The sequence below is a fragment of the Corynebacterium glyciniphilum AJ 3170 genome, assembly GCF_000626675.1.
Classification (GTDB): Bacteria; Actinomycetota; Actinomycetes; order Mycobacteriales; family Mycobacteriaceae; genus Corynebacterium; species Corynebacterium glyciniphilum.
Map to the genome: position 1 here is coordinate 3,374,631 of NZ_CP006842.1, position 115,343 is coordinate 3,489,973.

General features: G+C 65.3%; 106 protein-coding genes, 1 tRNA gene and 1 pseudogene (2 of these 108 cut by a window edge). 51 read left to right on the top strand and 57 right to left on the bottom strand.

Annotated features, from left to right (window positions below; genetic code table 11):
- The 6 genes from CGLY_RS15665 to CGLY_RS15690 all read left to right on the top strand — a co-directional run.
- Positions 1–2,428, top strand: partial view of an arabinosyltransferase domain-containing protein gene (locus CGLY_RS15665; protein WP_038550561.1) — the 3' portion only. It extends 1,016 nt beyond the left edge of the window; 2,428 of the gene's 3,444 nt are visible here — the last part of the coding sequence; its start codon lies off the left edge, out of view; it ends in the stop codon at positions 2,426–2,428.
- A gap of 534 nt (positions 2,429–2,962) precedes the next feature.
- Positions 2,963–5,044 carry a M13 family metallopeptidase gene (locus CGLY_RS15670; protein WP_038550563.1) on the top strand — a complete coding sequence of 694 codons (2,082 nt, stop codon included), beginning with the start codon at positions 2,963–2,965 and terminating at the stop codon, positions 5,042–5,044.
- A 10-nt stretch (positions 5,045–5,054) separates the two neighbouring features.
- Positions 5,055–5,897, top strand: coding sequence for a hypothetical protein (locus CGLY_RS15675; protein WP_038550565.1), 843 nt, complete (start codon positions 5,055–5,057; stop codon positions 5,895–5,897).
- Positions 5,887–6,954: a PrsW family intramembrane metalloprotease gene (locus tag CGLY_RS15680; RefSeq protein ID WP_144313712.1), complete on the top strand. Its 1,068-nt coding sequence runs from the start codon at positions 5,887–5,889 to the stop codon at positions 6,952–6,954. Before CGLY_RS15675 ends, CGLY_RS15680 begins: the two co-directional genes overlap by 11 nt.
- Positions 6,955–6,992: 38 nt before the next feature.
- The gene (locus CGLY_RS15685) at positions 6,993–7,439 is read left to right on the top strand and encodes a hypothetical protein (protein WP_038550567.1); all 447 of its coding nucleotides are present in this window, start codon (positions 6,993–6,995) and stop codon (positions 7,437–7,439) included.
- A gap of 255 nt (positions 7,440–7,694) precedes the next feature.
- Positions 7,695–9,335: a glycoside hydrolase family 25 protein gene (locus CGLY_RS15690; protein WP_081803976.1), complete on the top strand. Its 1,641-nt coding sequence runs from the start codon at positions 7,695–7,697 to the stop codon at positions 9,333–9,335.
- 151 nt (positions 9,336–9,486) lie between these two features.
- Here CGLY_RS15690 and CGLY_RS15695 read toward each other — a convergent pair whose 3' ends face one another.
- From CGLY_RS15695 to gltB, 5 genes are all read right to left on the bottom strand, one after another.
- Complete coding sequence (locus CGLY_RS15695; protein ID WP_038550569.1) at positions 9,487–10,305, bottom strand: VOC family protein; 819 nt, start codon at positions 10,303–10,305, stop codon at positions 9,487–9,489.
- On the bottom strand, positions 10,305–10,661 hold the full coding sequence (locus tag CGLY_RS15700) for an RNA-binding S4 domain-containing protein (protein WP_038553596.1): 357 nt from the start codon (positions 10,659–10,661) through the stop codon (positions 10,305–10,307). Before CGLY_RS15700 ends, CGLY_RS15695 begins: the two co-directional genes overlap by 1 nt.
- 448 nt (positions 10,662–11,109) lie before the next feature.
- Positions 11,110–11,757, bottom strand: a complete 648-nt coding sequence (locus CGLY_RS15705; RefSeq protein ID WP_038550570.1) for a LysE family translocator — start codon at positions 11,755–11,757, stop codon at positions 11,110–11,112.
- A gap of 28 nt (positions 11,758–11,785) precedes the next feature.
- On the bottom strand, positions 11,786–13,363 hold the full coding sequence (locus CGLY_RS15710) for a glutamate synthase subunit beta (RefSeq protein ID WP_038550572.1): 1,578 nt from the start codon (positions 13,361–13,363) through the stop codon (positions 11,786–11,788).
- Entirely contained in the window at positions 13,363–17,955 is a 4,593-nt protein-coding gene (gene gltB / locus CGLY_RS15715) for a glutamate synthase large subunit (protein WP_038553600.1), read from the bottom strand. Before gltB ends, CGLY_RS15710 begins: the two co-directional genes overlap by 1 nt.
- Positions 17,956–18,384: 429 nt before the next feature.
- On the opposite strand from gltB, the gene CGLY_RS15720 reads away from it, so the two are divergent.
- The 7 genes from CGLY_RS15720 to CGLY_RS15750 all read left to right on the top strand — a co-directional run bounded on the left by CGLY_RS15720 (position 18,385) and on the right by CGLY_RS15750 (position 24,149).
- Positions 18,385–19,104 (top strand): hypothetical protein, encoded by a 720-nt coding sequence (locus tag CGLY_RS15720; RefSeq protein ID WP_038550573.1) that lies wholly within the window; start codon positions 18,385–18,387, stop codon positions 19,102–19,104.
- Positions 19,105–19,267: 163 nt separating this feature from the next.
- Positions 19,268–19,747, top strand: a complete 480-nt coding sequence (locus CGLY_RS15725; protein ID WP_052540458.1) for a L,D-transpeptidase — start codon at positions 19,268–19,270, stop codon at positions 19,745–19,747.
- Positions 19,748–19,972: 225 nt separating this feature from the next.
- The gene (locus tag CGLY_RS16960; RefSeq protein WP_052540461.1) at positions 19,973–21,202 is read left to right on the top strand and encodes a tyrosine-type recombinase/integrase; all 1,230 of its coding nucleotides are present in this window, start codon (positions 19,973–19,975) and stop codon (positions 21,200–21,202) included.
- On the top strand, positions 21,189–21,749 hold the full coding sequence (locus CGLY_RS15735) for a hypothetical protein (RefSeq protein WP_158407410.1): 561 nt from the start codon (positions 21,189–21,191) through the stop codon (positions 21,747–21,749). Before CGLY_RS16960 ends, CGLY_RS15735 begins: the two co-directional genes overlap by 14 nt.
- Before the next feature lie 136 nt (positions 21,750–21,885).
- Entirely contained in the window at positions 21,886–22,080 is a 195-nt protein-coding gene (locus CGLY_RS15740; RefSeq protein ID WP_038550577.1) for a helix-turn-helix domain-containing protein, read from the top strand.
- A gap of 177 nt (positions 22,081–22,257) precedes the next feature.
- A complete protein-coding gene (locus CGLY_RS15745; RefSeq protein WP_144313713.1) occupies positions 22,258–22,737 on the top strand; it encodes a hypothetical protein in 480 nt (159 codons plus the stop codon).
- Positions 22,734–24,149 carry a hypothetical protein gene (locus tag CGLY_RS15750; RefSeq protein WP_038550580.1) on the top strand — a complete coding sequence of 472 codons (1,416 nt, stop codon included), beginning with the start codon at positions 22,734–22,736 and terminating at the stop codon, positions 24,147–24,149. Before CGLY_RS15745 ends, CGLY_RS15750 begins: the two co-directional genes overlap by 4 nt.
- Positions 24,150–24,429: 280 nt before the next feature.
- Here the strand turns inward: CGLY_RS15750 and CGLY_RS15755 are convergent, their stop codons facing one another.
- Together CGLY_RS15755 and CGLY_RS15760 are read right to left on the bottom strand one after the other, a co-directional pair.
- Positions 24,430–24,684, bottom strand: a complete 255-nt coding sequence (locus CGLY_RS15755) for an RNA-binding protein (protein ID WP_038550582.1) — start codon at positions 24,682–24,684, stop codon at positions 24,430–24,432.
- 64 nt (positions 24,685–24,748) lie between these two features.
- Positions 24,749–25,150 (bottom strand): hypothetical protein, encoded by a 402-nt coding sequence (locus CGLY_RS15760; RefSeq protein WP_038550584.1) that lies wholly within the window; start codon positions 25,148–25,150, stop codon positions 24,749–24,751.
- A gap of 98 nt (positions 25,151–25,248) precedes the next feature.
- On the opposite strand from CGLY_RS15760, the gene CGLY_RS15765 reads away from it, so the two are divergent.
- The gene (locus CGLY_RS15765; RefSeq protein WP_038550587.1) at positions 25,249–28,047 is read left to right on the top strand and encodes a DNA methyltransferase; all 2,799 of its coding nucleotides are present in this window, start codon (positions 25,249–25,251) and stop codon (positions 28,045–28,047) included.
- Positions 28,048–28,139: 92 nt separating this feature from the next.
- Here CGLY_RS15765 and CGLY_RS15770 read toward each other — a convergent pair whose 3' ends face one another.
- From CGLY_RS15770 to CGLY_RS15780, 3 genes are all read right to left on the bottom strand, one after another.
- A complete protein-coding gene (locus CGLY_RS15770) occupies positions 28,140–28,631 on the bottom strand; it encodes a hypothetical protein (protein ID WP_144313714.1) in 492 nt (163 codons plus the stop codon).
- A complete protein-coding gene (locus CGLY_RS17995; protein ID WP_265101954.1) occupies positions 28,628–28,762 on the bottom strand; it encodes a hypothetical protein in 135 nt (44 codons plus the stop codon). The genes CGLY_RS15770 and CGLY_RS17995 overlap by 4 nt, the downstream gene beginning before the upstream one ends.
- A gap of 131 nt (positions 28,763–28,893) precedes the next feature.
- A tRNA-Ser gene (locus CGLY_RS15780) sits at positions 28,894–28,978 on the bottom strand.
- Between the two features lie 119 nt (positions 28,979–29,097).
- On the opposite strand from CGLY_RS15780, the gene CGLY_RS15785 reads away from it, so the two are divergent.
- Entirely contained in the window at positions 29,098–30,084 is a 987-nt protein-coding gene (locus CGLY_RS15785) for an NAD(P)H-quinone oxidoreductase (protein ID WP_144313761.1), read from the top strand.
- Here the strand turns inward: CGLY_RS15785 and CGLY_RS15790 are convergent.
- The gene (locus CGLY_RS15790; RefSeq protein ID WP_052540462.1) at positions 30,081–31,388 is read right to left on the bottom strand and encodes an aminotransferase class V-fold PLP-dependent enzyme; all 1,308 of its coding nucleotides are present in this window, start codon (positions 31,386–31,388) and stop codon (positions 30,081–30,083) included. The genes CGLY_RS15785 and CGLY_RS15790 overlap by 4 nt on opposite strands.
- 269 nt (positions 31,389–31,657) lie before the next feature.
- Between CGLY_RS15790 and wzm the strand changes: the two genes are divergently transcribed.
- The 3 genes from wzm (at position 31,658) to CGLY_RS16965 (ending at position 33,905) form a co-directional block, all read left to right on the top strand.
- Entirely contained in the window at positions 31,658–32,482 is an 825-nt protein-coding gene (gene wzm, locus CGLY_RS15795; protein WP_407080815.1) for a galactan export ABC transporter permease subunit Wzm/RfbD, read from the top strand.
- 12 nt (positions 32,483–32,494) lie between these two features.
- Entirely contained in the window at positions 32,495–33,283 is a 789-nt protein-coding gene (wzt, locus tag CGLY_RS15800) for a galactan export ABC transporter ATP-binding subunit Wzt/RfbE (protein WP_038550594.1), read from the top strand.
- A 130-nt stretch (positions 33,284–33,413) separates the two neighbouring features.
- Positions 33,414–33,905, top strand: coding sequence for an NINE protein (locus CGLY_RS16965; protein WP_052540463.1), 492 nt, complete (start codon positions 33,414–33,416; stop codon positions 33,903–33,905).
- Positions 33,906–33,926: 21 nt separating this feature from the next.
- On the opposite strand, the gene CGLY_RS15810 is transcribed toward CGLY_RS16965, so the two are convergent.
- The 3 genes from CGLY_RS15810 to CGLY_RS15820 all read right to left on the bottom strand — a co-directional run bounded on the left by CGLY_RS15810 (position 33,927) and on the right by CGLY_RS15820 (position 37,788).
- A complete protein-coding gene (locus CGLY_RS15810) occupies positions 33,927–35,324 on the bottom strand; it encodes a hypothetical protein (RefSeq protein WP_038550595.1) in 1,398 nt (465 codons plus the stop codon).
- Positions 35,325–35,441: 117 nt separating this feature from the next.
- On the bottom strand, positions 35,442–37,349 hold the full coding sequence (locus CGLY_RS15815) for an amino acid transporter (protein ID WP_081803978.1): 1,908 nt from the start codon (positions 37,347–37,349) through the stop codon (positions 35,442–35,444).
- Between the two features lie 70 nt (positions 37,350–37,419).
- Positions 37,420–37,788 carry a histone-like nucleoid-structuring protein Lsr2 gene (locus tag CGLY_RS15820; RefSeq protein WP_038550599.1) on the bottom strand — a complete coding sequence of 123 codons (369 nt, stop codon included), beginning with the start codon at positions 37,786–37,788 and terminating at the stop codon, positions 37,420–37,422.
- 123 nt (positions 37,789–37,911) lie between these two features.
- On the opposite strand from CGLY_RS15820, the gene CGLY_RS15825 reads away from it, so the two are divergent.
- On the top strand, positions 37,912–38,337 hold the full coding sequence (locus tag CGLY_RS15825; protein ID WP_038550602.1) for an SRPBCC family protein: 426 nt from the start codon (positions 37,912–37,914) through the stop codon (positions 38,335–38,337).
- A 17-nt stretch (positions 38,338–38,354) separates the two neighbouring features.
- On the opposite strand, the gene CGLY_RS15830 is transcribed toward CGLY_RS15825, so the two are convergent.
- The gene (locus CGLY_RS15830; protein WP_038550604.1) at positions 38,355–39,440 is read right to left on the bottom strand and encodes a ferrochelatase; all 1,086 of its coding nucleotides are present in this window, start codon (positions 39,438–39,440) and stop codon (positions 38,355–38,357) included.
- Between the two features lie 118 nt (positions 39,441–39,558).
- Between CGLY_RS15830 and CGLY_RS15835 the strand changes: the two genes are divergently transcribed.
- Positions 39,559–40,017 (top strand): helix-turn-helix domain-containing protein, encoded by a 459-nt coding sequence (locus CGLY_RS15835; protein ID WP_052540465.1) that lies wholly within the window; start codon positions 39,559–39,561, stop codon positions 40,015–40,017.
- On the opposite strand, the gene CGLY_RS15840 is transcribed toward CGLY_RS15835, so the two are convergent.
- Complete coding sequence (locus CGLY_RS15840; protein ID WP_227590310.1) at positions 39,991–40,812, bottom strand: tryptophan-rich sensory protein; 822 nt, start codon at positions 40,810–40,812, stop codon at positions 39,991–39,993. The two genes, CGLY_RS15835 and CGLY_RS15840, sit on opposite strands and share 27 nt — an antisense overlap.
- Positions 40,813–40,896: 84 nt before the next feature.
- On the opposite strand from CGLY_RS15840, the gene CGLY_RS15845 reads away from it, so the two are divergent.
- Complete coding sequence (locus CGLY_RS15845; protein ID WP_038550607.1) at positions 40,897–41,379, top strand: MarR family winged helix-turn-helix transcriptional regulator; 483 nt, start codon at positions 40,897–40,899, stop codon at positions 41,377–41,379.
- An 18-nt stretch (positions 41,380–41,397) separates the two neighbouring features.
- A complete protein-coding gene (locus CGLY_RS15850; RefSeq protein WP_052540466.1) occupies positions 41,398–42,888 on the top strand; it encodes an SDR family oxidoreductase in 1,491 nt (496 codons plus the stop codon).
- Here CGLY_RS15850 and CGLY_RS15855 read toward each other — a convergent pair.
- The 5 genes and pseudogenes from CGLY_RS15855 to CGLY_RS17900 all read right to left on the bottom strand — a co-directional run.
- A complete protein-coding gene (locus CGLY_RS15855) occupies positions 42,863–43,654 on the bottom strand; it encodes a DUF1295 domain-containing protein (RefSeq protein ID WP_038550609.1) in 792 nt (263 codons plus the stop codon). The two genes, CGLY_RS15850 and CGLY_RS15855, sit on opposite strands and share 26 nt — an antisense overlap.
- 1 nt (position 43,655) lies before the next feature.
- A complete protein-coding gene (locus tag CGLY_RS15860; RefSeq protein WP_038550613.1) occupies positions 43,656–44,996 on the bottom strand; it encodes an SAM-dependent methyltransferase in 1,341 nt (446 codons plus the stop codon).
- A complete protein-coding gene (locus tag CGLY_RS15865) occupies positions 44,993–46,219 on the bottom strand; it encodes an SAM-dependent methyltransferase (RefSeq protein WP_038550614.1) in 1,227 nt (408 codons plus the stop codon). Before CGLY_RS15865 ends, CGLY_RS15860 begins: the two co-directional genes overlap by 4 nt.
- Positions 46,216–46,932 carry a DUF1365 domain-containing protein gene (locus CGLY_RS17895; RefSeq protein WP_227590456.1) on the bottom strand — a complete coding sequence of 239 codons (717 nt, stop codon included), beginning with the start codon at positions 46,930–46,932 and terminating at the stop codon, positions 46,216–46,218. Before CGLY_RS17895 ends, CGLY_RS15865 begins: the two co-directional genes overlap by 4 nt.
- Positions 46,933–46,977: 45 nt before the next feature.
- A pseudogene (locus CGLY_RS17900) lies at positions 46,978–48,300 on the bottom strand (NAD(P)/FAD-dependent oxidoreductase); the annotation flags it as partial.
- 136 nt (positions 48,301–48,436) lie between these two features.
- Here CGLY_RS17900 and glfT1 point away from each other — a divergent pair.
- The gene (gene glfT1 / locus CGLY_RS15875) at positions 48,437–49,360 is read left to right on the top strand and encodes a galactofuranosyltransferase GlfT1 (RefSeq protein WP_038550616.1); all 924 of its coding nucleotides are present in this window, start codon (positions 48,437–48,439) and stop codon (positions 49,358–49,360) included.
- Positions 49,361–49,459: 99 nt separating this feature from the next.
- Here the strand turns inward: glfT1 and CGLY_RS15880 are convergent, their stop codons facing one another.
- From CGLY_RS15880 to CGLY_RS15900, 5 genes are all read right to left on the bottom strand, one after another.
- Positions 49,460–49,891, bottom strand: coding sequence for a GtrA family protein (locus CGLY_RS15880; protein WP_227590311.1), 432 nt, complete (start codon positions 49,889–49,891; stop codon positions 49,460–49,462).
- A 17-nt stretch (positions 49,892–49,908) separates the two neighbouring features.
- Positions 49,909–50,454 (bottom strand): GtrA family protein, encoded by a 546-nt coding sequence (locus CGLY_RS15885; protein ID WP_227590457.1) that lies wholly within the window; start codon positions 50,452–50,454, stop codon positions 49,909–49,911.
- Between the two features lie 273 nt (positions 50,455–50,727).
- Complete coding sequence (locus CGLY_RS15890; RefSeq protein ID WP_227590312.1) at positions 50,728–51,927, bottom strand: hypothetical protein; 1,200 nt, start codon at positions 51,925–51,927, stop codon at positions 50,728–50,730.
- A gap of 62 nt (positions 51,928–51,989) precedes the next feature.
- A complete protein-coding gene (locus CGLY_RS15895; protein WP_052540470.1) occupies positions 51,990–52,607 on the bottom strand; it encodes a hypothetical protein in 618 nt (205 codons plus the stop codon).
- Complete coding sequence (locus CGLY_RS15900) at positions 52,604–53,080, bottom strand: hypothetical protein (protein ID WP_038550618.1); 477 nt, start codon at positions 53,078–53,080, stop codon at positions 52,604–52,606. The genes CGLY_RS15895 and CGLY_RS15900 overlap by 4 nt, the downstream gene beginning before the upstream one ends.
- 103 nt (positions 53,081–53,183) lie before the next feature.
- Between CGLY_RS15900 and CGLY_RS15905 the strand changes: the two genes are divergently transcribed.
- Complete coding sequence (locus CGLY_RS15905; protein ID WP_052541054.1) at positions 53,184–53,504, top strand: hypothetical protein; 321 nt, start codon at positions 53,184–53,186, stop codon at positions 53,502–53,504.
- 6 nt (positions 53,505–53,510) lie between these two features.
- Here CGLY_RS15905 and CGLY_RS18000 read toward each other — a convergent pair whose 3' ends face one another.
- Positions 53,511–56,588, bottom strand: a complete 3,078-nt coding sequence (locus CGLY_RS18000) for a hypothetical protein (protein ID WP_144313715.1) — start codon at positions 56,586–56,588, stop codon at positions 53,511–53,513.
- A 49-nt stretch (positions 56,589–56,637) separates the two neighbouring features.
- Here CGLY_RS18000 and CGLY_RS15915 point away from each other — a divergent pair, with 49 nt between their 5' ends.
- The 6 genes from CGLY_RS15915 to CGLY_RS15940 all read left to right on the top strand — a co-directional run bounded on the left by CGLY_RS15915 (position 56,638) and on the right by CGLY_RS15940 (position 63,698).
- Positions 56,638–58,053, top strand: coding sequence for an FAD-binding oxidoreductase (locus CGLY_RS15915; protein ID WP_038550622.1), 1,416 nt, complete (start codon positions 56,638–56,640; stop codon positions 58,051–58,053).
- Positions 58,054–58,078: 25 nt separating this feature from the next.
- Positions 58,079–58,837: a decaprenylphospho-beta-D-erythro-pentofuranosid-2-ulose 2-reductase gene (locus CGLY_RS15920; RefSeq protein WP_038550623.1), complete on the top strand. Its 759-nt coding sequence runs from the start codon at positions 58,079–58,081 to the stop codon at positions 58,835–58,837.
- 727 nt (positions 58,838–59,564) lie between these two features.
- The gene (locus tag CGLY_RS15925) at positions 59,565–59,747 is read left to right on the top strand and encodes a hypothetical protein (RefSeq protein WP_038550625.1); all 183 of its coding nucleotides are present in this window, start codon (positions 59,565–59,567) and stop codon (positions 59,745–59,747) included.
- Positions 59,748–59,883: 136 nt separating this feature from the next.
- On the top strand, positions 59,884–62,286 hold the full coding sequence (locus tag CGLY_RS15930; protein WP_144313716.1) for a hypothetical protein: 2,403 nt from the start codon (positions 59,884–59,886) through the stop codon (positions 62,284–62,286).
- 115 nt (positions 62,287–62,401) lie between these two features.
- Positions 62,402–62,881: a transposase gene (locus CGLY_RS15935; RefSeq protein ID WP_052540471.1), complete on the top strand. Its 480-nt coding sequence runs from the start codon at positions 62,402–62,404 to the stop codon at positions 62,879–62,881.
- A 451-nt stretch (positions 62,882–63,332) separates the two neighbouring features.
- Positions 63,333–63,698 (top strand): DUF5655 domain-containing protein, encoded by a 366-nt coding sequence (locus CGLY_RS15940; RefSeq protein ID WP_038550629.1) that lies wholly within the window; start codon positions 63,333–63,335, stop codon positions 63,696–63,698.
- A gap of 24 nt (positions 63,699–63,722) precedes the next feature.
- Here the strand turns inward: CGLY_RS15940 and CGLY_RS15945 are convergent, their stop codons facing one another.
- On the bottom strand, positions 63,723–64,736 hold the full coding sequence (locus CGLY_RS15945; RefSeq protein WP_052541056.1) for an alkene reductase: 1,014 nt from the start codon (positions 64,734–64,736) through the stop codon (positions 63,723–63,725).
- A 359-nt stretch (positions 64,737–65,095) separates the two neighbouring features.
- Between CGLY_RS15945 and CGLY_RS15950 the strand changes: the two genes are divergently transcribed.
- Together CGLY_RS15950 and CGLY_RS15955 are read left to right on the top strand one after the other, a co-directional pair.
- On the top strand, positions 65,096–65,305 hold the full coding sequence (locus CGLY_RS15950) for a heavy-metal-associated domain-containing protein (RefSeq protein WP_038550630.1): 210 nt from the start codon (positions 65,096–65,098) through the stop codon (positions 65,303–65,305).
- Positions 65,306–65,308: 3 nt separating this feature from the next.
- The gene (locus CGLY_RS15955) at positions 65,309–67,615 is read left to right on the top strand and encodes a heavy metal translocating P-type ATPase (protein ID WP_038550631.1); all 2,307 of its coding nucleotides are present in this window, start codon (positions 65,309–65,311) and stop codon (positions 67,613–67,615) included.
- 9 nt (positions 67,616–67,624) lie between these two features.
- On the opposite strand, the gene CGLY_RS15960 is transcribed toward CGLY_RS15955, so the two are convergent.
- The 11 genes from CGLY_RS15960 to CGLY_RS16010 all read right to left on the bottom strand — a co-directional run bounded on the left by CGLY_RS15960 (position 67,625) and on the right by CGLY_RS16010 (position 81,666).
- Entirely contained in the window at positions 67,625–68,995 is a 1,371-nt protein-coding gene (locus CGLY_RS15960) for a lipase family protein (RefSeq protein WP_081803983.1), read from the bottom strand.
- Positions 68,996–69,189: 194 nt separating this feature from the next.
- Complete coding sequence (locus CGLY_RS15965) at positions 69,190–69,828, bottom strand: TetR/AcrR family transcriptional regulator (RefSeq protein WP_162472414.1); 639 nt, start codon at positions 69,826–69,828, stop codon at positions 69,190–69,192.
- 18 nt (positions 69,829–69,846) lie between these two features.
- Complete coding sequence (locus tag CGLY_RS15970; RefSeq protein ID WP_038550632.1) at positions 69,847–70,986, bottom strand: acetyl-CoA C-acyltransferase; 1,140 nt, start codon at positions 70,984–70,986, stop codon at positions 69,847–69,849.
- A gap of 20 nt (positions 70,987–71,006) precedes the next feature.
- Positions 71,007–71,813, bottom strand: coding sequence for an SDR family oxidoreductase (locus tag CGLY_RS15975; RefSeq protein WP_038550634.1), 807 nt, complete (start codon positions 71,811–71,813; stop codon positions 71,007–71,009).
- Positions 71,810–73,321, bottom strand: a complete 1,512-nt coding sequence (locus tag CGLY_RS15980; protein WP_052540472.1) for an AMP-binding protein — start codon at positions 73,319–73,321, stop codon at positions 71,810–71,812. The genes CGLY_RS15975 and CGLY_RS15980 overlap by 4 nt, the downstream gene beginning before the upstream one ends.
- Positions 73,318–74,748: an MFS transporter gene (locus CGLY_RS15985; protein WP_081803984.1), complete on the bottom strand. Its 1,431-nt coding sequence runs from the start codon at positions 74,746–74,748 to the stop codon at positions 73,318–73,320. Before CGLY_RS15985 ends, CGLY_RS15980 begins: the two co-directional genes overlap by 4 nt.
- Before the next feature lie 5 nt (positions 74,749–74,753).
- Complete coding sequence (locus CGLY_RS15990) at positions 74,754–75,644, bottom strand: SDR family NAD(P)-dependent oxidoreductase (RefSeq protein ID WP_038550635.1); 891 nt, start codon at positions 75,642–75,644, stop codon at positions 74,754–74,756.
- Positions 75,645–75,954: 310 nt separating this feature from the next.
- On the bottom strand, positions 75,955–76,737 hold the full coding sequence (locus CGLY_RS15995; protein ID WP_038550637.1) for a hypothetical protein: 783 nt from the start codon (positions 76,735–76,737) through the stop codon (positions 75,955–75,957).
- A gap of 31 nt (positions 76,738–76,768) precedes the next feature.
- Positions 76,769–77,767 carry an SMI1/KNR4 family protein gene (locus tag CGLY_RS17280; RefSeq protein WP_158407411.1) on the bottom strand — a complete coding sequence of 333 codons (999 nt, stop codon included), beginning with the start codon at positions 77,765–77,767 and terminating at the stop codon, positions 76,769–76,771.
- A 226-nt stretch (positions 77,768–77,993) separates the two neighbouring features.
- Positions 77,994–80,273, bottom strand: a complete 2,280-nt coding sequence (locus CGLY_RS16005; RefSeq protein ID WP_052540473.1) for a glycoside hydrolase family 3 C-terminal domain-containing protein — start codon at positions 80,271–80,273, stop codon at positions 77,994–77,996.
- A 28-nt stretch (positions 80,274–80,301) separates the two neighbouring features.
- Positions 80,302–81,666: a lipase family protein gene (locus tag CGLY_RS16010; RefSeq protein WP_052540474.1), complete on the bottom strand. Its 1,365-nt coding sequence runs from the start codon at positions 81,664–81,666 to the stop codon at positions 80,302–80,304.
- A 193-nt stretch (positions 81,667–81,859) separates the two neighbouring features.
- Here CGLY_RS16010 and CGLY_RS16015 point away from each other — a divergent pair, with 193 nt between their 5' ends.
- From CGLY_RS16015 to CGLY_RS16035, 5 genes are all read left to right on the top strand, one after another.
- On the top strand, positions 81,860–82,411 hold the full coding sequence (locus CGLY_RS16015) for a gluconokinase (RefSeq protein WP_038550641.1): 552 nt from the start codon (positions 81,860–81,862) through the stop codon (positions 82,409–82,411).
- Positions 82,408–83,802 (top strand): GntP family permease, encoded by a 1,395-nt coding sequence (locus tag CGLY_RS16020; protein WP_038550643.1) that lies wholly within the window; start codon positions 82,408–82,410, stop codon positions 83,800–83,802. The genes CGLY_RS16015 and CGLY_RS16020 overlap by 4 nt, the downstream gene beginning before the upstream one ends.
- Positions 83,803–83,918: 116 nt before the next feature.
- Positions 83,919–84,812 carry an SDR family oxidoreductase gene (locus CGLY_RS16025; protein ID WP_038550644.1) on the top strand — a complete coding sequence of 298 codons (894 nt, stop codon included), beginning with the start codon at positions 83,919–83,921 and terminating at the stop codon, positions 84,810–84,812.
- A gap of 32 nt (positions 84,813–84,844) precedes the next feature.
- Positions 84,845–85,909 carry a baeRF2 domain-containing protein gene (locus tag CGLY_RS16030; RefSeq protein WP_052540476.1) on the top strand — a complete coding sequence of 355 codons (1,065 nt, stop codon included), beginning with the start codon at positions 84,845–84,847 and terminating at the stop codon, positions 85,907–85,909.
- A 130-nt stretch (positions 85,910–86,039) separates the two neighbouring features.
- Entirely contained in the window at positions 86,040–87,074 is a 1,035-nt protein-coding gene (locus tag CGLY_RS16035; protein WP_265101955.1) for an FUSC family protein, read from the top strand.
- 42 nt (positions 87,075–87,116) lie between these two features.
- Here CGLY_RS16035 and CGLY_RS18005 read toward each other — a convergent pair whose 3' ends face one another.
- On the bottom strand, positions 87,117–87,239 hold the full coding sequence (locus CGLY_RS18005) for a hypothetical protein (protein ID WP_265101956.1): 123 nt from the start codon (positions 87,237–87,239) through the stop codon (positions 87,117–87,119).
- 108 nt (positions 87,240–87,347) lie between these two features.
- Between CGLY_RS18005 and CGLY_RS16970 the strand changes: the two genes are divergently transcribed.
- On the top strand, positions 87,348–88,022 hold the full coding sequence (locus CGLY_RS16970) for a YdcF family protein (RefSeq protein ID WP_052540477.1): 675 nt from the start codon (positions 87,348–87,350) through the stop codon (positions 88,020–88,022).
- 9 nt (positions 88,023–88,031) lie between these two features.
- Here the strand turns inward: CGLY_RS16970 and CGLY_RS16045 are convergent, their stop codons facing one another.
- The 3 genes from CGLY_RS16045 to CGLY_RS16055 form a co-directional block, all read right to left on the bottom strand.
- Positions 88,032–88,403 (bottom strand): hypothetical protein, encoded by a 372-nt coding sequence (locus CGLY_RS16045; RefSeq protein WP_038550647.1) that lies wholly within the window; start codon positions 88,401–88,403, stop codon positions 88,032–88,034.
- Positions 88,387–89,880, bottom strand: a complete 1,494-nt coding sequence (locus CGLY_RS16050; RefSeq protein ID WP_174411426.1) for an MDR family MFS transporter — start codon at positions 89,878–89,880, stop codon at positions 88,387–88,389. Before CGLY_RS16050 ends, CGLY_RS16045 begins: the two co-directional genes overlap by 17 nt.
- A gap of 262 nt (positions 89,881–90,142) precedes the next feature.
- On the bottom strand, positions 90,143–91,009 hold the full coding sequence (locus CGLY_RS16055) for a PspA/IM30 family protein (RefSeq protein ID WP_081803987.1): 867 nt from the start codon (positions 91,007–91,009) through the stop codon (positions 90,143–90,145).
- 119 nt (positions 91,010–91,128) lie between these two features.
- Here CGLY_RS16055 and CGLY_RS16060 point away from each other — a divergent pair, with 119 nt between their 5' ends.
- Positions 91,129–92,202, top strand: coding sequence for an NAD(P)-dependent alcohol dehydrogenase (locus CGLY_RS16060; RefSeq protein WP_038550649.1), 1,074 nt, complete (start codon positions 91,129–91,131; stop codon positions 92,200–92,202).
- A 39-nt stretch (positions 92,203–92,241) separates the two neighbouring features.
- On the opposite strand, the gene trxA is transcribed toward CGLY_RS16060, so the two are convergent.
- Positions 92,242–92,604: a thioredoxin gene (gene trxA, locus CGLY_RS16065; protein ID WP_038550651.1), complete on the bottom strand. Its 363-nt coding sequence runs from the start codon at positions 92,602–92,604 to the stop codon at positions 92,242–92,244.
- A gap of 192 nt (positions 92,605–92,796) precedes the next feature.
- Between trxA and CGLY_RS16070 the strand changes: the two genes are divergently transcribed.
- On the top strand, positions 92,797–93,306 hold the full coding sequence (locus CGLY_RS16070; protein ID WP_038550652.1) for a hotdog fold domain-containing protein: 510 nt from the start codon (positions 92,797–92,799) through the stop codon (positions 93,304–93,306).
- Here CGLY_RS16070 and CGLY_RS16075 read toward each other — a convergent pair whose 3' ends face one another.
- The 3 genes from CGLY_RS16075 to CGLY_RS16085 are packed head-to-tail and all read right to left on the bottom strand — an operon-like array spanning position 93,307 to position 94,713.
- Positions 93,307–93,681, bottom strand: coding sequence for a fluoride efflux transporter FluC (locus tag CGLY_RS16075; protein WP_038550654.1), 375 nt, complete (start codon positions 93,679–93,681; stop codon positions 93,307–93,309). It abuts the gene before it with no gap.
- On the bottom strand, positions 93,678–94,127 hold the full coding sequence (locus tag CGLY_RS16975) for a fluoride efflux transporter FluC (protein WP_081803988.1): 450 nt from the start codon (positions 94,125–94,127) through the stop codon (positions 93,678–93,680). Before CGLY_RS16975 ends, CGLY_RS16075 begins: the two co-directional genes overlap by 4 nt.
- 40 nt (positions 94,128–94,167) lie before the next feature.
- Positions 94,168–94,713: a YceI family protein gene (locus CGLY_RS16085; RefSeq protein WP_038550655.1), complete on the bottom strand. Its 546-nt coding sequence runs from the start codon at positions 94,711–94,713 to the stop codon at positions 94,168–94,170.
- A gap of 96 nt (positions 94,714–94,809) precedes the next feature.
- On the opposite strand from CGLY_RS16085, the gene CGLY_RS16090 reads away from it, so the two are divergent.
- Positions 94,810–95,274, top strand: a complete 465-nt coding sequence (locus CGLY_RS16090) for a MarR family winged helix-turn-helix transcriptional regulator (RefSeq protein ID WP_038553694.1) — start codon at positions 94,810–94,812, stop codon at positions 95,272–95,274.
- On the opposite strand, the gene dnaB is transcribed toward CGLY_RS16090, so the two are convergent.
- The 7 genes from dnaB to CGLY_RS16980 all read right to left on the bottom strand — a co-directional run bounded on the left by dnaB (position 95,275) and on the right by CGLY_RS16980 (position 101,880).
- Positions 95,275–96,792, bottom strand: a complete 1,518-nt coding sequence (dnaB, locus tag CGLY_RS16095) for a replicative DNA helicase (RefSeq protein ID WP_038553696.1) — start codon at positions 96,790–96,792, stop codon at positions 95,275–95,277.
- Between the two features lie 631 nt (positions 96,793–97,423).
- Entirely contained in the window at positions 97,424–97,879 is a 456-nt protein-coding gene (rplI, locus tag CGLY_RS16100) for a 50S ribosomal protein L9 (protein ID WP_038550657.1), read from the bottom strand.
- A 64-nt stretch (positions 97,880–97,943) separates the two neighbouring features.
- On the bottom strand, positions 97,944–98,570 hold the full coding sequence (locus tag CGLY_RS16105; RefSeq protein ID WP_038550658.1) for a single-stranded DNA-binding protein: 627 nt from the start codon (positions 98,568–98,570) through the stop codon (positions 97,944–97,946).
- Positions 98,571–98,635: 65 nt separating this feature from the next.
- Positions 98,636–98,935, bottom strand: coding sequence for a 30S ribosomal protein S6 (rpsF, locus tag CGLY_RS16110; protein ID WP_038550660.1), 300 nt, complete (start codon positions 98,933–98,935; stop codon positions 98,636–98,638).
- Between the two features lie 111 nt (positions 98,936–99,046).
- Positions 99,047–99,247, bottom strand: a complete 201-nt coding sequence (locus tag CGLY_RS16115; RefSeq protein ID WP_038550662.1) for a hypothetical protein — start codon at positions 99,245–99,247, stop codon at positions 99,047–99,049.
- Positions 99,248–99,259: 12 nt separating this feature from the next.
- The gene (locus CGLY_RS16120) at positions 99,260–101,353 is read right to left on the bottom strand and encodes a transglycosylase domain-containing protein (protein ID WP_227590459.1); all 2,094 of its coding nucleotides are present in this window, start codon (positions 101,351–101,353) and stop codon (positions 99,260–99,262) included.
- A gap of 62 nt (positions 101,354–101,415) precedes the next feature.
- Positions 101,416–101,880: a DUF5318 family protein gene (locus tag CGLY_RS16980; RefSeq protein ID WP_081804096.1), complete on the bottom strand. Its 465-nt coding sequence runs from the start codon at positions 101,878–101,880 to the stop codon at positions 101,416–101,418.
- A 130-nt stretch (positions 101,881–102,010) separates the two neighbouring features.
- Here CGLY_RS16980 and CGLY_RS16130 point away from each other — a divergent pair, with 130 nt between their 5' ends.
- The 4 genes from CGLY_RS16130 (at position 102,011) to CGLY_RS16145 (ending at position 105,045) form a co-directional block, all read left to right on the top strand.
- Positions 102,011–103,117 (top strand): inositol-3-phosphate synthase, encoded by a 1,107-nt coding sequence (locus CGLY_RS16130; protein ID WP_038550663.1) that lies wholly within the window; start codon positions 102,011–102,013, stop codon positions 103,115–103,117.
- Between the two features lie 115 nt (positions 103,118–103,232).
- Positions 103,233–103,685: a MarR family winged helix-turn-helix transcriptional regulator gene (locus CGLY_RS16135; RefSeq protein ID WP_038550665.1), complete on the top strand. Its 453-nt coding sequence runs from the start codon at positions 103,233–103,235 to the stop codon at positions 103,683–103,685.
- A gap of 3 nt (positions 103,686–103,688) precedes the next feature.
- A complete protein-coding gene (locus tag CGLY_RS16140) occupies positions 103,689–104,645 on the top strand; it encodes a universal stress protein (RefSeq protein WP_038550667.1) in 957 nt (318 codons plus the stop codon).
- Between the two features lie 52 nt (positions 104,646–104,697).
- The gene (locus tag CGLY_RS16145; RefSeq protein ID WP_038550669.1) at positions 104,698–105,045 is read left to right on the top strand and encodes a hypothetical protein; all 348 of its coding nucleotides are present in this window, start codon (positions 104,698–104,700) and stop codon (positions 105,043–105,045) included.
- Between the two features lie 128 nt (positions 105,046–105,173).
- On the opposite strand, the gene leuS is transcribed toward CGLY_RS16145, so the two are convergent.
- Positions 105,174–108,026, bottom strand: a complete 2,853-nt coding sequence (leuS, locus tag CGLY_RS16150) for a leucine--tRNA ligase (protein ID WP_038553703.1) — start codon at positions 108,024–108,026, stop codon at positions 105,174–105,176.
- A 28-nt stretch (positions 108,027–108,054) separates the two neighbouring features.
- Here leuS and CGLY_RS16155 point away from each other — a divergent pair, with 28 nt between their 5' ends.
- The 4 genes from CGLY_RS16155 to CGLY_RS16175 all read left to right on the top strand — a co-directional run bounded on the left by CGLY_RS16155 (position 108,055) and on the right by CGLY_RS16175 (position 111,632).
- Positions 108,055–108,564, top strand: coding sequence for an SdpI family protein (locus CGLY_RS16155; RefSeq protein ID WP_038550671.1), 510 nt, complete (start codon positions 108,055–108,057; stop codon positions 108,562–108,564).
- A 419-nt stretch (positions 108,565–108,983) separates the two neighbouring features.
- On the top strand, positions 108,984–109,487 hold the full coding sequence (locus CGLY_RS16165; protein ID WP_158407412.1) for an ATP-binding protein: 504 nt from the start codon (positions 108,984–108,986) through the stop codon (positions 109,485–109,487).
- Between the two features lie 205 nt (positions 109,488–109,692).
- Positions 109,693–110,631, top strand: coding sequence for a ribokinase (locus tag CGLY_RS16170; RefSeq protein WP_052540482.1), 939 nt, complete (start codon positions 109,693–109,695; stop codon positions 110,629–110,631).
- 11 nt (positions 110,632–110,642) lie between these two features.
- Positions 110,643–111,632, top strand: coding sequence for a bile acid:sodium symporter family protein (locus tag CGLY_RS16175; RefSeq protein WP_038550677.1), 990 nt, complete (start codon positions 110,643–110,645; stop codon positions 111,630–111,632).
- Positions 111,633–111,644: 12 nt separating this feature from the next.
- Here the strand turns inward: CGLY_RS16175 and CGLY_RS16180 are convergent, their stop codons facing one another.
- Together CGLY_RS16180 and CGLY_RS16185 are read right to left on the bottom strand one after the other, a co-directional pair.
- A complete protein-coding gene (locus CGLY_RS16180) occupies positions 111,645–113,120 on the bottom strand; it encodes an ATP-binding protein (RefSeq protein ID WP_038550679.1) in 1,476 nt (491 codons plus the stop codon).
- Between the two features lie 10 nt (positions 113,121–113,130).
- Positions 113,131–113,694, bottom strand: a complete 564-nt coding sequence (locus CGLY_RS16185) for an NUDIX hydrolase (protein WP_038550680.1) — start codon at positions 113,692–113,694, stop codon at positions 113,131–113,133.
- A gap of 71 nt (positions 113,695–113,765) precedes the next feature.
- Here CGLY_RS16185 and CGLY_RS16190 point away from each other — a divergent pair, with 71 nt between their 5' ends.
- Positions 113,766–114,773 carry an iron-siderophore ABC transporter substrate-binding protein gene (locus tag CGLY_RS16190; RefSeq protein ID WP_038550684.1) on the top strand — a complete coding sequence of 336 codons (1,008 nt, stop codon included), beginning with the start codon at positions 113,766–113,768 and terminating at the stop codon, positions 114,771–114,773.
- Between the two features lie 119 nt (positions 114,774–114,892).
- Positions 114,893–115,343, top strand: partial view of a hypothetical protein gene (locus tag CGLY_RS16195; RefSeq protein ID WP_052540485.1) — the beginning only. The gene runs 656 nt beyond the window's last position; only the first 451 of its 1,107 coding nucleotides appear in the window; the start codon lies at positions 114,893–114,895; its stop codon lies off the right edge, out of view.

A 115,343-nucleotide genomic window follows, 5' to 3' on the forward strand; every position in this document is an offset into this window, starting at 1 on the left:
GCACGTCTCCACCGCCTCGGTGTGGATGCGGCTGCCCGTCCTGATCGCCAGCCTGCTGACATGGATGCTCCTCTCGCGGGAGGTGCTGCCGCGCCTGGGCGCGAAGATCTCGCAGCGTCAGGTGGCGCACTGGACTGCAGCGGCGGTCTTCCTCGTCTTCGCGATGACCTTCAACAACGGCCTGCGTCCCGAGCCCGTCATCGCTCTCGGTGCCCTGCTGACCTGGGTCTGCATGGAACGCGCGATCGCCACGGGGCGCCTGCTGCCCGCCGCGATCGGCGTGATCGTCGCCTCCCTGTCGCTCGCCGCAGGGCCCACCGGTCTGATGGCTGTCGCCTCGATCCTCGTCGCGCTGTCCGGACTTGTCCGGATCGTCATCCGGCGCCTGCCCCTGCTCAACGCCGGTAAGGGCAGCTCGAAGAAGAAGATCACCGGCGCGGTCGTCGCCCAGATCATGCCGTTCTTCGCCGCCGGCACCGCCGTGCTGATCTGTGTCTTCGGCGACCAGACATTGAGCACCGTCATGGAGTCCATCGGGGTGCGTGGCCCGGTCGGACCGTCCCTGTCCTGGTACGAGGAACCGCAGCGCTACACCGAGCTGCTGAAGCAGACCGTGGACGGGTCCTTCCCCCGCCGGTTCTCCGTGCTGATGATGCTGCTGTGCCTCGCCGTCGTCGTCGCCTCGATGCTGCGCAACCGCCGCGTCCCCGGCACTGCCCACGGCCCCGCACTGCGCATGACCCTCGTCGTCGTCGGCACCATGTTCTTCATGACCTTCACACCGACCAAGTGGACCCACCACTTCGGTGTGTACGCCGGCATCGCCGCCGGACTCGCGGCCCTGGCGGCCGTCGCTGCCTCGACCATGGCCATGCGCTCTGCGCGCAACCGCATCGTGTTCCTCGGCGCCTGCCTGTTGTTGTTCGCCTTCACCCTCGCCGGCACCAACGGCTGGTGGTACATCTCCAGCTTCGGCGTCCCCTGGTACGACAAGCCCATTCAGGTCGCCGGCTTCGAGATCTCCACCGGCATGATGGTGCTCGCCGTCATCGTGATGTTCATCGGCGTGGTCATCGGCTTCCTCAACGACATCCGCGAAGCCAATGCCACCACCGACGCTGAGCTCAAGGAGGTCGACCGTCGCGAGGCTGCCCAGGCCCAGCGGTTCACCGGCGTGGCCGCTGCACCGATTGCGGTACTCACCGCCATCGTCGTGCTGTTCAACCTGGCGTCACTGGGCAAGGGCTTCATCTCCCAGTGGCCGTCCTATTCCGTCGGCAAGGGCAACCTGACCGCCCTGGCCGGGAACACCAGCGGCATGGCGGGAGACGCCCTCGTCGAGTCCGACACCAACGAGTCTTTCCTGCAGACCGCCGACGGCACCGACTTCGCTGACTCCCTGGTCGGCGACAACTCCCGCGGTTTCGGGGAGAACAACATCCCCAACCGTATCCAGGAGAGTTCCGACAGCTCCGACTCCGGCTCATCGCCGCAGACCTCCGCCGTCGACACCGGTGCATTCGGGTCCTCGGACGAGGAGGGCGACGTCACCGACACCGGTCCCGGTGGCGGGCTCAACTCCCGTCAGGGTGCCAACGGCTCCTACGCCCAACTGCCGTTCGACATCGACCGCACCCAGGTGCCGGTCGTCGGGTCGTACACCGACGGGTTGCAGCTGCAGGCCGAGACCACCACGTCCTGGTACACGCTGCCGGAACGCAGTGACGATTCGCCGCTGCTGATCATCTCCGCAGCCGGAGAGGTGTCCCACCTCGACATGAACGGCGTGCGCCAGTACGGCCAGGAGCTGAAGCTGCAGTACGGCCGAAGCACCGGAGACGGCACCAGCTCCGATGACTTCGAGGTCATGGGCGAGCTCGAGCCGCTGGACATCGGCACCGCACCGCAGTGGCGCAACCTGCGCTTCCCCATGGACCAGATCCCTGAGGACGCCGATGTCGTCCGCATCCACGCCGCCGACCTGAACGTCACCCCGGACCAGTGGCTGGCCTTCACGCCGCCGCGCGTCCCCACCCTGGCGCCGCTGGACGACATCATCGGCGATGCGCCGACGCTGCTCGACTGGTCCGTCCCGCTGCAGTTCCCGGCACAGCGTCCGTTCAGCCACTACGCCGGTGTCGCCGAGGTTCCGGAGTACCAGATCTCTCCGGAGCACGACGCGAAGAAGGCGCACGCCCCCGTGATGGACTACTACGGCGGCGGTGCCGGTGGTCTGACCCAGATGGTCACCCACGGCACCGAGATGTCCACCTACCTCGACAACGACTGGCAGCGTGACTGGGGTGTCGTCACCAAGCTCACCCCGTTCGCCTCCAGCACCGGCGAGGAGCCGAAGACGGTCGATCTCGACATCGAGACCGAGAACCGGTCCGGTCTGTGGTCGCCGGGGCCGATGCGCCTGAGCTAGGGGTCGTAAACCCCGTAACGACGGTTTCTGTCTGAGACTGACGGCGAAGTACCCACTTCGCTCCCGGATTCAGACAGAAACCGTCGTTGTGTCTCCGGACCGCCTGCCAACGACTACAGTCGCCCCCGGAGGGGATATCCACATGGGGGTCGAATCACTGTCGTCACGGCCGGTCTGGTTGACCGCTGAACTCATCGAGGTCGGTTACACCGAAGCGCAGATCCGGGCTGCGGTCCATCGTGCAGGGCTGCACAGGATCAGCAGAGGTGTGTACACCTCATCACCGCCGACACCCGTGGTTTCATCCGCGACCGATGGAAAGGCAATGCGGCGACGCAGTGGGGGTGGGCGCTGTTCCGGTACACGGACTTCTGTATCGGTCCCGGCGGAGTGGAGGCCCGTATCATCGCGCAGCTCCGCGACGTTGTCGTGAGCCGGCTCAATCGGCGGTGGTCGACCATACCTGGTTACCCGGACCCGGCCGTGTGGGACTTCCACCCGCACCTCCGCTGACGGATGCCTACAGTGGTGGCCATGGCTGAAACGACTGACACGACAATCCCCGACAACATCACCGAGCACTCCCCCGGGCCCGTGCCTGCGGCGGCAGACGACCTCTACCGGTACGTGAGCGGCGCGTGGTTGGCATCCCACGAGATCCCGGCCGACCGCGCAGTCGACGGAAAGTTCCACGAACTGCGCGACCGTGCCGAACTCGACGTCAAGGCCATCGTCGAGGCTGCGGACCCGTCCACACGGATCGGTGCGTTGTTCAGCTCCTACATGGACGAGGACGGTGAGCACGGCATCGAGCAGGCCGGCCTGTCCGTCCTCGACCCGGACCTTGATCCCGTCCGCGACGCCGCCGACCTGGACGCCCTGGTCGCCACGCTCGCGCAGCTGGATCGTCACGGTGTCGGCGGTGTGGTCGGCTTCTGGACGGAGAAGGACGCCGGTGGCAGTGGCGACGAGGTCGCCTACCTGGTCCAGACGGGGCTCGGCCTACCGGATGAGGCCTACTACCGTGAAGACCAGCACGCGGAGATCCGCACAGAGTACCGGGCGTTCATCGAGCGGTTCCTGACGCTCGTCGAGGACACCGGAGAGCAACCCCGCCCCGGTCGTTTCGCGGATGTGGACGCCGCCACCGCCGCCGACGCGCTCATGGAGTTCGAGACGACCCTGGCGAAGGGTCACTGGGACACCGTGGCCTCCCGCGACGCGGAGAAGACCCACAATCCCACGGCGCAGGACGACCTGCCGTCCGGATTCCCTTTCGCGGCCTGGCTCGCCGGGGTGGGCATCACCCCGGACGTCGCCCCGCAGGTCATCGTCAGCCAACCGTCCTACCTGGAGCATGTCGCCGCCCTGGTGCCCGGCGCGGGGAATGGTCACGACCTGGACGAGTGGAAGCTGTGGGCGTACTGGCGGGTTCTCACCGCCCGTGCGGGCAAACTGCCCCGGACGTTCTCGGAGGCGAACTTCGACTTCTACGGACGCACGCTCTCGGGATCCACCGAACAGCGTGATCGCTGGAAGCGCGCGGTGATGATGGTCGAGGGTGCGGTCGGTGAAGAGGTCGGTCAGGAGTTCGTCGCCGAGCACTTCCCGCCCGAGTACAAGAAGCTCATGCTGGAACTCGTGGACTACCTGCTCGCCGCCTACCGGGACCGGATCAGCGAGCTGCCGTGGATGACGCCGGCGACCCGGGAACGGGCCCTGGAGAAACTGGGCACCTTCCGGGCACGGATCGGCTACCCCGACGTCTGGCGGGATTTCTCCGGTCTGACCTTCGGTGACAACGCCTACCACGGTGAGAATCTGCTGGCGAACTACCGGGCCGCGTCGGACTTCAACCATGAGTTCGAGGTCGCCAAGCTCGGTAAACCCAGCGACGGCGACCTGTGGTTCACCACCCCGCAGACGGTCAACGCCTTCTACAATCCGGTGCGCAATGACATCACCTTCCCCGCGGCGATCCTGCGTCCCCCCTTCTTCGACCCGGAGGCCGATATGGCCGGTAATTTCGGCGCGATCGGTGCCGTCATCGGTCACGAGATCGGCCACGGTTTCGACGACCAGGGCTCCAAATTCGACGGCGACGGTAACCTCAACTCCTGGTGGACGGAGGATGACCGCGCCGCGTTCACTGAGCTCACCGACAAGCTGGTTACCCAGTACGACGGGCTCGTGCCGACCGGCCTGGCCCAGCGCGGCCAGACCGACCACAAAGTCAACGGTTCCTTCACCCTGGGCGAGAACATCGGCGATCTCGGTGGACTCGGTATCGCCGTCGTCGCCCTGAAGAAGTGGCTCGCCGACCGTGGGGAGACGGTGGACTCCGCCCCGACGGCACCCGTGGAGGGAATTGACGGCGACGCGGACGGAACGGAATTCACCGTCCTGCAGCGTTTCTTCCTGCGGTGGGCGACGGTGTGGCGGACCGCGATCCGTCCTCAGATGGCCGCACAGTACGTGGCGATCGACCCGCACTCCCCCGGCGAGTTCCGCTGCAACGTTGTTGCGTCGAATGTCGCCGAATTCTACGAGGCCTTCGACGTTTCCTCCGACAACGGGATGTGGCTGCCCGAGGAGCAGCGTGTGACCATCTGGTAACGTCCCGGGAATGCCGGTAGCACCGATCACCCCGGACCCGGGGGCGGACGGGTGGGGACGTCCGACGCCCGGGCCCCCGTCCTCGATGCCGCCCGACGCTGACCCGGACGGGTTCTACCGTCCCGCGGCGGTCGGAGGGCACCGTACCGCACGGTGGTTCATCCTGGTCGGGGCTGCGCTGGTGCTGCTGGTCGCCCCGCTCGCCGTCCCGATGAATGATGCGGAAGACGCCGAACCGTACCTGCTCAACGACGCTGCCGCGGACACCCTGACCGCCTGGGAGTACAGCCCGCTGGATCTGGCGGGTCTGGATGGCCGGTGCGTCGCCACCGGTGAAGCGCTGTTGCCCGGAACTCTGGAAGCCGAGTGCACCAGCGGGTACGGCCTGGCTCCCGTAGACCTCGACATCGTGTCGATGGCCGGGGTAGAGGATGCATCCCTGTCGGCCGGGCGTGGGCTGCGCGCCATTCTCACCTCCGATGTGTCCGACGTGCCGTTCCGCCCTGCCGACGCCGAGGACGTCCTGCACCCGTCGCTGTCGGCGCAGACCGACGAATTCCTCATGTCACCGGTCATCGAGCTGAGCTCCCCCTCCGCCGACCGGTCCGGCGGGTCCGGCGGTCTCCTTGACGACCTGCCCGAGCTGCGGGACCCCGGCACGCCCGCCGGCACTCAGCCAGTGCAGTACGGCGACATCACCCCGGAGACCTCGCCGGGGATCTACACCGTCGCCACATCCTTCACGATCGACGGTCCCGACGGTGTGCTCTACACCGTCGCCGTGACCGGCGCGGATGAGGCATCCGTGACCGTGACCGCCAAACAACTGTGGGGTGCCGTCCGTGCCGCATGACCACCGCTCCCGCCCGGCCCAGGGATGGCGCGTCCTCGACGTCCCACGTGCCCACCACGACTCCTACCCACCGAACCAGCGCCCACGGTTGCGACCCACCTGGGATGTCTTCGGATGGTCCTTCCTGCTCATCACAGTGGTCAGCCTCGTCCTGTCCGCCCTGACACCGGCAGTCTTCATCCTTTTCCCCGGGCCCGGGCCCGTCGCGCTCGCTTCACTGTACGCGGTGATCTTCGTGGCGGTGGCCTGGTTCATCCTGTCCCGGCTGCTGATCTACCGCGGGACTCCCTGGCTGCTCGCCGGCGCCGCGATCCTGTGGGGTATGTCCGGGTCCTTCGCCATCGGTGCCTTCACCGTCAGCCAGCGGCTCATCGACCTGTCCTACAGCTGGGAGATCGACGAACTGGCCCTGTCCCTGGGAGGGGCGTACCCCGAAGAACTCGCCAAGGCACTCGGAGTCTGGCTTCTCCTGCACGTGGGGCGGGCCTGGTGGAACCGACCGTGGCACGGACTTGTCGCCGGCATGCTGGTGGGCTTCGGGTTCGAAGCATTCGAGAATGCCGGGTACGCCGTCATGTTGGGCGTATACCACCCGACCTCTGACCTGTCCGGAGTGTCCTGGATGTGGCTGGTCCGCCTGGCCGCCGGTCCGTTACTGCACGCCATCTGCACCGGGTTGGTGGGCTTCGGCATCGGCATGGCCATCTACGCCGCCGGGCTGACCTGGAGACGGCGACTGAGTTGGGTGCTCGCGTCCGGGCTCGCCGGATTCCTCGTCCACGCCGGATGGAATCTCCAGCTGGATTCCACCGCCGCCACCGTGGCTCACCTTCTCGGATCCTGGGGGCTGGGCGCTGCACTTCTGGTCACCGCGATCATCATCTCCACGAAGGAGGCCCGCGCACTCGCCGCCGCCGGACGCTACCCTGCCGTGTCGATCTACCAGCGCATCCCGACGGCACCTCCCGTCTCCCCGCCAGTAGTACCGGTGCCACCGCCAGGGCCACAGTTCGACCACCACCCAGGGAACCCCGGGTGGTATCCGCGCGGACGCTAGCAGTTGCTCGTGGAACGGTTCCGGCTATCATCGGCGCCATGACCATTCTCTCCAGTCATCCCAGTACATCCGCTACCGTCGGGACCTCCCGTCCCACCCGCTTCCGCCGTGCCGGCACCATGGCGGCCACGATCGCCCTGTCCGCAGGAGTCCTCACCGCGATCGCCGCGCCCACCGCCGGTGCCGCCACCTCCTCCTCAACTCCGGCGTTGACCAGCAGTGTCAGTCAGCCCGGGGCGCAGAAGGCCACCATCGCCGATCCCGGGCGGACGGCCGCCGTCGCCACCGCAGCCGGTGTGAATCCGGCCGTGGTCGCCCGTCTCCTGGCCAACCCGGAGGCCACCCTTGCTGCAGGTGAGCGCCTCGGTGTCCCGCGCGACACCGCTGTCTGGGCCGCGAACAACCCGGAACAGGCCCTGGGCATGGCCCGTGCCGCCGGGATCAACCCGGCCTGGGCCGCCAACGTCCTCGCCGCCAACCTGTAGTCCTCTTCTCGCCGGCCCCTCCCTGCACCCGATGCGGGAAGGGGTTTTTTTCGTGTCAGCACAGCGATCACTCCATGCCGGGACGGACACCACGGGGTGTTTTTTCGGGAGTGAGCCACCCCTCAGGTGTTCGTCCCGCCTGGTCCCGTCACTGTGTGTCCCCGAGACCGACGCAGCACAAAAAGTCAAGAAATGCGACACGCGGTGCGCGTGTTACTCGTGTGATTGTTGTGAATAGTGTGTATCGTGTTGCGCATGCTGTCTCTCCCCTGGCGTCGCTCCGCGCGCACCACCGTCCCCGCCCGACTCACCGCAGTAACCCTCTTCGGTTCAGCCGCAACGGTCGCCGCTCTGGTCGCCACCGATGTCCTGCCCGTGCCCACCTGGGCACTGGACGGAGTCGACGTGGCGAGCCACCAGCACCCCGGTGGCTCCGCCATCGACTGGCAGAGCGTCGCTGCCTCCGGCCAGAGCTTCGCCTTCATCAAGGCCAGCGAAGGCACCGGCTACGTGAACCCCTACTTCACCTCGGACTCAGCCAAGGCCTCGGCCGCCGGTGTGACCCCGGGAAGCTACCACTACGCCAAGCCGGGTTCCACCGACCCCCGCTCCGAGGCCCAGCACTACGCGGCGACCCTCGCCACCGGCGTCCAGCCGTCCCTGCCCCCGACCCTCGACCTCGAGGAATCCGGCGGACTCGGTCCGGAAGAACTGCAGAACTGGGTCCGTGACTGGATCGACGAGATCAAGAATCTGACCGGCCGCGACCCGATCATCTACACGTACCAGAACTTCTGGCTCAACGACATGGGCAACACCACCGAGTTCGCGGAGTATCCGCTGTGGCTCGCGTACTACAACCCGACTCTGCCGAACGAGATCCCCGGCGGCTGGGACGAAGTCACCTTCTGGCAGTACTCCTCGGAAGGCCAGGTCGACGGCATCTACACCAATGTCGACCTCAACACCTACTACGGCACCGACGAGCAGCTGCAGGCCCTCACAGGCGCCCCGTCGGACGGTAGCGCGGCCGGCAACATCGTCGACGCCCTGAAGCCGATCACCGATGCCGCGCTCGGCCAGGCCGAGAACGCCAACGACACCGAGCACCAGCAGGCCGCCGGCGGAGAGCCGGGCCTCGACCAGCCGTTGAGCACGGATCTCCTGGTCAGCCTGCTCGGCCTGGTGGGTGGCGCAGTCGGCCCCGACGCCGTCCTCGCCGCCGCACAGGAGTCCGGCCTGGGTGAAGCCCTGGGCTCGGTCCTCGCGTCCTCCGGCATGGAGGCACGTGACGCCGGCCAGACCATGCCGATCGCCGCCATCGCCGCCCTCGTCCTGGGTGCCCTCGGCCTCGGCGCCGACGGCGGGGACATCGCCAACCAGGTCGGTGACCTCGTCGGCTCGCTCGTCGACGAACAGGGCGCACCGGCCGGCGGCGTCGACATCTCGCAACTTGCCGGACTCATCGGCGGAGGTGACGTCTCCCTCGACAGCATCCTGCGTCTGATGACCGCCTTCGGCGCCACCGACTACGCCGCACAGGTCGCCAACGGCACTGTCGACACCGACACCCTGCTCGCCCAGGTGAAGTCGCAGGACGCAGGCACACCGGCCGAGAATCCCACGCCTGAGACGGACGAGGCCCCGGCGCACGAACCTGCCGTCGCCGACCCGGAGGCACTGCGCTCGTCCCTCGAAGCTGCGGGGGTCGACGCCGACACCGCCGCCAAACTCGCCGCGGATCCTGCGGCCACGGTGGCCGCCGCCGAAAAACTGGGCGTCGACCATGAGACAGCGTCACGGTTCGCCTCCGACCCCGAGGGCGCGCTGCGTGCCCTGGAAGAGGCCGGCATCGATCCGGTCGGCGCAGCACCGATGCTCGCGGCCCAGCTCTGACCTTCCCGAACATCCGCTGACGTCACGGATGACGCCTCCTCGGAGGAGGACAGCAGACGAGAACGCCCTGACCCGGATCTTCAGAGATCCTGGTCAGGGCGTTCTCGTGTCGCGGCGTGATCGGCGACATTCCGCCGATCATGTCCGCTGATCAGGGCTGCGGAGCCCCGGGTGCCATGATGTCAGGCTCGTGGATGTCCTCGAGGCTCTCTGGCGTCGGCTCGGCGATCTCGCAGAGGTTCACCAGCGCACCCGTCGGGTCGACCAGCGTGCACAGACGGCCCAGTTCGGAGTTCCACGGGGCGCGGACCAGCTTGCCGCCGAGCTTCTTGACCTTCTTCGCCGCAGCATCCACGTTGGCGCAGCCGAGGTAGAGCGTCCACATCGACGGGTTCTCGTCCAGCTCGCTGGTGTCCCACATGCCGCACAGCGGCGCACCGTTGTATTCGCCGGTGGCGTAACGGAACTTGTCCGTGTCGCTGTGCTGGCGGATATCCCACCCGGCGAGGTCGTGGTAGAACTTCAGCGTCGCGTCGAACTCTTCACCAACGAGGAGCTCGTGCCACACCGGGGTTCCCGGCTCACCGGCGGCGAAGAAGGGCTCGTCGCCGGACGGCTGCTTGAGCCCCACCGTCGCACCCGACGGGTCGACGATGACGGCCATGCGTCCGCGGCGTCCCACATCGCGTGGGGACAGGATGCTCGTCGCACCTGCCTTGACGGCCTCATCATGGACATGGTCGATGTCAGGCGCGTAGAGCAGCATGCCCCACAGCGACGACTTGTCGTCGGGGACCTCGCCGAGACCCGCGACGGGCATTCCGTTCTTCTTGGCGACGAGGTAGCCGTCGCACTGTGTGTCGAACTCCCAGTCAAGGAGCTCGGTGTAGAAGGTCTTCGCCTTCTCCAGGTCAGTGGTAGCCAGGTCGATCCAGATCGGCATTCCTGGCTCCGCTACGAGAGCGGGCATCAGAGGTTCCTCCACTTGTCGGGGTCGAAATCGTCGTCGGCAGTTGCTTCGTCAAAGTAGTCGTCATCGTCACTGTCGCCGCTGGTGTCGCCGCCATTCCCAGTGACGACCCGGGCGGCGGCAATCGGGGTGGCGTCCTCGTCAAGAACAACCACCTCATCCCCGGAACGCAGGTGCCGGCCACGGCGGGTGTCAGCCTCACCGTTGACCGTCACACGACCGGCGGCGACAGCCTCCTTGGCTGCGCCGCCGGAATCGACCAGGTTCGCCAGTTTGATGAACTGCCCCAATCGGATGTCGTCCCCGCGCACGGGGACATCCTGCGCCGGTACCTTGTGCTCTTCTCGCTCAGGCATGCCGACCATCCTACGACGCTGCGGGTTAACAGGGAAGTCCTCCGCGTGGCGGGCCGGATATTAGTGACTGACGGAGATCACGCAGCGATGTTTATACGCCTCGCCCCCTGTGAAATTGTCGCCCTTCAAGGCTGGATTTCTGGCCCCTGAGCTGCACAGAAGGGCGACTATCCGACACGGAGGTCTCCCAGGTGCCCGCCGCCGCTGCCGGGGTGCGTCGACGGCAGAGGAATCACGGAGTTACCGTGTGCCGATGACGCCACGAAGGAACCTCGCGCTCAGATGCACGATATCGCTCGTCCTCATCACTATTTCTCTGAGCATTTATTCGACGGTGAAGGATACTGACCTGGTGCCGACCCTGCTGAAGTTCGGCGTCCCGCTGTTCCTCGCAGGCGCTCTGGCAGATGTCGTCTTCTCCTTCTCCGATGCCGAAGAGCCGACAGCGTCACAGCTCCAGAAGCCCCTCCCCCACCAGGATCACACCGAGGACAAGGAACACCACCCCAGCGATAACGTCGATCCACGGCCCCGCGGCCTGTAGGCGACGGGACAGCGCGGGCACGGACACCATCACCGCCACGGCCACGAACCAGGCGATACCGGTGACGAGCATGACCGCCAGAATGATCAGGCGCGTCGTCCACCCGGTGTCCGGGGGAACGAAACCGGCGAACACCGCGCCGAAGAACACCAGCGCCTTCGGGTTCGCCAGGTTCGTCATCAGACCGAGACGCCATGCACCGAGGGTGGAGACCCGCTCGGCGGTGGTGGTCGGCGTCGCCGACACAGTCGTCCCCGCGGAGCGGCGTTCCGCCAGGCCACCGCGCAGGGCCACCTGCCCCATCCACGCCAGGAAGGCGCCACCGACCAGGAACAGGGCCGTGAGGACCCAGGGGACGGCATCGATGAGCGCGGACAGTCCGACCATGCTGGCGACGATCCACAGGGTGTTGCCGCTCATGATGCCGAGGGCGCAAGCGACGCCGTTACGCCGGACGGCGCCGAGCCGCAGGATCTGCACCAGATCCGGGCCAGGCGAAGCGATGGCGAGCAGCCACGCGACAAGAATGCTGAGGAGAGCGCCGCCGGTCATGGGGTTTCAATGTACTCTCCCCGTCCGCTCACACACTCAGCGGCATGTCCGACGGCGCGACGGGCCGTGGGAGCGCGCTCTCGCCCATCAGTGCGCGGTCGACGGCGGCCGCACAGGCACGTCCCTCGGAAATCGCCCACACGATCAGTGAGGCGCCGCGACCGGCGTCCCCGGTGGCGAACACCGGTGCATCGAATCCGGTGTCACGGACCATCGAGGACTCTGCCCACCAGGTGCGGTAGTCGTCGTCGCGCTTGAGGCGTCCACGTCCGTCGACGGGAAGACCCAGTTCGGAGATGATGCCCTCGGTGTCGACGGAGGAGAAGCCGACGGCGAGCAGGACAAGGTCGGCGTCCATGTCGATCTCGGTGCCGGGCAGGTTGACCATGCCTTCCGGAGTACGTTCACACGTTGCTGCGCGCAGGGCGGTGACATGGCCGTCGGTGCCGGTGAGCTCGACGGTGTTGATGCGGTGGTCACGGTAACCCAGCGTGGTGCCGACCTCGCGCTCCGCGAGGCCGAGGGCGACGATCTCGTCGGCGGACTCGTTGCCGCTGATGCGGTACTCACCCTCCTCGTGGGCTGATGCCACGCGCCAGATCTTGGGCCACACCGGCCAGGGGTTGTCCTCGGTACGGTACGGGTCCGGTGCCGGGTTGTAGTCGAACTGGCGGACGGAGGCCGCGCCCTGACGCAGGGCGGTGCCGAAGCAGTCGGTGCCGGTGTCGCCGCCACCGATGATCACGACGTTCTTGCCCTTCGCGTCGATCTGAGGGGTGTCAATGTCGCCGGCGACGACGCGGTTGGCCATCGGAAGGTAATCCATCGCCTGGTGGACACCCTCCAGGCCGCGGCCCGGGATGGAGACGTCCCGGGGAACGGTCGCCCCGACAGCCAGCACGACTGCGTCGAAACCGGCGAGGTCCGACGCGGACGGGGAGATGTTGGTGCGGAACGTGGTGCCTTCAGCTTCCATCTGGGCCAGCCGCCGGTCGATCCAGCGGTTCTCCAGCTTGTAGTCCGGCACACCGTAGCGCAGCAGGCCACCGATGCGGTCGTCCCGTTCGAAGACGGTGACGTCATGGCCGGCGCGGGTGAGCTGCTGGGCGGCGGCAAGGCCGGCGGGGCCGGACCCGACGACAGCGACAGACTGACCGGTGGAGAAGCTGGCCTTCACCGGGCGCACCCACCCTTCCTCGAAAGCGTGCTCGACGATCTGCAGCTCGACGGTCTTAATCGCCACCGGGTCCCCGACGCCCGCGCCGGCGCCGATTCCCTCGATGCCCAGCACGCAGGCACCCTCGCAGGGAGCGGGGCAGATGCGCCCGGTGAACTCGGGGAAGTTGTTCGTGGCGTGCAGGCGGTCGTAGGCCTCTTTCCACCGTCCCTGGCGGACCAGGTCATTCCACTCGGGGATGATGTTGCCGAGCGGACATCCGTCGTGGCAGAAGGGAATGCCGCAGTCCATGCAGCGCGCGGCCTGGGTCTGCACCTTCGAGTCGGCGAAAGGTTCGTAGACTTCCTTCCAGTCGAGCAGGCGCAGCGGGACGGGGCGGTGTGCCGCTTCCTCGCGGGGATACTTCATGAATCCGTGCGGATCAGCCATTACTTGACTCCCTCCATGATGGCGGCGGCGATGCCGTCCGCGTCGAGTCCCGCGTCGCGGGCCTGTTCGATGGTCTGCAGGACGCGCCGGTAGTCGCGCGGCATGACCTTGATCAGTGACCGGGGGTCCACGTCGACGGTGGATCCGGTGAGTCTCCGGTGGCGCTCGATGGTGTCGACGAGCCAGTCGAGCTCGTCGTCGGCGACCTCCTCGACGTCGACGAGGCCGGGGTTGATGCGCTTGGCCATGCCGTCGACGCCACTGCCGTCGTCCATGAGGTACGCGATACCGCCGGACATGCCGGCGCCGAAGTTCTCACCGACGGGACCGAGGTTGATCACGCGGCCGCCGGTCATGTACTCGCAGCCGTGGTTCCCCATGCCCTCGACAACGGCGGTGACACCGGAGTTACGTACACAGAAGCGTTCGCCGACGGCACCGCGGATGAACATCTCGCCGGAGACGCCACCGAAGCCCAGGACGTTACCGGCGATGGTCTGGTGCTCGCCGACCGCGCCGTCACGGTCGTGGGGCCGGATGGCGATCGTACCGCCGGACAGCCCCTTGGCGACGTAGTCGTTGGCGTCGCCGACGAGGGTCAGGGTCATGCCCTTGGGGACGAAGGCGCCGAAGGAGTTGCCGGCGGATCCGGTGAACGTGAGGTTCACGGTGCCGTCGGGCAGGCCGTCGCGTCCGGCGACGCGGCTGATCAGGGAACCGGTCATCGTGCCGACCGACCGGTTGACGTTGGTGATCGGGTAGCTCAGCTCGATGAAAGTACCCTCACCAGCGGCGGCGCGGCGGATGGTCTCCTCAGCGTCCTCGCGGATGCGGTTGTCGAGGGCCGCGTCCAGGCTGTGGTCCTGGTCCTTGGTCTTGTACAGGTCCTGGTGCATGAACGGGCTGTCGGGGCGGGCGAAGATCGGCGAGAGGTCGAGCGATCCGGCGGTCTTGTGCCCTGGGTCAACTGCACCGGCGCGCAGGCACTCGGAGTGCCCCACAGCCTCCTCGAGGGTGCGGAAACCGAGTTCCGCAAGGTATTCACGCACTTCCTGGGCGATGAAGGTGAAGAAGTTGACGACGTGCTCGGCCTGACCGGTGAACTTCTTGCGCAGGTCAGGGTTCTGGGTGGCCACGCCGACCGGACAGGTGTCCAGGTGGCAGACACGCATCATGATGCAGCCCTCGACGACCAGCGGCGCGGTCGCGAAACCGAACTCCTCCGCGCCGAGCAGCGCGGCGACGATGACATCGCGCCCGGTCTTCATCTGGCCGTCGCACTGCACGGTGATGCGGTCGCGCAGGCCGTTCATCAGCAGAGTCTGCTGGGTCTCCGCCAGGCCGAGCTCCCAGGGGCCACCGGCGTGCTTCAGCGAGTTCAGCGGAGACGCACCCGTACCGCCGTCGTGCCCGGAGATCAGGACGACGTCGGCGTGGGCCTTGGAAACGCCGGCGGCGACGGTGCCCACGCCCTGCTCAGCGACGAGCTTGACGTGGATGCGGGCGTCCGGGTTGGCGTTCTTCAGGTCGTGGATCAGCTGGGCGAGATCCTCGATGGAGTAGATGTCATGGTGAGGGGGCGGGGAGATCAGACCGACACCGGGCGTGGTCACCCGGACCTCCGCGATCCAGGGGTAGACCTTGTGCGGGGGCAGCTGGCCGCCCTCACCGGGCTTGGCGCCCTGCGCCATCTTGATCTGGATGTCGGTGCAGTTGTTGAGGTAGTGGCTGGTCACGCCGAAACGTCCGGACGCGACCTGTTTGATCGCCGACCGGCGCCAGGTGCCGTCCGCCTCGGGCTCGAAACGGTCGGGGTCCTCGCCGCCCTCACCGGAGTTCGACATGCCCTTGAGCCGGTTCATGGCGATGGCGAGGGTCTCGTGGGCCTCGGCGGAGATCGAGCCGTAGCTCATCGCACCGGTGGAGAAACGCTTGACGATCGCGGAGACAGGCTCGACCTCATCCACGGGGATCGACGGCCGGTCACTGTGCATCTCGAACAGTCCGCGCAGGGTGGCGAGCCGCTTGGACTGGTTGTCGACCTTCTCGGAGTACTCCTTGAAGATACGGTACTGCCCGGTGCGGGTGGCGTGCTGCAGTTTGAACACGGTCTCCGGGTTGAAGAGGTGGTACTCGCCCTCCCGACGCCACTTGTACTCGCCGCCGATCTCAAGTTCACGGTGGGCGGCTTCCTCGGGGCGCGGCAGGAACGCGAAACGGTGCCGCACGGCGACGTCCGAAGCGATCTCGTCGAGACCGATCCCGGAGATCGGGCTGAGGCAACCGGTGAAGTAGTCGTCCAGGAGCTGCTGGTGCAGGCCGGTGACGTCCGCCAGCTGCGCTCCCCGGTAGGACGCGACGGTCGCGATGCCCATCTTCGACATGATCTTCTGCACACTGGCAGAGGCGCCGTCGATGAAGTTCTGGCAGCCTTCGTCGGTGGTCAGCGAGCCGAGCTGACCTCGCTTGGAAAGCTCGTCGATGGTCTCGAACGCCATGTAGGGGTTGATCGCGTCGGCGCCGAAGGTGAGCAGCATAGCGAGGTGGTGGACCTCGCGGGCATCTCCGGACTCGATGATCAGCGAGGCCTGGGTGCGGGTGCGCTCAGCGACGAGATGCTGGTGCACCGCGCTGGTGAGCAACAGTGAGGGGATCGGCGCCATCCGTTCGTCGGACTCTCGGTCGGACAGGATGATCAGTGTCGCGCCATCCTCGATGGCGCGGGACGTCTCCCGCCGGATGCGCTCGATGGCCTGCCGCATTCCGCGGCCCCCGTGGGCGACCGGATAGAGTCCGGAGATCACCGCAGAGCGGAAATCCTCGAACCCTTCGTGCGCGCCGGCCTGGCGCAGGGTGGCCAGCGTGGAGTTGAGCAGGACCGGGGTTTCCAGGTGGATGCGGTGTGCAGCCTCGGGAACCTCGGTGGTGACGTCGACCTGACGTCCCAGCTGGGTGAACATGCTGGTCACCATCTTCTCACGGATGGAGTCCAGCGGCGGGTTGGTGACCTGGGCGAAGCGCTGGGCGAAGAAGTCGAAGAGCATGCGGGGACGGTTCGACAGCGCCGCGATGGGCGTGTCGGTACCCATGGACCCCAGCTGCTCGCCGCCGGTGACGGCGAGCGGCTGGATGAGGACGTCGACGTCCTCCTCCGTCATACCGAAGACACGCTGGCGCAGGACGACCCGCTCGTGGCTCATCGCTTCATACTCGACGGGGGGCAGGTCAGCGAAGCGGACGATGTTGTTGTCGACCCACTCACGGTAGGGCTTGTCGGCCAACCTGGACTTGATCTCGTCGTCGGGGATGATGCGTCCCTGCGCGGTGTCGACGAGGAACATACGGCCGGGTTCGATGCGGCGTCGCTGCACGATGTCCTCCGGCGGGACAGGCAGCAGTCCCGCCTCGGATCCGCCGATGACCAGTCCGTCCTTGGTCACCCAGATGCGTCCCGGTCGCAGACCGTTGCGGTCCAGTACCGATCCGATGACGGTGCCGTCGGTGAACACCAAAGCAGCCGGACCGTCCCACGCCTCCATGAGCGACGAGTGGTACTCGTAGAATGCGCGGACGTCCGGGTCGACGGCAGGGTTACGCTCCCAGGCCTGGGGGACCATCATCATCACGGCGTGCGGGAGCGAACGGCCGGCGAGGTGGAGAAGCTCCAGCGCCTCGTCGAACCGTCCGGTGTCCGAGCCCGAGGGATCGCACACCGGGAGGACGCGCTCGATGTCGCCGAGGGTCTCCGAGCGGATCTGGGACTCGCGGGCGCGCATCCAGTTCTCGTTGCCGCGCACCGTGTTGATCTCGCCGTTGTGGGCGAGCAGACGGAACGGGTGGGCCAGGGGCCACGAGGGGAAGGTGTTCGTGGAGAACCGGGAGTGGACGATCGCCAGGGCCGACTCGACCCGGTCATCCTGCAGGTCCAGGTAAAAGTCCCGCAGCTGAGGGGTGGTGAGCATGCCCTTGAAGACGATGGTCCGTGAGGACAGTGACGGGAAGTAGACGGTGTCGGAACCGGCACCCTCACCCGGACCCTTCGAGCCGAGCTCGCGCTCGGCGCGCTTGCGCACGAACCAGACGCGGCGATCCAGCTCGATACCGGAGAGCTCATTGCCCTCCGCGTCCCGTCCGGCGATGAACAGCTGGTAGAAGATCGGTTCGGCGTCACGGGCCATGGCGCCGAGAGCGGAATCGTCGACGGGGACCTCCCGCCAGGCGAGCAGGTCGAGGTTCTCCTCGCTGATGATCGACTCGACGGCGCGCATCGCGTCCAACGCGGCCATGCGGGCCGCCGGGAGGAAGGCGATCCCCGTGGCGTAGGCGCCGGGAGCGGGCAGGTCGATGCCCTGATGCGCGAGCACCTCACGGTAGAAGCGGTCCGGGACCTGCATCAGGATGCCGGCGCCGTCACCGGTGTTCTTCTCGGCCCCTGCAGCACCACGGTGGTCGAGGTTGACCAGGGCCTGGATGCCCTTCTCGACGATGTCGTGTGTGGCCCGGCCGTGCATGTCGGCGACGAAGGCGACGCCGCAGGCGTCGTGTTCGTGGGCCGGGTGATAGAGCCCCTGGGGCGCCGGGTAGTTCTTCAGCTGATTGTTCACGGGGTGGTCATCCTCCGGTCGTCGGGTCGTGCAGTGCGGTTCTCCGTGGCCTGGGGTGGTGGCCTTTCGTCGGCAGGGGTGCTTTTGCCCTACTGATACGGTCCTGCGGAGGTGGCACAAAATTAGGCTTGGCTTAGAGTCGCTGGTGCCGGTGACATCATGTGATGCAGGACACGTTTTATCGCCGTATCGGGATCCGTCTCGATCTGTGGTTGTCTTTGTATCTTATCCCCCCAGGGGTCCCATATCGATACAGCTGCGCATTCCCATCATACGCTCCGGGACTTCCTATCAGATGAGACGATTATTACAAACGGGTTTCAGATCAGTTTCCCGCCTGTGTACGTCTCCGCCGCGCCGCAACGCGGTCGTAATGCGCGCATCACCATCCAGACACGGGAAGCTACCATGAGAAGAGTGAAGGACCCTCTGAGAATTCCCCGCGTCCTCGAAACACTCGCGCAGGCCTGGGAGAGCCAACCGGACCTGACCCTGCCCCAGCTCTACGGCGTGCTGGAATCACGGGGAGTCGGCTGGAACTCCACGGACGAGGAAGTGGTGGACACGCTCTTCGCCCTGGCGGCGGAACGCCCGTCGCTTCTCACCGCCGACTCCCCGGGCCGGTATCTCGTCGAGACCGAGCAACCGTCCTACCGTGTCACCCTGGACCCGTGGTGGGCGGCCGTCCGTCCCGCCCGACGCGGCCCGGAGACGGAAGCCCCGCAACCTGTGGTGTGGCGACACGGCGGAATCCGACGGTGCGCGATCGGACAACCACTCACGGTCCTCTCCGCCGAGGGGACCGTCCACCGTTTCGGCCTGGTCACGCGGATCACTGTCCTGACGACGACGGTGGATTCAATCACCGACGCCCCGGACCTGGGTGGACTGCAACGCGAAGAGCTGGATGGCCACGTGTATCTGCTTCGCCTGGCGGGGGATGAACACGCGGGGACGACCGTTCTCCTGGACCATGCGCTGTGGATCTTCGACGTCTCCCGCCGCGAAGTGCAGCGCGACCGGGTGCCCTGGACTCGGCTGGTGTCGGCGTCCGTGGGGACGGAGCTGGTCGTCGAGCGGCCGAACGGCGGCAGAATGCAACTTCCGGTCGTCGAGCAGATCACCGTGCTGGAATAGCGCGGAGTAGCGCAGTCAGGGGTGGTCACGGATTACGCCTCGAATTTCGGCGACCTGGCCTTTTGCCGCGCCCGCGACGCGCCGGAGCGTAATCCGCGACATCCCTGTGCACCGCGGAAGGGTAACCTGGGTCACACTGACCCACTTCTGGAGGTGCGTCCCGATGAAGAGCATCGGCCGAATCCTGACATTGTCCGCCGGCTCTGCGGCGCTGGCCCTGGCTTTCGCCTCACCCGCGAACGCCGCTCCTCCGACACCCGAGCCCCGGAACGCACCCTGCGCCGTGGAGGCGAAAGCATGCATCAGCCTAGGTAACCAGACCGCGTGGCTGCAGGACGGCGCAGGCACCATCATCCGCGGCCCGGTGGCTGCCAGTACGGGCCGAGCGGGGTACGAGACCCCTGCCGGAACGACACAGGTCACCCGGAAGGACGCGGACTGGTGGTCCAGCGCCTACGACGCCCCGATGCCGTTCTCGGTGTTCTTCTCAGCGGGAACGTCCTACCCCCACGACATCGGCATCGCCTTCCATGAGGGCGACCCGGGCGTGCTCTCCCACGGGTGCATCCACCTGCTGCACGACGACGCTGTCACCTTCTTCAACACCCTCCAGGTCGGCGACATCGTTGATGTGGTGGCGTAGGCACCCCTGCCTACTGAATGGCGGAGACGAGGGGATTCCGCACTACGGAGATTGCCCATACCGTCGCTACCTTGCAGTTTCCATGCTTTCAGCAGGTCATTACCCATGGTACGGTGCCCACTATAGGTACACAAGTACCCACACATTCACACTCATTGCCCACGTATTGCCCACGGATTCCGTGGTGTGTGGGCAGCAGGAACAGGGCACAAGGGCAGGGCAGCAATGGGCAGACCGAAGAGCAAGCCGAAGAAGCGGCGGTTCGGCGCGACGGAGGAACTGAGGTCAGGGAAGTTCCGGGCGCGCTACACCTACCGGGGGCGGCGGTGGACTTCCCCGCGTACTTTCCTGTCACGGGGACGCGCTGAGGGGTGGCTAGACAGTGAGGAGCGGCTGATTGACCGGGGAGACTGGACGCCCCCGGCGGAGCGCGAGGCTCAGGCAGCGGCGGTGAACGTCTCCCTCAACGAGGCAGTGGACCGGTGGATACGTACCGCCGGGCACCTAGCGGAGTCGTCGCGGAGGTTGTACCAGTCCATCCGCCGGAACAGGATTGAGCCGTACCTGTCGGATGTTCTGCTACCAGACTTCACCCGGTCCCATGCGTACCGGTGGGTTGACGACATACGGCGTGACCATGGGGGCATCACGAAACGGAACGCGGACGCTTACAAGTTGCTGCACGCGGCGCTGCAGGCGGAGGTGAATAGCGGCACGCTGGACGCTAACCCCTGTCAGGTGAAGGGGGCGACCTTGTTACCGGAGCGTGAGCACAAGGCCGTGCCGAACCTGCAGCAGTTACGGGTGATCGTGGACAACATGCCGGAGCATTACCGCGCCGGGACCGAGATAGCGGCGTGGTGTGGGTTGCGGTCGGCGGAGTGGCAGGAACTTCGACGGCGCGACGTTGAGCGTCACCAGCAGCCCCCGGCGGTGGACGGTTCCCGGAGGCCGGACCGGGTGATTCTGCACGTTGACAGGCAGGCTCAGAAACGCGGGGGAGAGTGGACGGTGACGCCCCCGAAGGGCGGCAAGACGCGGACGGTCGTGGTACCTGACCACCTGGTGAGGGTGATTGATGAACAGTTGGCGTCACGGTCTAATCCGGGTCGGGACGGCCTGTTGTTCCCGAACGGTGACGGTCAGCAGGTCACGCGGCAGAAGTACTACAACGCTTTCAAGTTGCGTGCTGCTGAGGCCGGGTGTCCGAAGGCGTCCCCTCATTCGTTGCGGCACTTCGGCGGCACGGCGTATGCGCAGGCGGGTGCGACGGTGCGGGAGATGATGGACTATCTAGGCCATTCCACGCCGGATGTGGCGATGGGGTATCAGCACACGGCGGCGGATAGGCCGGTGGTGTTGGCGGCGGCTATGTCGGCGCTTGCTGGGGTGGTTCCCGGCGCGCCGGGTGTTGTGGACGACGGGGACCGGGACGGAAACGGTGACGATGAATGACAGCGGCGAGACGGCGGGTGTGGAGCGTCTACAAAGGCAGTGGGAAATGGAGGAGCGGATACGCGGCGGTTGGCTGCTGGACAGTAAGAGGCTCAGGAAAGCGGCGCTTGTCGAGTACCGGTGCAAGCGAGACGGTGACCTGATCGCGGCGCTGGTGAAGGTCGAGGGCACCCTGTTTTTCATGTGGAGGCAGTACCGGAGTATTGCGGTAGTCAACGGCGACGAACTGCAGGATTGGGATGCCGGAGAGGTGCCGGAGGGGGTGGACGCGGACGCCGTGGCACGCGCTGAGGAGTCGGTGAACAAGTGGCGAGACGTGCCAGGGGTACCGTCTCCGAACTACAGGCCGGAGAGCCTGAAAGAATCCACGGACCTGACCCCCGAACCGGTGCCGGGACGGTGGGAGTGCATACGGTTCGCTGATTGGACAGAGACGCTGAGCGTCCACGCGAACTGTGCTCATGTGCCCCTGCAAGTGGGGAAAGGCCGGGTGCGTGGGGACGCTAGGCGTGTGCGGCGTAAGCGGTCTAAGCGCGTCGCCTTGTAGCGAACCCCCGGTGCCAGACGTGCCCACATCTCCCACATGGGGTATCGTCGTCACCACAATTCAGCGCGCGCCTAGGCAGGCGAATACGCGGGAGTCGCGGCCCGGAAAATGAGGACCCTGAAAGGGCTAGTTTTCCATGTCACAAAGGACGCGCCGATACGCGACCGTCAAGGTCGCTGCAGAGTACGCCGCTACAAGCACAAACACCATCCGGCGGTGGGTGCAACAGGGGAAGGTAAACGGGTTTGGGTACGGCACCCGGTTCCTCCGTGTGGACCTGAACGAGATTGACGCCATGCTTTCCGGCCACGCCGTGAAGGTGGTGGCCTGAATGGACGACAGGCAAGACGTAACCCCCACCAACAGGGCAGCAGGTGGGGGTGTAACAGGGCAGACGACGGGGGAGCCGTCTACACCTGACTATATCACCCCCACCTCGGATGTTCCGACCACTGAGCAGTGGAAACGACTAGACGCCTACAACGAGACTGCCCTGTTGCGAGGACTCATGCACTTCCCATACGGCAAGGTGCTGGAGGAGTGCACCAACGAGGACCCCGGTACGTTGTTCTCCCCACCCCGAAGGCTGATTCTGGAGACCCTACTGAGGGTCGCCACCCGGGCCGTTGAGAACGACGCCGGAGAGCGCCCGGTGAACCCCGTGGCGGTCATCGCGGAGTTGAACAAGACACCCGGCGCGGAGGCACACACGGCGTTGACGGTGGAGTTGCCGAACGTGTTGTCACGTCCGGTGGAGGGGATGCACGCCACCACCCCGAACGTGTTTGAGATACCTGCGTTGTGGGACGTCGTGAACGAGGCGCACATGTACCGCGCTTGCGGCACCGTGGGCAGGACGCTGATCGGTGTGGAGGAGACCCGCGACCCGTTCAGCGTGCCGGGGGCGTTGCGTCAGTTGGTTCGGTTATTGGTGTTGGCTGAGGCCGCAGGTTTCGACATTCCTGGTGATGATCGGAGGACGGCATGAGTGACTTTCAACCGTCGGCGTTCTGGGGCGCACCGGAGACGTTGATGACGGCAACGGGTGGCGCTGAGAGCGCGTCTGAGCCATTGAACGAGCACCCGGCACCCCGTGGCACCGGAGAGGACGGCAGCGCGGCTATCGCGCCGAGCGAGGACGGCGGAGAGCATCCGGTGAGCGTCGCGGATGTCTTCGACTGTCGCGCCGTTCTCCGAAGTATCCGTGACAACGCCCGAAACGCGGGTGAGGCACCGTTTGCGGTTCTGGTCGCGGTCATCATCCGGGTGTTGGTCGCCACGCCCCCGTCCCTGATGCTTCCCGGTCTTGGAGTCCGAAGTGCCCCCGGTTCGCTGAACATGTACGGCGCGCTTGCGGCACCTTCCGGCGGCGGCAAGGGCGAGGTCATGGCAATGGCGGAGAATTGCGTCATCATCACGGACAGTCACGGCAGGCGCGTAGATGTGCCGGTGTTGCCGGTCGGTTCCGGGGAAGGTCTGGTGGCAACGTTCGCCATGCCGAATGACCCGGAGGAGATGCCGGTGACCCGTGCCATGTTCGATGTGGACGAAATCACGGAGTTGACCGCGCTGTCAGGGCGTACCGGTGCGACGTTGCAGCCGAAACTGTTGTCTATGTGGTCTGGCAAGGCTGTCGGCAACACCAATGCGGACAAAACTACTACGCGGCGACTGAACGCTGGATCGTACCGGTTAGGTCTGTTGGCTGGTGTGCAGCCTGCCAACGCGGGAGTACTGCTGAACGAGGACGGCAGCGGACTACCTCAGCGGTTTCTGTGGGCAGACATGGAGGATTTCGACCATGACATGGACACCCCGGCGGCTGAGCCGGTACAGGTGCGCGTGCCCGCCGGGGACGACCTACAACGGGTTGTGAGAGTGTGCCCGGAGGTGACGGCGGCGCTGAGGACGGACAAAGAGCACAAGCGTGAAGGCCGGTACCCGCACCCGTGGGATTCACACGCGCTGCAGTGTCGGGAGATAGTGGCCGTGGCACTGTCACTGTTGGACGGTCGCACTGGTGATGTGAACTCGGAGGATTGGCGGTTGGCTGGTCTGGTGTGGCAGCACAACCGGGATACACGGCGCAGGTGCCTGCAAGGCAGTCGTGACCGTGCGACGGAGGCGGCGGCAGCGCGGGAGAGCGTGCGCGCGGAGGCACGCGGACAGGTTGCCGATGAGCGTATGGATCGGGCGCGGGAGGTGATCGAACAAGCCCTATCGGACGGCGGTGGTCGATTTCGTCGTTCGGCGGTTCGCAACGGTAAGGCACGCCGCTGCAGGAACGAGTTTGACGACGTTCTCACGGAAATGCTGGAGGCGCGCCGGGTGTCAGTGAGCGAGGACACGGAGACGGGGGCTGAGTGGATTATGGACCTTAGGACGGACGGAGAGGAGTAAAAGGGGGTGTCCTACCCGGCCCTACCCGTCCTATCACTGTTCAGAGCGTTGCTTAGGTGTCCTACCCCATCCTACCCCTAGCAGCTGAGCGGAGGGGGTAGGACGCCCCTGGGACAGGGGGTAGGACATTCTGTTTTGTCTGTGACCTGCACTGGGACGGGTAGGATGGGTGGGACGCCCCCTTACGGTCCCCCGGAGATTCCCGTGCCCCCTTCGGTACGGTCGGCACGCTACCAACCGAACGCCCCCATGGGCGAACACCACCCCAGAACGGCGAGACCTACAGGCGGAGTTTCCCGGCGATGCGTTCCGCTTCGGCACGGTGCCTGTCGGCAACCTCAGCGACCACACTTCGGGCATGTTCCATCTCTCCCATGGCGGCGTCCATGTCGTCCTGACTGATCGGGGTGACGACGCCGTAGTGTCGCCACGCGATGACCTTACGGGTGTCCTGGTCTACGACGACGCGACCGTTGCGGACGGTGGGGTTGGTGCCGGGTTTGCGGACGATGTGGACCGGTCGCCACAACGTCACCGCCGTGTCCCAATGGGAGGGTCGTAGGATTGGCTGGTCGGTGTTGTCGTGGAGTTCAGCACCCTCAGCGTTGAGGGGCGTCGGTGGGGGCGGAGCGTGCGGCGTGGTCGCGGTTGGTGGCGTGCCACCGGGCGAGGGTGTCAGCGACCATGGCTGTCATGGGAGGCCATGAGGCTACGGCGTAGAGGTCGTTCGCCGTCGGGGTGGGGATGTTGCAGCCGTGGGGGAGTTCGGCGTTGACTTCGGCGGCGAGGGTGGACCATGCGGCATTGTCGTCGGCGGCGGACTGTTGGACGGTTGCCCATTGCCCGGCGCGCTGGTGTGCGGCCTCAGTGGCGTCCTGCACGCTGGTGATGCGGTTGGTCAGGTCCGTTGCGGCGTGGTCGGCGCTGTCGTGGCGTGTGGGGGAGTCAATGGGGCCGTTGACGGTGTAGGAGGCGGTCCCGTCGTTGGTCGGCGAATTCATGGCAGGACGCGCCATACTCCGTTGGCCGCTTTCTCCGCTTGCACAGCAAGAGGCAGCATTGCCCCGTTCCCTTATTTTCCCTTTGTACACTCTTAGCTATGACTCTATCTCCCGCGCAGAAGAAGCGCGCCGCCCGGGACTTCGCCGCGAAGTGGAAAGGGCGCGGCAACGAAAACGAAGATACCCAGAGCTTCTGGCTGGAACTTCTCCGCGACGTCATCGGCATGGAGGACGTCACCACCGCTGCCCGCTTCGAGCAGAGCACCGTGGACCGCGGATACATCGACGTCGTCATCGCTGACGCCAAGACCTTCATCGAGCAGAAATCACTCGGCATCGACCTGGACAAAGCAGAGACCCGCCAGGGGCGAAAGGTCACCCCCTTCCACCAAGCCAAGGCCTATGCGGACTCCATGCCGAACACCCAGCGACCAGACACCATCATCGTCTGCGACTTCAACGAGTTCCGTATCCACGACCTCGCCAACACCGCGAAGCCCGGCGAGAACTACACAAGCTTCACCCTCGACGAGCTGCCGGACTACCTTTACCTGCTGGACTTCCTCGTAGACCCCCAACGCGCGCGCCGGGTAAGGGAACAACGGGTCTCCTTGGACGCCGGTTCGCTCATTGGCCAGCTGTACCACCTGTTGAGCGAGCAGTACATCGACCCGGAGACCGAAGAGAACCAGCACGCGTTGAACGTGCTGTGTGTGCGACTGGTGTTCTGCCTGTTCGCCGAAGACGCGGGCCTGTTCCCCAAAGACGCCTTCTACCACTTCCTCCAAGACCTCCCGGCTAACCGTATCCGCCCGGCGATCAAGGACCTGTTCGCCTGGCTGGACACCCCCGAGGAAGACCGCGACCCCTACGCGTCTGACGCAATGAGGGCCTTCCCCTACGTCAACGGTGGCCTGTTCCGTGGGTCTACCGAGGTTCCGCCGTTCACCGACGAAATCAAGCAGGTCCTACTCGACGACGTCAGTAAAGGCACTGATTGGGCGTCCATCTCCCCGACGATCTTTGGCGGCGTCTTCGAGTCCACGCTTAACCCGGAGACCCGGCACGCCGGTGGAATGCACTACACATCGCCGGAGAACATCCACAAGGTCATCGACCCGCTGTACCTCGACCAACTGACCGACGAGCTGGACAACATCCTCACCGCCGAAGGTATCGGCGACCGTAAACGACGCAACCAGCTCAACGCCTTCCATGAGAAGCTGGCCGGTCTGACGTTCTTCGACCCGGCGTGTGGCTCCGGCAACTTCCTGACCGAGACCTACATCTCACTGCGCCGGTTGGAGAACAAGGTCATCTCCGAAAAGGCCGGTAACCAAGCTGCCTTCGGCTTCGAGGACATCGGTGTCTCCCCGGTGAAGGTGTCACTGCGGCAGTTCTACGGCCTGGAAATCAACGACTTCGCCGTGTCGGTCGCAGAGACAGCGCTGTGGATTGCTGAACTACAGGCCAACATCGAAACCGAGACGATCGTCGCCCGGACCATCGATGATCTTCCGCTCCGGGACGCGGCGAAGATCGTCCACGCCAACGCGCTACAGACGGACTGGTCAGACGTCGTCGCCCCGGCGGGCTGTTCCTACATCATCGGCAACCCGCCATTTCTGGGAGCACGGAACCAGTCCAAGGAGCAGAAGCAGGACGTCAAAGACGTTTTCACCGCCATCGGCGCGTCGCGGAACATCGGCAACGTTGACTTCGTCGCTGCCTGGTACGCGAAGGCCGCCGACTACATCGGCGACCACCCGGTTCGCTGTGCTTTTGTGTCCACCAACTCCATCTGCCAGGGCGAGCAGGTAGCGAACATCTGGTCACCGATCTGGGACTTGGGGGTGCAAATCGACTTCGCTCACGATACCTTCCGCTGGGCCAACGAGGCCACGGACCAGGCCAACGTTTTTTGCGTGATCGTTGGGTTCTCGAAGCACGGTGGCCCGAAACGACTGTTCCATTACAAGACTCCTGACTCCCCAGCCGAGCTTCAGCGTCCGGCCCAGCTCAACGCCTACCTCGCTGACGCCCCGGATGCCTTCATCTGGAACCGAAGTACCCCGATTTGCGATGTGCCGAAGATCGGGATCGGAAACAAGCCGATCGACGGTGGCAACTACCTCTTCACGGCTGAAGAGAAGGACGCCTTCCTCGTCAAGGAACCTGGTGCAGAGAAATTCTTCCACCAGTGGATGGGCTCCCAGGAGTTCATCCGCGGGATCGAGCGCTGGGTGCTCTGGCTCGGTGACGCCAAACCTTCGGAGGTCGCGAAGATGCCCACAGTTATGGACCGAGTACGCGCGGTCCGCGATTTTCGGTTGGCAAGCAAGAGTGCGCCGACACAAAAGTTGGCGAGCACACCCATGCGATTCCATGTCGAGAACATGCCGGAAGGAAACTCGATCCTTATCCCCCAAACTTCTTCACAGCGTCGGAAATATATCCCGCTTGGATATGTGCACCCGGGAGTACTGTGCAGCAATGGTGTCCGACTAATCCCTAATGCAACTCTATATCACTTCGGAGTCCTCCACTCCCAGTTCCACATGGCCTGGATGCGCCGTACCACTGGCCGCCTCAAGAGCGACTACCAGTATGCCGCCAACATCGTCTACAACAACTTCGTCTGGCCCGACACCGATGACAGCACCACCGAGAGGATAGAAGCAGCCGCGCAGGCTGTTCTCGACGCCCGCGCCGAGTATCCAGACTCCACCATCTCGGACATGTACGACCCCGACAACGACTTCCTGTACCCAGCCCTGACCAAGGCCCACCAGCAGCTGGATGACGCTGTTGAAGCTGCATATGGCATCGACAGTGGCGGGGACGAAACGGTCATCTTCGAGCACTTGATGGAGCTGTACACAAGCGCCACCACCTAGCGTCGCGGACACGTTATGTGGGGCCATTGGTGGCGAGGGCAGCACGGAGGCCGTCAAGAGTCTGCAGTTCGGTGGTGGCCGTGTGCCGGGTGTCAGGCATGGTCGGCACCACCTTCGGGGAAGTGGGCCTGCCTCAGGCCGTCCTGCCGTGCATTGTCTCGTTCCCGTTCGATCATCTCGTTGAGACCGGTGGCGAGTTGGTCAGCAAGGTCTGCTTCTTCCCGCCGGATGTTGACGGTGTGGGAGGCGGGTAGGTCTATGCCGTGGAGCTTCCGACGGGAGTCGGAGATGCGGAGCAAGACGGCCAGTGAGGCCGGGTCTCCGTCCATGGCGGCAGGCATGGCTGACTGCCGGAGAAGGAGCAGGTGCGCGTCCTCCTCGGCGCGGAGGTCGTCAACGTTGTCCGCTTCCACGCGGTCTAGCGTACGGGCGACGGCGACGCGCGCGGCGTCCGGAGACGGGTATTCAGCGAGGCGTGCAACCTCGGCCCATGGCAAGCCGCGTGCGCGGAGCGATACCGCTTGAGAGGCTTTCCCGCGTTGTGCGATGCGCGCCGGTGAGTGTTTGGCGTGATCTTGACTCATGCCGGTGCCCCTTCGGCGAGGTACACGGCCATGAAATACGCGGCGGCGGCGAAGTCGTCACAGCTGTCTACGGTGACGTTGAGGGTGGGGACGTTGCCGGGGACCGGGGGAACGTCGTGTGTGGTTTCCATGTTGTGCTTGCCCTGTTCTGCAGGGGCACCGTGGGGGAGTTTCGGGGGCGGATTGCCCACGTTCTGCCCACACGGTGGGTTTCCTGCTGGTCAGTTACATTGTCCGAGCTGCACAAACATGGATTATTTAGCGGAGACGAGGGGATTTGAACCCCTGGACGATCGCTCGTCGCTGGTTTTCAAGACCAGTGCATTCGGCCGCTCTGCCACGTCTCCCAGTGCTGCACGCGTCAGTGTGCGTTCAGCGCGTCCTGATTCTAACCCACCACGCGGCGATTGCCGGTGACCACCCCTGTCTCTCCGCATATCGCTAGGCTGGGGCCATGAACGGGAACATGAAGGCCATCATCCAGACTGACCCCGACGACCCCCGGTCCCTGCACTGGCAGGAGACCCATATCCCGACGCCACAAGAGGGCGAGGTCCTGATTCAGGTCGCTGCTGCGGGCTTGAATCGTGCTGACACTCTGCAGGCCAAAGGGCACTACCCACCGCCAAAGGGGGTATCTGAGATCCTCGGCCTTGAAGCGGCCGGCGTGATCGTCGACCCGAACGGTTGCGTCCGGCCCGACGGCACTCCGTACCGGGAGGGGGACGAGGTCGGTGCGCTGCTCTCTGGTGGCGCGTACGCCGAATACACGATTGTGCCTGCTGGTCAGCTGACGCCCGTCCCGGACGGTTTCGGGCTCTCGGAGACCGCCAGCGTCATTGAGGCCGCCTGCACGATCTGGTCGAACCTGATGATGACGGCCCGACTGCGTGAGGGCGACACCCTGTTGATTCACGGTGGCGGCGGCGGCATCGGAATCTTCGCCACACAGTTGGCACACGCCCTGGGGGTTCGTGTGGCGGTGACGGCGGGGAGCCCCGAGAAACTGGACGTGTGCCGCCGTTACGGTGCCGATGTACTGATCAATTACCGTGAGGAGGACTTCGTCAAGGTCGTCAAGGAACTCGGCGGTGCGGACGTGGTTCTGGACATCATCGGCGCGAAGTACCTCGACGGCAATGTGTCGGCACTGGCTCCGGACGGCCATCTGGTGATCATCGGCATGCAGGGTGGAGTGAAGGGTGAGCTGAACATCGGGAAGCTCCTGGCCAAACGGGGGAACATCTCCGCCACGGGGCTGCGCTACCGGGACCGGGACGACAAGGCACGGATCGTGGCAGAGACGGTGAAGAACGTGTGGCCGATGCTGGAGGACGGCAGGATCTGCCACCATGTGGACCGGGTTTTCCCGATCCAGGATGCCGCAGAAGCTCACCGGTCCCTGTTGGACGGGGAGATCACCGGTAAGGCGATCTTCGAGGTCGCCAGCTAGACGATTCCGCCGACCACGCGGACCAGGTGGTCGATGTCCATGTACGTGTTGTGCGGTGCGAGTGCCACACAGATCGCGCCACCCATCTCGGCCACACCCATCTGATCGAACAGGGCACTTTCTTCCAGACCGACGATCTGGGCGACGACACCGTTGCTCAGCAGCCTCTCCCCGACCACGGACGCTTCGATGCCCTGGACGAGGAAGCTGACACGCGGCAACCGGTCGACCGGGCCGAAATGCTGTCCTCGATTCTCGGTGGGACTTCCCCAGCTGTTGTGGTCGTGCTCCGGCTCGGTGTCTATCTCCCCGTCCACGCCGACAACGTGGACGTTCTCCAGGTCCCGGAGGCCGTCGACCAGGTAGCCGGCAAGTCGCCCGAGATACTCTTCGCTGGACTGCAGGGACGTAGCCAGACGTTCCCGCCGGGTCCCTGTCGCCTCTTCGTCCAGGCCTGCCAGGTGATTCACGGCGGCGGGAACACCCCCGAGCATGCCCGGGGCGTTACCGTCCCGCTCGAGTTCGGCGACGCGGCGTGCCGTCAGTTCCTGCGAATCTGGGGCAGCATGGCGTCCACGACGTAGTTCAACCAGATGGAGTTCGGCCAGCAGCGCCGGATCACGAAACACCAGAGCACCGACCTCTGGGCCACCGAGGGGCGCCATGTCGAGAGCGACGACGTCCGCATCCCATGCATCCAGGTCAATCTTCCGGTAGGGGGCGTAGGCTCCCGCATCCACCACGAGCCAGGCACGGGACTTTGCCCGCATGATGTCGGCGATGGCCCGGATGTCCGTGACCGTGCCCAGGTGGGCATTCGCCGCCGGCACCGCGACGATCGAGGTGTCGAGACTGATCAGGCTCGTGAACTGCCAGGCAGGCAGCGCACCGGTGGTGAGGTCGGCCTCTGCCCACCGCACCGACGCTCCGTAGAGGTCTGCGGCGAGTTTCCACGGGGTGATGTTGGACGGCTCGTCCACGCGGCTGAGAACGACCTCACGACCCATACGCAGTTTCGCGGGCACGGCCGTGGCCAGGATGCCCAGCAAGGTGGCCCGGCTGGGGCCCAGCACGACGCAGTCCGGCGATGCCCCGACAAGATCGGCGACGGCCTCGCGTGCTGCAGAGACGTAGTGGTCACCACGGGCTCCACCGTCCGGCCCCTGCAGGGGTGATGCCCGGAACGCCCTCGACACCGCCGAGCTGACCTTCTCCGGCACCTGCGCGCGGCGACCCGCATTGAGGTAGGTCCACCCCTCGGACAGCGATTCATAGAGGCCTCGCACCCTCGCGATGTCGAACACTCCCGACTGCCCCTTTCCGCATCTCACCACACTGGCGACCTGAGAACATTTTTGCAGGTCACGATACTAAAGTTCAGGAAACGACCGTGCCGTCCCGCCAACGTCACCGATACTACATCGGTACATGGACATGAGTGGCACCGGCGTTGATTACCGCACACCACACGGTTCCGGAGTACCGTATCCCCGTGTCCGATTCAGAAAATCCCCGGCCGGTGGCCACGTCACCGGAGTACGAGCGCTTCGTCGCCGCCCCGACGGAAGGTGGTGTGCCTTCCTCAACGTCCCAGACTTTCGGTGCTGCGTGGGACGACCTGAAGCGCGGCTTCGGGCAGCGCGAACTGTGGCTCACTCTGGGCTGGCAGGACATCAAACAGCGCTATCGCCGCAGCGTCCTGGGCCCGTTGTGGATCACCCTCGCCACTGGCGTGATGGCCGTGGCACTGGGGCTGTTGTACTCCATGCTCTTCCAGATGGATCTCAAGGAGTTCCTGCCCCACGTCGCCGTGGGACTGATCATGTGGAGCTTCATCTCGGGATGCATCATCGAGGGATCCCAGGTGTTCATCGCCAACGAGGGGCTGATCAAACAGCTTCCCAGCGCCCTGAGCGTGCACGTCTACCGCCTGGTATGGAAACAGTTCCTGATCCTGTGCCACAACCTGGTTATCTGGGTGGTCCTGCTGGCGGTGTTCCAGATTCCGGTCGGCTGGGAGGTTCTCCTCGCTGTGCCGGGCCTGGCGCTGTTGGTAGCCAACGGAGTGTGGGTATCCATGTTCTTCGGGATCATCGCCACCCGCTTCCGCGACGTCGCGCCTCTGCTGGAGTCCCTCGTTCAGCTGCTGTTTTACATGACCCCGATCGTATGGACGACCAAGACGCTGCTCGAGCAAGGCGGCGCTGTCGCCGACAGGGCACGCCTCGCGGAGATCAACCCCTTGTTTCACTACCTCAGTGTCGTACGGGGCCCGATGATCAACGAACCCGTCGAAATGCACTCGTGGATCATCGTCGGCGTCCTCACCGTGCTCGGCACCCTGTTCGCCATGGTGTTCATGCGCCAGTGGCGCTCACGCGTGAGCTACTGGGTTTAAAGGAGAACAACCATGGTTTCCATCGACACCTACGACGCCTGCGTCGACTTCCCCATCTTCGACGCCAAATCCCGCTCGCTGAAAAAGGCGTTCCTCGGTGCTGCCGGCGGTGCAATCGGACGCAATTCCGACAACACCGTCGTCATCGAGGCCCTGCGGGACGTCAACCTGCACCTCAACGAAGGTGACCGGATCGGTCTCGTCGGCCACAACGGCGCCGGCAAGTCCACCCTGCTGCGCCTGTTGTCCGGAATCTACGAGCCAACCCGCGGTTCCGCGGTGGTTGACGGACGCGTAGCGCCCGTCTTCGACCTTGGTGTGGGCATGGACCCGGAGATCAGCGGCTACGAGAACATCATCATCCGTGGACTCTTCCTCGGCGAGGGCCGGAAGTCCATGGAGAAGAAGATGGATGAGATCGCGGACTTCACCGAACTCGGCGACTACCTCTCCATGCCGCTGCGCACCTACTCCACCGGTATGCGTGTGCGGCTTGCCCTGGGCGTGGTGACCTCCATTGAGCCCGAGATCCTTCTGCTCGACGAGGGCATCGGGGCCGTGGACGCGAGCTTCATGGAGAAGGCGCGGATCCGGCTTCAGGCCCTGGTCGAGAAGTCCGGCATCCTCGTGTTCGCCTCGCACTCCAATGAGTTCCTGGCGCAGCTGTGCGACTCGGCACTGTGGGTCGACCACGGCCAGATCCGGTCGTGCGGGCCGGTGGACGAGATCGTCGGCGCATACGAAGGGCCCAATGCTGCCGAGCACGTGCGCGGTGTACTGAAGGACCTGGGACGGTTGTAGCTGCGGGTTCGCTCGCGCATCGACCACCCAGCGGGAGCGTGGGGTGTGGTTCTTTCCGACCTGATACGTTTACGTGTATTCGCGGACAGCCGACGCCAGGCGCCAAGCACGCACGAATCAAGGAGACCCGATGAGCAACCCCTTCAACAGCCCGGAGTTCGGCGCTTCCGGAGAGCGCCGTCCGGAGGACAGCCCGCAGACACCCCAGCAGTCGTCATACCAGCAGTACCCGCAGCAGGGCTTCCAGCAACCCACCCACCAGACGTACCCCCAGCAGCAGAACTTCCAGCAGCCGTACGCTCAGCAGTACCAGCAGGGAAGTATGCAGCAGCACGGCGGATACGGCGCTCCGATGTACCCCGGACCACAGAAGTCCAAGCTCGCTGCTGCTCTGTTGGCGTTCTTCCTGGGCACTCTGGGTATCCACAACTTTTACCTGGGGTACACAGCGAAGGCCTGGTGTCAACTGGGGCTGACCATCTTCGGCTACCTCACGGCCATCATCCTCATCGGTTTCCTCTTCCTTTTCTGCGTCGGAATCTGGGCATTCGTAGAGTTCATCATGATCCTCGTCGGAGGCGGACGGTACTCGCATGATGCACGGGGAATCCCGCTCAACTGACGGCACAGCCGCGACCGGACCTCACTCAAGAGCCCTCTGACTGCATTCCCAGGCACGCGTCTCGTTACCGATGGATGTGAAAATCTCTGCGGCCTCCCTGTGGTACCGACGTGATCCGTCATGTGACCCCGCGTAGGCGAAAAGGTTTCCCAGTGCGACCTTCGCTTCGGCATACGCCTCCCGCTCATTCACCCCACTGATATCGTCACGGTTCAATTGATCGTCGAGATCGAGAAGCAGCTGTGTAGCAGTGCGCGGGTCCTCAGCCAGGAAATGGCCGTACGACAGTCGAATAGTCGACCATATTATTCCACTTACCAGACCGTACTTACGCGAAAGGCCGAGAGCCTGCTCATAGACCTCATACATCTCCGCGTAACGGCGCATATCCTCAAGGCACGCACCTTTTTCCAGGAATGCCATGATCTCGCCGTTATGATCATCATTACGCTGGTACAGCTCCGCCAGACTGGTCGCGTACCTGCTCCGCTCGATGTTGTCATGATTTGTGACGTCCGGCGAAAGATCCAGGTGGTATCTCGCGATGAGGATTCTGTCACTCAAGGGGATAGACATCGGGACGTCCACGGCTAACCTGGACAGAACAGATTGAAAGAACGTGTTTCTGTCGAATCTGGCACTGATGGAGTCCCCGAGTTCCTCCATGACCCGCTGATTCAGCCTATGCAGTTCGACGGCGCGGGCGATGATTTCCGGGCGGAGATGCGGGGATGCCAGTGCGGGGTTATCCGCGATCATCTCCAATAGTTCACGGAGACAGTACTGTAGTGCGGACAGCTCGCTGGATTCCTTCGCCGTGGCGAGGTTGCTGCGACAGGCAGCGATCAGTTCGTCCCACACGAGGTCATTCTGCTCCGTGAACGGACTACGCTTGAGGATACCCACCTGCACATCCCACGACGGTGTTCCGGGTTCCTCAGCATCATCGATCACATCCAAGTACCTCTCTCCCAGGATGTCCTCTTCCCGGGGCAAGGCAGGCGCATCCGGAAAACCTTGCGCAACCGTTGAGTAGTCGCGTCCCACATCGTGCCCGCTCGTCCGTCCGGTAGCGTCGTTCTCCAGGAAATGACGTACCGACTGCACCCAGTCAGGGCTCGCCGATGACATCGACAGGACAGCATTCAGAGCGAGGGAAGATTCCATGTCACCGGAACGTCCTAAGGTCTTCGCAGCCACTGCCCGAGCGAAGGCGACGTCACGGAGATCCGGGAGCCGGGGGTCGTCAGAGAACAACTCCCCGATGCGTGCGGAAATTTCCTTGAGGTCTTCGGTTCGGACGAGAAAATCGGAGGCTGCCCCAGGCTCAGAGAGCGACTCCCAGTTCACATCACACTCATTCCGAAGTTGACGCAGCTCCCCCATGACCGTCAATGTTTCCAGCGAATCTGCGGTCATGAGGGCTCCTGGGGTGAAATCGTCGATCTGGCAGATAGGCGCAACTACCTGGCTGTTGATTCTATCAGTCGCTCCCCACGGAAAAAGTCGCAAGGAATCAAACAGACAGCACCAATCTCACCCCACGTGCACCCGCGGCCGGCGTCCCTCCTCGGGTTCGGCCCGGCGGAGAACTTCACGCGTGACCGCCGCATTGTGACCCCTGCCCACCGCCAGGTACCGCAGTATTTCGCGGACCGGGGAACCCGTCCCCCATTCGAAGTAGATGTCCGGAATGGCATCGAAGTGGTCACGGGCATCCAGCGCGACGGCAGCGACGGCATTCGGGACGGTGGTGGCGGAGACGTGCAGTACCGGAACCCCGTCCACGGCGTGGCCGGTCACCTGGAGCACTGAGGAGAAGTCACTCGGGTCACCCACCGTCACCTCGAGGAACACGAGGGGACGGTTCCCACTGAGATGGTTGGACGCCCGGAGGCCGCGTGCGCGTGCTGCGACGTCCGGCGCCTCCCGCGCGCACGACGCCACCAGGTGCAGTTCGCCTGACCCTGCCACCGCCGCCTGCACGATATGCTCGGCCGCCGTGTCGTACCGGATTTCGGAGTCGCGCAGCTCGAATGACCGTCTCGTCCGCGATACGGCGGACACCACGATGATCCCCAGGATGAACCACGCCGCCACCCGCAGCCCCTCGGGACGTTCGATCACGTTCGCCACCAGCGTATATCCCAAGACGGCAGTGACCAGGGCGAAAGGGACCCCGGAACGGCGGTTCCCCCGCCGCAGCGTGTGCAGCGTCACCGCCAGTGCGCCGGAGCCGAGAAGCACCAGGACGCCCGTGGCGTAGGCACCGGACTGGGCGTCCACATCCGCGCGGAAGACCAGAACCAGCACCACCGCGACGGCGGCCAGCACAACCACCATCGGTCGTGAGCGTCGTGCCCATGTCGGCGCCATGCCGTACGCCGGCAGGAACCGCGGAATCAACGCCAGCAGGCCGGCCATTGCCGATGCTCCTGCGAACCAGAGCACGGCAATGGTGGACGCGTCATAGATATTTCCCACCACCCGGCCGAACTCCTCGTGGGCGAGCCACGCCAGCGCTCTGCCGTTCGCCTCACCACCGGCAGCCAGCTGGTCGCCGGGCACCAGCATGGTCACGCACAGCGACGAACCGATGAGGAAACAACTCATGACCAGGGCGCTGACGAGCACGAGGCGTCGGCCTGACCTGATCCGGGAAGCACGCGCCTCCTCTCCGACGGTGCCGGACGCCGGCCGGATCAGCGGCATCACCGACACCCCTGTCTCGAACCCGGACATGCCGAGCGCCAGCTTCGGAAACACGAGAACTGCGACAGCCAGCATCATCCAGATGCTGGAGTGCTGCGTGGTGACCGCCGCAGTCCAGTCGGCGACATGGCCGGATTCGGTGAGGATGCGCCACAGCCCCCGGGCCACCACCGCGGTGGTCAGACCCAGGTACACCACCACGAGCAGGACCGACACGCGGACAGCGTCGGTGAAGCCCTTCAGGAAGACCGCTGCCAGCAGTGCCACCAGTCCCAGCGTGACCGGCATCAGCCAGGGGCTGCTGGAGGAACTGAGCAAGTGGGTTGCTGCATCCGACGCCGACAGCGTCACGGTGATCATGAAGTCGCAGGCAGCGAAGCCGAGGAGAACGAGGATGAGCAACTTGCCGCGCCATCCCCGGACCATGCCGGCCAGCATCCCGATCGAGCCGAGCCCGTCCGGGGATTCGGCGGCGATCCGCCGGTACACCGGGACCGCGCCGAGGAGAGTGACAAGCACCAGTATCAGCGTCGCGACGGGGGCCAACGCGCCAGCCGCCGCAACGGCGATGCCGGGCTGGTATCCGAGGGTGGAGAAGTAGTCGACACCAGACAGGCACATGACCTGCCACCAGGGGCGTCTGGAATCAGTGTCGGTGGTTCGGAGGGGACGTGGTACCTGTGCCGTGAAGGCGTCCCGACGGACCGGATGAAGGCCCTGCGCTTTACGCATAGCCAGAAAGTACGCCTACCCGGCCCTTCCGACAAGAGGTGACGGCACTATGTGTGGATTACGGGTCCGGCTACCGGTCCTCGGGGTGCGCTGCCTCGTAGTCACTGATCACGTCAGCGGCGATCTTGCCGCGTGCGGAGACCTCACGACCGTTGTCATTCGCCCACTGTCGGATGCGACGGTTGCGCGCGGCGTCGGAGGCCGACGAAGACGACGTGGAGGAGGACCGTCCCGTTCCGGCCGAGGCGTTCTTCGGCAGCTTCCGGGCGGCACCCAGATACGGTTCGAGTTCCTCGTCCAGGATCGCCGCGTTCAGCTCGGACAGGTCCAGGACGTAGTCGGCGCCACGGTAGCCGAACTTCACGGTCCGGACCTCGTCAGGAGCAAGTTCTTCCTGGTCAATGTCGTCAACGTAGGTGATCACTGTTCGTCGTCCCATTCGTGTCACCATACCATTGCTCACCCACAGCACTGTCCCTCGCCGGCGCGGGCACCCGACGGGTGTCCCAGGTGCCGTACAGAGAGACGGACTTTAACTAACTAAGTTAGGTATCATTGGTGAATGCCTACCGTATCGAGAACATTCATCGTCTCCGCCGCACGGACCAGCGTCGTCGACTACCTCAAGGATTTCGGGAACGCCGAGGAATGGGAGCCCGGCACCCGGGCGTGCCACCGCCTCGACGACGGCCCGATTGATGTCGGCAGCCGGTGGCACAATACGTCGAAACTTCTAGGTATCAGCACTGAGCTGGTGTACGAGCTCACTCAGCTCGATCTCGACCGCCTCCAGTTTGTCGGTCATAATGACACCGCCACCAGCACCGACACTCTGACGTTCCGAGATTCTCCGGACGGTACCGAGATCACCTACACCGCCGACATCGTGTTCCACGGTGCAGCGAAACTGGCGGATCTTCCCGCCCGCCTACTGTTCGAGAAGGTGGGCAGCGAGATCGTGACGAACCTGACCAACATCCTGAGGTGACGGCACGGTCCGGCTACTCAGCCGCCACAGCATCCCGGCGCACACAAAGCACCATCGACGGCGGAACCGAAGTTGGGTACGCATCCTAGCCCCTCGGAGCTCGCACCCCGGACGAGATCGACCACCATCGCCGCAAAGTCAGCCGTTGACCCCGGAGTCGCTGCCCTGACGAGGTCGATGCCCAGATCTTCGGCCGTCTCCCTCGCCTCGGTATCAAGATCCCAGAGCACCTCGACATGGTCGGAGAGGAAACCGACGGGGCACAGCACGACCGGCCGGGTGTTCCCCTGCTCGACCCGGGCCCGGAGATGATCGCAGATGTCCGGCTCCAGCCAGGGCACGGACGGCGGGCCGGAACGGGACTGCCAGACCACCTCGGCCTCGACCGGGGATGCCCCGACCTCGGCCGCAAAGGAACTTCGGTCCCGGATCAACCGCGCGCTGTCACCCACCTGTCGGGAGTAAAGGTGCCCGCCGAGGCCGGGCGGCCCCGCTTCCGCGTCGGCACGCAGCGGGATGGAGTGCGCCGTGAAGACGAGGTCAGCCTGGTCCGCCTCGTTGAGCATGGCCCTGGCTGTATCCACCGCACGCGCGAATGCGTCAATGAACAGCGGGTGGTCGTGGAACTGGGAGAGACGGCGCAGTCGCGGAGGGGTCAGCCCTGCGTCCACGACAGCGCGACGCGCGCGGGCGATGTCCTCGTGGTACTGGCGGCAGCCCGAGTATCCACCCCAGGCGGACGTGGCGAAGACAGCGGCGGAGCGGATTCCGTCGCGGGCCATCGTCTGCACCGTGTCCTCGACGAACGGGTGCCAGTTCCGGTTGCCGAAGTAGACCGGGATCTCGGATCCCCGCGACTGCAGCTCCGCCCGGATACCGGCGATCATGTCCCGGTTCAGATCATTGAGAGGACTTCTCCCCCCGAGCGCGAAATAGTGCTCTCCGACATCTTTGAGACGCTCACGCGGTATTCCGCGGCCACGAGTGACGTTCTCCAGGAACGGAATGACATCGGCTTCCTGCTCGGGACCGCCGAACGACAGGAGCAGCAGCGCATCGGGTTCATCAGGTCCGTTGTTGTCGTGTTGTCCGGAAATCTGCATCACGTCACTATACGACATTGATCCAGAACATTGCTCGCCAAGCTAGACAACAAAGAGGACCCCTCGCGAAAATCCACCATAATGAGAACTTTCAATCATCGCTAGCTAAGCTAGCTACATGGCAGGTCTCTCCCATTCCCCTCACAACCCAGGCCGCGGACGGCCGAAGACCCTTCTCGTTCTCTCTGACGAGGAACAGACGACGCTCACCGCTTGGGCGAACGACGCCGGATCCCACAGCCCACTCGCCCTCCGGGCGCGGATCATCCTCGCCTGCGCCGCGGGCGCGACGAATACGCACGTGGCAGCCGAACTGAGCGTCTCACGACCGACGGTCGGCAAGTGGCGCAGCAGATTCATCGACCGTCGGCTCGACGGCCTGGCCGACGAGCCCCGCTCCGGGCGTCCGCCCTCAATGACCGCCGAAGAGATCCAGGAGATCATGGCGTCGCGACCACCGGCAGGACGACGAGGCCCGACAACCTGGACGCGACGTGAGCTGGCACGGCACACAGGCCTGTCGCCGTCGACGGTCGGGCGCCTCTGGAAGTCACTGGACGTGCCGGAGGCTCCCTGACAGCACCGCAGCCGTCAGCACCACCGCGGCAGCGAGAAACGCCGCCGTTGACGTGATGCCCGATTCCCAGTCGCCCTCGAGTCGGGCAACGCCGATCCACGCCAGCCCCCAGGCCAGTCCGATCGCCGGCATGAGGCGCCCTCCGCTACGCCAGGCCGTCGCTACACCGACGGCAGCGGCCCCCGTCAGCACCACGGCAGCCGCCGCATCGTCCCACGGACCGGACGGCGGTCCGAGCCCCTCGACGCCACTCGCCGCGAGAACAGCAGCGACGTTGGCGACCGTGGCCACCGTGACCCAGCCGAGATACAGGCCGAATGTGCCGTCGGCGAGGACCGCGCCCACCCTGGTTTCTGGCGGAGTCTCGACTGTGAGTACCAGGACCCGCACGAGCACACCCAACAACACCACGATCACCACAAGACTCAGCGTCAACTGATCGAGCTGGACCGACCAGATCCACGCCGCGTTCAACAGCATTGCCGCCACCGCCCAGGGGCGCAGTCTGCGCTGGCGTGACGACCGACGCTGGGACGGCAACACCTGCCAGACCGAATACGCCAACAGACCGACATAGATCACCGACCAGATTCGGAATGCCGGAGTTGCCGGGGCCAGCGGGGTGGCGTCCTGCCCGAGCCAACCACCGGCCGCCTCGGCAACCGGTGTGCCGCCGACAACGCCGGCACCGAGGAAGGCGACCGCAGTCGCCAGGAACCCGCTGGCGAGGACGAACAGTGGCACCGTGAGGGGCACGGGGGCCGCCGCGTCCTTGCTCATGCTGGTCCGCCCCATGTTCCACTCCTCGTCACTCGCCAGCCAGGATCCTCTCCAGGATAGCTACCCTAGTTAGTTACTGCCACCAGTTATGATGACCCCATGTCAACGGACTACTGGTACGACGGTTCCGACCCCGCCGTGGCGCTTCTGCACGCCATACGGCGGTTTCGGGCTGCTGATCAGGAGATGCGCCGACACATCGGCTCAGACATGGGGCTGAATTCCACCGACACCGAAGCCGTGCGCCACATCATCGCCGGCGAACGCCGGGGCGATCCCCTGACCGCCAAGAGGCTCTCGGAGACACTGCACATTTCCACCGCGGCAACAGCGAAGCTGCTCAACCGGCTGACCGAGTCGGGCCACGTCCGGCGTGCCCCGCACCCTGACGACCGTCGCTCGGTGATCATCGTGGCCACCGACCTCTCCCATGAAGAGGTGGAGGACTGGCTGTCCCCGATGCACGAGAAGATGCTGCAGGCCGCCCACAACGTTCCCGCCGGAGACCGTCGGTCTGTCATCGAGTTCCTTGACGCCCTGGTCGAGGCGTTCGCCCCGGACGACGCCGCACAGGACGACTGACGTGCCTACGCTGGTGCCATGGACATCCTCGTCACCGGCGCTTCGGGCTATATCGGCGGACGCCTCATCCCTGAGCTCCTCGCTGCGGGCCACCGCGTCCGCGCTGCCTCCCGACACCCCGACGGGCTGACCCGCTTCGACTGGTACGACGAGGTCGATACCGTGCGTGCCGACCTGTCCGACCCTTCGTCCCTGGCCGAGGCGGTCGCCGGTGTCGAGATCATCTACTACCTCGTGCACTCCATGGGTGACGGCACGGGAACCGGTTTCGAGGACGCCGAGAGCGACGCTGCGATGAATCTTGCCGACGCTGCGGCGGCCGCCGGCGCCTCGCGGATCATCTACCTCTCGGGCATGCATCCACCGGACCGTGATCTGGCGGACCTGTCCCAGCACATGCGGTCACGCGAACGCGTGGCCCGCATCCTGCTGGACAGTCCCGTCCCTGCCGTGGTGCTGCGTGCAGCAACGGTAATCGGGTCAGGGTCGGCGTCCTTCGAGATCATCCGCCATCTCACCGAACGGCTGCCGGTGATGGTCGCACCGCGGTGGATCAACAACCGCATCGAACCGATCAGCGTGCGGGACGTCCTGCACTACCTCGTCCACGCCGCCGACGCCGACAGTCTCGAGGGAGTGAACGACCAGTTCGACATCGGGTGCGGGCAGACCTACCGGTTTTCGGACCTGCTGCGGATCTACGGCCGGATCCGCGGGTTACGCCGTCTGATCGCCGCCGTGCCCGTTCCGCTGCCGATGGACCAGCTGTCCGGTGGATGGATCGGTCTGGTCACACCCGTTCCACGCTCACTGGCGGTACCGCTGGCGCAGTCCATGGCGGAAGACGCCGTGACCACCGACGGGCACCGGATTCGGGACGTCCTCCCCGACCCGCCCGGCGGCCTCGCCGACTACCCCACGGCGGTGCGTCGGGCTCTGCAGCGCGAAGCCACCGGTGAGGTCCCGACGTCCTGGGACCGCTCCTGGCAGTCCGCCGACGTCGGTGGGGAGCTGCCCACCGACCCGGACTGGTCGGGAGAGACGGTGTACACCGACAGCCGCGAAGCACGGACGACGGCGACGGTGGAGCAGGTGTGGCAGGTCGTGGAGTCCATCGGGGGCCGTAACGGCTGGTACTCCACGCCTCTGCTGTGGAACGTGCGCGGAATCATGGACCGGCTGGTCGGCGGCCCGGGCCTGGGCGGGCGTCGGGACCCCCGTCACCTCGCCGCCGGCGACCGCGTGGACTGGTGGCGGGTGGAACGCATCGACCGTCCCACCCTGCTGGTGCTGCGTGCAGAGATGAAGGTCAGCGGGCAGGCGTGGCTGATCCTCCGGGTCGACAGGTACGAGGCAGACGAGGGGACAACCACCGTCTACCGGCAGGACGCCGTGTTTCTGCCACGGGGCCTGCGCGGACGGGCCTACTGGTGGGTCGTCGCCCCATTCCATGCGGCGGTATTCCCGCTGATGAAGCGCAACATCATCGCCGCGGCGGCAGCGGAATGAACATCGACGTCCGGCGCGTGTAGTCCTCCCAACCGTCCCGGCCCGCCATGCGCTTCTCCAGCAACCGTGCACCAGTCCCCCACACCAGGGTGACGGTCATCGCCACCGGAGAGATCAGCGACAGCACCGCGGCCAGCACACCCACGCCGGACGCGGCAGCGGCCATCCAGATGCCCCACCACACCAGCGACTCTCCGAAGTAGTTGGGGTGTCGGCTCCAGGACCACAACCCGCGGTCCATCACCCGGCCGGAGACACCCTCCGCGCGGAAGTCGTCCAGCTGGCGGTCGGCGACTGACTCGATCACCAGTCCCGCCACGGCCACGGCGGTTCCGAGGATGACCACCAGCGGTGTCACTCCGCCTGCACCACCTGCCGCCGCGACCTGGACGGGAACGGACACCAGCCAGGCCACCGACCCCTGCGGCAGCAGCACCGAGGTCAGTAGGCTCGCCGTCGGTTTCTGCATCAGGTCGTCGTAGCGCGGATCTTCCTTATCGCTTCCGAACCGGGTCACCAGATGACGGGACAGCCGCCCCGCCCAGACCACGATGACGGCCAGCATCACCCACACCACAGGGCCCGTGCCCCCGATAACAAGCCCGGTGAGCGCAGCGGTCACCGAGTTCAGCAGGATCAACGGACCCCACAGCACGTCCATCACCGCGACCTTGCCGTGCCGACGGATCACCATGGCGACCACCGTCATCACCAGGACGGTCATCACCGCACAGGCGGCGGCGACGATCAACCAGTCGACAACCATGTCACACCCCCGCGTGCGGTACGGCCGGTGCCGTCGGCGCCGTCGTGTCCGGTGGACGGACCGACAGGATCTGGTCGACGCCCATCCGTCCCTGCCGGAAAGCCATGCCGCCGCCGACGAGATACAGGTGCCACACACGGAAGACCTCCTCACCGACCAGGGCGATGATCCGGTCACGGTGGGCGTGGAAACGGTCGATCCAGTGGTCCACCGTGCGCGCATAGTCGTTCCTCATGCCCCGGACCGCGCGGACCTCCAGGCCGCCGTCCTCCAGCATCGACACGGTCTCGCCGAGCGGACGCATGTGCATGTCCGGAGCAATGAACGCCTCAATGAACGGCCCTCCACCGGGATGGCGTCCCCGGCGCGACATCTGCTGGATGAGCACGCGCCCGCCGGGTCGGACACGGTCGTGGAGCATCCGGATGAACGACGGGTAGTTGCGCTGCCCCACGTGCTCGCCCATTTCAATCGAGGAGACGGCATCGAACTCGCCGGTGATGTCCCGGTAGTCCTGCAGCCGCACCGTGACCCGGTCCTCCAGGCCGCGGTTGCGGACGAGATGTTCCACCCAGTCACGCTGTTCGCGTGAGATCGTCACCGCTGTGACCTGCACACGGTAGTTCTCGGCGGCGTGGATGGCGGTGGATCCCCAACCACAGCCGACGTCCAGCAGGTGCTGGCCCTCGGTGAGTTCGAGCGCCCGACACACCAGGTCCAGTTTGGCCCGCTGGGCGTCCTCCAGTGTGATGTCGGGTCCGGCACCGAAGCAGGCGCAGGAGTACGACATCGTCTCGTCGAGGATCTGGGCGTAGAACTCATTGGAGAGGTCGTAGTGGTGGGCGATCACCGACCGGTCACGGTCACGGGTGTGCACCCGTCCCCGCAGGTGCGCCTGCGTGGACGGCGGGGCGGGGCGTCGACCCACCACGCCCAGGTCCTTCACGCCGCGCAGGACACTGACCAGCGAGGACGGCGTCAGCCGGACCCGTACCTCCGGGCGTCGGGCCAGTGCGGTGAGCCGGGTGAAGCCCTCGGTGAGTGCATCACCGGCACCGCTGCCGGGTCCACCGACCTGCGCGGGTTCAGCATCGATCTCACCGGTGACGTACGCCTGGGCCAGCCCCAGTTCACCCGGCGACCACAGCAGCCGGGTCAGTGCCTGCGGGTTTCTCACCACCAGCGTCGGGCAGTCGGACCCGTCCGGCCCGGCGGTGCTACCGTCCCAGGCCCGGATCTGTACAGGCAGGTCACCGGCGGTGACGCCGGTGGCCTGGGTGACCAGGGCAACGAGTCGCTCGGCGACGGTCGTCTGTCCGGCGGATGTGACTGTGCTGGTCATGACTGGTTCTCCTGGTGATGGTGCGGCCGCTGGTACTCCACCTGGCCGACAGTGATGTAACCGGCGGCGAAGCCGGCCTGGCAGTAGGCCAGGTAGAAATGCCACAGACGACGGAATGTGTCATCGAAGCCGAGACGGCCGATCCCGTCGCTCTCCCGACGGAATGCCTCGTCCCACTGTCGCAGGGTCTCGGCGTAGTCGGCGCCGAAGAACCGACGCGCACCCGGGTGCAGTCCGGCGCGTACGGCGGCAGCATCCAAGGCGTCGACGGACGGGATGCACCCGCCGGGAAAGATATAGCTGGTGATCCACGTCGCATTGTCCTTCGAGGCCATCATGCGGTGGTGGTCCATGGTGATCGCCTGGATCACCGCGGTGCCACCAGGCAGCAGCCGGTCCCGGAGGGTGTCCATGTAGGCGTCCCAGTACTCGTGGCCGACAGCCTCAATCATCTCCACCGAGACCACCGCGTCATACTGCCCCGCCACCTCGCGGTAGTCACGGATCTCGATGTCCACGAGGTCGGCTACCCCGGCGCGGACCGCACGTTCCCGTGCCAGATCAGCCTGTTCGGACGACAGTGTCACCGAGTGGACGTGAGCTCCACGCCGGGCGGCGCGGATCGCCAGTTCACCCCAGCCGGTGCCGATCTCCAGCAGACGGGTGCCGGATCCGACCCCGGCGCGGTCGAGCACCCGGTCCATCTTGGCGTTCTGCGCCTCCCGGAGGCTCATACTGGGCGACTCGAACAAGGCCGAGGAGTAGCTCATCCCGGGGTCGAGGAAGGTGGCGAAGAAGTCGTTGGACAGGTCGTAGTGGTGGCTGATGTTCGCCCGCGCCCCGTCGACGGTGTTACGGTGCGCCCGTGGGCGTCGTCGCAGGTATACCGCACGGAAACGCTGCATCCACCCGGGGACCAGCGCGGTGAACTTCCGGCACAGGGCGGTGAGTGTGCCGGCGAGGTCGTCCGCCTCCCAGTCCCCGGCGGTGTACGACTCCCCGAAGCCGATGAGGCCACGGGCTCCGAGCCTGGCGTAGAAGGCATCGGGACGCAGGATCCTCAGGTCGGCGTCCGCCGCGCCCGGACCACTGCCGTGGGCGACGGTGATGCCCGCCGTTCTGGCTGCCCGGACCAGGAGTCTCCTGGTGACGTAGGCCGCTACCGGCGCCTGCGGAGCCTCGGGGACGAGCCCCGGTGCGGTGACGTTCACTGACGGTCTCACGAGTGGACCTCCGTTCGTGTGGTGTGTGGCCGGGGCTGTACCGGCAGTCCCCGTGCCCACAGCCAGATGCCGTGGACGCGGATCAGGACGGCGGTGACCAGTGCCGCCGGAGCGGCGCGTACCGTGTCGAGCCACCGGGGAGCACCGTCATGTGCCGGGGCGCCGCGGACGGACGCGGCGAACGAGTAGTCGCCGACGTGCAATGTGATGCCCACCTGTACCCGTCCGGCGTCCGGGCGCGGCACCCGGATCGCGTAGTCACCGTCGGTGCCGTGGAAGGGCGAGACATAGAGTTCCTTGACCGCCCTCGTCGTGCCCGTCTCGTCCGGCTGGACGACGTAGGCGTGACTGTCCCCGTAGGTGTTGTGCACTTCCAGCACAGTGGCCAGCGGTTCGCCCTCCGGCGAATCACACCAGAAGACCGACAACGGGTTGAAGCCGGTGCCCCACGCCCGGGGCATCGCGGCCATCCGGACGCGACCCACCGGGGCGGTGATACCGCGCTGTCGGAGCAGATCGACCACGCCGTCGCGGATATCCGGACCGCCGCCGAGGTGGTCCCGGCCCAGGAACACCCCGCGCCACCACGCCGCCGCGCCGTGATCGGGCAGGTGGTCGAGGTCCACCAGCCACATCCAGGACCGGTGGGTGAAACGGTGGTCGACCGGCGTCGTACGGGCATGTCTCACCGTGGTGCGCAGGACCCGGTTCACCGGCTCCGCCAGACGGGTCGGTTTCTCCGTCCGTGCCGTGCCGACCAGTCGGCGCGCCGCAGCCAACCCCGACCGGGCACCGTCCTCGTGGAAACCCCATCCCTGCCAGGCACCGGCGAAGACGATCCGATCCGAATCCAGCTCCGCCGACCGTCGCGAGGCCGCCACGGACGTCGGTGTGTAGATCGGGTGTGCGTAGTCCCTGCTGGTGATCACCGTCTCCGGATCCACCAGGTCAGCGGCGTTCAGCGTGACAAGGTAGCGTGTCCCGTCGACCTCCGGCAGACGCATCAGCCGGGTCATGTCGTAGGTGACGACCACCGCACCGTTACCGCGTTCCAGGTGGTTCCACGACCCGCGGGCCCCCGGTGTCCGCGGCAGCAGGCGGGTGTCGGTGTGCAACTGCACCTGATTCCGCGAGTACGGCATCGCCGAGAGGATCTCCCGTTGTGCAGGAGTCGGCGTCGCCAACATCGCCAGTGCCTGGTCGGGATGGGTGGCGACGACCACGGCATCGAAGATCCGCGACGTCCCGTCGGCGGTGGTGACGCTGACCCCGCCATCATGCTCGCTGACCCGCGCGACCGGCGCAGCCGTGCGGACCTCGCCACCGCGCTCGGTGACGACGTCGGTGATACGTCGCACGTACTCCTGCGAGCCGCCGATGACGGTGCGCCACTGCGGGGACCCGAAGACCCGCAGCATGCCGTGATGCTCCAGGAACGTGAACAGGTAGCGCGCCGGGTAGCTGCCTGCTGTCGCCGGGTCACAGGACCACACGGTGGCCACCAGCGGTGTCATGAAATGCTGGACGAAGTACTCCGAGAACCGTCCCCGGCGCAGGAACTCCTCCAGGGTCTCGTCCTCTGGGGCTTCCCCCTCGGTGACATCCCCCTGCGCAGACAGCAGCCGACGCGCCCGGCGGTGGAAACGCAGGATCTCCCCGAGCATCCTGAGATACGCCGGACGCCGCAGGTTCCGGCGATCGCCGAACAGGCCGACAATGCCGCGGGCACCGGCGTACTCCAGCCCCTCGCCGTCATGAGCGCCGTCGGCGCGGACCGACAGGGACATCTCCGCCGGGCGCGTACGGATACCCAGGTCAGTGAAGATGCGCAGGAGCACCGGGTAGGTGCGGTCGTTGTGCACGATGAACCCCGTGTCGACGTTCACCTCGCCACCGGCGGTGGTGACAGTGGTGGTGTCGGCGTGTCCCCCGGACCGCTCATCGGCGTCGTACAGGGTGACCTGCGCCCGCTGGGAGAGTTCGTAGGCAGCGGTCAATCCGCTGACACCGGCGCCGATGACGGCGACGCGGGCGGTGCCTGTGGTGCCTGTGGTGCCTGTGGTGCCTGTGGTGCCGACCATGTGATCACTCCCTGTCGGACACCAGTACACCGGTGCCGCGGATTCGCACGTTGAAAAATATATCAACCAGGTTAGCTATTTTTGCTCGGCGCTGCCGACAGCTGGACGCGCAGCCACGCGTGGCACAATGACATCCATGCAGACACCCGTGCAGTCAGCAGCTCACCTCCACCGCGACGGTTCCACCGCCGCGGTCATCGTCACCCACCAGCGGGTCGCGCTCCTCCGCAACTCCCTGGCCATCGTCTGCGCTCAGACACACCCCGTGGACAAGATCATCGTCGTCGACAACGGCTGTCAGGACGAGGTCCGCGTCCTTCTGGAGGAACTCGCCGGTGACCGGGCTGTCTACGTCCCGTCACAGACCAACCTCGGCGGTGCCGGTGGCTTCGCCCTCGGCTTCCTCACCGCCCTCTCGCTGGGCATCGATGCCGTGTGGTGCGCCGACGACGACGGACGCCCCGCCGACGAGCACGTCCTGGAGAACCTCTACAGCGTCGCCGAATCCCACGGCCTCGCCGAAGTGTCCCCCGCTGTCTGCAACATCGACGAGCCCGAGCGTCTGGCCTTCCCCCTGCGACAGGGGGTGGTGTGGCACCGCTACCTGCACGAACTGCAGGGTGATTTCCTGCCCGGCATCGCCAGCCTCTTCAACGGCACTCTCCTCAGTGCCGAGGCGATGAAAGTCATCGGTGTCCCCGACTACCGTCTCTTCATCCGCGGCGACGAAGTCGAGTACCACCGTCGTCTCGTGCGCTCCGGGCTCCCCTTCGGCACCTGCCTGACCACGTCGTACCTGCATCCCGACGGCGCCGACGAGTTCAAGCCGATCCTCGGTGGACGGATGCACACCCAGTACCCCGACAACGCGACGAAGCGCTACTTCACCTACCGAAACCGCGGCTTCCTGATGAATCAGCCGGGGATGCGCCGCCTGCTGCCCCAGGAGTACGCACGTTTCGGCTGGTTCTTCCTGGTGCAGAAGCGTGACCTGAAGGGCTTCCGCGAGTGGCTGTCCCTGCAGGCGAAGGGACGCGCGGAGAAGTTCTACCGGCCGTAGAAGCTGCGGCAGAGGGGCGGAATCCGAGTCTGTCGGCCTCGGGTTGATGAACTCACGGCGCCCAGACTCGCAATCCGCCCCTGTGGATTCGACGTCGACTCAGCTGCGGAAGATGACCCATCGCTGGATGATGAAGTTCAGCACCGTCGCCGTGCCCTGCGCAATGACGAAGCTGATCGCGCGGACCCAGAACTGATCCAGATCCATGTCCTCGAGCCACGGGATACTCAGCTTGTACAGGCTGACCTGGACCGCGTAGGTGGCGAGGTAGGCCGCCATCGTGACCAGGAAGCGTTTCACCGACGGAGTGGCCTGGAACGTCCACCGGCGGTTGATCAGGTACGCGGTGAGGGTACCGAAGATGAAACCGACCGTCTTCGACGCACCGTCGCCCAGCCCCGCAAGGAACAACAGGTAGGTGCTGCCGAAGTCGACGACAGCGCCGACCACGCCGGTCATGATGAACCGGAACAACTGGGTCTTCAGCGTCAACCGCTCGATCGTCCCGCCCTCGTGTGTGGCACCGGGCACGTCCGTCGCACTCCCCGTCACTTGTCATCTCCCTCAGGCAGCGGTGTCAGGTGGACAGGCACGTGGTGGTCACGCGCGGCGCGGAAGGTCCACATCTTGTTGAACAGGAAGTTCACCGGGATCGCAACGCAGACGCCGATGAGATTTCCCCAGTAGATGGGGTCCCGGAGCCCACTGGACCCGTCCCAGATCTCCCGCGACAACGCGATCGGAGACTCGGGGTTGATCATCGCGGTCTGCACAGCCAGCGTCACGAGCAGTCCCCCGATGCCGACCATCATGAAGGGCACGAGCTCCCGGAACCAGGACGACTTCCCTGACGTCTTGAACGTCCATCGCCGGTTGAGATTGAAGTTCCACAGGTTCGCCACGACGAACGCCAGCACAGCGAACACGTGGTACCAGCGGATGTGGAACTGCGTGCCGAGCAGGTTGGCGAAGGCCTCGTGCCCGTCGAAGTCCCAGAGCGACTGGGTGGTCTTGTTCGCCACGACGACGACAGCGTTGTTGACGACGACACCTGACGCGCCGACGATCCCGAACTTCAGGAACTGCCGGATCAGCCTCCAGTACCGCTCCGACGAGGGCTGCCGCTGCGGGCCGGACGACCCGTCCGGTCTGTCATGTGCGGCGGAGCCCGGTTGTTCGGCGATGGCGTCGGTCACGACGGGCGTCCTCTCTGCACTGGTGTCGTTCTTGGTCTCGATCCTGGGCCTCGGGAGGGCGAAATCCCGGAGACTTATCGGACATACGCTACTGGCACATCCGCCATTTACGAAACACCGGCGACACACCGTGGTGTCGGGCGGGCCTCGCGGCAACGTCGTGCCGACTTCTCAGCCGCCGGCCTCCCTCTCGTGCCGCTGCAGAAGGTAGCGGTACATCTCGAGGCGCTCGAGCAGGCTGCTGCGCGGCACCAGGGGTGTCACCACGGAGCCGACGGTCCCGTTCGCCTCCCACGCTCCGGCACCGCAGGACGCCAGGCTCCGCCCCGTCGCCGACGACAGTCCACGGATCTCCGAGGCATTCAAGGGGTCGGTGGACAGGCGCCCTCCTCCCGGAGCAATGTCGGCATCGGCAAGGGTGAAACCGAGCGCGGACATCAGCATCTCCGAGATCTCGTCCGCGGTGACCCGGTCCGACAGGGTCGACAGTGCCACGATCCGGGACCACGCGGCGGCACGTCCGAGTGGACTCGTCTCGGCGGGAATACCGTCCAGGACGGCACGCGCACTGTCCGGCACCTGCGCGGGACGTCCGAGATCGAGGGCCTGCAACAGGGGGGTGAACTCATAGAGGTCACCGTCGAGCAACAGTTCCCGGAGTTCCGGGGCGAGCCCGGCGAGAATCTGCTCGACGGTTTCCTCACCGGTCAGAGCGACATTCACGGCGGCAAGGTCGACATCCCGCGGGATGTCGACACCCGCGGCACCCCCCGCGCTGTCTCCGGTCGCTCCGGCGAACACCAGGGCATTCGGCGCTGGCGTCCTGCCCTGACCGCCCGGCTCCTGCCGGAATTCGGGAATGAACTCGCCGGCGAGACAGACGGCGTCCGGGGTGTGTTCGTCCCTGGTCATCGCGCCGGCGGTGGTCAGGGTGATGGCGATGTCGTCGACGAGCAGCGAGGCCGTGCCGTCACGGCCCAGTGCCTCGTCCAGCGTGGTGCCGATCGGCCCGGCGGTGCGGCTGTAGACGCGGAGACGGTCGCGACGGCGCGCCTGCAGTGACCAGGTCGGACCGGCCGAGGAGCCGTCGAGCATCCGCGTAGCGCCCGGCCAGTCGAACGCGATGAGCACCGCGCGGACGGTCTCGGCGACCGACAGACGGTCATTGAGCCCCAGGGCACGCGTGTAGAACCCGGTGGACTGTCGGTGGTACTCGGCAAGGACCAGGAGCGTGGCCGGCGGGGCGGCGTCCGCACCCGCCGTGGTGCCCGTCCCCTCGTCCAGCAGCGGGAGCCGGAGTACCGCGGCAAGACCGTCACCGGTCGCCGGGCCGCGGGTGCGGTCCGTCCGGGAAGCATGCCGTGCGTTCATGCCACCAAGGGTAGCGAGGTTGCCGGGTTGTTGCCGTGGCCTCGCGCTGCCCGACCCGCTTCTCAGGCGAGGACGAGGGGCAGGGCCCGCAACTCGCCGCCCAGCCGCTGCACACGGAGTTTCTCGACGGCATTCCAGCTCTGCGCGAGACGACGGACCCCACGGGCGGTGGACATGCACCGGGTCACCGCCTCAGCGGCATCTCCGTCCAACCCCTGCGGCGGCAGCCCGCCCTGTTCCTCGAACTCAATCTCACCCCAGGGTGGCTGCTGTTTGCCAGGGTTCGCCTCGGCGAAGTCTTCCCGGTTGCGTTCGACAGCTGCCCGGGCGTTCTCCACCGTTGCCTCGAGATCCACGACCTGTACCCCGTCTGGCAGGCCCGCCGACAGGCCCGCGGCCTCCCCCGACACGATGACCGGGCGCCCGAGAATGAGCGACAGGACCGTCTCACGGTCATCGCGCCCGTCGATCCAGTCGGCACCCGCAGCGAAACCGTGCACGCCGTCAGAGTCGACGAGCCAGGCACCGCTGAAGTCACCGAGCAGGACCCGGGCATCGACCTCGACCTGCCACACCGCGGTGACGTCGCCGACGGTGGAGGCGACCATCACCGGCGGATCCTGGGCGCGCGTCACCCCCGCCTGCTGCGACTGAGTTCCCACGCCTGACGGGTCGGTCATGCGCGCACCCGCTCGTTCACGACGTAGAGGACGCCGATCTGTGCTGCACCGTAGACCGTCGACGGCACGGTGCGGAACACCCCTCCAACCAGGGGAATCCGCCCACCGACACGGCTCACGACCGCCGCGCCGGCGGCGTCCACGCACCCGTTGAGCCAGGCAGCGGCACCGACCGCCGCCGCGCCACCAGCCGCCAACGCGACCGTTCCGGGCACCGGACCTGTCTCCAGTGCCTCACGTGCCTGCGCCAGACCCGTAGCGACCTCCTGTCGTTCCTTGTCCGACAGGGCCTCCCACTCGTCGGCAAGGACGAGGCCGACCCCGGTGGCGAGTACCGCCGCCTGGCCGGCACGGCGCGGCCACTTCCGCTTCACCACATCGCGCACCAGGTAGTACCCCAGTGTGGTGGCGGCAATGATCCGGAACTCCTTCTGCGTGAGTGCCCTGTTTCCTGCCCTGGTTTTCATGGCCATCGTGGTCCTCCTTGCCATCTCTGCGTGCACCCCCGGTACGGGAGCCGCGTACGCCACCGAGTGTAGAGCAGCACCCGGACATCACCGCTGTACGCTGGATGTCATGTTCGGAAGAGACCGCGCCAAGAACCAGATGCGGCGCAACATCGCCAAGGCCACCGCAGGCCAACCCGCCGGGACGCAGGGGTCGCGTGCAGAGACCAGCGTGGTGGGCGGCACCGCAGCCGACAAGAGCTACGAGGCTGCATCGCACGCCGAAGCACCATTGAATGAGTTCATGGTGCGACTGCTCGCACAGGAACTCCCGGTGCTCGACTCCACGAGTCGGAGCATCGTCAACCAGGAGCTACGCGACTACGACGGGCCCACCATCACCTGCGTCGCTGAACTCCCCGAGACGATCCGTGAGGTCATGGACCTGTAGGACGAATCAGCCCCGCACGTCACCGAGCAGGGCGGCGTAACGGTCACGGACCACCGGATCTCCGCCATAGCGCGCCGCCGCCTCAAGACGCCGTGTCACCGCAGCGATGAGCCAGTCGGCCTCGACCCGGCGTGCCTGTTGGGCGACCGACTCGAAGATCAGCAACGCCTCATTGTCGCGACCCGTCACATGCAGCAGTAGCGCCTCCTCAGTCAACGCCTCGAGACGTGCCGACTCCACCGTGACGCCCGGTGTGACACTCACGCCCGCACGGGTGAACGTCCCTTCCGCCTCCTTCGCCACACCGGCAGCCCAGGCGGTCAACACCAGTGCCTCGTCCACCCGGTCCGTGTGCACCAGGCCCCGGTTGATGTTCAGTACATGGTCGACCAGGTCGCCAGCGGCCCGCAGTCCCAACTCTTCCGACGGCAGTTCGGCGTCCACCGACGTCGCGACCACATGGAACCGCTGGTAGGCCTCCCTCAGTCGGTCAACCTGAGCCGGCCAGTCCCGGGCGAAGTTCTCCCCCACCAGTGCCGTCGCCAGGCGAGTCGCCTCCGCCTCGCGACGGAACGAGGCATGGGGGAAGCGCGCCCAGTCCAGCCCCTCGATATCGTCGAAACCCTCCAGGACGAATGCGGCCCGCGGAAAATCCCGGTCGTCAAGGAGTGCGGACATGCAGGTCACATGGTACTCCGCGGCGACCTCCCACTCCTCCCTGAACTGGGCACTGTCCGCCGCCTCGGCGAAGGCTCCGGCTGCAGCCCGGTGGTTGCCCAGCTTCGCCAAGGTCTCGCCACGTGCCGCCATGAGGTGGATACGCATGAGCGCGCCCTCCTCGTCCGACATCGTCGGTTCCTCCCCCGATTCACCCGACACCAGGCGTAGGCAGCGCTCATACACGGCGAGCGCCTCATGGAATGCACCGTGTCCGGACAGGGAAACGCCCAGTGAGAGCAGTTCGTCCAGCAACTCCGGTGCAGCGTCGTCGCCGAGCATGGCCACCGGGCCGGGCGGTGGAACCGGCAGACTCAGGGCCACCCCGGCGACGTAGTGCGCAACCTGCGCCACCAGCGCATCCACCGCCGGATCGTCAGCGGCGAGCTCGGCGATGCCGATGAGCAGTGCCGAACCGACCTCCGGTATCGATCGCGGCACCAGCCGGGTGACCTGCCGGAAGGCACGCAGGGCCAGCCGCAGCGACTCCGTGTCGGGATACACCCCGCCCATCAGGACATCCTGTTCGATGACGCGTCGGACGAGTGGGCCGGAACCCTGCCAGAATCCGGCGACGGTCTCCACCCTGTTGGCGAGGATGGTGGCCGGGTCGGCGCCGGCGTCCTCTGCGTCATCCTGGGTGCGCTGACGCTCCCGGAGCATCTCGTCGAGTTCGTCGAGCACCGGCGGGGCCGCCGCCTCGTCATCCTCGGCCGGGTCGTCCCCGATATCGTCACCGATATCGTCGTCGACATCATCGCTGTCGTCGTACCCGGCGCCCTGCACGTCGTACCTGCGCAACAGTTCCTCGACGAGTGCCTCATGCGGGCCGAGACCGACACGCCCGTCACGGATCTCCATCAACCGGTCGACCGTGGCCTCCACTGCCTCCGACAGTCCGAGCATGGAATACATCATCAGTGCCGCAACAGTGTCGCCCGTGTCGAGGATCGAGAGGTCCACTGGACCGGCCACCGGGATCTCCGGAGATGCCTCCCCACTGACCTCGCCGCGCCAGTCAGCGACCTCGCGCGGCAGGTGCAGCCAGGCGTCCTCCACCCAGGACGGCAGACGCGCCGGCATCATCGGCGTCACCGACAACGCATGCGACTCCGGTACCGGGACCCCCGGGGCCGACGGCGCACCCGACGGAGCACGGTGCAGCGCCAACCCGATGCTCGACTCGACATCATTGCCGTTGCGCTGGTCCAGGGCGGCCGCCGCGGAGCGCGCCCGCTCGCCGGTCCACCGGGCGAGACCGGCGACCGTCCCGCCGCCGGTCTGCTCCCCGGCCAACGCCAGCCAGTCCGCCACCGCCGGCAACCCGGCGAACAAGGGCCGCACTGCACCGTGCCCGGCCTCCACCGCCGCAGCCAGGACCGTATGCAGCCCTTCCAGCAGGTGGACATCCGACGCGGGGACTCGCCGGTGGAGCGCCATGACCGGCAGCATCCGGTCCAGCAGCCCCAGTGCGAGCGACGCCCGGCCAGACACCGCAAGATACTCAGCGACCTGCAACAATGCGTCCGACAACTCCGGGGAGCCCACCGCCCTGTCCGCGACGAACGCCGCCCGAGCGGCCGTGACCTCAGGCGCGACGACCCCGGAGAGTGGAATCAACGACTCCGCGAGCATCACCGTCGGCTGCACGTGGGCCTCCGGGGCGTTCTCCATCGCTTCGACAATCCCGACCACGGTCCCCAGGTCGCCACGCTGCAACGCCACCATGCCCCGGACATCCAGGTCGCGCTGAAAACGGTGCGCCTCTGCCCAGGTCATCTCCTCCGGCAAGGACGGTTCCGGGAGGTCGTCGAGCAGCTCCTGGGCCTCGTCCAACCGGCCCAATGCCAGCAGGACGCGCACGCGCGTCTCGGCGATATCGATCTCGGAACGTCCCAGTTCCCGCAACGCTCCGACAGCCTGTTCGCTCAGGTCCTCCAGATCTGCCAGGCTGATGTCCGGTCGCTGCGCAGCGCTCAGGACGATCTCCTGCCACAGCAGATCGAAGATATCCGGCAGATCAGCGGCGCCAGCATCATCCGCGTCGCCGGCGTCGCCCCCCGTGGGCCTGCCCATGTCGGGGTTCGCGGGGAAGCGTTCCGGATCCTCCCGGTGCATCTCCCACAACCCCGGCAACAACTCGACGGTGTCCGGCCGGTCCAACGCCTCCCCCTCCAGACAACGCAGCAGGTCGATCCGGTACGCCAACTCCTCGTCTTCACGGGAAGTTCCCAGACAATCCGAGAGTTCCTCACACCTGCGCAGGTAGGACTCCTCACCGATCTCGCCACGCGAGCGCATCCCCCGCAGGGTCTCCCATTCCTGTGCGACCCACGCCACATCCTGCGTACCTCTGACCCGACCCATGCCCCAACTATGACATGAATCCGCCCCACCCGGCGGTAGGGTGGTCCCCATGGAACTGAAGACGCACACCCGGACGCTCACCGGGTGGGGACGAACCGCGCCCACCTCGGCCGAGGTCCTCGCCACCCCTGATGTCGACATCATCTCCGCAGCCGTCGCCCAGGTCGCCGACGACAACGCCGACAAGCCCGACCACCTCAAGCGCGGCGTCATCGCCCGCGGGATGGGCCGGTCCTACGGCGACCCCGCCATGAACGGCGGCGGTCTGGTCATCGACATGCAGCAGCTCAACCGCATCCACTCCATCGACCCGGACACCGCGCTGGTCGACGTGGACGCCGGCGTCACCCTTGACCAGCTGATGAAGGCTGCACTGCCGTCCGGTCTCTGGGTCCCCGTCCTGCCCGGCACCCGGCAGGTCACCATCGGTGGTGCCATCGGCCCGGACATCCACGGCAAGAACCACCACTCCGCTGGCTCCTTCGGCGACCACGTGGTCTCCATGGAACTGCTCGTCGCCGACGGCCGCGTCCTGCACCTGGAGCCCGAAGGCTCCGCGGACGACCCCGACGGCACCCTGTTCTGGGCCACCGTGGGCGGCATGGGCCTGACCGGCATCATCCTGCGTGCCACCATCCGGATGACGAAGACGGAGACCGCCTACTTCCTGGCGGACACCGACCGCACGGACACGCTCGACGAGACGATCGCCGCGCACTCCGACGGCTCCGAGGTCAACTACACCTACTCCTCGGCGTGGTTCGACTGCATCTCCCCCGCCCCGAAGCTGGGCCGGGCGACGATCTCGCGCGGCTCCCTGGCCACCCTGGACCAGCTCAAGGAGTACGCCCCCAAACTGGCGGCGGACCCCCTGAAGTTCAACGCCCCCCAGCTGATGACGGTGCCGGACATCTTCCCGTCCTTCACCTTGAACAAGCTGACTCTCTCGGCGGTGGGCCTGGCGTACTACACCATGGGCGCACCGGCGAAGAACCAGGTCAAGAACCTCACGCAGTTCTACCAGCCGCTCGACCTCATCGGGGAGTGGAACCGTGGCTACGGTTCCAAGGGGTTCCTGCAGTACCAGTTCGTGGTGCCGACCGAAGCCGTTGAGGCCTTCAAGGACATCATCCGCGACATCCAGGCGTCCGGGCACTACTCTGCGCTCAACGTGTTCAAGCTCTTCGGCGAAGGCAACCGTGCACCGCTGAGCTACCCGATGCCCGGCTGGAACGTGTGCGTGGACTTCCCGATCCGCCCGGGTCTCGGTGAGTTCCTGGACAAGCTGGACAAGCAGGTCATGCAGTTCGGCGGACGTCTCTACCTGGCCAAGGAGTCGCGGACCTCCGCCGAGAACTTCCACAAGATGTACCCCGGCCTGTCCGGGTGGCTGGAGACCCGGCGGTCCATCGACCCGACCGGTGTCTTCGCCTCCGACATGTCCCGCCGCCTCGAGCTCAACTAGAGCCTGTTTTTAGGAGACACTTCCAATGATCAACGCTGTGGGTAAACCCCAGTCCATCCTGCTGCTCGGCGGCGCCTCCGACATGGGGCTCGCCGTGGTCGAGGAGTTCCTGACCCGTGGCTCGGCCCGCGTGGTGCTGGCCGCCCGCCCGGGTGAGGACCTCTCGTCCGCCGTCGGCCGGATGGAATCCGCCGGTGCCTCCTCCGTGGAGACCGTCGGCTTCGACGCCACCGACTTCGACTCCCACCCGGGCGTCTTTGACGAGATCTGGGCCGGTGGCGACATCGACCTCGCTGTCGTCGCCTTCGGTGTGCTCGGCGACAACGAGGTGCAGTGGACCGACCAGAAGCAGGCTGTGCTGGCCGCCCAGGTCAACTACACTGGCGCCGTCTCTGTCGGCGTGCTGCTGTCCAACCGGATGAAGGCACAGGGCCACGGCCAGATTGTGGTGTTCTCCTCCGTCGCCGGTGAGATGGTGCGTCGCTCGAACTTCGTCTACGGCTCCACCAAGGCCGGCGTGGACGGCTTCTACCGGATGCTCGGTGAGGCCCTGCGCGGCACCGGGGTGAAGGTGCTGACCGTGCGCCCCGGCCAGGTCCGCACCAACATGACCGCCGCGCTGGACGACGCCCCACTGACCGTGGACAAGACCGACGCCGCCAAGGCCGTCGCCGCGGGGGTGGACGGTGGCAAGCCGGTCATCTGGATCCACCCGCTGTTCCGCCCGATCATGCTGATCCTGAAGAACCTGCCGCAGTTCATCGTGCGGCGGCTGCCGCTGTAGGGGGTTACGGGAGGTGGCTGCTGGGGTCCGACTTTTCCCCATTGAGCGACCGCAATGGTGCCGTGGCAGAGGGTCCGGTCGTTTCCAGGAACCACAACGACCAGTAGGTCTGCCACCGGACCGGCCACTCTGCCGTGGCCAGCTCCCAGTTGTCGGGGCTACAGGCCTCGCGCTGGTGCAGGACGGCGGGAATGCTACCGAATGACCAGCCTCTACTGGATCAGCGGAACAGGGGGGACTCGGCCTCCCGACCAGGAGTTCCTCCGTCCGTTGAGCGCGTGAGCCGAACGGAGAGACTGGCGGACAGCGGTTCTTGTCGCCGCCGCAGGGACTTCAATCCTCCCTGCCCGGAACGATGCGACTCAGCTCTCCGGGGGTGTGTGGGCACTGTCACCTCGCCCAGCACTCAGGCGAGGTCCGCCCCGTAGCACCGCGCGGGCAGAAAAGGAAGAACGAATCATGGCATAAACGTATCCCATGTCGGACTGGCCGAATGTTTCCCCTGAAACCCCGCCCTGGGTTTCCGCTGACTGGAGGATCCTCGACATCCTCATCCGCCAGCCCGTCATCGACGCCGAAAGAATCGCCGGAGGTCGACACCGCGTTCCGTATGCGCCAAACATTCCCGACCAACGTCAGACGACCGGCAGGATGACTAAGGGATTGGAGCGACACCGGAAGTACACAGAGGTACACCAAGTACACTGAAGTACACAGAAGGAAGCTCATGTCTGCGCGACCACAGAATCCCTTCCGCCCTTCGCCCGGTGCCAAGCCGCCACAACTGATCGGCAGAGCAGGATTGCTCAATGAGTTCGTCTACGGGCTGCGCATCAGCTCCGGAGCGCCGGGCCTGCTGACCATCTTCACTGGTGCCAGGCGAATCGGGAATACCACATGGGATCTTTGACACGCTTACCGTGTCAAAATGGTCAGGACGGAGTGCGGCTTGACTGGCCTTATCACCGCCGCCAAACGGAGGCTAGCTGGAAGGGACGGACATGATCGGTGCTGGAGCGAGTGGGGGCTCGGCAAGGTTCGCGCGAGTGCTTGGTGATATCGATGTCGAGGACTTCGGAGACCCAGCGCAAGAGCTGTCTCTATTCTCTGGCTGCGAGTCCGTCGCGGACGTGCGATCAGTTCTTCGCGAGCAGGTGGAGCTTGAGACTTCCGTGATGCTTGATCTTGTTGCGGAGACTGACGCGTTCGATGTGATTGAGCTGATGCGGATGCGTGAGTTCCCCCCGGTTCCCGATCCACGAGTGACGACGCCAGGCGGGTCTGCGTTGGCCGTGGAGTTGGTGGCTGCCATGCTGCTTTCTCGCTCTAGTCGGAAGCCGAGCGATGTCCCCCGTGAGGAGACTCGTCCGCACGAGCAAATCGCAGAGCTGCACGCGCGCGCCAAGCGGCTTGCGCGACTGGCGACATACCGGCAGCAGTATGAGGCCTATCTCAGCGAGCATGTGCTGGCGCGTCTTGCGTCGGAGTACCAGGGTGCCGTGCTGAACATTCGAAACCTTCAGTACGACCACATCAGGGATGAGCAGGAGCGTCGTCTCTTCCAGCATCCCGTGGTCGAGGGACTCATGAATCAGCACCTGGGCTACGGGTACGACGACGTGGTCGGTGTCCGTAATGCGCTGAAAGCTATTTCTGCAGATCGGATGACGAGTCTCCGTGATGAAACCGGCGACATCATGCTCGAATACCAGGGGGTCTCTCCGGAAGAGATGCCGGAACAAGTGATCGCCCGTTTCCGGGAAGCAATGATCGACCTCATGTTCCTGCCTGGGGAGCGTGCGACGATCCGCGCCAACGAACTTGCCGAAGCTGGCCAGCTAGACGAGGCGAGAGTTCTCACCGTCCTGAACTCGTACTCCCAAGTCTTCGATGATTCGATCGCTGCGGGGACGAGAGTCTTCGATCTCCTTACGGCCACCAATTCGTTCCTCATCACTCCGCTCGTTGCGGACGGCGTAGGTGGCTTTGTGTCGACAGTCAATGATCCTGGGCTCGACTCGCTCCGCCGTGTACTTGAGCGAGCACTCGCGCCACACTCGTCCGACATGCGGCGCTACGACCAGCGGGCTCGGCAGTCGGTAAGCGAGGGCCTTGCAATCGCAAGTTTCGAACGTGTTCTCGGGTGCGCGGCGCTTCATTCGGGTTTCCATTACTACGCGGCGAAGAAGGGACGGAGCGAGGCTGACGTCGATGCCGGATGCGGCGACGTAAACTTTGTGGCGGACCGCGTCGAGGGAGACGGTCTCTTCTTGGTCGACGATGTCGCGATCATTGTCGAGGTGAAGGCGAAGTCCGTCGCTAGTCAGTCTCGACGTGGCGATGTTCGCAGACTCGAATCGGATCTGAAGGCGACGATCGGCGACGCGAACAAACAAGCCGCACGGCTGCAACGGCTGATTGAAGTGAACAGAGGCGTCTGGCTCGCACCGGACTCATGGCTCGATCTGTCCCAGGTCCGCGAGGTGCGTTCGGTCATCATCTTGCTAGACGATGTCGGTCCGCTCGGTGTCGCCATTGGAGACCTTCAGGCTGCTGGACTGCTCGCTGAGCGGCGGCCTCCGTGGGTTGCGTCGTTGCATGACTTGATGGTCATCGCCGAGATTTGCGATCGGCCCAGTGAGTTTCTTCTGTATCTGCGACGACGGACTGACAGTGGAGTCGCCACGTTCTACCGCGGGGCCGATGAACTCGATCTCTTCATGTTGTTCCTCGACGGAGACCTATACGTCGACGATGACCCGGACGAAGTGCGGCGTGAACATGTGTCCGTCCCTCCAGTGAAGGCCCGGGGCAGAAGGCGGCGCGACGAGAGTGCAGTCGGGACTATGGTTGCCGATCACTGCCAACCGCTAAGCGAGTGGTACTTGCGCGATCAGATTCCCGAGTTTGAACCGCGCCCCGCGAAACCAACTTTCAATATTGCTCAGAAGATCGTCCCGATCGTCGATTCGATCGCTGCCCGAGGTCAGCCTGGCTGGTTACGATGCACGACTGATCTGCTCGGCCTTGCCGGTGAGACGCAGACACGACTAGTGAAGGGCATCCGCGAGTGTTGTCGGAGAACCTCCGTGGACGGCAACTACCACGACATGCTCATATCTTTCGCGGGCATGTGGGGGCATCCCACCGTTTTCATTGGAGTAGCTCCGGAGACCGGGAACACCCTCGCTTACCGCGATCAACTGTCTCAGTATGTGCGAGTCAAGGGGTACCAGCTGCAATCGGATCGAGCGTATGGTCTTCTCTTCAGCGCAAAAGGGGCTCTCCTCGAGTTCATCTACCTGACGAATCCTCCGCGTTCCGATCCGGGTCTCGACCGATTGGTGGTAGAGATGGGCCTGCAGCCCGTTGGGCGCGCCGGCAGGCCCATCCCGCCGTCCGCGCGCCGACCAACCAAGAGGCTGCGTGGGAAGAGGAAGCGCCGCTAGGTCGTGTTACGAAAGTCGTTATTCTAGGCGTCGGTGTGTCTGACCACCACAAAGAAGGTTCCCCCGTTCACGATTGTTGGTGTCGAATCATCAACGTGAACAAGGAAACCTTGGCGTGCACACCCGACCCGCCAGCGCCAGACACGACCTCACCGACGACCAGTGGAACCTCCTGAAACCACTACTACCAGCACAGCAACACCTCGGCCGGCCCCGGTCCTGGTGTCCACGAAGCCTGGTCAACGGCATCTTGTTCCAGGTACGCACCGGTATTCCCTGGCGTGATCTCGCCGAACGCTACGGCCCCTGGTGGCGGGTCTACGATCTGTTCACCTGCTACCAACGCACCGGTGTGTGGTCGAAGATCCACACCCAACTGCTGTCGCAAGTACACCAGAACAGTCGACTATCGTGGGAGTTCAGCGTGGACTCCACCACCAGTCGAGGGCACGTCCATGCCACCGGGACCCCCGTCATGATAGTCACCACCGTGACCGTGATGAACCCGCTGACCACGGCTTTGGCCGAGGTGTCTGGTCAACAAAAATCCACCTCGCCGTCGACGCCGGGGTGTGCCCGGTCTCGTGCGTGCTGACCCCGGAACAGGCCGGCGACGAGCCCCACAGATGCCCGAGGTGCTTGACCGTGTCCGGGTACCGACACCGGGACCTGGCAGACCCTGCACCACACCGTTACGGGTGTTGGCCGACAAGGCGTACTCGTCGCGCAGAAACCGCAGCTACCTGCGAGGTAGAGGAATCCCCACGACGATCTCACAGCCTGGTGATCAGGTAGGACATGTCACGATCAAGCCCGAGCGGCCGGAGGGTTCTGTGGGCAGGAGCTTGCCCCTATAACGGCGGGGCCGTCGTCAGCGTCGCTGGCGGCGGGCTCCCCCGATCTCGTGCGAAAGTACCCGCCGCGCGGAGCAGCAGGACCAACTACGCCCCGTTGTATGAAATGGGGAGGGATGATCCCCGACTGCTCCCGATGGCCGCGGTCATCCCGCAGTACCCTGGTCGCATGTCGACGCCACGGACAACCCCATGACCTCGTCAACCAGTAAGATGACCGGCGACTTCTCCGCCAAACCCACCACCCAGGCGTTCTTCGACGGCATCGCCGCCTTCACCGGAGGTCTCGGGCCGGTGAACCGGGAGGCCAAGGCGCAGGTGAGCTTCTCGGTGAACCGGAAGTTCCTCTGGCTCTGGGCCTATGAGAAGACGTCGGACGGCACCCTCTACATCAACGTAACCCTGGACCACCGGGTCGACGACCCCCACTTCCATGAGGTATCCCAGGTCAGCACGAACCAGTGGAACCACCACGTCGTGGTGAAGACGGAGGCCGCCGCCCGCAGCGACTGGCTCGCCGACCTCATCCGCGCCGGATACGACTTCGCAGGTCAGTGACCTGACCTGAACCGGGCCCCGGACCTACTCCGCGAAGGGGTAGTCCGTGTACCCGTGGGCCCCGCCGACGTAGAACGTCGACGAGTCCGGCGTATTCAGTTCCAGACCGTCCTGCCAGCGACGGACCAGGTCGGGATTGGCGATGAGCTGGCGGCCGACCACGGCGGCGTCCGCCAGGTCGTCCTCCACGATGTGGCGTGCCTCGTCCAGCTCGGTGACGTGGCCGAAACCACTGTTGAGCAGGAACGCCCCGGTGAAGCGCTCCCGCAGGGCCGCGACCAGGTCGCCGTCGATATCGGCGTGCAACACCGACAGGTACGCCATGTCGAGATCGTTGATGCCGTCGATCAGGGCACCGTAGGTGGCCAGGACGTCCTCCCGGTCGTCCTCCGGAACACCCTGTACACCGTGCTCCGGCGAGATGCGCAACGCGGTGCGTCCCGAGCCAATCTCCTCCGCGACCGCCCGCACGACCTCGACGGTCAGTCGCGCCCGGTTCTCCGGGGAACCACCGTAGACATCGTCGCGGTGATTGGAGGACGCCGCGGTGAACTCGTGCAGCAGGTAACCGTTCGCACCGTGGATCTCCACGGCGTCGACGCCGGCGTCAATTGCCCGGCGCGCTCCGTCCACGAACTCCCGGATGATCCGTGGGATCTCGTCGGTCTCCAGTGCCCTCGGCACCACACCGTCGAGTTTCCCGGAGAAACCACGGACCGGACCGCCGGTGCCGATCGCGCTCGGCGCCTCCGGCTCGCCGCCGCGCAGCAGATCGGGGTGGGACGTGCGGCCGCCGTGCATGATCTGCATGACCAGCGTGCCGCCCTCGGCGTGAACCGCATCGGCGACCTGCCCCCAGCCAGCCTGTTGCTCGTCGTTGGCGATACCGGCCTGCCCCGGGAACGAACGGTTACTGAACGCAGGGAAGGTACCTTCCGTCAGCACCAAGCCAGCTGAGGCGCGCTGCCGGTAGTACTCGATGTGCAGGTCGTTAGGGACGCCGTCCTCCTCCGCCCGCTGACGGGTCAGCGCGGCCATGGTCACCCGGTTGTTCAGGTGGAGCGTGCCGGCGTCCAGCGGATCGAAGAGGGAGGTGGTTGTTGTCGTGGTTGTCGTAGTCACGTACGGGACAACCGTGACCGGCCGGATGCTATTCCCCATCCCCGCCCAGCGTCACGGGATCAGCACGGTTCTCCCGGTCTCAGTGTGGCTATGGCAGAGGTACTGGTTACATGGCAGGGGTACCGGTCGGTAACCAGGTCGAAACCGCCCGTTACCCGTGCCATGCCGCTGTCAGGTCTGCCACGTCCTCGGCCGGTACCTCCACACCCTTGCGAGATACCCCATGGGGGTATAAAGTCGGCGACGTACGCGACCGTAAGGCAAAGGAGAACACCATGGCCACCATCACCAAGAACTACACTGTCGACGGCATGACCTGCGGACACTGCAAGGCCTCCGTCGAAGAAGAGATCGGCGAAATCGTCGGCGTCACTTCCGTCGAGGCGGAACTCGCCACCGGCCGGGTCACCGTCACCGGTGAAGACGTGCAGGACGACGCCGTCGCCGACGCCGTCACCGAAGCCGGTTACAGCGTGAGGGCGTAAGCCATGACCACCACGCCTGTCGGACCGGCTGACCCCGTCGATGTGATCCACCTCGACCTCGGGGTCACCGGCATGACCTGTACCTCCTGTTCAGGACGAGTGGAACGCAAGCTCAACAAGCTCGACGGCGTGGAGGCCACCGTCAACTTCGCCACCGAGTCCGCCGCCGTCACATACGACCCCGGCAAGGCCGACACCGACATCCTCATCGACACGGTCCGCGGCGCCGGATACGACGCCTTCACCATGGCCGATGACGCCGATGACGCAGATGACGACGCGCAGCACCACAGTGCCGGAACCGACACCCCGGACAACGGCCAGTCCCGCGTCGACGCCGCCCGTGACAGCGAGGCCGCCGACCTGAAGAAGCGCACGATCATCTCCGCGCTGATCACTGTCCCTGTGGTCCTGGTGAGCATGATCCCGGCGCTGCAGTTCGACAACTGGCAGTGGGCCGTCCTCACCGCCGTTACCCCGGTCTATTTCTGGGGTGGCGCACCGTTCCACCGTGCCACGCTGGCGAACCTGCGTCACGGTTCCTTCACCATGGACACCCTGGTCAGCATGGGGACGACCGCCGCCTACGTGTGGTCCCTCTGGGCGCTGTTCCTCGGTAACGCCGGCATGCCCGGGATGACCATGGAGATGCACCTGCTGCCGTCGCACTCCACGATGGACGAGATCTACCTCGAGACCGCCGCGGTGGTGATCACCTTCCTGCTGCTGGGACGCTGGTTCGAGACCCGGGCGAAGGGACGCTCCTCCGAGGCGCTGCGCACACTGCTGAATATGGGGGCGAAGGACGCCACGGTACTGCGCGACGGCGCTGAAATCCGCGTTCCTATCAAGGAACTGCAGGTCGACGAGATGATCGTGGTGCGGCCGGGCGAGAAGATCGCGGCCGACGGCGTTGTCGCTGACGGCAACTCCGCCGTAGACGAGTCGATGCTCACCGGAGAATCGGTGCCCGTCGAGGTCACCGATGGTTCCACCGTCACCGGCGCGACCATCAACACCTCGGGACGCCTGCTCGTCCGCGTGACCCGCACCGGTGAGGACAGCACCCTGTCCCAGATGGCGAAGCTGGTCACGGATGCGCAGGCGAAAAAAGCCCCGGTACAGCGACTGGTGGACCGGATCTCGCAGGTCTTCGTTCCCGTCGTCATCCTCATCGCCGTGGCGACCCTGATCGTCCACATCGCCACCGGCGGCGGCGTGGCGCCAGCATTCACCGCGGCTGTCGCCGTCCTGATCATCGCCTGCCCGTGTGCTCTCGGCCTGGCGACGCCGACGGCACTCCTGGTCGGGACGGGACGGGGTGCACAGCTCGGTCTTCTGATCAAGGGTCCTGAGGTGCTGGAATCCACCCGGCGCGTCGACACCATCGCCATGGACAAGACGGGCACGGTCACCTCCGGTGTGATGGCGGTCAGCGGTGTGACTGAGGCTGCCGCCGTCTCCACCGATGTACTCTCCGCCGCCGCGGCCGTGGAAGCCGGGTCCGAGCACCCGATCGCCCGGGCGATCGTGCGCGAGGCCGAGCAGCGCGGCGAGGTCCCACAGGCCACCGATTTCGCCACCACCGCAGGACGGGGCGTCACCGGAACGGTCGACGGAGCCACCGTGACGGTGGGACGGCCCGCTGCAAACCTGCCCGATGACCTCCAGCAGGCCTTCGATGAGGCGCAGGACGCCGGTGGTACGCCGGTCGTCGTCGAGATCGACGGGACGCCCGCCGGGGTGGTCACCGTACGGGACACGGTGAAGCCGACGTCCGCCGACGCCGTGGCCAGCCTGAAGACACTCGGTCTGACACCGATGCTGCTCACCGGCGACAACGAGGGTGCGGCCCGTACCGTCGCCAGCGAGGTGGGGATCGCTCCGGAGAACGTCATCGCCGGGGTCATGCCGGACGAGAAGGTCGACCACGTCGAGAAACTCCAGGCTGAGGGCCGGAACGTGGCCATGGTCGGTGACGGCGTCAACGACGCCGCAGCCCTCGCCGCCGCGGAACTCGGCCTGGCGATGGGGGCTGGAACAGACGTGGCGATCGAGGCATCCGACATCACCCTGATGAACGACGACCTGCGCTCCGCCGCCGACGCCATCCGCCTGTCGCGGCGAACCCTCGGCACGATCCGCGGCAACCTGTTCTGGGCTTTCGCCTACAACGTCGCGTTGATCCCAGTGGCTGCAATCGGACTGCTCAACCCGATGCTCGCCGGTGTGGCGATGGCATTCTCCTCGGTGTTCGTGGTCTCCAACTCACTACGGTTGCGCCGGTTCCGCTCGAGCCACGCCGGCTGAGCCGACAACTCACTCCAGCGGATTGCCCTCCGGAATCTGCCCGCAGGATGTCGTCGGCTCGTCGCCGGCGAAGCGGGCGTTGACCCAGGGCACCATCTGCGCCGCCCATGCAGCGCCACCCACGGTATGCCCACCCGTCGGAATCTCCCGGTAGTCCACATCCGTCCCGTCCGCGCAGTACTGCCGGGCGAGGGCACGGGTGTCACCGAGCAGCATCACCCCGTCACCGTCGCCGAGCTCCGGATGCGGTGGCGTGTTCTCCGCCTCACCGCCTCCGGCCTGTACCAACAGCTGAGGGTAGGGCGGGGTAGCACGCAAGCCCATGTTCGTGTCGTCCAGAAGGTGACGTACCTCCGGGATGGAGTCCGGATCCGGGTACTCCGGGCGAATGATCTCGTCCCACCGCAGATGGTCGTAGGAATCGGAGGCGTCACCGATGGCGACACGGTCCATGTCGGCGAAGACCTGCCGACCGATGTCGGTGAGATAGGGGTCCAGGTCCACCCCGTACGCACGCGCCAGCCCCACCATCGCCATGCCGACAACGCCGGACCAGCCGCTGCCCTCCCCCGCGTAGACGAGGTTGTGCTCGGGCCGCACCATAGTGCCGCCCTGGGCAACCCCGACAATGCTGTCGGCGACGTCCGGGGCGTACTCCTCCGCGAGGATCGACGCCCAGCCTGCACCGATGGACCCGCCCGAGTAGCCGACAAGGGCGGTGGGGGCGTCGGACGGGACATCGGCTCCGGGGGTGCGGTGAGACGCACGGAGACCGTCGAGGATAATCTGCCCGTACTCCGGACCGGCAGCGAAGATCTCCCCCTCACCCTGGATATCGGGCATGACCACGGTATGACCGGCGGCGAGCAGCGGTGCGATGAAGGCGAGTTCCGCCAGGACTACGGCGCCACCTTCGGTGACGTTCCCCGACAGGACGCGGGACGGGCCGTCCTCGGGGCGCATGGAATCGTAGAAGCTCGCGTACATCACCGTGTTTCCGGACGGCTCGACGGAGGACGGAGGGTGAATGACGCTGGTCACGGCCACCGAGGGCTCCCCGAGGGTGTCCGTGGTGCGGTACTGCACCTGGGTGGCCTGCACCGGGGCGTCGAACTCCTCGATCGCTGCCGGGATGGTGCGCTGTTTCAGTGGTGCGCCGGGAGCGAGACGCCGCAGATCATCGTCCCCGCCGCCGTCCGGAAGTGCGAAGAAGGACGCATCGTCCTGCACCGTGGGGATCTCTGCCGGGGCGGTGACGGGCGCGGTCTGTGTCGTCTCTCCCGGCGGGTCGTCGGCCGTCCTCGCACAGGCGGGTGCCGCACCGCCGCCGAGTGCCAGGACGAGGAGAGTCGCCCATACTTTTCGCTTCGTGTCCCGCATTCCGCCTCCGGGTCGTCAGTCAGTTGACGACACCGTAGCGTCAGCCCGACACGACAGTGGGGACGTCTTACTTTCGCGCGTGGCATCACCTCGAACGAAAGTCCGTGACCTGGTCGTTTAGATGAAGAAAGCCCGATCACCATTATGGGGACCGGGATTATCGGCGATGAAAACTATGTGTTTTCAGAAGAATGTCAGCGGTTCTCGATGCCGCCGATCACCTGCGACACGATCTGAAGGGCGAGCGTCCGGATCTCCGCCTCGTCCTGCCCGCCGCGGGGCCGGAACCACATCGCCGTGCTGTTCAAACTGCTCAGCAGGACCCGGGTCATCAGACGACGGTCCCCCTCACGGATACTGGAGTCAGTGATACCGTCCTCGAGCACCTGGCGGTACATCGCCTCGTAGTCCTCGCGGAGCCCGTTGATCGTCGCAAGCACCTCACGTTGACGCTCTTTCAGGGCAGCGAAACGCTGACCGGGAACGCCCTGGTGAATGGCATTGTGGTACCCGAGGTTCTGCATGAGGTTAACCAGGTGCGCCTCACTCATGGCGGTGAGCCGCTCTGCTCCGGTGCCGGTACCTGTGGAGAACGGTTCCACCACACGCCGGACGTTCTTCATCCCCTCCTCATACACGGCGAGGTAGATGTCGAATTTCGAGCGGTAGTAGTAGTAGACGCGCCCTTTCGTCGCGCCGATCTCCTCGGCGATGTCATCGATGGTGGCGCGGTCGAACCCTCTGAGCTGGAAGACCTCGGCTGCGGCGTCGAGGATCTGATGACGTGCCTGATCATGGGCTGTCATATCGACGCCGAAGGAGTCCACTGTCATGCGCTCCAGTCTATACAGTCACAGTTCGAACAGCCCGGCTGCTCCCATTCCGCCGCCGATGCACATCGTGACGACCACGTACCGGGCCCCACGCCGTCGTCCTTCGCGTAGCACGTGGCCGACCATGCGGGCACCACTCATGCCGTAGGGGTGGCCGATGGCGATGGCGCCACCGTTGACGTTGTACTTCTCCGGGTCGATACCCAACTGGTCACGGCAGTACACGGCCTGCGAGGCAAAAGCCTCGTTGAGCTCCCACAGGTCGATGTCATCGACGCTGAGACCGTGCTGCTGCAGCAACTTCGGCACCGCGAAAATCGGCCCGATCCCCATCTCGTCCGGCTCACACCCGGCCACGGCGATACCGCGGTAGGTGCCCAGGGGCTCCAGTCCACGGCGTGTGGCCTCGTCCTTCTCCATGAGGACGACGGCCGCCGCGCCGTCCGAGAGCTGGGAGGCGTTGCCGGCGGAGATGGTGGCATCATGCCCGGGGCGGTCCGGCAGCACGGCCTTGAGCTTGGCCAGTCCCTCGGCCGTAGTGGACGGCCGATTTCCTTCGTCAAGGGAGAGCCCTCCCAGCGGGACGATCTCGTCGTCGAACAGGCCTGCCTCCTGTGCAGCGGCCGTCCGTCGCTGGGATTCCAGGGCGTACTCGTCTTGCACCTGCCGCGAGACGGAGAAACGCTCCGCCACGTTCTCCGCGGTCTCCAGCATCGGGATGTAGACGTCGTGCCCGTTCTCCTTCAGCCACGGATCGACGGCGCGGTAGGTGTTGCGGTGGTCGTTCTGGACGAGACTGATCGACTCGACGCCCCCGCCGACGGCGATCTGCAGGCCGTCGACCATGATCTCCTTCGCCGCCGTCGCCACGGCCATCAGGCCGGACGCGCACTGCCGGTCAACGGTCATTCCCGGTACTGAGACGGGTAACCCGGCGCGCAGGGCTGACTGACGTGCGACATTGTAGCCCGTGGACCCCTCCTGCATGGCGCAGCCGAGGATGACCTCCTCCACGTCTGACGGGTCGAGACCAGCCCTCTCTACGGCGGCGGCGATCGCATGTCCGGCGAGCTCCTGACCCTGGGTGTCACTGAAGGCACCCTTGTAGGCACGGCCGATAGGGGTGCGTGCGGTGGAAACCACCACTGCTTCTCTCATGCTGCTCAGTTCTCCTTGGTTCAGTTCTGTGTGTTGATCGGGTCGTACATGGCGACGGACATCGTGGACGTCAGCCCGCCGTCGAGGGGGATGGTCGTGCCGGTGATGAAGGAGCTCGCCGGAGACAACAAGAACGTCACGAGGCCGATGATGTCCTCAGGTCGCCCCAACCGCCCGAGAGGGTTCGCTCTGTTCATCTCCTCACCACGTTCGTCGATGACCCACTTCATCATCTTCGTCGGAAACGGCCCGGGAGCGATGGCATTCACCAGAATCGACGGGGCCAGCGTGGATGCCATGTGCTTGGTCAGGTGGTGCACCGCCGCCTTGGAGGCGGAGTAGGAGTAGTTCTCGTAGTTCGGGACAGCCAGGCCATCGATGGAACCAATGTTGATGATGCGGGACGGATCAGCACCCGCGCCGGCCTCAAGCAACGGACGCACGAGCTGAGCGAGCACAAACGGGGTCTTGACGTTCACCCCGAGCACCTTGTCCCAGGCGGAGGGCGGAAATTCGTCGAAGGCGGCGCCCCAGGTCGCACCGGCATTGTTGACCAGGCCGTCGAGGTGGTTGGTGTGGCTTCTGACCTGCTCGGCGAGTTCCCGGCATCCTTCTTCGGTCGAGATGTCCGCGGCGATCGCGTGGACGTTCCCGTACTCCGAGAGCGCCTGCTGAGCGTCCTCCGCAGCATCGGTTTTACGGGTGGACACCAGGACGGTGGCGCCGGCGCGGAGAAGCCCTTCGGCGATCATCAGGCCGATGCCCCGTGCACCACCGGTGACCAGGACGGTGCGTCCTGAGATGTCGAAGTAGTTCGTGGTGGTCATGATGCCTTTCTGGAATCGTCGGTGTTTCCGAGGGTAGCTAGCCTGGCCGCGCGAAGTGCGGGTCTCCGCACTTTGCCGGCATCGTCGCGGAGAGGTTCGCTGACAGTCTCGTAGGTCTTCGGCAGCTTGTTGCGTGACAGACGATCGCCGAGGAACTGCGTTATGTCGTCGTCTGCGACCCCTTTGCCGGTGGTGTTGATGATGGCGTGCAGCCGGTTGCCCGTGTCCGGGTCCGGGAGGCCGATGATGACCGCGGTAAGTACTCGGGGATGCTCCATCAGTGCCGCCTCGACCTCGGCAGGGTAGATATTCACGCCACCAACGGTGACCATGTCGGAGCTGCGGTCGTGGAGGTAGAGGTAGCCGTCGGTGTCGAAGTGGCCCATGTCGCCCAGTGACGACCAGCCACCGTGTGTCCTCGGTTCCGCACCGATGTAGTGGTACGTCGGCGGCATGCCCTCCGGCGGGCGCATAAATACCTCACCTGCAACATCGGGTTCGGTGATCTCGTTGCCGTCATCATCCAACAGGATGATCTCTCCCCAGGTGACGGCACCGATCGACCCTGGGTGCTCCAGCCATTCATCGCCGCGGATGGTGCAGCCGGCCTCTGCTTCTGTACCGGCGTACAGCTCCCAGAGACGCTCGGCCCCCACCCACTCGATCCATTCCCGCTTCAGCCAGGCTGGGCAGGGTTCTGCGCAATGCCAGAAAGACCGCACAGACGCCAATGAGTACGACGCCCGGATATTCTCGGGCAGGGCCATGATCCGGCGCATCATCGTGGGAACGAGGTAGATCCAGGTGGCGCCGAAACGGTCAGTCTCCGCCAGGGTGCCCTCGGCGTCGAACTTGTTCAGCAGGGACACGGAACCGCCACGGAAGATACTGCACAGCGCTGTGTTCAGTGGCGCGTTGTGGAACAGGGGCGCGGTGATCAGCGACCTTTCCCGTGGCCCGATACCCCAGAAGGTCGGGTCGACGTCCGAGGTGACAGCCTCCCGGCCCGACAGGATGATCTTCGGCCGCCCCGTGGAACCGCCCGAGACGGGGGCCTTCCAGGCGATGGCGGTCTGCGGGTCCAGGCTGTCCTCAGACTGTCGCTCAGCCAGCTCCGGTAAGGTCACGGTGCCGGGGAGGTCGGGGCCGCTGCCGTCCTCGGCGACGATGACGGCAGCAGGGTTACCGAGGTCCAGGATTGCTGTCAGTTCGTGCAGCGTCATCCGTGGCGAGAGCACCTGCGGGCTGGCGCCTGCCTTATAACAGGCGAAGATCGCCAGGATCAGGTCGATGGAATTGGGGATCAACAGCGAGACGATGCGGCCGCGCTCCGAACCTTTCTCTCTCAGGCCACGGGCGATCCCGTTGCTCCGTCGATCCAGCTCCAGCCAGGTCAGCGTCTCCCCACCGGCTTCCGCAACCACTGTGTCCGGCATCTCCGCCGCATAGAAGCCGGGGATCCCCGACAACGGGAAACCGAGTTCGGGCTCTGCGTACTGTTCGGTCACTGCTTCTCCTTGAGGTCTACGTTGGGTTCGCGCGCATCGCCGACATAGCGGTCATTGATATCCGATTGTCGGAATGTGGTCTGTGTGGCCGCTGCCAGCGCTGCTTCCTTGGCCATCGCCCGGTCCTCACTCTTCAGGGCCCTGCCCAATCCGATGGCCAGGAGCCCACCGATGATGGAGACGGCGATGATGATCCAGAAACCGGTGGTGGGTGTGCCGGACGCGGTCTCCGCCAGGCCGAAGACATAGGGGCCGACGAATCCTCCCGTCAGTCCGACCGTGTTGATGAACGCCAGGCCAGCGGCGGCCATCAGTCCGGTCATCCGGGGCATCGCCACCGACCAGAACAACGGCAGGGTCCCGATGAACAGGAAGCCCAGGACTCCGATGAGGACGATGCGGATCACCGGGGAGGACGTCATGAGGAACAGCGCAGCGGCGACGGCACAGCCGATGGCGAGGTAGCCGATAATCGCAGATTCGTTGGTGTAGCGTTTCGCGATCCTGGGGATGAGAAGGACACCGATGGTTCCACCGATGCCGGTGACGCCACTAAGCAGACCGACCGTGAACGTGCTGTTGACGTTCATCTCCTCGACAATGGAGGGGACGTTGAAGGTGACGCCGTTGTTCGTGACCTGGTTGAGGAAGTAGATCAGGCCAACGAGGAGGATGAAGGGACGTCCGAAGGCGACCTTGATGTTGCCTTTGAGAGAATGGCGTTCATGGGCCTCATCCCCGCCGGTGGCGGCGTCGGTGAGGGCGTCGGCCTCCTCCTGGCTCAACCACGCGGCGGTCTGCGGCTTGTCCGGCAGCATGACCAGGATGACGAACCCGACGAGGATGGTCAGTGCTCCCTCAACCAGGAACATCCACTGCCAACCGTGGAGACCCAGAGTGTCCTGCATCCCCATCAATGCCCCACCCATGGGGCCGCCGAAGAAGATGCCGAGCGTCGCAGCGAGATAGGTGTACCCGATAGCGGTCGCCCGGTCTTTCTGGGCGAACCACTGCGTGATCATGAACATCATGGCCGGGAACAGCCCCGCCTCAGCGGCGCCGAGCAGAATCCGGAGCAGGTAGAAGGTGATGTCGTTGTTCACGAACATCATCAAGGCGGTGACAGTGCCCCAGCTCACCGCGATACGGAAGATCCACCGGCGGGGCCCGACCCGGAACATGATGAGGTTGCTGGGGACCTCGAGGAAGGCGTAGGTGATGAAGAACAGCCCGGCGCCGAGGCCGAAGGCCGCCACACTGATGCCGACATCGGCCTGCAACTGGGTTTTCGCCATGGCGATATTGGTGCGGTCCACATAGGACATGAAGTAGGCGAGGCACAGGATCGGCAGGAGCCGGAGCATGGCTTTGCGCGTGGCGATGGTGTGGATGGATCCCAGGGCGGCGGGAGCGTTCTTGATCGACACAGGACTCACCTCTCCGCGCCGACGACGACGGACGATTCGGTCACGATCCGCACGTAGAGTGCAGTCTGGTCGAAGGCCGATCCGAGTGTGTGGGGATTACCGAGATCCGAGATCTCGTCCCATCGGGCAGCAATGCCCTCGGCGGTACATTCCTCGGGAGGCAAGGCCACGGGCTCGGCCTCGAGCATGCGGGAGACGGCGAAGACACCGGCACCTGCACCGAGGATGACGCCGGTCGGTGCGTCCGGCGAGACGAGGAAGACGGCGCCGGGGGCGACGGTCTCGGGGCCGAGCTTGGCCGCGGCGTCTTCGTCGATCAGCCCGTCAGTCATCTGCGTGGCAGCCGTCGGCGCCAGAGCGTTGACTTTGATTCCCTTGCGCGCACCCTCGATGGCGAGCACGTTGGCCAGTCCGACCAGGGCGGACTTCGCCGCGCCGTAGTTGGCTTGGCCGAAGTTTCCGTAGATACCGGAGGCCGAGGTGGTCATGAGGATTCGCCCGTAACCCTGCTCGACCATGTGGGGCCACGCTGCCTTGGTGCAGTTGACCGACCCCATGAGGTGGACGTCCACGACCGTGCGAAAGTCGGCGAGTTCCATCTTCGCGAAGCTCTTGTCGCGGAGGATGCCGGCGTTGTTGATGAGGATGTCGATGCGGCCCCACCGTTGTACCGCGGCCTCGATCATCGCCGCGGAGGCATCGACATCGGAGACATCGGCGTCGCTGGCGATGGCTTCTCCGCCCGCCGAGATGATCTCATCGACCACCGCACCGGCGTTTCCGAGGTCGTTGACCACGACTTTGACACCGCGTTCCGCCAGCGCGAGGGCGTGGGCCCTGCCCAGTCCCCCACCTGCGCCGGTGATGACGGCAACCTGTCCTGCAAACTCTTCCATGTCACGCCTCTCTCGTTTCCACCTGCAATACTAACGAGTATTATGTGACGCTAGTCTCACCAGTGTCAAGATTTTGTTGTGTGACACGTTCTCGCCGGTGTCTTCGTGTCTGCCCCCCGGCAGATCCCCCCCGCACCGTCTTCCCTGGGAGGCACGATCAGCACCTGGTACCGGGCAGCCGAACATGTCCGCGGGAGTCTTGGACACCAGCTGCCCATCCCCATCGCACGCAACTGCCGGTGAATCAACGCCGTTCGCCCGTGCCCCCTCTCATCCCGGTAGAGGCGCAGCCGGGGTCGAAAAGTCCGGACTACCCAGAAAGTGTCCTGACCTGCGCAGCAGCCAACGTATCCAGTTCTTCCTGCATCCCTGGTACAGACGAGGACACAAGGAACGTCGTATCTCCCACGGTACCCACGACGATATCCGCCGTCGCATCGTCGGCGGGACCTCCAGCGACCATCTGGCCTTCCTCCACTGAGGTCGACAACTGCGCTGCCGCGAGGGTGTCAGCCCCTTCGATCTCGAGGTCACGCGACTCGGCGGTGTACCGCATCGTGGTGGCATAGTCCCCCTCGCCGCCGGTGCGAGTGAACTCGGAGCAGTTGTCCATGTCCACCGGCGCCCCAAGGGCACCAGAGGTATCCACGAACACCATGATTTCGCGCTCAGAATCACCGTCGGCGGACGTATCGTCGGCAAAGCTGGCTATCGCCGCTGAGGGCGCATCACCACCTAACAAGGGGAAAACATCACCGACGCTTGTCGACAGCGCTGCACACTCTTCCGGGGTGACCGAGCCCTGGATCGAGGGGAACTCCGGAACGGAGAACAGGTCGGCGGTCTCAGCGAACTCCGCTGTCAGATCGGTCCTGACAAAACCTTCGGGTGTGTCCTGATCGCCGACAAGTAGCGAAGAGTGGTCTCCGTGCTGTTCTGCAGACTCGACGCCGGATGATGCAGCCCCGCTCGCCGAGGCGGGGATGCTCGACACTGTCGTGGCTGAATCATCTCCAGTGCAGGCGGTCAGGCCCAGCACCGCGGTCATCGTTACGGCAGCACAAGCACCCGTGCGGGGAAAGAAGTTGGTCATAGTGCTCCTTTGATCCAGTAGAAATGCACAGTCAGAGGGTCTCGCGCAGAGTGTTGAACAAGGAGTTCAGATAGTCCTCCTTAAACTGGTACCCCTGCCCGGAATTGACGAGGAATCCATTACCCACGCGATCGTCCCACCACATATTCAGCTTAAATCGAGAATAGTTAAACCCCATATAGTTTTCGCCAGTGCTGAAGCAGTCTTTAATTATGGTGTCGAAATTCGGAGAACTCGTCTCTTTCCGGCCAAATGCAAAATCATCAAAATTCCACACTGGCCTATAGCCACTAAGTAGCCACATGAATATATCGAGTAATATCTTTGAGTTCTCATCAGAACCGATGGCATATGGCTTCTCTTGAGAGACTTTCTGAGCGGCGGCAGCCCGCACTAATTCCTCGGCATCTCGGACAGGGGCGGTGTCAACCATGCGGATCAGATCTTCAGAAAGTGCACCTTTCTTTGCGCCCTCAACGGGAGTAAGTTGCGGGGTGCCGTAGTCCCTACCTGAGGGGCTTTCTGTATCTTGTTGGACATTGCCAATAAATTGATCGAACGTGTCGGAAATCTTGGTTATCTGCCCGTTGATCTCATCGTCGACATAAAGAACCGAGCCTGGAGGATATCCTTCGAGATAATAGTTGATGACAAAATAACCGTGCATTCCGCTGTTTGAGGTCGCGAAAAGAAGAACTGAATCAGGAATTTGATATTCGTCAGCGAGGAACGGAACAACACTGTCAATATTGTTATCGGATCCGTTAGTTGTTGCCCCGTTTCCCCACATCTGATCGATATGAAATACCTCATCATCTCTACTGGAAGAATGTGAGTCAAGAATTACTCGAGTATTTATCCCGAGAATCCCTCCCCCGGTGGTCATGATTACCTCGCGGTAGCGTGGTGGCAGGACTTTCCCGAGGGTGGACTCAATATTCGCGAGTCTTGCCTCGTCGCATGGTTTTCCTGGGTGTGCAAATTCTAGGCTGCGATCTTCTTTTCCTTCGTGCATGAATGCCCTTTTCATCTTGCTCCTCCGCCCCAGATGGCGTACCCGCAAGTATGGGGGCGGTATTGTACAAGTCCTCCTGTAGTAGCCGCGTTCTTCCAGCGTCTCATAGTGAGACCACGCCAGCCCAACGTCCTTCCGACACTGCCCGTTCAGCAACCGGGCTATCGGACGTGTTCTGGCGATTGACCTATACGACGACGGCTGAGCCGAGAGCATCTTTGGGCGCTATTCACCGCCTTACCTAGGAATTCGCCTTTTCCAGCAGCTCCTCCAGCTGCTCACGAGTCACTGCACCACCGCTGAAGGTGATGATCCGGTCGAGCGGGATACTCGCCATCATCTTCACCATGTCGACGCCCAGACCGTCACCGCCGTCCCCCGTCATCCCGCCGAGAACGTCCCCGAGCGCGTCCACCACCGCCGGCACCGCCAGCGCCTCTCCGAGTGTCGACTCGAGAGTCAGCGGAACGTGCACCTCCTCACCCTCCAGATCGACCTCCACCGACCCGCGCAGATCTCTGCTGGATGACCCAAGGTGGACCACGTAGCGCCCCGGTTCCAGGACAAAACGGCCCACCCGCACATCCCAGTACTCCAGGTCACGCCGGTCCAGGTGGATCTCGATCTCCTCACGCTCACCCGGCTCCAGGGTGACCGAACCGAACCCGGCCAGCACCCTAGGCGCCCTGACCTGGTCAGAATCAGGCACGGACACATAGGCCTGCACTACCTCGCGGCCGGCGCGACGTCCGGTGTTGCTCACCCCGACGGTGACCGTGATGCCGTCGCCGTCGTCATCCGGCTGACCGAAGACCTCGTCATATTCGAAGGTCGTGTAGGACAGGCCGTGCCCGAACGGGTAGGCGACACGCAGGTTGCGTGCGTCGTACCAGCGGTAACCGACGAACAACCCTTCGCTGTAACGGACGTGCCCGTGCTCACCAGGGAAGTCAAGGTAGGCCGGGGTGTCGGCCAACCTGGCAGGCAGGGTCTCGGTGAGTTTGCCGGACGGATTCACCTCTCCGGTCAGTACATCGGCGATTCCTGCGCCACCGCCCTGCCCGAGCAGGTTGGCGTCCAGGATCGCCGGAGCAAGGTCAGAAACCTCCCCGAGGTCCAGCGCGCCACCGTGGGACAGCACCACAACCACCCGTTCCTGCACCGCACGCACAGCACGCAACAGTCCAAGCTGTTCCGGCGGCAACGACAGGTCGGTCCGGTCGAAGCCCTCGGATTCCTGGTCCGGTGACAGGCCCAGGAAGACCACGGCGATGTCTGCATTCGCGGCGTCCTCCACCGCTTCGGCAAGCAGTCCGCTGTCACGCCCTGACCCGTCGGTGGTGAAACCCGCGGCATAAGTCACGGGTGCAGCCAGACGTTCCTTGAGGAGTTCCAGTGGCGAATCGATACGGGTGGGGTTCACATGGGAGCTTCCCCCGCCCTGGTAACGCGGCGTTTCGGCGAAGGGACCGATCACGGCGACGGAACCGGTCACCCCAGAGGCGGCAATCGGCAGAATGTGCCGTCCGTCCGCACCGTCGTTCTTCAGCAGGACGACGGACCTCGCCGCAGCTTCACGTGCGAGTGCATGGTGTTTCTCCACGGTCTCATCGTCGAAAGAGGTCTCGCGGCGTGCCGCGGTCGCCCGGCGGGCCAATGCCGTCACACGCTCCGCCGCGACGGTCACCGCGTCCTCATCGAGCTGCCCGTTGCTGACCGCCGTCACGACCTCAGCGTCCGCCGTCCCGCCGTCCGACGGCATCTGCAGGTCAAGGCCTGCCGCGACGGACCGTAACCGCCCACCGACTGCACCCCAGTCGCTGACGACCACACCGTCGAAGCTCCATTCCCCGCGCAGGATGTCGGTGAGCAGTTCGCGGCTGTGCCGGACGGGCACCCCGTTGACAGCGTTGTAAGAGCACATCACTGTCCAAGGGCGGGCGTCCTCGACGATCTTCCGGAAGGCCCGCAGGTAGATCTCCCGCAGTGGCCGGGGATCAACGTCAGAACTCGCCCGCATTCTGTCGTGCTCCTGATTGTTGAGCGCGAAGTGCTTCAGACTTGCCCCGACGCCTCCGTCCTGCAGGCCGGTGACCCAGGCGGTGCCAAGCGCCCCCGCCAGGTGCGGATCCTCGGAATAGTACTCGAAATTGCGCCCACCCAGTGGTGACCGTTTGATGTTCACTCCCGGCCCGAGGAGAACCTGGACGTCCTCAGCCTGCGCTTCCTCGGCGAGTGCGGCGCCAACGCGCTCCACGAGTCCGGGATCCCAGCTCTGGCTGAGACCGGCGGCCGGCGGGAAGCAGGTGGCCGGGACGCTGCTGGACAGCCCCAGGTGGTCGACGCCACCGGTCTGTTTGCGCAGCCCGTGCGGCCCGTCAGTCAATGTGATGGACGGGACGTCACCGATGTCCTTGGTCTGCCAGAAATTTCTGCCTGATCCGAGCCCGGCGCGGTCTGCCAGCGACAGGGCCGCGATTCCGGTGGTGTCGTCTGTGGTGGATGGGGTGTGGTGGGTCATGGTGTCCTTTGTACTGGTGTACGGGGATTCACGCCGGGAAGTCGCAGGTGCCGGTCACCGGGCGCCCGTGGAACCGGTCGAGCAGGAACGGAATACCGAAGGTGCTTCCGGAGACCGCCTGGAGGAAGTGGTTCTGATCGCTGATCTCGGGGAGGATGTCGTCGCGGTAGACGACGGGCGCCCCGTCCGAGCACCACGTGGCGGCGAGCTCGCGTGCCTGACCGTAGGCGACTGTCTTGTCGTAGCGTCCCGAGACGATCATCGTCGGTGCGGCGGGCGTGCCGGTGCCGATGCGTTGCTCGTTCATGGCCCGCACACCCTCGGGGATCTCCCCGAGGAGGTCGTCGAGCCGACGACCGTCCGCCGTCCACTGTTCGGTGGTCTGGTACCCGTAGGTGTCCCCGATCTCGTCGGTGCACATGCCGGCCAGGTCATCGAGGACATCACGGCCATGCTCGGAGAGGTGGGTGTCGAGTTCGGCGGCCAAGGTGGGGTACCGGGCGTTGAGACCGTTGATGGTGAAGCCGATCGCGCCGACCAGGTTCGATCCGTCGATGGTGCGCTGTACCGACTCCAGGTCAGCGGGCGGGGCCGAGGCGTAGGCGCCGACAACGTCCAGTTCCGGGGCGTAGTCGGCGACTGCTTCGACCGCGGCGGTCGACGCGCCACCACCCTGGGAATGCCCGTAGAAACCAACGGACCCGAACTCATCTCCGTGTTCCTCGACGAGAGTGCGGGCCGCGCGGGCCGCGTCGATCATCGCGTGGGCCTGTTCCGCCCGGTTCATGTAGGTGTGCATCCCCGGTGTACCCATTCCCACGTAGTCGGTCACCACCACCCGGACTCCGTGGCCGGCGAACACCCAGTCATACGCACCTTCCAGAGCCACCGTGCGCCCGGAATCCACCGGATCCGGCTGGTTGTCCAGAGGCCAGTTCCGCGAGGGGGCGCACTGATCCCCTTGGCCGACCGTGCCCCGCCCCACGACCACCGTGGGACGGTTCCCCTGCCCTGTCCATGGCACCGTCGGCTCCACCATGTAGCCGCTGACAGCAACGGGATCACCGCCCATGGCGGTGGTGGAGTACATCATCTTCTGCACCCGGTCAGGCACGGCGAACTGGTGTCCGTCCGGACCCGACGGAGCCGGCGCATAGGGCGCGGTGACTGTGCGGAGCACCGTTCCGGGTGCACCCGGGGTCAGGCCAGCAGCGTCATAGAAAGGGTCGACGTCGTCAGCCTCGACCCGGGATGCCTGACCTCCCCACGGCAGGGTCTGCCCCTGCACCGGAGACACCGCCAGTGCCGCCGCAACCGCTGCGCTGGCCAGTACCGCCAGTCCCCGCACGCCCGACACCCCTGCCCTACCCACCACAGTGCCTAGGATCCCCATAGCCATCTCTCCTCCGACGGTATATTGTTCCGCCTACGTTTATTGTCAAACCTACGCCGGAATCGTGCTGCGCTGAGCGTACGAGAAGAAACCACACGAAAACACAGAGACGGCCACATTCGGAACCTTCCCCGTGGAGGGCTGCAGGAGTACAGTCTCCGCAAGACCACCCGTCCAACCAGAAACGAGTGCCATGTCCGATACAACCCGGCCCCGCCCCGTCCACCTCGTCATCATGGGTGTGAGCGGCAGCGGAAAAACCACGATCGCCGAACAGCTCGAACAGCGAACCGGCGTCCCTTACGCCGAGGCCGACGTATTCCACCCCGAGGCGAACAAGAAGAAAATGGGCTCCGGCCAGCCGCTCAACGACGACGACCGTTGGCCCTGGCTGCAGGAACTGCGGAACTGGATGACCGCCCAGGCAGAGAAGGGCCACTCCACCATCGTGACCTGTTCAGCCCTGAAGAAGTCCTACCGCGATGTACTGCGTGAGGCCGTCGGCGACGAGTTCTTCGTTCTGCTGGACGCCCCGGAGGACGTTCTCGCCGCCCGTATGGAGGTGCGCAAAGGCCACTTCATGCCGGCGTCACTGCTGCGTTCCCAACTCGACACCCTCGAAGGCCTCGATGCCGATGAGAAGGGCATCACGGTCGACGCCACCGAGACCCCCGAGTCGCTCGCCGCGGAAATCCTGTCCATCGACGCACTGACCGTGCTCGCCCACGAGGGACGGCCGCAATGATGTCGACGCTGACCCTCCTCGCCGCCGACGCGGAATCAGCCGGCACCGCCGATGACACCCAGCTGGTGGTCGCCGCTGTCATCGGCATCGCCCTGATCATCGGGCTGATCGTCTGGGCGAAGCTCAACCCGTTCCTGTCCCTGATGATCGGTTCAGCCGTCCTGGCGCTGGTCGCCGGTACGCCTCTGGTGGAGGCGTTCGGCAGTTTCACCGAAGGATTCGGCGGGACCGTCGGGGACGTCGGTGTCCTCATCGCCCTCGGAGCAGTGATCGGGCAGTTCCTCGTGAAATCCGGGGCCGCCGACAGTATCGTCGACGCCTTCCTCGACCGCACCGCCCCGGGGTTACGACCCTGGGTCATCGCCGGGCTGGCGATGCTGCTGGGTATCCCGCTGTTCTTCGAGGTCGGCATCGTCCTGCTGATCCCTGTCGTCATGCTGGCCGCCCGTCGGTCCCAGCTCCCGGTCATGCTGCTGGGTATTCCGGCTCTCGCGGGACTCTCCGCCCTGCACGCCCTGGTGCCCCCGCACCCCGGCCCCCTGATCGCCGTGGATGCCCTGGGCGCGAACCTCGGCCTCACACTGGCACTGGGTCTGCTGGTGTCCGTCCCCGTCGTGGCGATCGCCGGCCCGCTATCGGCGAAGGTCATGGCACGGTGGGTACCGATCGAGGCCCCCACCGCCATCTCCGGGCAGGACATCACCGAGAACACCGGTTCCGACCGGCCCTCGGTCGGCCGGGGTCTTGCCGTGGTGCTGCTCCCGGTCGTGATGATGCTGTCACGCACCGTCGTGGAATCGCTGCAGGTGTCCGAGGACTCGGTGGTGTACAAGACCTTCGAGTTCCTGGGCGAACCGATCGTCGCCTTACTCGCGACAGTTCTTCTGGCGATGTTCTTTCTCGGTTTCGGCGTGGGACGTACCCGACAGGAGGTCTCCGACCAGATCGGAGGTGCCTTCGGACCGATCGCCGGGGTCATCCTCATCGTCGGCGCGGGCGGCGGTTTCAAGCAGACGCTGGTCAACACCGGCGTGGCCGACGTCGTCGGCGAATGGGTGCAGAGCGCGCCGGTCTCGCCGCTGATCGCCGGATGGTTGGTGGCGGTGTTCATCCGCCTGGCCACCGGCTCAGCGACCGTGGCAACCGTCACCGCCGCGGGTATCATGGCACCGGTCGCCGCCGGCATGGGGTCGACCGAAGTCGCCCTGATGGTGCTGGCGATCGGCGCCGGATCGGTGTTCTTCTCCCACGTCAATGACGCCGGCTTCTGGTTGGTCAAGGAGTACTTCGGCATGACGGTACCGCAGACGCTGAAAACGTGGTCGTTGATGGAGACAGTGCTCTCCGTCGTCGCCCTCGGCGTAGTTCTGCTGGTCCACCTGGTCATCTGACCCGGCCCCCCACACATAGGGCCACCCCTCCGGGTGGCCCGCATACCTGCTGGTCACGCTACTGGTAGGGTCGTGGCACTTTCCCGATAAGCGATATGCAGATGGGAGCACGAGCCATGACCGATCAACTGACCTTCAACAACCCCGTCACCCGCTTCCCGAGGATCGAGCCGCCCGAGCAACACCAGCCCGAACCGGGACTGGACGCCGAACTGGTCCCCGAGGCTGACATCGGGGCCACCAGTTACCGCGGAACCGGACGCCTGGAAGGGCGGAGAGCGCTGGTCACCGGTGCAGACTCCGGCATCGGCGCGGCCACTGCGCTCGCCTTCGCCCGTGAAGGTGCCGACGTCGCGCTGGCCTACCTTCCCGACGAAGAACGGGACGCCCGCCGCGTCGCTGACCTCATCGAGGCGGAAGGGCGACGCGCCGTCCTGCTGCCCGGCGACCTCGCCGATGAACGGTACTGCACGGACCTCGTGGAACAGGCCGTCAAGGAACTCGGCGGACTCGACGCCCTGGTCAACAACGCAGGGCGTCAGATCTCGGTACCTCGTTTCGACGACATCACCGACGAGCAGTGGAAGCAGACCTACGAGGTGAACCTCCACGCCATGGTGCGGGTGACGAGAGCCACCCTGCCCCACCTCAGCGCCGGTGCGACGATCGTGAATTCGACCTCCATCCAGGCCTACGACCCGTCGGACCACCTGATGGACTACGCATCGACCAAGGCGGCGATCAACAACTTCACGAAGGGACTGGCGACCCAACTGGCTCCGCAGGGCATCCGCGTCAACGCCGTGGCACCCGGGCCGGTCTGGACACCTCTGCAGGTATCCGACGGTCAACCCAAGGAGGCGCTGCCTGAGTTCGGCCACAATACGCCGTTGGGCCGAGCAGGCCAGCCCGTCGAACTTGCCCCCGCATACGTCTTCCTGACCTCGCCGGAATCCAGTTTCGTTGTCGGATCGACGATCCACGTCAACGGCGGCCAGATGACCCCGTAAACACCGTCAGCACCGCAGAAAGGAACAGTACGATGAAACTCGATACCATCCGGGATATCAGCGACGCCGAGGGGCCTTTCATCACCGTTTACCTGGAGGGCCACACCCCGTCCGAGGACGCCGAGAACCAGATCCGACTGCGCTGGAACGCCCAGCGTGAGCACCTCACCGAGGCGGGTGCCGACGAGCAGCTGCTGTCGCCGGTGGACGATGCCCTGTCCGTACGCAATATCACCGAGATCCAGGTCGACGGACGCGTCATCGTCGCCCACGCCGGCGGCGTCCTGCTCAATGAGCCGTGGGACGCACGCCCGGGGGCCGGGGACGCCTCCGCCTTTGGCGACATACCTGAACTCTCCGCCTACGTCAGAGAACGTGCCGGAGCTGTCCGTATCCTTCTGGCCGTGGTAGACCAGACCGGCGCCGTGGTGCGTCGACTCGTCGCCACCCGGGACAAGAACCTCGACGAGTCCGGCGAGGAGGTCGTCGAGAACCGCAGTGATGAACCGGTCCGGAAGCCGCGCGAAGGCGCGCTGTCACACAACCACATCCAACGTCGGGCAGACGAAGCGGTCAAGCAGAACGCCCGCGGCATCGCCGAGCACCTGGATGCCACCGCCCGTACCTGGTCACCCGATGTCCTCGTCCTCGCCGGCGAAACCCAGGGGCGCACCGCGGTGAAGGAGGAGCTGTCCCCGGCGCTGGCCGAGATCGTCCAGGAAACGGACGAGGGCGGACTCGCCGACACCAGCGGAGACAATGCCGGAGAAGCCCTCGACCAGGCGGTCGGTGCCATCGCCAGCGACATCGCCGCTGGTGCAGCACTCGCCCAGGCTGAGCGTTTCGAAGAAGCCCGCGCACGTGGCCGGAGTGCGGAGGGTGTGCACGCCGTGATGCAGGCTGCCGGCATGGGCGCGGTGGAGACACTGCTGCTCAACTACGACGTTCCCACCCGCGGCGAAAGCGAAGCCGTCGTCAGCAGCGCCCAGGTTGACGCCGACGTCGCCCTGATCGATGCCCCGCTGCCCGGCAGTATCGCGGCCGTCCTGCGCTTCGAGGCGCCCGATGAACTCGGTTCTGCGGAGCTGAACGGATGATCCGCACTGACGACGGGGGCCGGTCCTGAACACCCGGATACGGAACGACGACCACGGGTTCCTTGGCCGCCTCTGGGATACGGTCAGGAGCCCGGAGGGGTCGACCGCGGGACTGCAGATCACCAAATGCGTGATCGCCGCCACGGCGGCGTGGTGGGTCTCCGTGACGTTCCTCAACACAAGCTTCCCCTTCCTCGCTCCCTGGGTCGCCCTCCTGACCATCGATGCCACGGCATACCGCACCCTGTCGCGCGGTGTGCAGTCGACCATCGCTTCTCTCCTAGGCATCGGGGTCGCTTTCCTCGTCGGCACGTTCCTGGGAGTCTCCCTGTGGACGTACGCACTGGCCCTGTTCGTGGGTCTGGTGCTGGCACGGGTGCGGTGGATCCGCGATGAAGGCGTCACCGTTGCCACGATGTCCATCTTCATCCTGAGCGACGGCTTCTCCGAGCAACAGCAACAGTTCGGCGACCGTATCCTCGAGATCGGGGTGGGCATCCTGGTCGGAGTCGTGGTGAACCTGCTGGTCCTGCCTCCGTTGCGTGACAGGCAGGCATCACGGTACGTCGACAGTGTGAATCGCAGAATGGGGTCGGTCCTGGAAAACATGGGCGAGGAGTTCGCGTCGTCCTGGGACACGGACCGTGCGGATGCCTGGATCGATGAAACCGACTCGATCACCGGGGAACTCAATTCAGCCTGGTCGATAGTGCGATTCGCCCGGGAGAGTCGTCGGGCTAACCCGCGGTCGTATCTGTCACGGCTGCGACGGGCGCGGGCCCAGGATCGACAGACACCGGATCCGGAGGAGGCCAGCTGGGAGGACATCCTGCGACGGGCCGACGAAGGCGCGTCCCATCTGCGCAACCTCGCCCGGACGCTGCGTGAAGCCTCCTACGCGGACGGAGAGTGGGACACCCGCTTCCGCGAAGAGTGGGCGTCGATCTCCCGCGACGCCGGTCGGGCGGTGGCGGACCCCGATGCCGAAGTGGAGTCCTTGTCATCCCGCCTGAAGCAACTCACCGAGGAGCTCTCGGATGATGAGAATCTGCCGACGAGGCACTGGCCCGTCTACGGGACGATGATCACCGGCCTCCAGCACATCGTCGAGATCGTCGATGACGTGGCGTCGAGCCGTGAAGCCAGAGAGGCTGCGAGCAGCTGACGTCGGCGTGGCGGTGTCACCGGCCGTGGTGACGCCGGAACCTCAGTCGGCATCGTGCCGGGGGCCGGACGACTCCGTGCTTTCCTCACGGGTGCCGGCCTGGAGTTGGCGGGCCCGTTCGACCCCACTGCCGATCTCCACGCCGACGAGCAGCGAGACGTTCATGAGGTAGATCCACAGTTCCGGGGGCTTTCCGCGCCTACGAGGGTCAGTTATGCTGCTATCACTACGTGCGCCACTGCGTCGAGTGCCCTCAACTTTCCAGGAGCTCTTGTGTCGTTTCCTTCACCGTCGTCCACTCGGAAACGGGGATGTCGGCTGACCGCCGCCGTCCTTGCCTGTTCACTGACCGTCGGCGTCACGACGACCACCCCGGCCCTGGCAGACTCGTCGAGCTCCCTCGGTTCCAGTGGCAGCGTCTCGGGTTCGGGTGCGGTGTCCGGTTCCGTCTCCGTTGTCGACGATCTCGTCGCAGCAGCCAAACAGCAGGTCTACAACATCACGGACTCCGAATTCGTCCGCACTCCCCTGGCGCACTCGATTCTCCGGCACATCGACACAGCGCCCGTGGTCATTCTCGGCGCACAACTGCAGGAGGACTGCTCGACACCTCAGGTGCTCACCGACCGGCTGCACGCCGCCGCCACGCTCCTCGCCGAGCACCCGGAGAACCCCGTGATCGTCACCGGCGGACAGACCCGCGAGGACTGCCCGTCCGAAGCTGCCGTCATGAAGGACGCTCTGACAGACATGGTTGTCGACAACGAGATCATTCTTGAGGAAGAGGCCGGCAACACCCTGCAGAATGTGAAGTACACCGCCGAGACGATCACGGAGAGGGGAGGAACCGCGATCGTCGTCACGTCCGACCCACACTATCTACGGGCGTTGAAGAACTACCGTGACGCCGGTCTCCGGGCTTTCGGCTACGTCGGCGGTCGGGGCTGACACGCCAGGTCAGTCCACCATCTCCACGACGACCCGGTCCGCGGAGACCAGACACCGGAACTGCTCGCCGTCCGTGCGCGCTCCATGCGTCACCTCAACCCCGTCCAGGTGTTCCGCGAACACCTGGCCGTCAATGATCCACCGGTCGCCGTCCTGGTCGACCCTGGCCCCCCACAGATCCAGTTCGGCGTCCTTGCCGTACCCGGTCTCCCAGCGGACCTCGTCACCGCAGTGGGTACGGGCCTCAGACTCACGCAGTCCCCCGGCGCGCTCCAGGTACGACTGTCCGTACCACCACACCACCGCTGCCCCGACAGCGATCAGTGCCACGAGCAGCGCGATGACGACGGTCAGAACCCGCCGGTCAGGCGTTCTGTTCATCTCGCTGATCTTCATCGGCCGTGGCGGCCATGTCCCGCGCATCGATACGCAGCACCAGGGTCAGCACGAACACGAGCACGGCGATGCCGGCACCGAGGAAGAAGGCCACGTGAACACCGTCCACCAACGCCCCTGTGGGCGTCCCGGCCGTGGAGTTCGCTGAACCGATACCCATGACGGCAATGAACAACGCGGTTCCGGCCGCACCGGCGAGCTGCTGCAGAGTGTTGAGGATCGCCGAACCGTGCGAGGAGATCTCATTCGGGACCGCAGCGAGCGCATTCGACATCAACGGCGTCATCAGCAGCGACAGGCCGATGTTCAGCACCACCGCGATTGCGGCGAGGTACCAGAAGGTCTTGTTCTCGTCGAGCATGAGCAGCAGGCCCATCGCGACCACCAGCAGCGCGCCGCCGGGAATGATCAGCGGACGCGTTCCGTGGGCGTCGTACAACCGTCCGACGATCGGGCCCATCGCCCCCATGATGATGCCGCCGGGGAGGGTGACCAGACCCGTCTGCAACTCGGAGAGGCCCAGTACGTTCTGACCGAAGATCGGCATGATGATGATGAAACCGAACAGTGAGCCGAACGACAGCAGCATCAGCCCCAGGGACCAGGAGAACTCGCGGATCTTCAGCGGAGTGGTGTTCATCAGCGGCGCGCGGTGGTCACCAGCGGCCTGGGCACGCATCAGCGTGCCCTGACGCCGGAAGAAGATGACCAGGACGACAGCGCCGATGACCAGGCACACGACCGCCGTCGTCGGGAATCCCTCGGCAGCTTTGGAGAGACCGGAGAGACCGTAGATCGCCGCGGCGAAACCCACCGCAGACAGCAGCACGGACACCGGATCGAACGGCGGACGGCTCGGTTCCTCGAAGTTCCGGATCTGCCAGATACCCATGACAAGCGCCAGCAGGGCCAGGGGCACCATCACCAGGAAGATCCACCGCCAGCTCGCGAGCTCGAGGACCAGACCCGCGAATGTCGGCCCGAGCGCCGGCCCGACCGCGATCACGATCGTGACCAGTCCGAAGACGGAACCACGGCGTTCCACCGGAATGAGGATCATGATCGTGGTCATCAACAGCGGCATGATCAGCGCCGTCCCCGCGGCCTGCAGGACGCGGCCAGCAAGCAGCGCCGCGAAGACCGGTGCCACGGCGGCCAGCACGGTTCCCGCCAGGAACAGCGACAGGGCCACGATGTAGATCGTCCGGAGCGTCAACCGCTGCATCAGATAGCCGGTCGTGGGAATGACCACCGCCATGGTCAGCATGAAGACCGTCGTCAGCCACTGGGCGACGTCCTCCCCCACCTCAAATTCGCGCATCAGGCTGGGTAGTGCGTTCGACAGAGCGGTCTCGTTAAGAATCGCGACGAATGCCGCAGCAACGAGAATGCCGATCAACAGACCGACATTGACGCCTGTGGTGTCCGGGCGCGAGCCGGACGTGGTTCTGGTGTCTGCCATGGAGGTCCTCCCAAAGGTGCAAGGCGACGTTCGCGCACGGGCCAGCCGTGGAGACATCGTCACCGGTGGGCTACGACGGCGAGTGACACGTCGCAGCGATTGGCTCGGGATGAAGGCAACCAAAAAGACCTCCGTACGGAGGTCTTGTCACAAGTATCCGGAGTGCCCGGGGCCGCCTCTCGGCGGAACACCACGCTCCCGTGCTCAAGCTTTGCAATCCTAGAGGTTGCGGGGGGACGACGCAACCCTCCAGTACAGACTGCTACTGACCGGACGGCGCCCCGGGCTTGCCCGCCTCGGACGTGTCGTCAGATGACGGCTCGGGTGACGCCTCCGCGTCCTCTACGCCATCCTCTCCAGTGCCGTCTTCTCCGGCGGTAATTTCACCCGTGACGCCGGCAGCACTGCCACCGGCAAGCTCCGCGCGGATCTGGTCCAGCCGGGAAGAGGCCGCCATGTCCTGCCCACTGGTCTCGATCTCGGCCATCCTGCCGCGCACACTGTTCTCGGTGAGCTCCTGGGCACCGAGCGCTGTGGCGTAGCGGGCCTCGATCTTGTCGCGGACACTGTCGAGGGTCGGAACGCTGTCATCCGCCTGGATACCCTGCATTGACTCCAGCGCCTGGTTGGAGCTCTCCTGCATCTTCGCCTGGTCCACCTGAGCCCGCAGCTGATCGATCTGGCCCATCTGCTCCTTGAGCCGGGCCTCCGACTGTCGCTGCTGCTGTTGGGCCTGCTCGGCAGCCTGAGTCGCCTGGGCATGCATCGTCTTGGTGTCCTCAATCTCCTGCTCGACAGTGACAAGCTGCGTCGCGAAGATCTCGGCGGTGTTGGTGTACTCGGATGCCGCAGCGGAATCCCCCTCGGAGCTCGCCTTGTCGGCCTGCTGCAGTGCCGTGCGGGCATTGTTCTGCAGCTTCTCCTGGTCTTTGACCAACCGGTTGAGCGTCATCTCCAGTTTATTGCGGTTGCCGATGATGCGGGCGGCAGACTCCGTGACCTCACGGTGCTGTTTCTTGGCTGCTTCCGTCGCCTGCTGAATCTGAACTTTCGGGTCCGCGTTCTCCTCGATCGTGGTGTCGAGGGACTGCATGAGGTACTTCCAGCCCTTCGAGAAGGGGTTCGCCATGGCGGTACTCCTAACGGTGTCTTGTCCGGGTCTCGTCCGGTCGGGTCCGTTCCCCAGCATAAAGGGTTTTCGCCTCGCGCGTCCCGCCTCTGCGGTGCGGACGGTTACCATCGGAGAGCATGACTACCACTGCTGCCTGTATCGAAGCCACCTCGGCCGGAGCTGATCTGACGAAAGGTACCGTTACCCGGCGCGATCTCCGCGCTGACGACTGCCTGATCGAGATCCGCTGGTCCGGCATCTGCCACTCCGACATCCACACCGTCAACGGCGACTGGCCGCACGACAACTTTCCGATGGCGCCCGGCCACGAGATCATCGGTACCGTTCGGGACACCGGTGCGGACGTGACACGGTACTCCGTCGGAGACATCGTCGGTATCGGATGCATGGTCGACTCCTGCGGCGAGTGCGCCTCCTGCACCGCTGGGGAGGAAAACTACTGTCTCAACGGCATGACCGGCACATACAACAGTGTCGACCGGCACGACGGGTCAATCACGCAAGGCGGATACTCGACCCACATCGTCTGCCGGGAGGACTTCCTGATCCGGATGCCGGAGGTCGCCGGCGGCCTGGACAGCGAGAGGATGGCCGCGATGACACCGTTGCTGTGCGCCGGGATCACCACGTACTCGCCCCTCAAACACTGGGGTGTCGGCCCGGGCTCACGCGTCGCCGTGGTGGGTATGGGCGGCCTGGGCCATGTCGCGGTGAAGATCGCCACCGCGCTCGGCGCGGAGGTGACGGTCTTCTCCCACGGGCTGTCGAAAGAGGACGACGGACTACGGTTCGGCGCTTCGTCCTACGTGGCAACCGGCGGGGATGCCGCCGACACTTTCCACAAGGCCCACGCCGATGAGTTCGATCTGATTCTCAACACTGTCTCGGCTGCACTGCCCATCCACCGGTACATCAGCATGCTGGCACCGGACGGCACGCTGGTGATGCTCGGCCTTCCCCCGGAGGGCATGAACATCCGCGCCAACCAGCTCACCGGGCGCCGACGCAGCGTCGCCGGATCAAATATCGGTGGCATCGCCCAGACGCAGGAGATGATCGACTTCTGCGCCGAGCACGGCATCACCGCAGAGATCGAACTCATCGCCGCCGACGGCGTCAACGACGCCTATCGGCGGGTCTTGGGCTCAGAGGTGCGCTACCGCGCCGTCATCGACGCGAACACCATCTGACCGTCCGCCCCTGACAGGCCTCACCGGCCTGCCGGTCCCCTAGCCGTTCTGCTCGGCGACCTTCTTGCGTACATCGTCCATGTCCAGGCCTTCGACCTCGGTGATGAGGTCGGTGAGTGCCTTCGGCGGCAACGCGCCGGCCTCACGGTAGACGAGGATGCCGTCGCGGAACGCCATCAGAGTGGGGATGGACTGGATCTGCAACGCTGCGGCGATATCCTGGTTGGCTTCGGTGTCGATCTTGCCGAAGGTGTAGTCCGGGTACTTCTCGGACACATTCTCGTAGACGGGGCTGAACCGCTTGCACGGCCCACACCATTCCGCCCAGAAATCGAGCAGGACGATGCCGTCGCCCTGGATGGTGTCCTGGAAGTTTTCACTGGTGATCGTCGTGGTGGCCATGGCCGCACCTTCCTGACTGTTGGTTCGCTTGTTGGTTTGCTCTCGTTCCGCACCCCGTACAACGTCGCCGGGGACGGGCGGTATTCCACCGTTACCGTTACCGCCCTCCACGGTACCGGTGTTCGCGGATGTGCGTCACCGCTGCTGCGGTTCGCCTGTGGTGGGAAATCTGCTGGGATAGTGTCTGGATGCATGACTACTCATGCGTCCGGACATGGCTCCGCCACCGGCACCTACAGATTGTGGAAGAAGCTCAGCGGCAGCGCACCGGGCCGCGGACTGTTCTCCCTGGGCTTCAGTCTGAAAGCTCCCTACTTCCGGACGGTTTTCCCCCGCATCCGCGTCGCCGAACCGGGACGCGCGGTAGTACGCATCGGCGACTGGTGGGGCGTACGCAACCACATCGGCACCTTCCACGTCATCGCCGCACTCAACGGTGCCGAAGCGGCCATGGGCATGCTCTGCGAGTCCACTGTTCCCACCTCCCACCGTTGGTTGCCCCGCGGCATGCGTGCCGACTATCCCACGAAGTCCACCGGCGGGCTGACCGTGACCGCGACGGCGGAGTTCCCCGACTTCTCCACCATCACCCGCGAGACCGGTGGCCAACTGGTGACGCTCGACATCGCGTTGATCGACGACGCCGGCAATGAACCGGTCCATGCGGAGATCGACGTGTGGATCTCCGCGAAGAAGAGCTGATCACCAGACGACGAGCCAGTGGCCGAGCGCGAAGGCGGCCACTGCCAGGAGCGCCATCCCTACCACCGAGATGAGCGCAGGGAACGCACGGTCGCGGCGGAACAGCAGCACCGCGTCCGCCGACGCACTGGAGAAGGTGGTGAACCCGCCGCAGAGCCCGGTACCGACGAGGGCGAGCAGCCACCAGCTGTCCGTCAGTCCGTAGAGGGCGCCCAGGATCAATGATCCGAGGGTGTTAATCACCAACAGGCTGACGAGCAGGTCACTGCGGGTACGTTGTTTGATCGCCGAGTCGATGCGCCAGCGGAGCCATGACCCGACACCGCCTCCGAGGGCGACCAGAAGGGCTGCAACCAATGAGATCTGGCCGGTCATACATCCTCCCCCTCGACGTGTCCGTCACCGGGCACGAGGCGCTCGCCGCACCACATGCCGGCACGGGCGAGGCCCAGCCCCAGCACGACCGTCCCCACGATGTAAACGACAGGACCGAGCACACCACCAGCATCCTGCACAGTGGCGGCGGCGATCGCAGAGTATGACGTGAACCCCCCGAGCAGCCCGGTACCGAGGGAGACGCGGAGCCTGTTCCGACGGCCCGGCGAGCCGTCCCGCCCGATGTCCCGGACGAACGGCAGGGCGCCGACGAGAAGCCCCATGGCGAAAGCCCCGACCTGGTTGACTACCAGGAGGGGCCAGAGGGATCCCGCGACGCCGGTGTCCACGGTGAAGGCCCATCGCAGGAATGCGCCGAGAGCTCCCCCGGCAAAGACGAGGGCGCCGAAACGGCGCTGTTCCCCTGCGGACACAACTGAAGTCATGTCCGTGATGCTAGAACACCCGACAGGATTAGTCAGGTAGTCAGGCGTTCTTCGTTGCTGAGATATCGAAGTTGAGCTTGATCTTCTCGGACACCAGCACGCCGTCACTCTTCAGCGGTGCGTTCCAGGTCAACCCGAAGTCCGTGCGGTTGATCTCCGTGGACCCCTCAAAGCCGATCCGGCTGTTGCCCCAGGGATCGGTAACCTCCCCGTCGAACTCGAACTCGATGGTGACCGACCTGGTGACGTCCTTGATGCTCAGGTCTCCGGTGACGACCAGGGTGTCATCGCCGTCCGCACGGACCTCCGTCGACGCGAAGGTGATCGTGGGGTACGTCTCGACGTCGAAGAAGTCCGCCGACTTCACGTGCCCGTCACGGTCGGCGTTCCGGGTGTCAATGGATCCTGCCTGGATCTCCACGGTGATCGAAGCGTTTTCCAGACCGTCGCCGGTGGAGGCTGATCCGGTGAAGTCGGTGAAGGATCCACGAACCTTGGTGACCATGGCATGGCGTGCGGTGAATCCGATTTCGGAGTGCGCCGGGTCGATGGTGTAGGTGCCGCTGTAGTCGTTGATGCTGCTCATGATGATGTTCTCCTTGGTGGGGTGCGATACAGGGGCCAGAGTAGACCCGAGTAGTTGATGTGTCAACTACTTCATTGCTGTGGTTGAATGGGAAACATGACGAACGGCAAGACGACCCCCTGGCTCACCGAGTCCGAACAGTGCCTCTGGCGATCCTGGCTGTCCGTGGCCCGGCGTATGGACTCCGCCCTGGCACGGGACCTCCAGCGCGATACGGGCCTGTCCATGCCCGACTACGAGGTCCTCGTGAACCTCTCCGAGGCCGACGGCCACAGGATGCGCATGGCCGTGCTTGCAGACCGGCTCACCTGGGACCGCTCCCGTCTGTCGCACCAGATCACCCGCATGATGAACCGGGGGCTCCTTGGCAAGGAGACCTGCAACTCCGACGGCCGTGGCGCGTTCGTGGTCCTCACCGACCACGGTCTCGAGACCATCCGGGATGCGGCCCCCTCCCACGTGGCCTCGGTACGCAGCATGATGTTCGACGTCCTCAGTGACGATCAGGCTGCCGACCTTCACGGCATCCTCGCCACCCTCGCCCAGCAGTTCGAGGAGTAGTCACACTCCCCTGCTGAGGTCCGAGAACTTCGAGTAGTGCAGCTGGTGTGCGACCTGGATCGTGCCGATGGGGCCACCGCGGTGCTTGGCCAGAATCAGGTCGGCCTCGCCGGCTCGCTCATGATCCCTGTTCTGGGCGTCCGGGCGGTTGATGAGGAGGACGATGTCGGCGTCCTGCTCCAGCGAGCCGGACTCACGCAGGTCCGACACACGCGGGAGCGCGTCGTCACCACGTGACTCCACGCCACGGTTCAGCTGCGAAATCGCGATCAAGGGCACGTCAACCTCCTTGGCAAGAAGCTTCAGCTGACGCGAGAACTCGGAAACCTCCTGCTGACGGGACTCGACCTTCTTACCCGAACTCATCAGCTGCAGGTAGTCGACGACGATCAAGCCGAGGTCGTGCTTCTGCTTGAGCCGCCGTGCCTTGGCCCGGATTTCCGTCATCGTGAGGTTGGGTGAATCGTCGATGTAGATCGGCGCATTCTCGATGGCGGTGACCCGCTGGGTCAGTTTGTCCCACTGCGAGTCCACCATCTTGCCGCCACGCATCACCGACAGCGGCACTTCAGCCTCTGCGGAGAACACACGCATCATCACCTCAGATTTGCTCATCTCGAGGGAGAACAGCACCGAGGCACGATTCTGCTGAACCGACACCGAACGCATGAAGTCCATGGCCAGAGTGGACTTACCTACACCTGGACGGGCCGCGACGATGATCATCTGACCGCCGCGCAGACCGTTCGTCATCTCGTCGAGTTCGCTGAAGCCGGTGAGCACCCCCTCACCCTGGCCATCACCGTTCTCAAGTGCATCCAGTTCGTCCATGGTGGACTCCAGCAGATCCTGGAGCACCATGTAGTCCTCCGACGCAGACTCGTTGGTGATGTTGAACATCTCCTGCTGCGCACGGTCCACGACACTCTCGAGCTCGTTCCCCTCCAGCCCGGAATAGCCGTACTGCACGATCCTGGTCCCCGCAGACACCAGACGGCGCAGGACGGCCTTCTCGGCGACGAGGTCCGCGTAGTAACCGGCATTGGCCGCGGTCGGGACTTTGGAGGACAGTTCGTGCAGATACGGTGCGCCACCCACGCTGTCGAGGATGGCGTTGTTGTCCAGCCGCCCTGCGAGGATCACGGGATCGACCTCCATGCCCTCGCCGTAGAGCTCAAGCATGGTCTCATAGATCGTCCGGTGTGCCGGGCGGTAGAAATCGTCCGGACGAAGACGCTCGACGACATCAGCGATGGCGTCCTTACTCAGCATCATGCCACCGAGCACGCCCATCTCCGCCTCGGTGTTCTGCGGCATCTGTCGTGGCTCGGCGAATGCGCCACCTGCACCGGTGCCGGTGTCCCGTCGCTTGTAGCTTCCCCGCCCCCCGGAGCCACCCTGGCCGGACGGCTGCGCTGACGCGAAAGCCTCACTGTCCCACTGGTCAGGCTCCGGCGGCAGGGGAGCGTCCCCCATGTCGTCGGCGAAGCTGTCGCGTGCCCGTTCCGGTGTGCTCATGTCCATGATTCTAGCCCCCTCCTCGCACTTCCTCGGCCTCCGGATAATCCTACGCGACGCACTACGGCGGGAAAGTTGTCCACAGGTGGTGTGCGTGAACTGTGGAGAAAATGTGCGCTCGTCCGCATCCGCGCAGTTCCGCTTGTGGATAACCTGTGGACAGAAACCGTACTGACCTGCCTTTATTCGCAAACACGCTGGTGAACGACCCAAAAGTGTGAAATATAAACACGGTGGCACCGTGGACAACATGTGTAACCGCAGGCCAAGCGAGAGCATCGCAGCATTCTCCGAGGTCACGGCATAACTAAATATGCGCATAAATCCCGAATATCGACGGAGGCTATCCCGAGTTGTCCACAGTTATCCACAGGGCGGTGATGTCCTGTGCACAACAGTACCGGTGAGCGCGTGCCCGGATACGCCACAGGCCCGCCGACCGGTCGGAATGACCGGGGCGGGCCTGTCTGGCGATGCTGTTGTCTTACAGATGGTGGCGTTCTTCGCCGCCTGTGCGGATACCCGGACTGCGGACACACGCCGGTTGTCTAGGCCGGGACCCCGGGTGTCTAAGCCGGGGGTGTCCGAAGAACCGTAGCGGGTTCCTGCGACAGGGGAGACGAGGAGAGAACTACTTCTCTGCGACGACCTTGAAGTTCAGCGACGCGACGACCTGCGGGTGCAGCTTCACGTCGACGTTGTAGGAACCGGTCGCCTTGACGTCACCCTGGTTCAGGACGATGGTGCGCTTGTCGAGCTCGCGACCGCCTGCAGCCTTCACGGCAGCGGCGACGTCCTCGGCGGTGACAGAGCCGAACAGCTTGCCCTGCTCCGAGGTACGCACGGTGACCGTGACGTTGTTCAGGCGGTCGATCTCGCCCTTGACCTCGCGGGCGTGGTCGAGGTCGCGAATGACCTTGTCCTGCTGGGCACGGCGGATGTTCTCCACCTGACGCTCAGCGCCACGGGTGGCGGTGATGGCGTAGCCGCGCGGCAGCAGGAAGTTGCGTCCGTAGCCGGCCTTGACCTCGACGATGTCACCGGGGACACCGAGGTTGTCGACGGCGGCGGTGAGGATCAGCTTCATGATCCGTAGCCTTTCATGGTTTCGGTAGATCCCGAGGGATCCGGGGGTGAACTCACACGGCAGATCAGAACGGCGGTTCGTCGCCGCCGTCGAAACCGGACTGCGGAGCGGAGTTCCACGGGTCATCGTCCGGCGCGGCGTTGCGCCCGCCGAACCCACCCTGGTTACCGGCGTTACCGCCGTAACCCTGGCTGGGCTGACCACCCTGGTTTCCCTGCTGACCGCCGAAACCACCCTGGCTTCGGTTTCCACCGAAGCCTCCCTGGTTGCCGGCCTGGCCGCCGCCCTGCGGGGCCTGCTGGCCACCGAAGTTCCCACCCTGGCGGGGGGTCTTGGTGACCTGGGTCGTGGCGTACTTCAGGGACGGACCGACCTCGTCGGCCTCGACCTCGAACACGGTGCGCTTCTCGCCCTCACGGGTCTCGAAGGAGCGCTGCCGCAGCCGACCAGTGACAATAACCCGGTCACCCTTGGTGAGCGAGTTCGCCACGTTCTCGGCCGCCTGCCGCCACACGTTGCATTGAAGGAACAGTGCTTCGCCGTCCACCCACTGATTCGACTGGGAATCAAACCGGCGCGGCGTGGAGGCCACACGGAAGTTCGCGACGGCGGAACCGCTGGGGGTGTACCTCAGCTCGGGATCCGCGACGAGATTTCCGACGACGGTGATCGGGGTGTCTCCCTGTGCCATGTCAGTTTCTCCTGTCAGTCGATGTCAGTGTCGGTTCGACGTTGATGCAGATGCCGCGAAGACGCTTACTTGGCGTCCTTGCGCAGCACCTTCGTGCGCATGATGATGTCGTTCAGGTTCAGAACGCGGTCGAGCTCCTGGACGGTGGCCGACTCACAGTTCAGGTCGACGACAGCGTAGATGCCCTCGTCCTGCTTGTTGATCGGGTACTCCAGGCGACGCTTGCCCCAGATGTCAACCTTGTCGACCGTACCGTTGTCCTTGCGGACCGTCTCCAGGAACTTGTCCAGGGACGGGGAAACGGTGCGCTCATCCTGTGACGGGTCGATGATAATCATCATCTCGTATTGACGCACGGACCTCATCACCTCCTGTGGTCTAGTGTTTTTTCGGCCGTGACCGGGAGTGGTTACGGCAGGAGGGTTCGTTGCGTCAGCAACCTGATCAGGATACACGCCACACGCCGTCTACCCAAGTTATCCGGACGCAGGTCCCGCCGTCCCCCAGAACACGGCGACGATCACAGGGACCACCGTGATGAAGACGATCGCTGCACCGAACAAACTCCAGATCACCGCAGGGCGACGCTTCGCCATGAAACTGGCGAAGGATCCGCCGAACAGCAGGAATCCGATGAAGACGCTGCCCATGGTGATCAGCAGCTCTGTACTGGACATAATCGCCGCAGATCAGAGGTTGTTGAGGAAGTCGTCGATCATCCGTCCGATGTCGGTGTCCTGTCCGGTGCCGTTACCGGTGTCGGCCCCGGTGTCCGGAACATCGTTCGCGGCACCGCCCGTATCCTCGCCGCCTTCGGCAGCGCCACCACCGGTGCCACCGCCGGCGCCAGCACCGCCCTGCATCTCGGAGGAGCCGCTGCTGGACGCTGACCCGGCCTGCGGATCCTGGACAACCGGCACCGAGCTGTCGAACTGTTCGATGTCGTCGTTGACGAGTGCCTCGTTCATGAAGCCCTGCCAGATGTCCGACGGCGATTGTGAACCGTACATGGAACCGCCGTAGCGACCGTCCATCAGAGGCTGGCCGTCGGTATCGCCGATCCACACGGCCGTCGCCAGTTGCGGGGTCGAGCCGATCATCCAGGCGTCCTTGTTCTGCCCGGTGTCACCCAACTGGGCGGTACCTGTCTTCGCGGCGCTCGGGCGACCGTTGGCCAGGGAGTGCCCGTTGGAGTAGGCCGCGATCGGACCCATGGCAGCGATCACCTCGTCAGCGACCTCGGGCTGGACCACCTGGGTGGATTCCATACCCGTGTTGTCCATCAGCATCTCACCGTCGGAGGTCTCGACCTTCCAGACGAAGTGGGCGGGAATGTACCGGCCCTGGTTGGTCAACGTCGCCAGTGCGGAGGCCATGTCAATCGGCCGGGACTGGTACTGACCAAGGGTGATGCCCTCGTACGGGGTGCCGCCGTTTTCGCGCAGCGTCTCACCGATGCCCGGGAGTTCCTCGGCGACGCCGAGACGGTGCGCCATGTCGGCGACGTCCTGAGGGCCACCGTTGAGGTCGCGGGCGACACGGATGAACGACGTGTTCAGCGAACGCTTGAGTGCCTCCGCCATCGAACAGGTGCCGCAGGACTCACCCTCGACATTGTTCACCTCGGTCGCACCGGTGGTGACGGGGGAGGAGTCGTAGGGGGTCGACGTCGAGATGCCCTGCTCGACAGCCGCAGCCATCGTGAAGATCTTGAATGTCGAACCGGTCTGGAGTCCGGCGTTGGCCCAGTCCAGACCGGTGGGATCGTCTCCACCGTAGTAGGCACGGACACCACCTGTATTCGGGTCGATCGCCACACCTGCCGACCGGACGGTGTCAGCCTGGGCGTCCATCGCGCTGTGAACGTTCTCCACCATTGCGCGCTGGTGGTTGGCGTCGATGGTCGTGGTGATCTTCAGGCCACCGGTATTCACTGCCTCCTCGGTGATGCCGTTGGCATTCAGTTCAGCGAGGACCTGGCTCTTGATCAGACCGTTGGTGCCTTCTGCCACGGAGCCGGAATCAACCTCCGCCGGATCGATGACCTCGGGGTAGACCATCTCATCACGTTCCTGTCGACTGACCGACCCCATGCCCACGAGACCATCAGCGACGTAGTTCCACCGCTGTTCTGCCTCTGGACGGTTGGTCCACGGGTCAAGCTGACTGGGACGTTGGATGGAGGCCGCAAGTACCGCGCCCTCCGCCGGAGTGAGTTCCTGGATCGGCTTGTTGAAGTAGGCACGAGAAGCCGCGGAGATCCCGTAGGCGTTCCGGCCGAAGTAGATCGTGTTGAGGTAGGCCTCGAGGATCTCGTCCTTCGACCACTCGCGGGACATCTTCGAGGAGATCACCAGCTCCTTACCCTTACGGACCAGGCTGCGCTCGTCACCGACCACCGCGTTCTTCACGTACTGCTGGGTGATCGTGGAACCGCCGCCGGCATCCTCGCCGGTGAGTTGGCCGAGTGCGGCACGTCCGAAACCAGTGATCGAGAAGCCGGGATTGTCGTAGAAATCCCGGTCCTCGGCAGAGAGGACGGCATTACGCACAGGTTCGGGGATCTCCTCGATATCCACGTTCTGACGGTTACCCTCGGGAGGGACGATGCGGGCCAGTTCGGTCGTGCCGTCGTTGGCGAAGATCTGGGAGATCTGGTTGTTAACCAGTTCCTCCGGCTGCGGCACCTTCGTCACCGAGTACGCGGCGAAGAACGTCACCAGCGGCACCACGATCAGCACGGCCAGAACTGCTGCCACTGAGGCGAAGAGACGACGCCACACCGGCTTGCGCGTACGCGTGCGTTGCCGCTTCGTGGAGTCGTTGGGGGTGGTCGAGTCGTTAGTCACGTGGCTGTTCTCTCCGTACTGGAATTACCGGCACCGTACATGTCTTCCCTGATGAGATGGTTCCATCCACAGCGGAGGCAGACCTCCACCGTGTGGACGGCCACCCCGCTCCCGGATCCTCCGACAGGGGCTGCGCCGGCACGGTCCGTAGCAGACCGTCCGACGCCGTCAGGAAACAGGGTAGCGAGGATAGCGCCAATCTCCGAAAGACTACGCGCCGTTCCCGATTTTTCCCCCATTGCCGCTCCGTGGATCCACAGGCTTTCGCGAAGACCCGCTGCGCCACAGACAGGGCACGGGCGGTCGACACGGTAACCCAAGACCTCTGCCGAGGACATGAGACCACGGTCGGCGTCACAGACGTCCGAACGTCGCCGGTCACCCTGCCGTAGCGCACGCAGGGTCCGCTGACGGTCCAGGTCGTGGGAGACGGTGTGGACGGGCTGCACTGAGGTCGACATGATGCGGGCCATTCTATCCGGTTTCCAGCCCCAGGTGAATCGGTCAAGACCACACGTTAACCGGTCAAGTTGCTTTCCACCCCACGTCAGGCCGTGTTTTTCAACCCGTAGAGGGCTAACGTCCGGAGCCATGAGTTCACAGGACAACACCTCCATCAAGCTGGCCATCGCCGGCATCGGCAATTGCGCTACCTCACTGCTCCAGGGGCTGGAGTTCTACAAGGACACCCCGGACGACGACACCGTCCCCGGCCTCATGCACGTCCGCTTCGGCGACTATCACGTGCGCGACATCGAACTGGTCGCCGCCTACGACGTCGACGCCGACAAAGTCGGCAAAGACGTCTCCATCGCGACGGAGTCCGGCCAGAACTGCACGATCAAGATCTGCGATCTTCCGGAGCTGGGGATCACCGTCCGCCGCGGCCACACCGCCGACGGCCTGGGCAAGTACTACCGGGAGACCATCGAGGAGTCGACCGAACCCGACGCCACCCACGATGAGATCGTCGACCACCTGCGGGAAACCGGTGCCGACGTCCTCGTGTCCTACCTGCCGGTGGGTTCGGAGGAGGCCGACAAGTTCTACGCTCAGTGCGCCATCGACGCCGGGGTAGCCTTCGTCAACGCCCTGCCGGTCTTCATCGCCTCCGATCCGGAATGGGCGAAGAAGTTCGAGGATGCCGGCATCCCCATCGTCGGCGACGACATCAAGAGCCAGGTCGGCGCAACCATCACCCACCGCGTGCTCGCCCGGCTCTTCGAGGAGCGCGGCGTGACCGTGGACCGCACCTACCAGCTCAACGTCGGCGGCAACATGGACTTCAAGAACATGCTGGAACGCGACCGCCTCGAATCGAAGAAGGTCTCCAAGACCCAGGCGGTGACCTCAAACCTCACCGGCGCCCTCTCGGGAAAGATCGACGACCGTAACGTCCACATCGGCCCGTCCGACTACGTGCAGTGGCTCGACGACCGCAAGTGGGCCTTCATCCGTCTGGAAGGCCGCGCGTTCGGCGACGCACCCATCAGCCTGGAGTACAAGCTCGAGGTCTGGGACTCCCCGAACTCTGCCGGTATCATCATCGACGCCGTACGCGCGGCGAAGATCGCCAAGGACCGTGGACTCGGTGGACCTGTCGACCCGGCGTCGACCTACCTGATGAAGTCCCCCCGCATCCAGCACCCGGACGACAAGGGCCGTGCCGATCTCGAGTCTTTCATCTCGGGGTCCTGATCACCCCAATTGTAGGCCGGTGATATCCCTCTGACCTGCCAGGGTAGGGAACTTCACTGACCTAAAAGTGGTGCCAGTATACCTTTCAGGAGCAAAGCACGGTAGATTGGTGGGCATGACCGCTACCCCGTCTGAAGTCGCGAAGCGCCTGCGGCCCGTCGTCACCCGGATGTACCTGTTGTACTTCCGCCAGACCACGCAGTCCAGCATCAGTACCGCGCAGCTCTCCATCATGATGAACCTCCAGACTCACGGTGCTCTGCGCATCAGCCAGATCGCCGACCTGGAGTCGATCCGGATGCCCACCGCATCCAATGCGATCAACCACCTTGAATCGCTGGGGCTGGTCTCCCGCGTCCGCGACGTGAGTGACCGCCGCGGTGTGCGCGTGAAGCTCACGGACCTCGGCAGGACCGAGCTGACCCGTATCGGCGACGAACGTGACAAGCAGATGGCGAACATCCTCGCCGTCCTCGACCCGGAGCAGCTGGAGAAGGTACAGGAGTTCATCCCGACCCTGGAGGCCGGCATGGAGGTCTTCGACTCCCGTCGCATGGGGGAGAAGTAGCCGGTGACTCCGCTGCGAGTGCTGCTGGCCTGGCGTCCCGACGGGGATCCCGACGGCGCCGACACCAACACCGGCACTGACACCGCGGCATTCGTCTCCTGGCTCTCCAGAACCGCCGAGATCACCGTCAAACCAGTGACCGTGATCCCCCGGATCTGGCCTGAAGGCGTCGACCGTGTCGACGCCTCCGACGCTGCTGCCGTACAACGGTTCGAGGAGTGGGCGGCGGCGGAATCGACCGCCTGCCATGCCGCGGCCCGCACCGCCCTCATCGATGCCGGAGTGCCGGAGTCGATGATCGATGACAGCGACGAGCTTCTCCACAGCCACTCGGAGACGACGGCCCTGATCCGTTCCGCCGAGGAGTTCGGTGCGGACCTCATTGTCGTCGGTTCCCGCTTCGGGACCTCCGGTGGCCCCGTCGGACGCTTCCGGGCAGGTTCGACCGCAGACGCACTGTTGCACTGCGCACCCCTGCCCGTAGTCACCGTGCCACGCACCCCGACATTGTCGAAGCACGGTGTCACCCGCGTCAGCTGCGCCTACGTCGACAACGAGCAGTCCCATCAGGCTCTCCGGAAGGCCGCGGACCTGGCGTCACGCTGGGGCGTCCCACTCCGGCTCGTCGCCTTCAGCCCTACCGGCGCATCGATGTACCCCACCCTCACACCGTTCCCTGATGCCACTGAGGCGGATGAACGTTGGCGCGGACAGGCACTCGACATCCTCGCCCGCGGCCGGGAACGTGCCGAGGAGCGTCACCCGGACCTGCGTGTCGAGACCGAAGTCGGCTCCGGGCCCGGATGGAGCGGCGCGATGGACGACGTCCACTGGAAGAAGGGTGAGATCCTCGTGGTCGGGTCCTCCGTCCTCGGCGCCTTCAACCGGGTCTTCATCGGCCCGTCCACCAACCAGCTCCTCGCACACTCACCCGCACCGGTTCTCGTCAGTCCGGTCTGAGCACCCGGCGATAGCCGACCGGCGGCATCCACGGGCTAGACTCGGAGACATCATGTCCGCGCAGCCCAACAGTTCAGAGAACCCCGACCCGCTCGACCGCCTCGAGGACCTCGACCGGCGCACATCCGTGCGCCAGGCCTGGCAGTTGGCGATCGCGTTCCCCGTGGTCACCATCGTCGCCTGGATCGTGCTCGACCAGACGGTGGGGGACACCGCCGTCACCCGGATCATCCCGACAGTGATCTCGATGTTCGGTCCGATCGTCGCCGGTCTGGTCGTGCTCCGCAAATGGCGCCGCTACCAGTGGTGGCAGCCGTTCATGGGCACGCTGTGGTGGCTGATCCCCTTCTTCCTCATCATCTTCACCACACTGCCGATCCCACTGATCATCGGTCACTGAGCCCGCCCATGTGCCCACGTGCCGGGCCATGTCGGAAAGTCGCCCTCCCAGGTAGCTGAAGAGCGTCATTCGCTGCCTGGGAGGGCGACTTTCCGACATCAGGGGGCGGAGAGGGGAGAGCGCCCCACCTACTTCGCGACGATGTTCACCATCTTGCCGGGGACCACGATGATCTTCGCCACGGTCTTGCCCTCGACGTGTGCCGCCACGTTCGGTTCCGCCAGTGCCGCCGCCTCAACGTCCTCACGTGCCGCGTCCACAGCCACGGTCACTCGTCCACGCACCTTGCCCATGACCTGCACAGGCAGCTCAACGGTGTCGTCCACCAGCCACTTCTCTTCCCAGGCGGGGAAGGATGCGTGGGCCAGCGAACCCTCGTGGCCCAGACGCGACCAGAGCTCCTCTGCGATATGCGGCGCCACGGGGGCCATCATCAGCACCAACGGCTCCACAGCGTCGCGTGGTGCCGCCGTACCCACATAAGCCTTCGTCAGGTGGTTGACGTACTCGATCAGTTTCGCGACCGCCGTATTGTCGCGCAGGTGGGCGTAGTCGTCATGCACGCCGGCGACGGTACGGTGCAGGGCGCGCTGGTCATCGTCGCTCAGGTCGGCGTCCGACACCGCCAGCTCACCGGTGGCCTCGTCCACGACCAGGCGCCATGCCCGCTGCAGGAAACGCTGCGCGCCGACAACGTCCTTCGTGGCCCAGGGTCGGGACGTGTCCAGCGGACCCATCGACATCTCGTACACACGCAGTGTGTCGGCACCGTAGTTGTCGCAGATCTCGTCGGGAGAGACGGCGTTCTTCAGGGACTTGCCCATCTTGCCGTACTCCTGGGTGACCTCTTCACCGTTGTAGAAGAACTTTCCGTCCTTCTCCTCAACATCGGCGGCGGGTACGTAGATGCCCCGGGCGTCGGTGTAGGCGTAGGCCTGGATGTAGCCCTGGTTGTAGAGCCGGTGGTAGGGCTCGTAGGAGCTCACGTGACCGAGGTCGTAAAGCACCTTATGCCAGAAACGGCTGTAGAGCAGGTGCAGCACGGCATGCTCCACACCACCGACATAGAGGTCCACGCCTCCGGAGGGCACACCCTCGCGCGGCCCGGTCCAGTACCGTTCGTTCTCGATGTCGACGAGTGCATCGTTGTTCGTCGGGTCAATGTAGCGCAGCTGGTACCAGGAGGAACCGGCCCACTGCGGCATGACGTTCGTGTCACGCCAGTACGTCCGCTCGCCGTCGCCGAGGTCGAGAGTGACCTCGACCCACTCCTTCGCCTTGGCCAGCGGAGGCTGCGGTTCGGAGGAGGCGTCGTCCGGGTCAAAGCTGACGGGCTTGTAGTCCTCGACCTCGGGCAGTTCGACGGGCAGCATGGATTCCGGCAGGGCGTGGGCGACTCCGTCGGCGTCGTAGACGACCGGGAAGGGCTCACCCCAGTAGCGCTGGCGGGCGAAGAGCCAGTCGCGCAGCTTGTACTGGATCTTCTCCTCGCCGTAGCCGTTCTCCGCGAGCCAGGCGATGGTGGTCTCGATGGCGTCGGCCTTGTTCCTGCCGTTGAGGTCGAGTCCCTGCTCGTTGGCGGAGTTCACCAGCTCGCCGTCGCCGGTGTAGGCGGACTCGGCGATTGGGGCGTCACCACCGGACACGACCTCGGTGATCGGCAATCCGAAGACGGTGGCGAACTCGTGGTCACGGTCGTCGTGACCCGGAACCGCCATGATCGCGCCCGTCCCGTACCCGGTGAGCACGTAGTCGGCGATGAAGACGGGGACCTGCGCGCCGTTGACCGGGTTGGTGGCGTAGGCGCCGGTGAAGACACCGGTCTTCTCCTTGTTCTCCTGCCGTTCCAGGTCGGTCTTCGCCGCGATCGCCCCCCGGTAGGACGCCACGGCGGCGGCCGGCGTGGCCTCTCCGTAGGTCCAACGGTCATCGGTGCCGGTCGCGTAGGGGAGGTCCGTGACCAGTGCGTCAACGAGTTCGTGTTCCGGGGCGAGCACCATGTACGACGCTCCGAACAGCGTGTCGGGGCGGGTGGTGAATACCCGGATCGGGCCGGCGGACGACTGGAAGTCGACCTCGGCGCCGCGGGAACGTCCGATCCAGTTGCGCTGCATGGACTTGACCTTGTCTGGCCAGTCCAGGTCCTCCAGGTCGTCCAGCAGCCGGTCGGAGTAGGCGGTGATCCGCATCATCCACTGGGACAGCCGCTTGCGGAACACGGGGAAGTTGCCGCGCTCGGAGCGCCCGTCGGCGGTCACTTCCTCGTTGGCCAGCACCGTGCCGAGACCCGGACACCAGTTGACCGTGCTGTTCGAGCGGTAGACCAGGCGGTGCTCGTCAAGCTCTGCCTGCTGCTCAGCGGGCGTCAGGTCAGCCCAGTCGGGACGCTCGGCGGCGAACTTCGCCTCCAGCTCCCCGATCGGGCGTGCCTTCTTCGCCTCGGTGTCGAACCAGGAATTGTAGATCTGCAGGAAGATCCACTGTGTCCAGCGGTAGAAATCGGTGTCGGTGGTGGCGACGACGCGGCGACGGTCGTGCCCCAGGCCCAACCGCCCCAGCTGGCGTTCCATGTTCTCGATGTTCGCGCTGGTGGTGGTGCGTGGGTGTGTACCGGTCTGCACAGCGTACTGCTCGGCGGGCAGGCCGAAGGCGTCGTAGCCGAGGGTGTGCAGGACGTTACGACCCAGCATGCGGTTGAAGCGGGCGTAGACGTCGGTGGCGATGTACCCCAGCGGGTGTCCGACATGCAGTCCCACGCCGGAGGGGTAGGGGAACATGTCCTGGACGAAGAGCTTGTCCGGAGCGTCGGTGGCGGACGTCTCCAGCGCCCCTGCGTCGGCGAGGTCGCCGACGGGGTTCGGCGCATTGAAGGTGCCGTTGTCACGCCAGTACCCCTGCCAGCGACTTTCGATGTCGCCGGCGAGTTCCGGGGTGTAACGGTGGGACGTGGACTCGCCAGATTCGCTCCGAGGGTTAGTCATGTCCAGCCATTGTAATAGACTGGTGTGCATGATCGTTCTCTCTGTCCTGCTGTTCATCCTGGGCGCTGCCGTGCTGGTCACCGGCGTGCTTGCCGTCACCGCGAAACTGCCGGGGAACCGGTGGGTGGGACTGCGTATCCCGGAGGTGCGCAAGAACCAGGAGATGTGGGACACCGGCCACCGTATCGCCGGCCCGACGTGGACGGGAGCGGGTGTCGCCCTCATCGTCGCCGGCGTCGTCGGCCTGCAGGGCGGATGGCTGTGGGCCATCTCGGGCCTGCTGGTGGTCGGTGCACTGTTCCTGATCGGCATGGGTGCCGCGCTGGCGGCGCAGACATTGGCGAAGATCGACCATGCGAAGGCTCAGCAGGCTGAACAGCAGCGGGCCGCGGCAGGCTGCTGCTCGTCGGGGTCATCGTCCGACAGCTCCTGCGGCGGAGACTGTGACGGCGACTGCGGCGGCCACGACAGCGTCACCCCTGTCGAACTGGACCTCGACGCCGCCCGCCGGGCCGCAGCCGCGCGCGACGCCCGTTAGCCGTACTTCCCGGGGGAGACGGCCCTGGCACAGCAGAACCTCCGTGTTATGTCGGTTTCCCCTGTCAGACCGACACAACCCCGGGGGCATTAAGAAGCGGTTCAGTTACGCTGGGCGTCTATGAGCGCACACACCTGCGAGGACATTCCCACCCGTCTCGGGAAACTTCTCGACACCTTTCCGGTGGTCGTCCTCCAGGGCCCGCGAGGGGCAGGGGTCGCGGACGTGGCAGCATGCGTCACCGGGACGCGCGGCAGTCGGACGGTGCTCCTCGACGGGACGGAACCGTCCGATGACCCCGACACTGTTCTCCGGCGCGTCCGCAGAGAGGCGGAACGGACCCACCGTCCCGGCGGGTTTCTCATCACCTCCCACACCGACCGGCGCCAGGAGGACGACACCGCCGGATGGACGGTGCCATGCCCCGGCCCAGTACGACGGACAGGAACGGCTACGGTTCCGCCCTCGCGGCCGGCAGCTTCCCGGAGCTCCGGGTCCTGCCCGAGAGGATGCGGTCGGTCTGGCTCGACGCCTATGTGTCCAGCCTGGTCAACCGCGATATCGCCGAACTGATGCGGCTGACGGACCCGGCCCGGGTGACCTCGGTGCTCCGGCTCCTCGCAGCGAATCAGGCCGGCGAACTCGTCCGGGCCCGTCTCTCGAAGCAGACAAGCATCCCCGAAAGTACGCTCACCAGCTACATCTCCCTGTTGCGTAGCCTCTACCTCATCGACGAGCTTCCACCGTGGACGGCGAACCTCGCCCGGCGTGAAATTGGGCGTCCGAAGGTCTTCCTGCCGGACAGTGCTCTGGCGATGCACCTGTCGGGGGTGACTCAGGGTCAGTTGGCGACGAATTCCGAGTACTTCGGGCAACTGCTCGAAGGGTTCGTCGCCGCAGAGCTACGACGCCAGCAGGCCTGATCGAACGCCGATTTCCGGTTGTACTCCTACCGGAACAGCAATGGCCGTGAGGTGGATTGTCTGGTGGAACTCAGCGACGGCCGGTTCATCGCCGGGATCGTCCTGTCGACGGCGCAGGACCCTGTTCCGTTCGGTGACCGCCTGTGGGGCATGCCGGTCTCAGCACTGTGGGAGCCCGGCACCCCGCCGACTACGCTGAAGCACCATGAGCTCCGCGTCTGTTCCTGCACCGTCCACCCCGGCCGTCGTGGTCTGCGGGTCGTTGAACGTCGACACGTTCGTCCGGGTCGACCGATTTCCGACGGCGGGGGAGACGACGATCGCCTCTCCGAACGGCAAAGCCCTGGGTGGTAAGGGGGCCAACCAGGCAGTGGCTGCGGCCCGCTACTTCGACGGCACGGTCGTCTTCCAGGGCACAGTCGGTGCAGACACAGAGGGCGATGCCGCCCTCGCCACCCTGACCGACTACGGCGTCGACGTGTCCGCCGTCGCCCGCGCGCCGCAAGACGTCCCCACCGGCCAGGCGTTCATCATGAATGACGCGGACGGCGAGAACATCATCGTGGTCACCTCCGGGGCCAACGAATACACCGTCCCGGCGACACAGGACGGCGACACCGGCACCGCCGCCGTGCTGCTCGCCCAGGGTGAACTCACCCCGGAGCACTCCGCGGCCCTGCCGGAGCTGGCGCAGCGTCTCGGCGCCCGGTTCGTCCTGAATCTCGCACCGGTGACCACCCGGGCCCCTGATCTGCTCGCCGCGGCGGACCCGCTGATCCTCAACGAGTCCGAGGCGGCCGAGGTCTTCGGCACGACGTCGGATGCCACGGCCGTCGCCGACGCCGCTGTCGCCGCAGTGGACGCGGGCCTCGCGACGTCCGTGCTTGTCACCCTCGGCGCCCAGGGAGCGGTCCTGGTCACCGCTGAGGGACGCACGGACATCGCCCCGGTGCCTGCGGACAGCGTCGTCGACACCACCGGCGCGGGCGACGCGTTCTGCGGGACGCTCGCTGCCGCCCTGGCGGAAGGCGAGAGCCTCGTCACGGCGGCGCACCTGGCGTCCGCAGCAGGGAGCCTGGCGGTACGCGGCCGCGGTGCCGCACCGTCCTACGCCGGGCGGGATGAGGTGCGCGCTCTGCTCTAGACTGTCCCACCATGAGGAACTTCATCAACCGCATCCTGGGATATCGCCCCGATCTGCTGATCGTACTGATCGTCCTCGGCGTCATTCTCGCCCTCATCGTGCCCGCCCGCGGCAGCGCCGCAGACGTCATGGACTGGGTCGTGAAGATCGCCATCGGCCTGCTCTTCTTCCTCTACGGCGCCCGGCTGTCCACCCGCGAGGCACTCAACGGGCTGAAGCACTGGCGCCTGCACCTCCTGATTCTGGCGTTCACTTTCGTGGTCTTCCCCCTCGTCGGCCTCGCCCTCATGCCACTCAAAGGCGTCATCGGCGACGAGCTCTACCAGGGAATCCTCTTCCTCACCCTGGTCCCGTCCACGGTGCAGTCCTCGGTCGCCTTCACCTCCATCGCCCGGGGCAACATCCCCGGCGCGATTGTCAGCGCCTCGGCGTCGAACCTCATCGGCGTCTTCGCGACTCCACTGCTGGTCCTTCTACTGATGAGCGGTACGGACGGCGGGCTGCACATCGACACCTCGGTCTTCATCGACATCGCCCTGCAGCTGCTCGCACCGTTCATCCTGGGCCAGGTCATGCGCAACGTCCCCGGCGTGAAGACGGTCGCTGGGGCGAAACCCACCAGCTACGTGGACAAGATCTCGATCGGCCTGGTGGTGTATGTGGCGTTCTCCGAGGGCATCGTGATGGGCGTGTGGAGTTCGGTGTCCTGGATCGCCATCGTCGGGATCTGCATCGGCTCCGTGATCGGGGTCTACGCCATGCTGTGGTTGACCTCGTGGACGGGACGTCGCCTCGGCTTCGACTACAAGGACCAGGTCGCGATCCAGTTCTGTGGCACCAAGAAGTCGCTGGCGTCCGGCCTTCCGATCGCAGCCGTGCTCTTCAGCGGTGGCACGGGCCTGATCATCGTGCCGTTGATGATCTTCCACCAGATCCAGCTGATGATCTGCTCGGGGCGGGCGGCGAAGTACGCGGCCGAACAGCCGGAGAACACCTGGTAGTCCGGTCAGACGCTACCGGCTCCCCGGCACCAGAGACGCCACCCGGTCGGAGAGGCGCCACTCGTCGCGGCGTCGGGCGGTACGCTGCAGCACCCCACGCTGCGCCAGCCACGTCATCAGCGACCGCGCGTCCGGTTCCGCGGCCTGCTGTAACAACGCCGCCACCTCGAGATCCACGGTCCCGGCGGCCATCAGATGGCGCAGGACCACCAACGTCGCAGCATCGCGGGCGACTCCGCGGCCGTACTCGGCGCGCACGGCGCTCAGCAACGAGACGAACTCCATGTCCGGTTCCCCGTTGAACAGGGTCACGTCCACCGCGTCCTCTTTCGCGTCGACGACCGGCGGCTCGAACCCTGCCGACAGCATCGCCAACCACATCCGGTCGAAACCTCGGGACGACCACCGTTCCAGCCCCAGCAGCTGCATCGCGTTGAGCAGGGCCGGGTTCCGCGGCTGCGACGGTCCCGACAGCAGTCGGTCAACGGTGTTTCCGCCCGGCAGACCACCGGGGGAGTGGACACGGATCATCTGCGGGGACTGGAACACGACCACCGGCTCCGGACGTGACCAGTCCCGGTGCACCAGGGCGTTGGTGATCGCCTCGTCGGCGGCAGCAGCTGGGATCGATGAGTCGTCATGCGCCCTGACCAGATCACGGAGCGACGTCGCCGACAGGACCAACGGCAGGTCCAGCGGAGTCTCGGTCGGTGGGTGGCCCGAATCCGCCTCGTCGGCCCGGTACAGGTGTCGGGCGCCCGGGGCCCGGTGGAAGAGGAGTTCCGCGGCGACCGTCGGGGCACCCTCATCTGTCAGCAGGTCCAACTTGGCCAGCAAACCCGTGCCGGTACTGTCACCGTTGGGCAGCGTCCCCGCACGCTGTGCCGCAGCCAGCAGCTCACGGCCTGCCGCCAACGCCTCCACGTCATAGTCCTGCAGAGGAACCGACGACCGCACCGCGGTGTCATCGGGATTCCCGCGAGCCCGGGCGAGCAGTTCCTTCGGCTCCCCGTCCAACGGCAGGCAGGCGTCCCCCACCCTGTGCCGGACGATCTCGTCCGGCCCCGTGTGCACCGCGAGCCCGGCAGGAACCCGGATCACGATGATGCGTGCCCCGTGGGAATAGGCCTCCCAGGCGTCCACCGTCAGATGAGGGCGTGTGCCGGTGAAGATCAGGTGGGCGATCTCTGCCGGATTGCGGTCGGTGCCGTTGAAGGCGTCCGGGCCCGGGGTCCGGTCGGCGATGCCGAAGACGATGAAACTGCGTCCCGCTGAACCGTTGGCGAAGCAGCAAGCGGTCTTGACCAGCATGTCGGCCGCCTTCTCGTCCGGACGACGGGTCGGGGTGTGGACCGGGTCCTCCTTGAAGTCCAGGACGCTGGACTCCAGGTCATCCGCCACCGCACCGTCCAGGATGCGGTCCAGCGCCTCGGCGACATCGCGGGGGAGTGCACGTTGCCGGCCCGGCGCGTCCCCTGCAGAGTCCATGGCCGAAAGACTATATCCCGCGGATGTCGCCGGCGACCGGACGAGAACGTTTGACGTACCCCAACCGCGGCCGGAACCCTGCCGGGTGCTTCAACTGCGCCACGCAATCGGCGATGACCAGCCGGAACCTCGGGTCCATCGTCGGCAGCTGGGCGACGGGGAACCAGCCGACCTCGACCGACTCCTCGTCATTGACCCGCGGCTCGGCTGCACTGTCCGGGGTGAGGACGCACCGCACCGTGGTGTCCATGAAGCTGCACACATCCCCGTTCGGATAGGTCACCGGACCGACCGCACCCGTACCGATCAGCGCATCAACCTCGACCGTCAGGCCGGTTTCTTCGGCGACCTCGCGCACAGCCGCGTCGGCGACCTCCTCACCCGGATCGATGATGCCGCACACCGGTGTCCAGCGGCCGTCGTCCGCCCGCTTGACCAGCAGGACGTCCGGCGTGGCGAACATCGGCGCGTCCTCCGCGACGTCCCGGACCACGACAGCGGTGACTCCCGGCAGCCACAGTGGTGCATGGCCGACCTTGTCGCGGAGCTCGGAGATAAAAGGCGGTGTTCCCATGGGAGACGAGTCTAATACCCGTGACAACTCGGCGCTGTTCCCCGGACAGAGGTTACGGTACCTTTACCTCCATGAGACGCTCACTGCTGCGCATCGGCGCCGCCGCCACCGCCCTGGCCACCGGAATTGCACTGGCCGCCTGCACCTCCGACGACGAGGGCACGGACGGCAACGGCTCCGGGGACGCTACCTCGACCGCGACCGACTCCTTCCCCGTGTCGGTGCCCACCACCTTCGGCGACATCGAGATCCCCGAACAGCCCACCCGCATCGTCGCCCTGGGGTGGGGCGACGCCGACATCGCCCTCAACCTGGGCGTCCAGCCCGTCGGCGCCAGCGACTTCCTCGGATTCGGCGGCGACGGCGTGAGTCCCTGGAACGAAGAGACCTACGATGAGTCACCCGAGATCCTCTCCGGTGGCGGCAACCAGGACGTCGACATCGAGAAGATCGCAGCCCTCGACCCGGATCTCATCCTCAACGTGAAGTCCGCGAGCGACCAGGAGACCTACGACCAGCTCTCCGCGATCGCACCGACGATCTCCGCGCCCGAGGGCGACGAGGGCTACACCGTGACCAGGGACACCCAGGTCGACATGATCGCCACGGCACTCGGCGAATCCGCCAAGGGTGACGAGATCAACCAGGAGGTCGACGATGCCATCGCGCGCGTCCGGGACGACCACCCGGAGTGGGCCGGCAAGACGGCCTCCGTCGTCTCGAAATACGGTGAAGGCTGGGCCGCCTACTTCGAGGGCGACGGCCGTATGGACCTGCTGACCTCACTCGGGTTCACGGAAACCGGCAACGTGGAGAAGACACCGGACACCTTCTTCACGCAGCTCTCCGACGAGAACCTCGACACCGCCGACGCCGATGTCGTCGTCGGCTTCCCGATCGGCATCACCCAGGAGGAGTTCGAGGACCTGGGCCCCTGGAAGAGCCTCGGCGCAGTGAAGGAGGGCCACGCCATCGTCGCCGACGATGACCTGTCCCAGGCGTTCTCCCTCGGTTCCCCCGATTCCGTGCTGTGGGCGCTGGAGCAGATCACGCCGAAGCTCGAGGACGCCACGAGCTAGCACCGGCCCCATGTTGGAAAGTCGCCCTCCCAGGCAGCGATCCAGCCCGATCTGCTCCCTGGAAGGGTGATAACTCTGCATCGGCCCCCTGCTGCCCCGGGATCGAGTTAGATCAAGCTATGGGGGCATTCGGGGGATACCACTGGAATCAGGCTGCGCGGAACGGACGGATACGACCGGGGCGCGGCCCCTACTTCGCGCGACGGGTCTTCCCGACGCGTATCCCTCTGCTGCGCACCACAGCACTTGCCCGCGGAACCCCGCGTTCAGTGGTGGACTCCTGGGAGAAGTTGGTGCGACGCGTCGTTCTGCCTCCATTGCCCGAGAACGTCGACACCTCCTCACGCCTGGGGCCCTGCGGACACGGGGACGACCCTTCGCCGTACCTCTGGGACATCGTCACCCGTACCCGCGCCCTGTGGTTACTCACCAGCGACGCCGTCGTCGGGGGCTGGAGCGCCGCAGGACTGCACGGGCTGCCGCACTGGGCCGACAACGAAAAGGTCGTCCTCCTGTCCACAAGGACCCGCCGCAACAACACCGGATCCAACGGTGCCGTGTTCCGGGCGC

Bases quoted from the DNA above. Each gene is read 5' to 3' on its own strand.
- CGLY_RS15670 (WP_038550563.1), top strand. From the start codon at position 2,963: ATGGCTGAAACGACTGACACGACAATCCCCGACAACATCACCGAGCAC.
- CGLY_RS15675 (WP_038550565.1), top strand. From the start codon at position 5,055: ATGCCGGTAGCACCGATCACCCCGGACCCGGGGGCGGACGGGTGGGGA.
- CGLY_RS15685 (WP_038550567.1), top strand. From the start codon at position 6,993: ATGACCATTCTCTCCAGTCATCCCAGTACATCCGCTACCGTCGGGACC.
- CGLY_RS15690 (WP_081803976.1), top strand. From the start codon at position 7,695: ATGCTGTCTCTCCCCTGGCGTCGCTCCGCGCGCACCACCGTCCCCGCC.
- CGLY_RS15695 (WP_038550569.1), bottom strand. From the start codon at position 10,305: ATGCCCGCTCTCGTAGCGGAGCCAGGAATGCCGATCTGGATCGACCTG.
- CGLY_RS15700 (WP_038553596.1), bottom strand. From the start codon at position 10,661: ATGCCTGAGCGAGAAGAGCACAAGGTACCGGCGCAGGATGTCCCCGTG.
- CGLY_RS15705 (WP_038550570.1), bottom strand. From the start codon at position 11,757: ATGACCGGCGGCGCTCTCCTCAGCATTCTTGTCGCGTGGCTGCTCGCC.
- CGLY_RS15710 (WP_038550572.1), bottom strand. From the start codon at position 13,363: ATGGCTGATCCGCACGGATTCATGAAGTATCCCCGCGAGGAAGCGGCA.
- CGLY_RS15725 (WP_052540458.1), top strand. From the start codon at position 19,268: ATGAAGAGCATCGGCCGAATCCTGACATTGTCCGCCGGCTCTGCGGCG.
- CGLY_RS16960 (WP_052540461.1), top strand. From the start codon at position 19,973: ATGGGCAGACCGAAGAGCAAGCCGAAGAAGCGGCGGTTCGGCGCGACG.
- CGLY_RS15740 (WP_038550577.1), top strand. From the start codon at position 21,886: ATGTCACAAAGGACGCGCCGATACGCGACCGTCAAGGTCGCTGCAGAG.
- CGLY_RS15745 (WP_144313713.1), top strand. From the start codon at position 22,258: ATGCACTTCCCATACGGCAAGGTGCTGGAGGAGTGCACCAACGAGGAC.
- CGLY_RS15750 (WP_038550580.1), top strand. From the start codon at position 22,734: ATGAGTGACTTTCAACCGTCGGCGTTCTGGGGCGCACCGGAGACGTTG.
- CGLY_RS15760 (WP_038550584.1), bottom strand. From the start codon at position 25,150: ATGAATTCGCCGACCAACGACGGGACCGCCTCCTACACCGTCAACGGC.
- CGLY_RS15765 (WP_038550587.1), top strand. From the start codon at position 25,249: ATGACTCTATCTCCCGCGCAGAAGAAGCGCGCCGCCCGGGACTTCGCC.
- CGLY_RS15770 (WP_144313714.1), bottom strand. From the start codon at position 28,631: ATGAGTCAAGATCACGCCAAACACTCACCGGCGCGCATCGCACAACGC.
- CGLY_RS17995 (WP_265101954.1), bottom strand. From the start codon at position 28,762: ATGGAAACCACACACGACGTTCCCCCGGTCCCCGGCAACGTCCCCACC.
- CGLY_RS15785 (WP_144313761.1), top strand. From the start codon at position 29,098: ATGAAGGCCATCATCCAGACTGACCCCGACGACCCCCGGTCCCTGCAC.
- wzt (WP_038550594.1), top strand. From the start codon at position 32,495: ATGGTTTCCATCGACACCTACGACGCCTGCGTCGACTTCCCCATCTTC.
- CGLY_RS16965 (WP_052540463.1), top strand. From the start codon at position 33,414: ATGAGCAACCCCTTCAACAGCCCGGAGTTCGGCGCTTCCGGAGAGCGC.
- CGLY_RS15810 (WP_038550595.1), bottom strand. From the start codon at position 35,324: ATGACCGCAGATTCGCTGGAAACATTGACGGTCATGGGGGAGCTGCGT.
- CGLY_RS15815 (WP_081803978.1), bottom strand. From the start codon at position 37,349: ATGCGTAAAGCGCAGGGCCTTCATCCGGTCCGTCGGGACGCCTTCACG.
- CGLY_RS15820 (WP_038550599.1), bottom strand. From the start codon at position 37,788: ATGGGACGACGAACAGTGATCACCTACGTTGACGACATTGACCAGGAA.
- CGLY_RS15825 (WP_038550602.1), top strand. From the start codon at position 37,912: ATGCCTACCGTATCGAGAACATTCATCGTCTCCGCCGCACGGACCAGC.
- CGLY_RS15830 (WP_038550604.1), bottom strand. From the start codon at position 39,440: ATGCAGATTTCCGGACAACACGACAACAACGGACCTGATGAACCCGAT.
- CGLY_RS15835 (WP_052540465.1), top strand. From the start codon at position 39,559: ATGGCAGGTCTCTCCCATTCCCCTCACAACCCAGGCCGCGGACGGCCG.
- CGLY_RS15840 (WP_227590310.1), bottom strand. From the start codon at position 40,812: ATGGGGCGGACCAGCATGAGCAAGGACGCGGCGGCCCCCGTGCCCCTC.
- CGLY_RS15845 (WP_038550607.1), top strand. From the start codon at position 40,897: ATGTCAACGGACTACTGGTACGACGGTTCCGACCCCGCCGTGGCGCTT.
- CGLY_RS15850 (WP_052540466.1), top strand. From the start codon at position 41,398: ATGGACATCCTCGTCACCGGCGCTTCGGGCTATATCGGCGGACGCCTC.
- CGLY_RS15855 (WP_038550609.1), bottom strand. From the start codon at position 43,654: ATGGTTGTCGACTGGTTGATCGTCGCCGCCGCCTGTGCGGTGATGACC.
- CGLY_RS15860 (WP_038550613.1), bottom strand. From the start codon at position 44,996: ATGACCAGCACAGTCACATCCGCCGGACAGACGACCGTCGCCGAGCGA.
- glfT1 (WP_038550616.1), top strand. From the start codon at position 48,437: ATGCAGACACCCGTGCAGTCAGCAGCTCACCTCCACCGCGACGGTTCC.
- CGLY_RS15890 (WP_227590312.1), bottom strand. From the start codon at position 51,927: ATGAACGCACGGCATGCTTCCCGGACGGACCGCACCCGCGGCCCGGCG.
- CGLY_RS15895 (WP_052540470.1), bottom strand. From the start codon at position 52,607: ATGACCGACCCGTCAGGCGTGGGAACTCAGTCGCAGCAGGCGGGGGTG.
- CGLY_RS15900 (WP_038550618.1), bottom strand. From the start codon at position 53,080: ATGGCCATGAAAACCAGGGCAGGAAACAGGGCACTCACGCAGAAGGAG.
- CGLY_RS15905 (WP_052541054.1), top strand. From the start codon at position 53,184: ATGTTCGGAAGAGACCGCGCCAAGAACCAGATGCGGCGCAACATCGCC.
- CGLY_RS18000 (WP_144313715.1), bottom strand. From the start codon at position 56,588: ATGGGTCGGGTCAGAGGTACGCAGGATGTGGCGTGGGTCGCACAGGAA.
- CGLY_RS15915 (WP_038550622.1), top strand. From the start codon at position 56,638: ATGGAACTGAAGACGCACACCCGGACGCTCACCGGGTGGGGACGAACC.
- CGLY_RS15920 (WP_038550623.1), top strand. From the start codon at position 58,079: ATGATCAACGCTGTGGGTAAACCCCAGTCCATCCTGCTGCTCGGCGGC.
- CGLY_RS15925 (WP_038550625.1), top strand. From the start codon at position 59,565: ATGTCTGCGCGACCACAGAATCCCTTCCGCCCTTCGCCCGGTGCCAAG.
- CGLY_RS15940 (WP_038550629.1), top strand. From the start codon at position 63,333: ATGACCTCGTCAACCAGTAAGATGACCGGCGACTTCTCCGCCAAACCC.
- CGLY_RS15945 (WP_052541056.1), bottom strand. From the start codon at position 64,736: ATGGCCGCGCTGACCCGTCAGCGGGCGGAGGAGGACGGCGTCCCTAAC.
- CGLY_RS15950 (WP_038550630.1), top strand. From the start codon at position 65,096: ATGGCCACCATCACCAAGAACTACACTGTCGACGGCATGACCTGCGGA.
- CGLY_RS15955 (WP_038550631.1), top strand. From the start codon at position 65,309: ATGACCACCACGCCTGTCGGACCGGCTGACCCCGTCGATGTGATCCAC.
- CGLY_RS15960 (WP_081803983.1), bottom strand. From the start codon at position 68,995: ATGCGGGACACGAAGCGAAAAGTATGGGCGACTCTCCTCGTCCTGGCA.
- CGLY_RS15965 (WP_162472414.1), bottom strand. From the start codon at position 69,828: ATGACAGTGGACTCCTTCGGCGTCGATATGACAGCCCATGATCAGGCA.
- CGLY_RS15970 (WP_038550632.1), bottom strand. From the start codon at position 70,986: ATGAGAGAAGCAGTGGTGGTTTCCACCGCACGCACCCCTATCGGCCGT.
- CGLY_RS15975 (WP_038550634.1), bottom strand. From the start codon at position 71,813: ATGACCACCACGAACTACTTCGACATCTCAGGACGCACCGTCCTGGTC.
- CGLY_RS15990 (WP_038550635.1), bottom strand. From the start codon at position 75,644: ATGGAAGAGTTTGCAGGACAGGTTGCCGTCATCACCGGCGCAGGTGGG.
- CGLY_RS15995 (WP_038550637.1), bottom strand. From the start codon at position 76,737: ATGACCAACTTCTTTCCCCGCACGGGTGCTTGTGCTGCCGTAACGATG.
- CGLY_RS17280 (WP_158407411.1), bottom strand. From the start codon at position 77,767: ATGAAAAGGGCATTCATGCACGAAGGAAAAGAAGATCGCAGCCTAGAA.
- CGLY_RS16005 (WP_052540473.1), bottom strand. From the start codon at position 80,273: ATGACCCACCACACCCCATCCACCACAGACGACACCACCGGAATCGCG.
- CGLY_RS16010 (WP_052540474.1), bottom strand. From the start codon at position 81,666: ATGGGGATCCTAGGCACTGTGGTGGGTAGGGCAGGGGTGTCGGGCGTG.
- CGLY_RS16015 (WP_038550641.1), top strand. From the start codon at position 81,860: ATGTCCGATACAACCCGGCCCCGCCCCGTCCACCTCGTCATCATGGGT.
- CGLY_RS16020 (WP_038550643.1), top strand. From the start codon at position 82,408: ATGATGTCGACGCTGACCCTCCTCGCCGCCGACGCGGAATCAGCCGGC.
- CGLY_RS16025 (WP_038550644.1), top strand. From the start codon at position 83,919: ATGACCGATCAACTGACCTTCAACAACCCCGTCACCCGCTTCCCGAGG.
- CGLY_RS16030 (WP_052540476.1), top strand. From the start codon at position 84,845: ATGAAACTCGATACCATCCGGGATATCAGCGACGCCGAGGGGCCTTTC.
- CGLY_RS18005 (WP_265101956.1), bottom strand. From the start codon at position 87,239: ATGAACGTCTCGCTGCTCGTCGGCGTGGAGATCGGCAGTGGGGTCGAA.
- CGLY_RS16045 (WP_038550647.1), bottom strand. From the start codon at position 88,403: ATGAACAGAACGCCTGACCGGCGGGTTCTGACCGTCGTCATCGCGCTG.
- CGLY_RS16050 (WP_174411426.1), bottom strand. From the start codon at position 89,880: ATGGCAGACACCAGAACCACGTCCGGCTCGCGCCCGGACACCACAGGC.
- CGLY_RS16055 (WP_081803987.1), bottom strand. From the start codon at position 91,009: ATGGCGAACCCCTTCTCGAAGGGCTGGAAGTACCTCATGCAGTCCCTC.
- CGLY_RS16060 (WP_038550649.1), top strand. From the start codon at position 91,129: ATGACTACCACTGCTGCCTGTATCGAAGCCACCTCGGCCGGAGCTGAT.
- trxA (WP_038550651.1), bottom strand. From the start codon at position 92,604: ATGGCCACCACGACGATCACCAGTGAAAACTTCCAGGACACCATCCAG.
- CGLY_RS16070 (WP_038550652.1), top strand. From the start codon at position 92,797: ATGACTACTCATGCGTCCGGACATGGCTCCGCCACCGGCACCTACAGA.
- CGLY_RS16075 (WP_038550654.1), bottom strand. From the start codon at position 93,681: ATGACCGGCCAGATCTCATTGGTTGCAGCCCTTCTGGTCGCCCTCGGA.
- CGLY_RS16975 (WP_081803988.1), bottom strand. From the start codon at position 94,127: ATGACTTCAGTTGTGTCCGCAGGGGAACAGCGCCGTTTCGGCGCCCTC.
- CGLY_RS16085 (WP_038550655.1), bottom strand. From the start codon at position 94,713: ATGAGCAGCATCAACGACTACAGCGGCACCTACACCATCGACCCGGCG.
- CGLY_RS16090 (WP_038553694.1), top strand. From the start codon at position 94,810: ATGACGAACGGCAAGACGACCCCCTGGCTCACCGAGTCCGAACAGTGC.
- dnaB (WP_038553696.1), bottom strand. From the start codon at position 96,792: ATGAGCACACCGGAACGGGCACGCGACAGCTTCGCCGACGACATGGGG.
- rplI (WP_038550657.1), bottom strand. From the start codon at position 97,879: ATGAAGCTGATCCTCACCGCCGCCGTCGACAACCTCGGTGTCCCCGGT.
- CGLY_RS16105 (WP_038550658.1), bottom strand. From the start codon at position 98,570: ATGGCACAGGGAGACACCCCGATCACCGTCGTCGGAAATCTCGTCGCG.
- rpsF (WP_038550660.1), bottom strand. From the start codon at position 98,935: ATGAGGTCCGTGCGTCAATACGAGATGATGATTATCATCGACCCGTCA.
- CGLY_RS16115 (WP_038550662.1), bottom strand. From the start codon at position 99,247: ATGTCCAGTACAGAGCTGCTGATCACCATGGGCAGCGTCTTCATCGGA.
- CGLY_RS16980 (WP_081804096.1), bottom strand. From the start codon at position 101,880: ATGTCGACCTCAGTGCAGCCCGTCCACACCGTCTCCCACGACCTGGAC.
- CGLY_RS16130 (WP_038550663.1), top strand. From the start codon at position 102,011: ATGAGTTCACAGGACAACACCTCCATCAAGCTGGCCATCGCCGGCATC.
- CGLY_RS16135 (WP_038550665.1), top strand. From the start codon at position 103,233: ATGACCGCTACCCCGTCTGAAGTCGCGAAGCGCCTGCGGCCCGTCGTC.
- CGLY_RS16145 (WP_038550669.1), top strand. From the start codon at position 104,698: ATGTCCGCGCAGCCCAACAGTTCAGAGAACCCCGACCCGCTCGACCGC.
- leuS (WP_038553703.1), bottom strand. From the start codon at position 108,026: ATGACTAACCCTCGGAGCGAATCTGGCGAGTCCACGTCCCACCGTTAC.
- CGLY_RS16155 (WP_038550671.1), top strand. From the start codon at position 108,055: ATGATCGTTCTCTCTGTCCTGCTGTTCATCCTGGGCGCTGCCGTGCTG.
- CGLY_RS16165 (WP_158407412.1), top strand. From the start codon at position 108,984: ATGCCCCGGCCCAGTACGACGGACAGGAACGGCTACGGTTCCGCCCTC.
- CGLY_RS16170 (WP_052540482.1), top strand. From the start codon at position 109,693: ATGAGCTCCGCGTCTGTTCCTGCACCGTCCACCCCGGCCGTCGTGGTC.
- CGLY_RS16175 (WP_038550677.1), top strand. From the start codon at position 110,643: ATGAGGAACTTCATCAACCGCATCCTGGGATATCGCCCCGATCTGCTG.
- CGLY_RS16180 (WP_038550679.1), bottom strand. From the start codon at position 113,120: ATGGACTCTGCAGGGGACGCGCCGGGCCGGCAACGTGCACTCCCCCGC.
- CGLY_RS16185 (WP_038550680.1), bottom strand. From the start codon at position 113,694: ATGGGAACACCGCCTTTTATCTCCGAGCTCCGCGACAAGGTCGGCCAT.
- CGLY_RS16190 (WP_038550684.1), top strand. From the start codon at position 113,766: ATGAGACGCTCACTGCTGCGCATCGGCGCCGCCGCCACCGCCCTGGCC.